The 115343-nt window shown below is 68.8% G+C and carries 96 protein-coding genes, 4 tRNA genes and 4 pseudogenes (2 of these 104 running past the window's edge); 46 read left to right on the top strand and 58 right to left on the bottom strand.

What is annotated here, in order from left to right; all coding sequences use genetic code 11:
* Positions 1-580: the 5' portion of a hypothetical protein gene (locus ABZX65_RS08145; RefSeq protein ID WP_355336167.1), read on the bottom strand. It extends 266 nt beyond the left edge of the window; the window shows 580 of its 846 coding nt (coding positions 1-580); the start codon lies at positions 578-580; its stop codon lies beyond the left edge, outside the window.
* Positions 581-814: 234 nt separating this feature from the next.
* Between ABZX65_RS08145 and ABZX65_RS08140 the strand changes: the two genes are divergently transcribed.
* Together ABZX65_RS08140 and ABZX65_RS08135 are read left to right on the top strand one after the other, a co-directional pair.
* Entirely contained in the window at positions 815-1984 is a 1170-nt protein-coding gene (locus tag ABZX65_RS08140) for a Glu/Leu/Phe/Val dehydrogenase dimerization domain-containing protein (RefSeq protein WP_355336165.1), read from the top strand.
* A gap of 244 nt (positions 1985-2228) precedes the next feature.
* Positions 2229-2480 carry a DUF3073 domain-containing protein gene (locus ABZX65_RS08135; protein WP_355336163.1) on the top strand — a complete coding sequence of 84 codons (252 nt, stop codon included), beginning with the start codon at positions 2229-2231 and terminating at the stop codon, positions 2478-2480.
* Between the two features lie 108 nt (positions 2481-2588).
* Here the strand turns inward: ABZX65_RS08135 and purM are convergent, their stop codons facing one another.
* The 5 genes from purM to ABZX65_RS08110 all read right to left on the bottom strand — a co-directional run bounded on the left by purM (position 2589) and on the right by ABZX65_RS08110 (position 9372).
* Positions 2589-3686 (bottom strand): phosphoribosylformylglycinamidine cyclo-ligase, encoded by a 1098-nt coding sequence (purM, locus tag ABZX65_RS08130; RefSeq protein ID WP_355336161.1) that lies wholly within the window; start codon positions 3684-3686, stop codon positions 2589-2591.
* 54 nt (positions 3687-3740) lie between these two features.
* Positions 3741-5258, bottom strand: a complete 1518-nt coding sequence (gene purF, locus ABZX65_RS08125; RefSeq protein ID WP_355336160.1) for an amidophosphoribosyltransferase — start codon at positions 5256-5258, stop codon at positions 3741-3743.
* Between the two features lie 225 nt (positions 5259-5483).
* Positions 5484-6290 (bottom strand): sterol carrier family protein, encoded by an 807-nt coding sequence (locus tag ABZX65_RS08120; RefSeq protein ID WP_355336158.1) that lies wholly within the window; start codon positions 6288-6290, stop codon positions 5484-5486.
* Between the two features lie 36 nt (positions 6291-6326).
* The gene (locus ABZX65_RS08115; protein ID WP_355336156.1) at positions 6327-8999 is read right to left on the bottom strand and encodes a caspase family protein; all 2673 of its coding nucleotides are present in this window, start codon (positions 8997-8999) and stop codon (positions 6327-6329) included.
* A gap of 4 nt (positions 9000-9003) precedes the next feature.
* The gene (locus tag ABZX65_RS08110) at positions 9004-9372 is read right to left on the bottom strand and encodes a hypothetical protein (protein ID WP_355336154.1); all 369 of its coding nucleotides are present in this window, start codon (positions 9370-9372) and stop codon (positions 9004-9006) included.
* 253 nt (positions 9373-9625) lie between these two features.
* On the opposite strand from ABZX65_RS08110, the gene ABZX65_RS08105 reads away from it, so the two are divergent.
* Complete coding sequence (locus tag ABZX65_RS08105; protein WP_355336430.1) at positions 9626-10582, top strand: TIGR03564 family F420-dependent LLM class oxidoreductase; 957 nt, start codon at positions 9626-9628, stop codon at positions 10580-10582.
* 130 nt (positions 10583-10712) lie between these two features.
* Here ABZX65_RS08105 and ABZX65_RS08100 read toward each other — a convergent pair whose 3' ends face one another.
* The 10 genes from ABZX65_RS08100 to purS form a co-directional block, all read right to left on the bottom strand.
* Positions 10713-11507 (bottom strand): hypothetical protein, encoded by a 795-nt coding sequence (locus ABZX65_RS08100; protein WP_355336152.1) that lies wholly within the window; start codon positions 11505-11507, stop codon positions 10713-10715.
* Positions 11508-11543: 36 nt separating this feature from the next.
* Positions 11544-12983: a serine/threonine-protein kinase gene (locus ABZX65_RS08095; protein WP_355336151.1), complete on the bottom strand. Its 1440-nt coding sequence runs from the start codon at positions 12981-12983 to the stop codon at positions 11544-11546.
* The gene (locus ABZX65_RS08090; protein ID WP_355336149.1) at positions 12970-15402 is read right to left on the bottom strand and encodes a PQQ-binding-like beta-propeller repeat protein; all 2433 of its coding nucleotides are present in this window, start codon (positions 15400-15402) and stop codon (positions 12970-12972) included. Before ABZX65_RS08090 ends, ABZX65_RS08095 begins: the two co-directional genes overlap by 14 nt.
* Positions 15403-15533: 131 nt before the next feature.
* Positions 15534-17468: a tetratricopeptide repeat protein gene (locus ABZX65_RS08085; protein ID WP_355336147.1), complete on the bottom strand. Its 1935-nt coding sequence runs from the start codon at positions 17466-17468 to the stop codon at positions 15534-15536.
* Positions 17469-17713: 245 nt separating this feature from the next.
* Entirely contained in the window at positions 17714-18175 is a 462-nt protein-coding gene (locus tag ABZX65_RS08080; RefSeq protein ID WP_355336145.1) for a hypothetical protein, read from the bottom strand.
* Positions 18176-18655: 480 nt separating this feature from the next.
* Positions 18656-19183 carry a DinB family protein gene (locus ABZX65_RS08075; protein ID WP_355336143.1) on the bottom strand — a complete coding sequence of 176 codons (528 nt, stop codon included), beginning with the start codon at positions 19181-19183 and terminating at the stop codon, positions 18656-18658.
* Between the two features lie 86 nt (positions 19184-19269).
* Positions 19270-19665: a hypothetical protein gene (locus tag ABZX65_RS08070; protein WP_355336141.1), complete on the bottom strand. Its 396-nt coding sequence runs from the start codon at positions 19663-19665 to the stop codon at positions 19270-19272.
* Between the two features lie 276 nt (positions 19666-19941).
* A complete protein-coding gene (gene purL / locus ABZX65_RS08065) occupies positions 19942-22191 on the bottom strand; it encodes a phosphoribosylformylglycinamidine synthase subunit PurL (RefSeq protein ID WP_355336139.1) in 2250 nt (749 codons plus the stop codon).
* Positions 22188-22868 carry a phosphoribosylformylglycinamidine synthase subunit PurQ gene (gene purQ / locus ABZX65_RS08060; RefSeq protein ID WP_355336137.1) on the bottom strand — a complete coding sequence of 227 codons (681 nt, stop codon included), beginning with the start codon at positions 22866-22868 and terminating at the stop codon, positions 22188-22190. The genes purL and purQ overlap by 4 nt, the downstream gene beginning before the upstream one ends.
* On the bottom strand, positions 22865-23110 hold the full coding sequence (purS, locus tag ABZX65_RS08055; protein WP_093716007.1) for a phosphoribosylformylglycinamidine synthase subunit PurS: 246 nt from the start codon (positions 23108-23110) through the stop codon (positions 22865-22867). The genes purQ and purS overlap by 4 nt, the downstream gene beginning before the upstream one ends.
* A gap of 403 nt (positions 23111-23513) precedes the next feature.
* Here purS and ABZX65_RS08050 point away from each other — a divergent pair, with 403 nt between their 5' ends.
* The 4 genes from ABZX65_RS08050 to ABZX65_RS08035 all read left to right on the top strand — a co-directional run bounded on the left by ABZX65_RS08050 (position 23514) and on the right by ABZX65_RS08035 (position 24401).
* Positions 23514-23831, top strand: a complete 318-nt coding sequence (locus ABZX65_RS08050) for an Lsr2 family protein (RefSeq protein ID WP_188284161.1) — start codon at positions 23514-23516, stop codon at positions 23829-23831.
* Positions 23832-23972: 141 nt separating this feature from the next.
* Positions 23973-24044, top strand: a tRNA-Gly gene (locus tag ABZX65_RS08045).
* A gap of 49 nt (positions 24045-24093) precedes the next feature.
* Positions 24094-24169: transfer RNA gene (locus tag ABZX65_RS08040), tRNA-Gly, on the top strand.
* A 156-nt stretch (positions 24170-24325) separates the two neighbouring features.
* Positions 24326-24401, top strand: a tRNA-Gly gene (locus ABZX65_RS08035).
* Positions 24402-24467: 66 nt separating this feature from the next.
* On the opposite strand, the gene ABZX65_RS08030 is transcribed toward ABZX65_RS08035, so the two are convergent.
* The 4 genes from ABZX65_RS08030 to purD all read right to left on the bottom strand — a co-directional run bounded on the left by ABZX65_RS08030 (position 24468) and on the right by purD (position 30784).
* Positions 24468-25370, bottom strand: a complete 903-nt coding sequence (locus ABZX65_RS08030; RefSeq protein ID WP_355336135.1) for a phosphoribosylaminoimidazolesuccinocarboxamide synthase — start codon at positions 25368-25370, stop codon at positions 24468-24470.
* Between the two features lie 154 nt (positions 25371-25524).
* Positions 25525-27009, bottom strand: coding sequence for a N,N-dimethylformamidase beta subunit family domain-containing protein (locus ABZX65_RS08025; RefSeq protein ID WP_355336134.1), 1485 nt, complete (start codon positions 27007-27009; stop codon positions 25525-25527).
* A gap of 520 nt (positions 27010-27529) precedes the next feature.
* On the bottom strand, positions 27530-29341 hold the full coding sequence (locus ABZX65_RS08020; protein WP_355336132.1) for a hypothetical protein: 1812 nt from the start codon (positions 29339-29341) through the stop codon (positions 27530-27532).
* Between the two features lie 195 nt (positions 29342-29536).
* A complete protein-coding gene (gene purD / locus ABZX65_RS08015) occupies positions 29537-30784 on the bottom strand; it encodes a phosphoribosylamine--glycine ligase (protein ID WP_355336130.1) in 1248 nt (415 codons plus the stop codon).
* A 236-nt stretch (positions 30785-31020) separates the two neighbouring features.
* Between purD and ABZX65_RS08010 the strand changes: the two genes are divergently transcribed.
* Positions 31021-31767, top strand: coding sequence for an SLATT domain-containing protein (locus ABZX65_RS08010; RefSeq protein ID WP_355336128.1), 747 nt, complete (start codon positions 31021-31023; stop codon positions 31765-31767).
* 107 nt (positions 31768-31874) lie between these two features.
* Here the strand turns inward: ABZX65_RS08010 and ABZX65_RS08005 are convergent, their stop codons facing one another.
* On the bottom strand, positions 31875-32525 hold the full coding sequence (locus ABZX65_RS08005) for a hypothetical protein (protein ID WP_188284155.1): 651 nt from the start codon (positions 32523-32525) through the stop codon (positions 31875-31877).
* Positions 32526-32578: 53 nt separating this feature from the next.
* Complete coding sequence (locus ABZX65_RS08000) at positions 32579-33265, bottom strand: GntR family transcriptional regulator (RefSeq protein WP_355336126.1); 687 nt, start codon at positions 33263-33265, stop codon at positions 32579-32581.
* A 244-nt stretch (positions 33266-33509) separates the two neighbouring features.
* Here ABZX65_RS08000 and ABZX65_RS07995 point away from each other — a divergent pair, with 244 nt between their 5' ends.
* Positions 33510-35252, top strand: coding sequence for a protein kinase (locus ABZX65_RS07995; RefSeq protein WP_355336124.1), 1743 nt, complete (start codon positions 33510-33512; stop codon positions 35250-35252).
* Positions 35253-35348: 96 nt separating this feature from the next.
* Here the strand turns inward: ABZX65_RS07995 and ABZX65_RS07990 are convergent, their stop codons facing one another.
* Complete coding sequence (locus tag ABZX65_RS07990) at positions 35349-36632, bottom strand: adenylosuccinate synthase (protein ID WP_355336123.1); 1284 nt, start codon at positions 36630-36632, stop codon at positions 35349-35351.
* A gap of 134 nt (positions 36633-36766) precedes the next feature.
* Here ABZX65_RS07990 and ABZX65_RS07985 point away from each other — a divergent pair, with 134 nt between their 5' ends.
* Complete coding sequence (locus ABZX65_RS07985) at positions 36767-37612, top strand: diacylglycerol kinase family protein (RefSeq protein ID WP_355336121.1); 846 nt, start codon at positions 36767-36769, stop codon at positions 37610-37612.
* A gap of 31 nt (positions 37613-37643) precedes the next feature.
* Here the strand turns inward: ABZX65_RS07985 and ABZX65_RS07980 are convergent, their stop codons facing one another.
* Positions 37644-38126 (bottom strand): helix-turn-helix domain-containing protein, encoded by a 483-nt coding sequence (locus ABZX65_RS07980; RefSeq protein WP_355336119.1) that lies wholly within the window; start codon positions 38124-38126, stop codon positions 37644-37646.
* A 101-nt stretch (positions 38127-38227) separates the two neighbouring features.
* Here ABZX65_RS07980 and ABZX65_RS07975 point away from each other — a divergent pair, with 101 nt between their 5' ends.
* Both ABZX65_RS07975 and ABZX65_RS07970 read left to right on the top strand, forming a co-directional pair.
* Positions 38228-39340: an ABC transporter ATP-binding protein gene (locus tag ABZX65_RS07975; protein WP_355336117.1), complete on the top strand. Its 1113-nt coding sequence runs from the start codon at positions 38228-38230 to the stop codon at positions 39338-39340.
* A complete protein-coding gene (locus tag ABZX65_RS07970; protein WP_355336115.1) occupies positions 39337-40944 on the top strand; it encodes an ABC transporter permease in 1608 nt (535 codons plus the stop codon). The genes ABZX65_RS07975 and ABZX65_RS07970 overlap by 4 nt, the downstream gene beginning before the upstream one ends.
* A 146-nt stretch (positions 40945-41090) precedes the next feature.
* Here ABZX65_RS07970 and ABZX65_RS07965 read toward each other — a convergent pair whose 3' ends face one another.
* From ABZX65_RS07965 to ABZX65_RS07945, 5 genes and pseudogenes are all read right to left on the bottom strand, one after another.
* Positions 41091-42341 (bottom strand): cytochrome P450, encoded by a 1251-nt coding sequence (locus tag ABZX65_RS07965; protein WP_355336113.1) that lies wholly within the window; start codon positions 42339-42341, stop codon positions 41091-41093.
* On the bottom strand, positions 42338-43171 hold the full coding sequence (locus ABZX65_RS07960; RefSeq protein ID WP_355336111.1) for an MBL fold metallo-hydrolase: 834 nt from the start codon (positions 43169-43171) through the stop codon (positions 42338-42340). The genes ABZX65_RS07965 and ABZX65_RS07960 overlap by 4 nt, the downstream gene beginning before the upstream one ends.
* 215 nt (positions 43172-43386) lie before the next feature.
* Positions 43387-44241: pseudogene (locus tag ABZX65_RS07955) on the bottom strand (NUDIX hydrolase); the annotation flags it as partial.
* Positions 44242-44362: 121 nt separating this feature from the next.
* Entirely contained in the window at positions 44363-44830 is a 468-nt protein-coding gene (locus ABZX65_RS07950; RefSeq protein ID WP_355336109.1) for a RidA family protein, read from the bottom strand.
* Entirely contained in the window at positions 44827-44988 is a 162-nt protein-coding gene (locus tag ABZX65_RS07945) for a DUF4177 domain-containing protein (RefSeq protein WP_188284144.1), read from the bottom strand. The genes ABZX65_RS07950 and ABZX65_RS07945 overlap by 4 nt, the downstream gene beginning before the upstream one ends.
* A 208-nt stretch (positions 44989-45196) precedes the next feature.
* On the opposite strand from ABZX65_RS07945, the gene ABZX65_RS07940 reads away from it, so the two are divergent.
* Together ABZX65_RS07940 and ABZX65_RS07935 are read left to right on the top strand one after the other, a co-directional pair.
* Complete coding sequence (locus ABZX65_RS07940; RefSeq protein WP_355336106.1) at positions 45197-46315, top strand: ArsA-related P-loop ATPase; 1119 nt, start codon at positions 45197-45199, stop codon at positions 46313-46315.
* A 3-nt stretch (positions 46316-46318) separates the two neighbouring features.
* Positions 46319-47653 carry an ArsA family ATPase gene (locus tag ABZX65_RS07935; RefSeq protein ID WP_355336104.1) on the top strand — a complete coding sequence of 445 codons (1335 nt, stop codon included), beginning with the start codon at positions 46319-46321 and terminating at the stop codon, positions 47651-47653.
* A gap of 70 nt (positions 47654-47723) precedes the next feature.
* On the opposite strand, the gene ABZX65_RS07930 is transcribed toward ABZX65_RS07935, so the two are convergent.
* On the bottom strand, positions 47724-48056 hold the full coding sequence (locus ABZX65_RS07930; RefSeq protein WP_093716024.1) for a WhiB family transcriptional regulator: 333 nt from the start codon (positions 48054-48056) through the stop codon (positions 47724-47726).
* 397 nt (positions 48057-48453) lie between these two features.
* Here ABZX65_RS07930 and ABZX65_RS07925 point away from each other — a divergent pair, with 397 nt between their 5' ends.
* Entirely contained in the window at positions 48454-50811 is a 2358-nt protein-coding gene (locus ABZX65_RS07925) for a transglycosylase domain-containing protein (RefSeq protein WP_355336102.1), read from the top strand.
* Positions 50812-50938: 127 nt separating this feature from the next.
* Here the strand turns inward: ABZX65_RS07925 and ABZX65_RS07920 are convergent, their stop codons facing one another.
* Positions 50939-51397, bottom strand: a complete 459-nt coding sequence (locus ABZX65_RS07920) for a GatB/YqeY domain-containing protein (protein ID WP_355336100.1) — start codon at positions 51395-51397, stop codon at positions 50939-50941.
* A gap of 280 nt (positions 51398-51677) precedes the next feature.
* On the opposite strand from ABZX65_RS07920, the gene ABZX65_RS07915 reads away from it, so the two are divergent.
* From ABZX65_RS07915 to ABZX65_RS07900, 4 genes are all read left to right on the top strand, one after another.
* On the top strand, positions 51678-52607 hold the full coding sequence (locus ABZX65_RS07915) for a metallophosphoesterase (protein WP_355336098.1): 930 nt from the start codon (positions 51678-51680) through the stop codon (positions 52605-52607).
* A 35-nt stretch (positions 52608-52642) separates the two neighbouring features.
* Complete coding sequence (locus ABZX65_RS07910; RefSeq protein WP_355336096.1) at positions 52643-53311, top strand: Pr6Pr family membrane protein; 669 nt, start codon at positions 52643-52645, stop codon at positions 53309-53311.
* Between the two features lie 12 nt (positions 53312-53323).
* Positions 53324-53397 (top strand) — tRNA-Pro (locus ABZX65_RS07905).
* Positions 53398-53549: 152 nt separating this feature from the next.
* Positions 53550-54359: a hypothetical protein gene (locus tag ABZX65_RS07900; RefSeq protein WP_355336094.1), complete on the top strand. Its 810-nt coding sequence runs from the start codon at positions 53550-53552 to the stop codon at positions 54357-54359.
* A gap of 22 nt (positions 54360-54381) precedes the next feature.
* On the opposite strand, the gene ABZX65_RS07895 is transcribed toward ABZX65_RS07900, so the two are convergent.
* From ABZX65_RS07895 to ABZX65_RS07835, 13 genes are all read right to left on the bottom strand, one after another.
* Positions 54382-55542, bottom strand: a complete 1161-nt coding sequence (locus ABZX65_RS07895) for a site-specific integrase (protein ID WP_355336092.1) — start codon at positions 55540-55542, stop codon at positions 54382-54384.
* Entirely contained in the window at positions 55539-55760 is a 222-nt protein-coding gene (locus ABZX65_RS07890) for a helix-turn-helix domain-containing protein (protein WP_355336090.1), read from the bottom strand. Before ABZX65_RS07890 ends, ABZX65_RS07895 begins: the two co-directional genes overlap by 4 nt.
* Positions 55757-56911, bottom strand: coding sequence for an AAA family ATPase (locus ABZX65_RS07885; RefSeq protein WP_355336088.1), 1155 nt, complete (start codon positions 56909-56911; stop codon positions 55757-55759). The genes ABZX65_RS07890 and ABZX65_RS07885 overlap by 4 nt, the downstream gene beginning before the upstream one ends.
* A gap of 181 nt (positions 56912-57092) precedes the next feature.
* On the bottom strand, positions 57093-57995 hold the full coding sequence (locus ABZX65_RS07880; protein ID WP_355336086.1) for a bifunctional DNA primase/polymerase: 903 nt from the start codon (positions 57993-57995) through the stop codon (positions 57093-57095).
* An 88-nt stretch (positions 57996-58083) separates the two neighbouring features.
* Complete coding sequence (locus tag ABZX65_RS07875; protein WP_355336084.1) at positions 58084-58887, bottom strand: hypothetical protein; 804 nt, start codon at positions 58885-58887, stop codon at positions 58084-58086.
* Positions 58881-59498 carry a hypothetical protein gene (locus ABZX65_RS07870; RefSeq protein ID WP_355336082.1) on the bottom strand — a complete coding sequence of 206 codons (618 nt, stop codon included), beginning with the start codon at positions 59496-59498 and terminating at the stop codon, positions 58881-58883. Before ABZX65_RS07870 ends, ABZX65_RS07875 begins: the two co-directional genes overlap by 7 nt.
* A gap of 19 nt (positions 59499-59517) precedes the next feature.
* Positions 59518-59709: a hypothetical protein gene (locus ABZX65_RS07865; RefSeq protein ID WP_355336080.1), complete on the bottom strand. Its 192-nt coding sequence runs from the start codon at positions 59707-59709 to the stop codon at positions 59518-59520.
* Complete coding sequence (locus tag ABZX65_RS07860; protein ID WP_355336078.1) at positions 59706-60008, bottom strand: hypothetical protein; 303 nt, start codon at positions 60006-60008, stop codon at positions 59706-59708. The genes ABZX65_RS07865 and ABZX65_RS07860 overlap by 4 nt, the downstream gene beginning before the upstream one ends.
* 140 nt (positions 60009-60148) lie before the next feature.
* Positions 60149-62239 (bottom strand): cell division protein FtsK, encoded by a 2091-nt coding sequence (locus ABZX65_RS07855; protein WP_355336429.1) that lies wholly within the window; start codon positions 62237-62239, stop codon positions 60149-60151.
* 139 nt (positions 62240-62378) lie between these two features.
* Positions 62379-62765: an RRQRL motif-containing zinc-binding protein gene (locus tag ABZX65_RS07850; protein WP_355336076.1), complete on the bottom strand. Its 387-nt coding sequence runs from the start codon at positions 62763-62765 to the stop codon at positions 62379-62381.
* A complete protein-coding gene (locus tag ABZX65_RS07845) occupies positions 62765-63613 on the bottom strand; it encodes a DUF2637 domain-containing protein (RefSeq protein ID WP_355336074.1) in 849 nt (282 codons plus the stop codon). Before ABZX65_RS07845 ends, ABZX65_RS07850 begins: the two co-directional genes overlap by 1 nt.
* Positions 63610-64095: a Pycsar system effector family protein gene (locus ABZX65_RS07840; RefSeq protein WP_355336072.1), complete on the bottom strand. Its 486-nt coding sequence runs from the start codon at positions 64093-64095 to the stop codon at positions 63610-63612. Before ABZX65_RS07840 ends, ABZX65_RS07845 begins: the two co-directional genes overlap by 4 nt.
* On the bottom strand, positions 64092-64385 hold the full coding sequence (locus ABZX65_RS07835; protein ID WP_355336070.1) for a hypothetical protein: 294 nt from the start codon (positions 64383-64385) through the stop codon (positions 64092-64094). Before ABZX65_RS07835 ends, ABZX65_RS07840 begins: the two co-directional genes overlap by 4 nt.
* A gap of 424 nt (positions 64386-64809) precedes the next feature.
* On the opposite strand from ABZX65_RS07835, the gene ABZX65_RS07830 reads away from it, so the two are divergent.
* Both ABZX65_RS07830 and ABZX65_RS07825 read left to right on the top strand, forming a co-directional pair.
* Positions 64810-65601 carry a GntR family transcriptional regulator gene (locus ABZX65_RS07830; RefSeq protein ID WP_355336068.1) on the top strand — a complete coding sequence of 264 codons (792 nt, stop codon included), beginning with the start codon at positions 64810-64812 and terminating at the stop codon, positions 65599-65601.
* A 53-nt stretch (positions 65602-65654) separates the two neighbouring features.
* The gene (locus ABZX65_RS07825; RefSeq protein WP_355336428.1) at positions 65655-66245 is read left to right on the top strand and encodes a YdcF family protein; all 591 of its coding nucleotides are present in this window, start codon (positions 65655-65657) and stop codon (positions 66243-66245) included.
* Between the two features lie 642 nt (positions 66246-66887).
* Here the strand turns inward: ABZX65_RS07825 and ABZX65_RS07820 are convergent.
* Positions 66888-68372, bottom strand: a complete 1485-nt coding sequence (locus ABZX65_RS07820; RefSeq protein WP_355336066.1) for an RNA-directed DNA polymerase — start codon at positions 68370-68372, stop codon at positions 66888-66890.
* Positions 68373-69138: 766 nt separating this feature from the next.
* On the opposite strand from ABZX65_RS07820, the gene ABZX65_RS07815 reads away from it, so the two are divergent.
* The 4 genes from ABZX65_RS07815 (at position 69139) to ABZX65_RS07800 (ending at position 72507) form a co-directional block, all read left to right on the top strand.
* Entirely contained in the window at positions 69139-69855 is a 717-nt protein-coding gene (locus ABZX65_RS07815; RefSeq protein WP_355336064.1) for a hypothetical protein, read from the top strand.
* Between the two features lie 83 nt (positions 69856-69938).
* Positions 69939-70910, top strand: a complete 972-nt coding sequence (locus ABZX65_RS07810; protein WP_355336062.1) for an EcsC family protein — start codon at positions 69939-69941, stop codon at positions 70908-70910.
* Positions 70911-71071: 161 nt separating this feature from the next.
* The gene (locus ABZX65_RS07805; RefSeq protein ID WP_355336060.1) at positions 71072-71734 is read left to right on the top strand and encodes a hypothetical protein; all 663 of its coding nucleotides are present in this window, start codon (positions 71072-71074) and stop codon (positions 71732-71734) included.
* 68 nt (positions 71735-71802) lie between these two features.
* Positions 71803-72507 carry a nucleotidyltransferase domain-containing protein gene (locus ABZX65_RS07800; RefSeq protein ID WP_355336058.1) on the top strand — a complete coding sequence of 235 codons (705 nt, stop codon included), beginning with the start codon at positions 71803-71805 and terminating at the stop codon, positions 72505-72507.
* Positions 72508-73335: 828 nt separating this feature from the next.
* Here the strand turns inward: ABZX65_RS07800 and ABZX65_RS07795 are convergent.
* The 4 genes from ABZX65_RS07795 to ABZX65_RS07780 all read right to left on the bottom strand — a co-directional run bounded on the left by ABZX65_RS07795 (position 73336) and on the right by ABZX65_RS07780 (position 76337).
* Positions 73336-73530, bottom strand: a complete 195-nt coding sequence (locus tag ABZX65_RS07795; RefSeq protein WP_355336057.1) for a hypothetical protein — start codon at positions 73528-73530, stop codon at positions 73336-73338.
* 707 nt (positions 73531-74237) lie between these two features.
* Positions 74238-74450: a hypothetical protein gene (locus ABZX65_RS07790; RefSeq protein ID WP_355336055.1), complete on the bottom strand. Its 213-nt coding sequence runs from the start codon at positions 74448-74450 to the stop codon at positions 74238-74240.
* 92 nt (positions 74451-74542) lie between these two features.
* Positions 74543-74992: a hypothetical protein gene (locus tag ABZX65_RS07785; RefSeq protein ID WP_355336053.1), complete on the bottom strand. Its 450-nt coding sequence runs from the start codon at positions 74990-74992 to the stop codon at positions 74543-74545.
* 118 nt (positions 74993-75110) lie between these two features.
* Positions 75111-76337 carry a helix-turn-helix transcriptional regulator gene (locus ABZX65_RS07780; protein WP_355336051.1) on the bottom strand — a complete coding sequence of 409 codons (1227 nt, stop codon included), beginning with the start codon at positions 76335-76337 and terminating at the stop codon, positions 75111-75113.
* 556 nt (positions 76338-76893) lie between these two features.
* Here ABZX65_RS07780 and ABZX65_RS07775 point away from each other — a divergent pair.
* The 4 genes from ABZX65_RS07775 to ABZX65_RS07760 are packed head-to-tail and all read left to right on the top strand — an operon-like array spanning position 76894 to position 80229.
* Entirely contained in the window at positions 76894-77253 is a 360-nt protein-coding gene (locus ABZX65_RS07775; RefSeq protein ID WP_355336049.1) for a hypothetical protein, read from the top strand.
* A 4-nt stretch (positions 77254-77257) separates the two neighbouring features.
* The gene (locus ABZX65_RS07770) at positions 77258-78559 is read left to right on the top strand and encodes a radical SAM protein (protein WP_355336047.1); all 1302 of its coding nucleotides are present in this window, start codon (positions 77258-77260) and stop codon (positions 78557-78559) included.
* 20 nt (positions 78560-78579) lie between these two features.
* Positions 78580-79434 carry a radical SAM protein gene (locus ABZX65_RS07765; protein ID WP_355336045.1) on the top strand — a complete coding sequence of 285 codons (855 nt, stop codon included), beginning with the start codon at positions 78580-78582 and terminating at the stop codon, positions 79432-79434.
* 12 nt (positions 79435-79446) lie between these two features.
* Positions 79447-80229, top strand: a complete 783-nt coding sequence (locus ABZX65_RS07760) for a hypothetical protein (protein WP_355336043.1) — start codon at positions 79447-79449, stop codon at positions 80227-80229.
* A 56-nt stretch (positions 80230-80285) separates the two neighbouring features.
* On the opposite strand, the gene aspS is transcribed toward ABZX65_RS07760, so the two are convergent.
* The 5 genes from aspS to queC form a co-directional block, all read right to left on the bottom strand.
* Entirely contained in the window at positions 80286-81602 is a 1317-nt protein-coding gene (aspS, locus tag ABZX65_RS07755) for an aspartate--tRNA(Asn) ligase (protein ID WP_355336041.1), read from the bottom strand.
* A gap of 597 nt (positions 81603-82199) precedes the next feature.
* The gene (locus ABZX65_RS07750) at positions 82200-82973 is read right to left on the bottom strand and encodes a GTP cyclohydrolase I FolE2 (protein WP_355336040.1); all 774 of its coding nucleotides are present in this window, start codon (positions 82971-82973) and stop codon (positions 82200-82202) included.
* 4 nt (positions 82974-82977) lie between these two features.
* Positions 82978-83334 carry a 6-carboxytetrahydropterin synthase QueD gene (gene queD / locus ABZX65_RS07745; RefSeq protein WP_355336038.1) on the bottom strand — a complete coding sequence of 119 codons (357 nt, stop codon included), beginning with the start codon at positions 83332-83334 and terminating at the stop codon, positions 82978-82980.
* Positions 83334-83969: a 7-carboxy-7-deazaguanine synthase gene (gene queE, locus ABZX65_RS07740; protein ID WP_355336037.1), complete on the bottom strand. Its 636-nt coding sequence runs from the start codon at positions 83967-83969 to the stop codon at positions 83334-83336. Before queE ends, queD begins: the two co-directional genes overlap by 1 nt.
* Before the next feature lie 2 nt (positions 83970-83971).
* Positions 83972-84667 (bottom strand): 7-cyano-7-deazaguanine synthase QueC, encoded by a 696-nt coding sequence (gene queC / locus ABZX65_RS07735; RefSeq protein ID WP_355336035.1) that lies wholly within the window; start codon positions 84665-84667, stop codon positions 83972-83974.
* 453 nt (positions 84668-85120) lie between these two features.
* On the opposite strand from queC, the gene ABZX65_RS07730 reads away from it, so the two are divergent.
* The 17 genes and pseudogenes from ABZX65_RS07730 (at position 85121) to dpdD (ending at position 112360) form a co-directional block, all read left to right on the top strand.
* Complete coding sequence (locus ABZX65_RS07730) at positions 85121-85681, top strand: hypothetical protein (RefSeq protein WP_355336033.1); 561 nt, start codon at positions 85121-85123, stop codon at positions 85679-85681.
* The gene (gene dbpB / locus ABZX65_RS07725; protein WP_355336031.1) at positions 85681-86814 is read left to right on the top strand and encodes a DGQHR domain-containing protein DpdB; all 1134 of its coding nucleotides are present in this window, start codon (positions 85681-85683) and stop codon (positions 86812-86814) included. The genes ABZX65_RS07730 and dbpB (ABZX65_RS07725) overlap by 1 nt, the downstream gene beginning before the upstream one ends.
* The gene (dpdA, locus tag ABZX65_RS07720; RefSeq protein WP_355336029.1) at positions 86811-88031 is read left to right on the top strand and encodes a tRNA-guanine transglycosylase DpdA; all 1221 of its coding nucleotides are present in this window, start codon (positions 86811-86813) and stop codon (positions 88029-88031) included. The genes dbpB (ABZX65_RS07725) and dpdA overlap by 4 nt, the downstream gene beginning before the upstream one ends.
* A gap of 40 nt (positions 88032-88071) precedes the next feature.
* A complete protein-coding gene (gene dbpB, locus ABZX65_RS07715; protein WP_355336027.1) occupies positions 88072-89175 on the top strand; it encodes a DGQHR domain-containing protein DpdB in 1104 nt (367 codons plus the stop codon).
* A 236-nt stretch (positions 89176-89411) separates the two neighbouring features.
* Positions 89412-90814 (top strand): annotated as a pseudogene (locus tag ABZX65_RS07710) (IS1380 family transposase).
* 353 nt (positions 90815-91167) lie between these two features.
* Positions 91168-91377, top strand: a complete 210-nt coding sequence (locus ABZX65_RS07705; protein WP_355336025.1) for a hypothetical protein — start codon at positions 91168-91170, stop codon at positions 91375-91377.
* 171 nt (positions 91378-91548) lie between these two features.
* Positions 91549-92927 (top strand): annotated as a pseudogene (locus ABZX65_RS07700) (IS1380 family transposase).
* A gap of 429 nt (positions 92928-93356) precedes the next feature.
* Complete coding sequence (locus ABZX65_RS07695; RefSeq protein ID WP_355336023.1) at positions 93357-93701, top strand: winged helix-turn-helix domain-containing protein; 345 nt, start codon at positions 93357-93359, stop codon at positions 93699-93701.
* A 50-nt stretch (positions 93702-93751) separates the two neighbouring features.
* Positions 93752-94282 (top strand): annotated as a pseudogene (locus tag ABZX65_RS07690) (transposase).
* A gap of 465 nt (positions 94283-94747) precedes the next feature.
* Positions 94748-98059, top strand: coding sequence for a protein DpdE (gene dpdE / locus ABZX65_RS07685; protein WP_355336021.1), 3312 nt, complete (start codon positions 94748-94750; stop codon positions 98057-98059).
* The gene (gene dpdF / locus ABZX65_RS07680) at positions 98052-100646 is read left to right on the top strand and encodes a protein DpdF (protein ID WP_355336019.1); all 2595 of its coding nucleotides are present in this window, start codon (positions 98052-98054) and stop codon (positions 100644-100646) included. The genes dpdE and dpdF overlap by 8 nt, the downstream gene beginning before the upstream one ends.
* A 38-nt stretch (positions 100647-100684) precedes the next feature.
* Positions 100685-101536, top strand: a complete 852-nt coding sequence (gene dpdG / locus ABZX65_RS07675) for a protein DpdG (protein ID WP_355336017.1) — start codon at positions 100685-100687, stop codon at positions 101534-101536.
* A complete protein-coding gene (gene dpdH, locus ABZX65_RS07670) occupies positions 101529-104567 on the top strand; it encodes a protein DpdH (RefSeq protein ID WP_355336016.1) in 3039 nt (1012 codons plus the stop codon). The genes dpdG and dpdH overlap by 8 nt, the downstream gene beginning before the upstream one ends.
* Positions 104564-105250 carry a hypothetical protein gene (locus tag ABZX65_RS07665; RefSeq protein WP_355336014.1) on the top strand — a complete coding sequence of 229 codons (687 nt, stop codon included), beginning with the start codon at positions 104564-104566 and terminating at the stop codon, positions 105248-105250. The genes dpdH and ABZX65_RS07665 overlap by 4 nt, the downstream gene beginning before the upstream one ends.
* Complete coding sequence (gene dpdJ / locus ABZX65_RS07660; protein WP_355336012.1) at positions 105247-109758, top strand: protein DpdJ; 4512 nt, start codon at positions 105247-105249, stop codon at positions 109756-109758. Before ABZX65_RS07665 ends, dpdJ begins: the two co-directional genes overlap by 4 nt.
* A complete protein-coding gene (gene dpdK, locus ABZX65_RS07655; protein ID WP_355336010.1) occupies positions 109755-110276 on the top strand; it encodes a phospholipase D-like domain-containing protein DpdK in 522 nt (173 codons plus the stop codon). The genes dpdJ and dpdK overlap by 4 nt, the downstream gene beginning before the upstream one ends.
* Positions 110273-112360, top strand: coding sequence for a protein DpdD (gene dpdD, locus ABZX65_RS07650; RefSeq protein WP_355336008.1), 2088 nt, complete (start codon positions 110273-110275; stop codon positions 112358-112360). Before dpdK ends, dpdD begins: the two co-directional genes overlap by 4 nt.
* Positions 112361-112734: 374 nt before the next feature.
* Here the strand turns inward: dpdD and ABZX65_RS07645 are convergent, their stop codons facing one another.
* The 4 genes from ABZX65_RS07645 to ABZX65_RS07630 form a co-directional block, all read right to left on the bottom strand.
* On the bottom strand, positions 112735-113247 hold the full coding sequence (locus tag ABZX65_RS07645) for a protein phosphatase (RefSeq protein ID WP_355336006.1): 513 nt from the start codon (positions 113245-113247) through the stop codon (positions 112735-112737).
* Positions 113248-113524: 277 nt separating this feature from the next.
* Positions 113525-113830 carry a DUF6368 family protein gene (locus tag ABZX65_RS07640; RefSeq protein WP_355336004.1) on the bottom strand — a complete coding sequence of 102 codons (306 nt, stop codon included), beginning with the start codon at positions 113828-113830 and terminating at the stop codon, positions 113525-113527.
* 286 nt (positions 113831-114116) lie between these two features.
* Positions 114117-114626 carry a hypothetical protein gene (locus ABZX65_RS07635; protein WP_355336002.1) on the bottom strand — a complete coding sequence of 170 codons (510 nt, stop codon included), beginning with the start codon at positions 114624-114626 and terminating at the stop codon, positions 114117-114119.
* A gap of 2 nt (positions 114627-114628) precedes the next feature.
* Positions 114629-115343: the 3' portion of a hypothetical protein gene (locus ABZX65_RS07630; RefSeq protein ID WP_355336000.1), read on the bottom strand. It continues 554 nt past the right edge of the window; the window shows 715 of its 1269 coding nt (coding positions 555-1269); its start codon lies off the right edge, out of view — the gene reads right to left on this strand; it ends in the stop codon at positions 114629-114631.

The following is a 115343-nucleotide window of genomic DNA, read 5'->3' as shown; positions in this document are numbered from 1 at the left end:
CGTCCTTGAGCACCCGCAGCGCCCGCGCGACCCGCCGCCTGGCCTGGACCATGGGCGTGCGGTACCGCAGCAGCGGCTCCTTCGACTCCCCCGCGCCCGACGGCTCGTACTCCCGCTCGTCGTCCCCGACGAGGGCGAACCAGCGCACCGGCACGTGCCAGGTGGCCGAGCGGATCCACGGCCGGGCGTCCGGATTCCGCTCCCGCCAGCTCTCGTGGTCGGCGGCGGCCTGCCGGCGTACGACCGGCGGCAGCATCGCGTCCAGCACCGGCTCGGGCAGCAACTCCCCCACGTTCTCCAGGGCGAGCCAGCCGCGCAGCCGGGTGCGCCAGGGGCAGATGTGGGTGACGCCGGAGACCACGGCCACGAAGGCGTCGCCGCTCTCGTGCACCGGGACGGCCACCGGGGGCACCGGCAGGAGGTCGGCCAGGGACTGCCGTAGCTCGTCCTGAGCGGTACGCGTCAGCCCGGCCGACGCATACCGGTACCAGTGGGTGCGTTCGGGCTCTGGAAAGGCCGCCAGGGGCTCGTAGACCCGCAAATAGGCCGCGTACGGGACCAGTACCGGTGAACCGCCCACACCCGCTCCCTCGTCACGGCCTTGATGCTCCGATCGTCCCACGCGACCCCCCGCCCCGGAGGTGATCCCGGCCACTGTGAAAAACCGTCGCGGGATCACCGGAAACCCACACATGTACGCGGTCCCATGATCGCCCGCCCAGGGCCTACCCTTCTGCATATCCGGCCTCCCGCCACCCGCACGGGGAGCCGGAGGCCAGCAAGGCCAACCGGGTTCGCCCGGAAAAACTGGACTATGGGAGTCACCACCGTGACCGACGTACGACAGACCGACCGCTCTTCGTCAGTCGAGTCGACCGGCTCCACCGCGTCGACCGTCCTCGCCAAACTGTTCCGATCGGAACAGGGCGGGCACGAGCAGGTCGTCCTGTGCCAGGACCGCGCAACCGGCCTCAAGGCCGTCATCGCGCTCCACTCGACCGCCCTGGGCCCGGCCCTCGGCGGCACCCGCTTCCACGCCTACGCCTCCGACGAGGAGGCCGTCGAGGACGCGCTCAACCTCTCCCGCGGCATGTCGTACAAGAACGCGCTCGCCGGGCTCGACCACGGCGGCGGCAAGGCCGTCGTCATCGGCGACCCCGACACGCTCAAGACCGAGGAACTGCTGCTCGCCTACGGCCGGTTCGTGGCCTCGCTCGGCGGCCGGTACGTCACCGCGTGCGACGTCGGCACCTATGTCGCGGACATGGACGTCGTGGCCCGCGAGAACCGCTGGACGACCGGCCGCTCGCCGGAGAACGGCGGCGCCGGCGACTCCTCCGTGCTCACCGCCTTCGGCGTCTTCCAGGGCATGCGCGCCGCCGCGAAGACCCAGTGGGGCGAGCCGACCCTGCGCGGCCGCCGGGTCGGCGTGGCCGGCGTCGGCAAGGTCGGCCACCACCTGGTGGAGCACCTGCTGGAGGACGGCGCCGAGGTCGTGATCACCGATGTCCGCGCGGACGCCGTCGACCGGATCGTCGCCCGTCACCCGCGGGTCACCTCGGTGAGCGACGCGCAGGTGCTGGTGCGCACCCCGCTCGACGTGTACGCGCCCTGCGCGCTCGGCGGCGCCCTGGACGACGCGACGGTCGCCGCGCTGACCGCCACGGTGGTCTGCGGCGCGGCCAACAACCAGCTCGCCCACCCCGGCGTCGAGAAGGACCTCGCCGACCGCGGCATCCTCTACGCGCCGGACTACGTGGTGAACGCCGGTGGCGTGATCCAGGTCGCGGACGAGCTGCACGGTTTTGATTTTGACCGCGCGAAGACCAAGGCCACGAAGATCTACGACACGACTCTGGCCATTTTCGACCGGGCCAGGACCGACGGCGTCCCCCCGGCCGTGGCCGCGGACAGGCTCGCGGAACAGCGGATCGCGGACCGTACACCGGCTTCGGAATGGCTGCGTCCGGAGGGGTCCGCGTGACCGACAGCACGGCCCGATAGCAAGTTCGCGCTAGAAGAAGGTAAAATCGGCCCTGACCAGGCAGAACAGGGCCGTGAACGACCCCTGTTCCGACGCGTGTCGTGCGGGCGACGTACCGTGCGGCGTCGGAAGCAGGTACCGTTGTGGGCCTACGGACCGGTCTCTCTCCGGGGAGGCCGCTCCGAATCATGAACGCGTGTCAAGACTCGGGGCCGCTGAGCCCCGCCGTTAAGGGGGTCGAGCCATGGGGCGCGGCCGGGCCAAGGCCAAGCAGACGAAGGTCGCCCGCCAGCTGAAGTACAACAGCGGCGGCACGGATCTCTCACGTCTGGCCGACGAGCTGGGCGCATCGTCACCGCTTCCGGTCAATCCGGAGCCTGTCGAGGACGATGACGACGAGGATGACGACCCGTACGCACAGTACGCGGATCGCTACAACAACGACGGGGACGAGGACGACGAGTCCGAGTCATCCCCCCAGCGCCGTCACGCTTGACACCTGTCACGTAGACGCACATCACCGCATGTCACGTCGGCCCGGTCCGGGGTCCCGCCCCGGACCGGGTTTCGTCGTCGGCTCGTCGGCGCTGAGGACCGCACCGCTCTACCGCGCGTAGTCGCCGGTCAGTTCGACGGCCGCCGTGCCGCTTTCGCGTGCCGTGATCTCGCCGCTCACCCAGGCCCCGACACCCCGGTCGGCGAGGGTCGCGAGCGCGACGTCCACGGACTCCTGCGGCAGGACGGCGATCATGCCGACGCCCATGTTCAGCGTCTTCTCCAGCTCCAGGCGCTCGACCCCGCCCAGCTCCCCGACCAGTCCGAAGACCGGCGCGGGCTCCCAGGTGGAGCGGTCGACGGTGGCCCGCAGGTGGTCGGGGACGACCCGCGCCAGGTTGTTGGCGAGCCCGCCGCCGGTGATGTGCGAGAAGGCGTGCACCTCGGTGGTACGGGTCAGCGCCAGGCAGTCCAGCGAGTAGATCTTCGTCGGCTCCAGCAGCTCCTCGCCGAGCGTGCGGCCGAACTCCGGCACCTGCCGGTCCAGCGACCAGCCCGCCCGGTCGAACAGCACGTGCCGGACCAGGCTGTAGCCGTTGGAGTGCAGGCCCGACGACTCGATGGCGACGACCGCGTCACCGGGCCGGATCAGGTCCGCGCCCAGCACCTGGTCGGCCTCGACCACTCCGGTGCCCGCGCCCGCCACGTCGAAGTCGTCCGCGGCCAGCAGCCCCGGGTGCTCGGCGGTCTCGCCGCCGACCAGCGCGCAGCCCGCGAGCACACAGCCCTCGGCGATGCCCTTGACGATGGCCGCGACCCGCTCGGGGTAGACCTTGCCGACGCAGATGTAGTCGGTCATGAACAGCGGTTCCGCGCCGCACACCACGAGGTCGTCCACGACCATGCCGACCAGGTCGTGGCCGATCGTGTCGTAGACGCCCATACGGCGGGCGATGTCCACCTTGGTGCCGACGCCGTCGGTCGCGGAGGCGAGCAGCGGGCGCTCGTACCGCTTGAGCGCGGAGGCGTCGAAGAGTCCGGCGAAGCCGCCGAGCCCGCCGACCACCTCGGGGCGGGTGGCCTTGCGGACCCACTCCTTCATCAGGTGGACGGCACGGTCGCCGGCCTCGATGTCGACGCCCGCGGAGGCGTAGCTGGCACCGGAGAAGTCAGCGCCGGTGGAGGCGGCGCCGGTTGACTCAGACATAGCTGGGGAACCTTCGTGTCGTTCGTGCGGAGGGCTGCGTGGCTGCCGCGGAGCCTACGGGCGGCGGAGCGCGTCCGCGGCGTCCGCGCCACCGGCCAGTTCGGTCTCCAGCAACTGCTTGCCCAGCAGTTCCGGGTCGGGCAGGTCCATCGGGTACACGCCGTCGAAGCAGGCGCGGCAGAGGTTGTCCTTGGGGATGGTGGTCGCCTCGACCATGGCGTCGATGGAGATGTACGCGAGCGAGTCCGCGCCCAGCGAGGTGCCGATCTCGTCCACGGTCATGCCGTTGGCGATCAGTTCCGCGCGGGTGGCGAAGTCGATGCCGAAGAAGCAGGGCCACTTCACGGGCGGCGACGAGATCCGTACGTGCACCTCGGCGGCGCCCGCCTCGCGGAGCATCCGGACCAGGGCGCGCTGGGTGTTGCCGCGGACGATCGAGTCGTCCACGACCACCAGGCGCTTGCCGCGGATGACTTCCTTGAGCGGATTGAGCTTGAGCCGGATGCCGAGCTGCCTGATGGTCTGCGACGGCTGGATGAACGTACGGCCGACGTAGCTGTTCTTGACCAGCCCGGAGCCGTACGGGATACCGCTGGCCTCGGCGTACCCGACGGCGGCCGGGGTGCCGGACTCCGGAGTCGGTATCACCAGGTCGGCGTCGACCGGGGCCTCCTTGGCGAGACGGCGGCCCATCTCGACGCGGGAGAGGTAGACGTTGCGCCCGGCGATGTCGGTGTCGGGGCGGGCGAGGTAGACGTACTCGAAGACGCAGCCCTTGGGGGCGGCCTCGGCGAAGCGGGAGGTGCGCAGGCCGTTCTCGTCGATGGCGATCAGCTCGCCGGGCTCGATCTCCCGGACGAAGCTGGCGCCGCAGATGTCGAGGGCGGCGGTCTCGGAGGCGACGACCCAGCCGCGCTCCAGCCGGCCGAGGACCAGCGGGCGGATGCCCTGGAGGTCGCGGGCCGCGTACAGGGTGTGCTCGTCCATGAAGACGAGGCTGAAGGCGCCCTTGACCTGCGGCAGCACCTTCGTGGCGGCCTGCTCGACGGAGAGCGGGTTGCCCTCGTCGTCGACCTGGCCCGCGAGCAGCGCGGTGACCAGGTCGGTGTCGTTGGTGGCGGCGACCTTGGTGGCCCGCCCCGGGCCCTGCGGGAGGGAGGCGACCAGTTCGGCCAGCTCGGCCGTGTTGACCAGATTGCCGTTGTGCCCGAGGGCGATGGAGCCCTGGGCGGTGGCGCGGAAGGTGGGCTGCGCGTTCTCCCACACGGAGGCGCCGGTGGTCGAGTAGCGGGCGTGGCCGACGGCGATGTGGCCGGTCAGCGAGCCGAGAGAGGTCTCGTCGAAGACCTGGGAGACCAGGCCCATGTCCTTGAAGACCAGAATCTGGGAGCCGTTGCTCACTGCGATGCCCGCGGACTCCTGACCGCGGTGCTGCAGGGCATACAGCCCGAAATAGGTGAGTTTGGCGACCTCTTCACCGGGGGCCCAGACACCGAAAACGCCGCAGGCGTCCTGGGGGCCCTTCTCACCGGGGAGCAGGTCGTGGCTGAGTCGTCCATCACCACGAGGCACGTTCACGAGTCTAGGGCAGGATTGCCCATCGTCCGAACGGGCGACCCTTGCATCTCCAGGTTCTATGCGCGTAGTGCCTTGCGGGGCAAGGGCATGTGACGTGGGCCCCGCCGTTCGGGTGCCACCGGTCCGGGCGGGGCAGCTCCGGGCGCCGCCAGTTCCGGGGGCCGGGTCGGCTCCGGGTGCCGCCGGTCCCGGGGGCCGGGTCGTCGTCCGGTGGGGAGGTCAGCCCAGGACGGGGAGGTACGCGTCCAGGTCGGCGCGCTCGCCGCTGGCGCTCACGGTCGCGGCGTCCACTTCCCGCGCCCAGGTCGTACGGCCGGTCGCCAGCCGGATCCAGGTCAGCGGATCGGTCTCCACGACGTTCGGCGGCGTGCCCCGGGTGTGCCGCGGGCCCTCGACGCACTGCACCGCCGCGTACGGCGGGACGCGGACCTCCACCGAGTTGCCCGGCGCCTTGACGGCGAGCGCGTCCGCGAGCAGCCGGACGACGGCCGCGACGGCGTGCCGGTCCAGCGGCACGTCCACGCCGGTCGCCCGCGCCAGGTCGTCGCTGTGCACCACCAGCTCCACGAGCCGCGTCACGGTGAAGTCCAGCGCCCGCATCCCGCCGAACACGTCCGGCACCACCAGATCCGTCCGCAGCGCCCGCTCCCTGCACCCGGCCAGTTCCTCGGCCGCCGCCGCCATCGCCTCGGCCGGGTCCCCCATGGCCGCGGCGGCCTCCTTGGTCGTGGCGTCCAGCCGGTCGGCGATCCCGGCCGTCGAGACGGCCCAGGTGTCCAGGTCGGTCAGCTGCCCTTTCCCGGCGGGCACGGCTTCGGCCACGTAACGCGGCAGCACCACGGTCTGCCGTACGACATGCGCGACGAGCGTCCGTACGTCCCAGCCGGGCAGCCCGCTCTCCCGCTGGAGCCGCTCCCCCGTCAGGGCGCTCACGGCCGACCGGAGATGCCCCGCCTGCGCGGTGAGCGCCCCCCACGTCCGGTCGGGCTCATACGTCCGCGCGCGTCGGCGCCGTTCAACGGGCATGCGCCCGAGGTTATACGGGCCCACTGACAGCGACGGTCATCGGCGGGACGGGGCCGGGAGGGCGGGCATGAGGGCGAGACGGCGGGCGAGGGCGCTGACCTGTTGGGGGCCGAGAGCGAAGGCGTACCGCTTGAGGGCGAAGGTGGCGGCGTCCTTCATGTCCGCCTCGGCGAGACCGGCGACGAGGTCGGCCAGGATGGGCGGGCTGCTCTCGGTGAGGGAGCGGCTGGCGATGACCGCGTTGACGCACTCCGGCAGGGAGTGGTCGTGCAGGGCGACGAGCCACCTCACCAGGTAGGTGCCTGTCGCCACGTAGTGCTGGCGGGACAGGGCGGTGCGGACCTGCTCGCCGTATCCGGCGGCCCACAGCGCGGCGGTGGCGTAGACGCGCGCTTCGAGGGCGGCGGTCGGACCGACCAGACGGCTCACCTCGGCGACCGACAGCTCGCTGTCGCCGTCCCGCTCCTTGGCGGCGAGCGCGGCCAGCACCGCCCTCTCGACGCCGAACGCCTCCGCGTTGTCGATGAGGAAGAGCAGCCGCCTCGCGGCTCCCATCGGGTCGGCGCGGATCTGGAAACGGAACAGCGTGACCAGGGCGGTCGGGTCGTCGGCGGCGCGCAGCGCCTCCAGGACCTCCAGGAAGTCCTCGTCCGGCAGGAGCGCGACCGAGGCGAGGAAGTCCTCGTAGTCGCCCGGCGCTGCCAGCAGACCGCTGAGGAGCCGGAGCCGGTCGGCGACCGGGCGGCTGTTGACGGCCGTGACCAGTTGAGCGCGGTCCCGCTCCCGGCCCGGCCCGAACGACGCGAGCAGCGCCGCGATCTCCTCGGGCGAGCGGGTCAGGGCGGTGGCGAGCAGCCGGTTGGCGTCCACCGGCCAGCCCATGTCGCGCAGCGCCTCCACGAAGTAGGGGGTCGTCTCGACGGGATGCGTGAAAGCGGCGGCGCGCATCAGGTGGCGTACGCCGTCCGCGTGGCCGCTCTCACGGAGGGCGTCGGCCAGCTCCACGACGGCAGGGGCGTCGTACGACTCGGCGGCTGCCGCGAGCGCGATCAGCGCGCGGCCCTCCATGCCCGCGCTCCACAGCGCCTCGCACAACTCGGCCAGCCCGGCGGGTGTTTCGGCCTCCGCGACGGCGGTGTCGAGCAGGGTGGTCGCGAATCCCTGGAGCAGGACGATCCGCGCGTCCGCCGTCTCGGGCGGCCGGCCCCCGGTCCGCTCCTCCTCCCGCTCCTCGTCCCGCTCCTCGTCCAAGGCCTTGAGGACACGGATGAGGTCGCCCGGCGACCTTCGGACGACGACCGCCGCGGCCCGCACGTACAGCTCGAACGCCTTCTGCCGACGGCCCATCGTCAGCAGCGCGTCCGCGAACCGTACGGCCTCCTCGCCCGACTCGGTGGTGGCCTCGGCCAGGACGCGGTCGGCGTCGGCGTCCAACTCCGCGGACCACAGGGCGCCGAGCAGGCCGAGGACGTACTCGGTGTACGCGTTCTCCGCGACCGTCCTAGACAGCAGCCGGTCCGCCTCGGCCGGGTATCCGGCGGCACGCAGCGCCCGCACCGTGCCCACGACGATTTCGGGGATCTGGGTGGTCACCACCTCGATCAGCCCGTGCGGGGCCTCTTCCGCGCCGTCCACGGCGTACAGCGCCTCCAGGCACTCCACGACCGCCTGCGGGCCGCGCGCGGCGACTTCCTGGAAGGGGATGCCCCAACTGTCCCCGTTCAGAAGGGCGACGAGCGCCGCGACCTCCTGCGGGGGCCGCAACGCGCCCGCGAGGCGCAGCAGTTCCCGGGCGTGCGCGCGTCCGCCTTCGGTCTGCCCCAACCGCACGTACTCCCTCGCGAGGGCGCGGGGCTTTCCTCGCAGCGCCTCCTTCAGGTCGTCCGGGATCGTGAGGGCGGGCGGGGCGGGCTTCGGGCCCGGCAGCGTCTCGGACGGCGGCGGCGCCGCGTGCGCCGCCCCGTACCGGTTGCGGGCGATGGCCAGCGTGCGGCCGGTGTTGCTCAGCCGCTGCTGCGGCAACGGCCGTCCCTTGGCGAGGAGTTCGCCGCGCAGCCGCTCGTAGACGCTGGTGACCTCGATCAGGGAGTCGCCGCCGGGCAGGCCCTGGTCGAGGAGGCGGATCAGCTCGCCGGTGAAAGCGGTGTAGGTCTCGCCGGGCGGGGCGAGCGCCTTGCGGGTGGCGGCGCTCGCGGTGAGGAGGTACGACCCGGCGATACGGGTCTGCTCGGCCATCTCGACCGGCGCGTTCGCCGCGCCGCCGCCGCTCATGCCGCCGACGAGCGCGCCGCCGCTGTAGCAGCAGTCGAGGATCACGATGCGGTTCGCGTCCCGTCGGGCGGTGAGGACTTCGCGGCGCACGGAGTCGAAACCGACCGAGGTGTAGGGGCGTTGGGGGTCGGTGGACGGCAGCGTCAGCAGCAGGCCGTCGGCGTCGCTGAGGCCGTGGCCCGCGTAGTACACGAGCAGCGTGTCCTCGGTCCTGCGGGCAGCGTCGTGGACCGCGTCCAGCACCTCGCCCGGCGACGCGGGTTCCGGGACCCGTACGCAGCGGTCGGGCGGCAGGCCCCAGACGGTGGGGTCTTCGAGCAACTCCCCTAAGCGGGCGAGGTTGTTCGCGACGGCCGGCAGGTCGTCGAGGCCCGGGTCGGCGAAGGTCGAGGAGCCGATGAGGACGGCGTACGAGCGGAGCGGGTCGGCGAGTTCCACGGCCCTACTCCACCTCGGGCGGCCCCGCGGGCGGCTGCTGCGGCTCCGCGAGGACGGCCAGCAGGCGGCGTACGGCCTCTTCGGAACCGTCCTGCCCCGACACGGTCACGGTCAGCCCGTCGGATTCACGGGTGAAGGTGAAGCCCGATCCCGGCGGGCGCGGCGCCCGCGACTTCCACCAACCGGCGTACACCACGGCGAGGTTGGCGAGGGCCACGGCGTGCGTGAGCACGAGGTCGATGACCTCGACGGGGCCCATCTCCCCGGCCTTACCGCCGGTCCGCGTCGCCAGCCGGACCTCGTCGGGACCGTCCTCGTCGGTGCGCAGCCACTCGGACAGCTCCCGCAGCTCAGCGGCCCCGTCCTCGTCCACCGCCGCAATACTCAACCGCACTACCGCCACCCCCCGGCGTCCGTTCCCGCGCCCACCAGAACACGGTCTCACCGGATCGTGTCACAGCCGGGCGCGCGCCCGGCACCGGTTCGCCACAAGTGAGCCGGTCGGCCGGTGCGGACGCGCGCCGCGGGCGGGCAGGCGGGGCCGGACGCCGGCCGACCGCGACCCGGCCCGGTGTCCTTCCGCCCCTGGTTCACACACCTGACACGACGCCGTCACACTCGGCGGAATACCTGGTCAGGAGCGCGGGGTTCTCACCACCATGACTGTAGGAGTGACACTCCACGCGTCCGAGGCGGCGAACCAGGTCGACGCCACCGTAGAACTCGCCCGTGAGGCCGCGGCCCACGGCCTGCGCTCGGCCTGGTTCGGGCAGACCTTCGGCGCCGACTCGCCGCAGCTCGCCGCGATCGTCGGACGTGAGGTGCCCGGCCTCCACGTCGGCACCTCCGCGATCCCGGTCTTCGGGCGGCACCCGCTGCTGGTCTCCAGCCAGGCCCAGACCGCCCAGGCGGCCACGCACGGCCGCTACCACCTCGGGCTCGCGCTCGGCACCAAGCTGCTGACCGAGGCCGGATTCGGCATCCCCTTCGAGCGGCCCGTGGCCCGCCTGCGCGAATTCCTCACCGCCCTGCGGCAGTTGACGCAGACCGGCGCCGCCGACTTCCACGGCGAACTGCTCACCGCCGCCACCCCGGTCCCCGCGCGCGTGCCGGGCGCCGAGGGCGGTGTTCCGCTGCTGGTCGCCGCGATGGGGCCGCAGGCCCTGCGCGTCAGCGGGGAACTCGCCGACGGCATCCTGCCCTACCTGGCCGGGCCGCGCGCCCTGAGCGAGCACATCGTCCCGGCCGTCACCGCGGCGGCGCGGGCGGCGGGCCGCCCCGCGCCCCGGATCGTGGCCCTGGTGTCCGGCGTGGTGACGGACGACGTCGACGCGGTCCGGGCGAAGGCCACCGAGCAACTGGCCTTCTACGAGCAGATCCCCTCCTACGCGCGCGCCATCGAACTCTCCGGCGGCCGGCGCGCCTCCGACGTCGCGGTCATCGGCGACGAGGAGACGGTCGCGGCCGAGGTACGGCGCTACCGGGACGCCGGCGCGACCGAGGTGGTGTTCTCGGGCACCGACATCGCGGGCGAGGCGGACCGCCTGCGCACCTGGACGCTCCTCGGCGAACTGGCGGGCTGACCACGCCGCTTCACCGGGCGGGCGTCGTTATTCGCCGTCGTCAGTCGCCGTCCTCAATCGCCGTCATCCTCAATCGCCGTCATCCTCAATCGCCGTCATTCTCAATCGCCGTCATTCTCAATCGCCGTCGTCAGTCGCCCAGGAGGTCCAGGTCGGCCTTGGTGATCGTGGTGGTGAGCAGAAGGTCGGTGATGAGGTTGTGGTTGAGCGCGTTGCCGACCGGCGGGGGCACCTCGTGTTCGAGGAGGCCGCGGATGTCGGTCTCGCGGTGGAGACGGCGGCGGAGCTTGGCGACGACGTGGGCCGCGCGTTTGGCGCTCCAGGGGTCGGCGGGGTGGAGGTCGGTGAGTTCGTAGGCGACCTGGGACCAGGTGAGGGGCTGGGGCTGGGGGTCGTTGCGGAGGTAGCGCTGGGCGAGGCAGGTGAGGACCAGCTTCTCCTCGTCGGTGAGGTCGCGGGTCTCGCGGTCGCTGGTCTCGCGCTCGTGGGCGACGGAGGCCGAGCCCCGGACGGCGGCGCCGGGCTGCGGGCCGGCGGAGGCGATCCGGACCTCCAGCAGGTGCTCCTGGCGCGGGGCGACGATGAAGAGCGGGGTGTAGCCGGTGCTCAACTCGGCCTGGTCACCGCCGAGTACGAGACGTGAACCGGGAAAGCGGATCGGCAGCTTGCCCGTGTTGCCGAGGGTCCAGCGGGAGTGCGCGTAGGCGATGATCCCCTGGCGGCGGCTGACGCACGCGTCGCCCGTGCCGACGCAGACGTGGACGTCCAGCTCGTTGCGGCCGAACATCACGGCGAAGTCCGCGTCCGGGGCGACACTCATGCCGCCGCTCGGGCCGAGCACGAAAAGCGTGCCGGGCGCGGCGGCGGGAATTCCCCGGCTGAGGCTGCCGATGTCCTTGGGCAGGAAGCTGACTTTGCTCACCATGGTGAATGCCTTTCTCCTCGGCCGGGGGCGCACACGCTAACCGTCGAGCCCCGGGAGGGGTCCCGGCAGGGAACTGGACCCGCCCCCCGCGATGTCGGTGGGATACGTCGGACCGAACGGCGTTTTGGTGGGAGCGCGTTGGTCGAACACCGCGCTGCCGTCCAGCAGGATGCGGCAGTGCGCCGTGCCCGAGCCGAGGGTGAGCCTGATCTCCCAGCCGACGGAGCCCGCGACCCCCGGCACCTCGACCGTCCTGCGCCAGGGCAGCTTCTGCGGCTTCCTGCTCCTGGTCACCTTGCCGTTGACGGCGTACGAGACCGTCGTCAGGGTGCCGGTCCCCGTGACCTCGAAGACCAGGGAGACCGGCTTCGCCGAGGGCGTGGGGGTCGTGGGGGCCGCCGTGGCCGTGGGGGTGGCGCCCGCGCGCGAACGCGTGGGCGTCGTAAGCGACTTCCCGTCACCGCCCGGTCCCTCACCGGACGACGAGCCGTCCGAGCGCGTGGCCAGCACCGCCGCCGTGGCCCCGGCCACGGCCACGACGGCCGCCGCCACGCCGCCCAGCAGGACGCGGCGCCGCCCCGGCCCGGTTGACGGCGGCGAGAGGCCGGGCGGGTTGTCGGCGGCGCTCGCGTTCGCGTCGATGGCCGTGACGACCTGCGGCGGGAGCCAGTGGACGGCGGGGACCGCGCTCTCGTCCGGCGCCGGGGCGAGCCGTTGGACCAGCGCGGCGGCGGTCGGGCGCGCGGCGGCGTCGGGCCGTCGGCAGTCGGCGACGAGGGCACGCAGCGCGTCCGTACCGCCGCCGTCCTCGACCCCGCCGTCGGCGCTCCCGTACGCGTACGCCAGCGTCGCGCCCAACGAGTAGACGTCGCTCGGCGGACCGGCCGCGCCCGCGACCTGCTCCGGGGACATGAAGCCCCAAGAGCCCGCGTGGCCGGACGCGTTGACCGATACGTGGCCGGGTCCGGGCGGCGTCCCGGGCGGCGCGGGCGGGGCCGTCGTCGCGATGCCGAAGTCGATCAGCCGGGGGCCGTCGGCCGTCAGCAGGACGTTCGCCGGCTTGACGTCGAGGTGGGCGACCCCGTTGCGGTGGAGGTCGGCGAGGGCTTCGGCGAGACCGGCGGCGAGGCGGCGGACAGAGGCGGCCGGGAGCGGGCCGAAGCGCTCGACGGTGTCGCGCAGGGAGAGCGACGGCAGGAATTCGGTGGCCATCCAGGGCGTGGCGGCGTCGGGGTCCGCGCCGAGGACGGAGGGGCTGTGGACGCCGCCCACGGCGGAGTTGGCGGCGATCTCACGTCGGAACCGTTCGCGGTACGGGAGTTCGCGGGCGAGGTCGGCGTGCATGACCTTGACGGCGACGGACCGGCCGCCCCGGGAACGGGCCAGGTAGACGGTGGCCATGCCGCCCGTGCCGATGCGCGCCAGGGTCCGGTACGGGCCGACCGTACCGGGGTCGCCGGGTTCAAGCCGCAGCATTCGGGGCTCCGTTCGGTGATCCGCCCGGTGTGACGCTCGGCGCTCCGCCCGGTGTGACGGTCGGCGCTCCGCCCGGCGCGACGCTCGGTGCCACGCCGCCTGACGTCGCGCCCGGCGTTCCGTTCCGGCTTCCGCCCGGCGTTCCGTTCCGGCTTCCGTCCGGCGGGCTGACCGCGTCGAGGTAGCCGTCCCGTGTGCCCAGGACGACGAGCCCGCCGACTGCCAGCGCTCCCCACGCCGGATCGGCGGAGGCGCCGGGTTCGTTCATCGCGTCGGCGCCGTAGGTCCACAGGACGCTGCCGTCTGCGGCGTCGAGGGCGTAGACGACGGAGTCGGTCGTGCCGACCCACAGCGTGCCGCCCGACAGGCCGATCGCCGTCGACTCGCCGTACGGACTCGCCGTGTCCTGGCCCATGCGGCGCGACCAGACCTCCGCGCCCGTACTGGCCCGCAGCGCGCGGATGTGGCCGTCGACGTCGTCGGCGAAGAGCAGGCCGCCGCCGGTGCGGCGGTACGAACTCCGCGTGTCCACCGTCTTGTTCCACGCGGCCTTGCCGGTGGCGGAGTGGAGAGCGAACAGGTTGCCGTACGCGTCGTGGGTGAACACGAAGCCGTCGCCGCCGATGACGGTGTCCATCGGCTGGTCCGCCAGCTTGTGCGTCCAGCGGACGCGGCCGGTGGTCGCGGACAGGGCGGTGATCGCGTTGGTGCCCCGCGCGGTGCTCTCGACCAGGACGAGCCCGGCGCCCGCCGTGGCGTACTGCCCTTCCACGGTCGTACGCCAGATGACCTTGCCGCTCTTGGCGTCGAACGCCGTCACCGCGTCGCCGCCCGTGACGCAGACCATCGAGCCGGTGGCCGCCGCGCCCCACACGAAGTTCATGAGCGGCACCCGGTAGGTCCACAGGGTGGCTCCCGACGCCGGGTCGAGGGCGCGCAGCGTGGAGGTGTCGTTCTTGCGCTCATCGATCACGAACACGGCGCCGTCGCCGACGGTGATCTTGGATGCCTGGGTGGCGAAGTCAATGGGTCGCGACCAGAGTTGCCTCCCGGTGCGCGCGTCGAGGGCGCGGGCCACGGCGGTGCCCGTGTCGTTCGCCGTGAGGAGGACGTCGCCGGTGGCGTAGATGTCGGGGTAGCCCTGCCCGTTGGCGGGCACCGTGGTCTTCCACCGCGAGGTGGCCTCCGGGGGCGCGGCGGGGGACGGCGGCGAGGCCGGGCCGCTCGACGGCTTCGGCCCGACGGACGCCCGGCCCTTGCCGGACGGACCGGGGCCCGGGCCCGAGCCGGTGCCCCTCACGGCCAGTACGACCCCTGCCGTGACGGGTACGGCGGCGACGGCGGCCACCGTCAGCAGCAGTGTGCGGCGGCTCGGGTCGCGGAGGGTGCCGGGTGGCTTCGGGGGCCCGGGCGGCAGCGGCGGCGGACCGGCGGGCGGGTCGGCCGTCGGGTCGGCCGTCGTCTGGCCCGGCGCCACGGCCTGCGGTCCCGGCGCTCCTTCGGGCCGCACCTGCCCCGGCGTCGGGGCGTACGGCGGCGGCTCCGCTCCCGTCATCCGCCGGTCCACCGCCTCGGCCATCGGCGGCGGCAGCCACCGCGTGCCCTGCACGGACGCCTCCGGCTCGCCGAGCCGTTCCAACAGGGCGGCGGCGCAGGGGCGTTCGCCGGGCTCGCGGCGCAGGCAGGACGCGACGAGGGCCCGCAGCCCCCGATCCGTCACCCCGGTGAGATCCGTCCGCGCGCGCCGTACCCGTTCCAGCGTGGCCGCCCGGTCGCCGTCGCCGAAGGGCTCCCGCCCGGTCGCCGCGAACACCAGCACCGCGCCGAGCGCGAAGATGTCGCTGTCGGAGCCCGCGAGCCCGCCGGACGCCTGTTCGGGCGACATGAAGCCCGGCGTGCCGAGCAGCGCGCCGGGGGCGGTGATCGACGTGGCGCCGTCGGGGCGGGCGATCCCGAAGTCGATCACGCGGGGGCCGCCCGCCGTGAGCATGATGTTCTCCGGCTTGAGGTCCCGGTGCGCGAGGCCCGCGCGGTGGATGTCCACCAGCGCCTCGGCCAGGGCGGCGGCCAACAGGCGTACGGCGGCGGGCGGCAGACCGCCGTACGCGCCGACCGCCTCCCGCAGCGACAGGCCCGGCAGGTACTCGGTCACCAGCCACGGCACGGCGGCGTCCGCGTCGGCGTCCAGCAGCGGCGCGGTGAACGCCCCCGTCACCGTACGGGCCGCCGCCACCTCCCTGCGAAAGCGCGCCCGATAGCGCGCGTCCCGCGCGAACCCGGCCTTGACGACCTTGACCGCCACCGCGCGCCCGCCCGGCGAACGCCCCAGGTACACCACGCCCATTCCGCCCGCGCCCAGTCGCGCCAGCAGCCGATGGCCCCCGATCTGCTCCAGGTCCTCCGGTTGTAGCGGCTCCACGGCGCTCATTCCTTCTCGGCCGCCGGGGCGGGAGTCACAGGAGCACCAATTGTCGCCTTGTGCGGGGCGGGGATCGCGGGGTCCTCACAAGGACTTCACAGCACGTTCTAGAGGGGGCGGGAGCGGGTGCTTCAACGCGTCCGGTCAGTGGCGGACTTCGCTCGCCAGTGGGCCAGCCGCTCGCGTACGAGAAGGAGGTCGCGATGCTCGGGGTCGAGCACCTTGACCATGTCGTCCAGCACCGACGTGAGAGTGGTGACAGCGGCGGCGGCGCTGCTGTCCACGCCGAGCCAGTTGGCAAGCCTGGCACGGAGGAGGAAGGTGTGCGGATGCTCGGGGCCGAGGACCCGCGCGTAGTCCTCGTACAGCGCCTCGTACGCGGCCACGGCACCGGACGGAGCACCCGCTCTGCCCTGCCATTCGGCGAGGTGCCCACGGATGGCGAGCGTCTGATCGTGATCGGGGCCGAGCACCCGCGTGGCGTCCGCCAGGAGTGCGACGTACGTCGCGACGGCTGAGGACGGATCGCCTGTGCCGCCTTCCTGGTGAGCGAGGTCGCTGCGGACGGCGAACGTGAGCGGATCGTCGGGGCTCACCTTCAGATGCGGACTCTCCAGCCACTCCCCGAGCGCGGCGGCGGCCGTACCGTCTCCTGCCGCGCGTTGCCACAGCGCGAGAAGGGGACGGACAAGGTGCGTGTACGGATGGCCGGGTCCCAGCAGGTGCTCCATGTCGTTGAGCACGTCCGTCAATGCGGCGACGGTGCCCGCAGCGTCCCCCGCCCGCCCGTACCAGTTGGCGAGGACGGCACGGTTGAACAAGGTGTGCCGGTGGGCGGGGCCCAAAAGCGTGTGCGACACGCGTACGACGTTCGCGTAGTAGGCGATGGCATCGGAGACTTGGCCCGCCATTCCCAGCGACCTGCCGTAGCGGTGCAGCACGACGTGCGACGCGGGCTCGTACAGCGCCTTCTCCGCGACCCCGATCACGGCGGCCGTGTTCGCCCGCAGCGACTGCGCCAGTTCGGTGTCCCGCTCGACCTCGGGCCAGGCTTCCACCAACCCGTCGGCGGCCACCCGCGCCAGCGCGTCCTGTTCCGCCTCGGTCAAGGTGTCGCGCACCGCGCGCTGGACGAGGCGGTGGACGCGGACGGCGCGGTGCGGGGTACGGGGGCTGTGGTCGAGGAGGCTGAGGCGGTGGAGGACGCGGAGGGTGCGGACGGCGTCGTCGGAGGAGACCGTGTCCTGGGAAGGGGCTTCTCGGGCAAGCCAGTTGAGCGCCGGGGCGCCGGTGAGGACGGCCTCGGGGATGCCGTTGGGGTCGAGCATCGAGGCGAGTTGGAGCATGGGGCGGGCGAGGCCGACCGGGGCGTGGTGGTCGGCGCGGTCGAGCGACAGGGTCCAGGCGGCGGCGACGCCGGTGGTCTGGTCGTCGGGCAGGGCGGTGGGGCGCAGGTCGGCGAGGCGCTGGGCGCGGTCGGCGAGGCGGGCGCGGTAGGTCGCGCAGGTGATTCCGGCGTCCACGACGTACGCCGTGGCCTGGGACATGGCGAGCGGCAGCCAGCCCAATGCGCTTCCGAGCGCCATGAGTTCGCGCAGCGGCTCGCGGTCGTGGGCGGCGAGGGCGGTGGTCAGATAGCCCTCGCTCTCCTCTTCGGTGAAGACGCCGACGGTGACCTGTCTACGGCCCCGGCCGGTGAGGGCGGCGTCGCGGCTGCGGGTGGTGACGACCGTACGGCCGGTGGGGCTGTCGGGCGGCCACAGGCCGGTGAGGTCGGCGGGGTCGGTGACGTCGTCCAGGACGACGAGCCAACGCGGCGCGTCCGGGGCGGGTTTGGGCTCAAGCCACGCCAGGAAGGCGCGGGCGGCGCGCTCGGGGTCCTCGCGGTCCGCCCCGAGCAGCGTCTGCGCGGCCTCCGCGAGGCCGTCCACCACCGCCTGGCGGCTGGTCGCCGTGACCCACACCAGCAGGTCGAGGCGGCCGGACCGCCACGCGTCCCGGGCGTGCCGCGCGGCGAGTTGGGTCTTGCCCACGCCGCCCATGCCGGTGAGGACCTGGCCGACCACGGCCGTACCGGCGTCGGTGAGCGCCGCGTCCAGGGCGCCGACGGCCGCGCGGTCCTGGAAGCAGTCCGCCTCGCGCGGGACGACGCCGATCTGTACGGGCCAGGCGGCGGGCGGGCGCGGGGGCGGGTGGTGGTGCTGGTGGAGTCCGCCGTGGACGGTGTGGGCCGCGACGGAACCGTCAACGGCCGTTATCGTGACGGCCGTTGGCGTCCTCGTGGGCTCTTCGGGTGGAGCGCCGGGTGCGCTCAGCCCTGTGGCGGACCCGGCACCTGAGGGTCCGGCGCCGGGGGGTTTCCGATCGTCACGTCACCCATCCGTACGGCGGCGGCCGAGCCGCCGTCCGCGCGGATCTCGACGTTCCCCCCGATGGCGACGCCGTCGCCTTCCGCCGAGGCCGTGGCGGGCGTCAACGCCCGTACCTCGTCAACGACGCGGCGCAGCGCCTCCGCCAACTCCCCGTCCTGCTCGACCGCTTCGTCCAGCGCGTCGGTCAGACGACGGCGCGTCCTGGCGGACACCTCCCCGGCGTCCGCCTCCCGTGCCGCCCGTTCCAGCGCCGGGTCCTCCCCCAGCGCTCCGGAGACCAGCGTGTGCAGCCGGTCCATTCCGGCGTCCAGACCCCGGTCCACCTCCGCGTCCGCCCGCCCCGCCACCCGCCGCGCCTTGGCCACCAGCCACGCGCACACGTACCCGATCGCAATCTCCACACCGGTCACTCTTCGACGGTAGCCCCAACTCCCGTGCCGCCGCACCGAAAGCGGCGGCACCACCGGGGCGCGGCGGGCGGCCCCGTGAACTCCGCCGCCCTCACCCACGACGTGCCCCGCCATGGGCCGCGACCCACCCCCGCCGGGCTGCCAGCCCGAAAACAACCGCATCTGCCCCACTGGGGCCGGTTCTCAAAGGCGCACCAACCCCGTGGCTGGTCGCGCAGTTCCCCGCGCCCCTCAAAAGACCGGCTCACCGCCCGGACAAAAGACAGTCCGCCCCGTCACGGGGGCGGGTCCTCGCGGATGAGGACGAGGGTCGCTGGCCTTGCGCAAGGCGGGGCATTTCAGGGGCGCGAGGAACTGCGCGAGCAACCGACCACCGGCCGGTGGTCCGGGAACAACCGAACCGCGCCGCCCGGGGCGGGCGGTGACCTGCGGGAGCGTCGCGGGTGAGCGCGCCCACGCGGAACGGCGCCGTCAGGCGCCGACGGCGCCGTCGATGGCCTCGCGGAGCAGATCGGCGTGGCCGTTGTGACGGGCGTATTCGAGGATGACGTGCTGCATGACCAGGCGGAGCGAAACGTCCTCGTCGTGGCGGGAGTTGTGGACGACGAGGTCGAGGGTGGGGGCGGCGCCCTCGATGCGGCGGGAGTGGGCGACCTCGGCGTGCCAGGCGGAGAAGGCTTCGTCGCGGGTGGAGCCGGAGGCGTCGTACGCCTCCTGGAAGTCGCCGGTGGCGGACCAGACGAGAGGGATGTCCTCGCCGTCGATGATCCGGCGGAACCAGGCGCGTTCGACCTCGGCCATGTGCCGGACGAGCCCGAGCAGGCTGAGGGTGGACGGCGGCATGGAGCAGCGGCGCAGTTCGTCGTCGGTGAGGCCGTCGCACTTCATGGCGAGGGTCTCGCGGTGGTAGTCGAGGAAGCCGCGCAGCGTCTCGCGCTCACCGCCCGTGGTCGGCGGGCCGGTGCGCGGGTCGGGGGTCTCGGTCTGCTCTGAGGTCACGGTCCATTCTGACCGCCCCCCCCGGCACCCCGGCCCCCCGGTGCCCGCGGCACCGGGAGGCGGTCATCCCCGAGTGGCGAACGCTCTCAGCACTCCCGCAGGCCGGGCGCCGGGTCCTGGCCGGTGTAGAGGTCGACGGCCGGGACGTTGCCCCAGGCGCCGTTGTCGAGCTGCGTCCAGTACCAGATGTCGTTCTGGCCCGCGTGCGGGTCGCCGTGGCCCCAGCAGACGAACCAGTTGAAGCCGGTGGTCAGGGTGCCGCGGGTCGCCGAGCGGTAGGAGCGGTCCGCGAAGCCCCTGGCCCCGACCTTGTTGCCGCAGTACAGACGGCCGTCGGACCGGACACCGCACTCGGCGGCCGGCCTGACCTTCTCCTTCGCCGGAGCGGCGGCGGCCGTGGCCGAGGCCCCGCCGGTCATGGCGAGACCCGCCGTCATCACGGCGGCGGACAGCAGCACGGCGATGTTCTTACGTGTGATCACTGCACATTCCCCTCGTTTCGTGCGCCAACGTGCGAGCGCGCGAAACGATCATGGGTGACGGCGCACAGCCCCGAGCACCGCCATACGGGTGGATCCGGCACATGCCGTCTTATGACGCCTCCGGCAATTGCCACGACGCCCGATTCCCGTAAAACGTCAAGCCGTTCATCACACCGTTAAGACCATCGCCGGTCCACGCCACACCGCACAGATGCCCCGGCCGCGTCATCGCGGCCGGGGCACCCGGTGGACTTTCCCGTCACATCAGCGGGAGGCTCAGGCGAGCAGCGCCGGAATCGTCCCCTCGTGCGCGGCGCGCAGTTCGCCCAGCGGAATGCTGAACTCCCCCTGCACGTCGATCTCGTCGCCGTCGATGACGCCGATCCGCGCCGCCGGAAGCCCCCGCGCCCCGCACATGTCGGTGAAGCGCAGTTCCTCGGAGCGCGGCACCGCGACGACGGCGCGGCCCGCGGACTCGGAGAACAGGAACGTGAAGGCGTCCAGACCGTCCGGGACGACCAGCCGCGCGCCGTGCCCGCCGCGCAGGCAGGACTCGGTGACCGCCTGGACGAGACCGCCGTCGCTGAGGTCGTGGGCGGCGTCGATCATGCCGTCGCGCGACGCGGAGATCAGGATCTCGCCGAGCAGCCGCTCGCGGTCGAGGTCGACGGCGGGCGGCAGACCGCCGAGGTGGTCGTGGACGACCTGCGACCAGGCCGAGCCGCCGAACTCCTCGCGGGTGTCACCGAGCAGGTAGATCAGGTGGCCCTCGTCCTTGAAGGCCATCGGCGTACGCCGGTTGACGTCGTCGATCACGCCGAGCACCGCGACCACCGGGGTCGGGTGGATCGCCACGTCGCCGGTCTGGTTGTACAGCGACACGTTGCCGCCGGTCACCGGGGTGCCGAGCTGGAGGCAGCCGTCGGCGAGACCGCGGGTGGCCTCGGCGAACTGCCACATCACGGCCGGGTCCTCGGGCGAGCCGAAGTTCAGGCAGTCCGAGATGGCCAGCGGCTTGGCCCCGGAGGCGGCGACATTGCGGTACGCCTCCGCGAGCGCCAACTGCGCGCCCGTGTACGGGTCGAGCTTCGTGAAGCGGCCGTTGCCGTCGGTGGCGATGGCCACGCCGAGGTCGGTCTCCTCGTCGATCCGGATCATGCCGGAGTCCTCGGGCTGCGCCAGCACCGTGTTGCCCTGCACGAAGCGGTCGTACTGGTCGGTGACCCACGCCTTGGACGCCTGGTTCGGCGAGCCGACCAGCTTGAGCACCTGCTCGCGCAGTTCGGCGGAGGTGCCGGGCCGCGGCAGCTTCCCCGCGTCGTCGGCCTGGAGCGCGTCCTGCCAGTCCGGCCGGGCGTACGGGCGGTGGTACGTCGGCCCGTCGTGCGCGACCGAGCGCGGCGGCACGTCCACGATCTGCTCGCCGTGCCAGAAGATCTCCAGTTGCGAGCCCTCGGTCACCTCACCGATGACGGTGGCGATGACGTCCCACTTCTCGCAGATCGCCAGGAAGCGCTCGACCTTGTCGGGCTCGACGATCGCGCACATGCGCTCCTGCGACTCGCTCATGAGGATTTCCTCGGGCGAGAGCGTCGCGTCGCGCAGCGGCACGGTGTCCAGTTCGACGCGCATGCCGCCGGAGCCGGCCGAGGCCAGCTCGCTGGTGGCGCAGGACAGGCCCGCGCCGCCGAGGTCCTGGATGCCCGCGACCAGTTGCTCGCGGAAGATCTCCAGGGTGCACTCGATGAGCAGCTTCTCCTGGAAGGGGTCGCCGACCTGGACGGCGGGGCGGCGGGACGGGCCGGTCGAGTCGAAGGTCTCGCTGGCCAGCACCGAGACGCCGCCGATGCCGTCGCCGCCGGTCCTGGCGCCGTACAGGATCACCTTGTTGCCGGGGCCCGACGCCTGCGCGAGGTGGATGTCCTCGTGCTTCATGACGCCCACGCACAGCGCGTTGACCAGCGGATTGCCCTGGTAGCAGGGGTCGAAGACGACCTCGCCGCCGATGTTGGGCAGGCCGAGGCAGTTTCCGTAGCCGCCGACGCCCGAGACGATGCCGGGCAGGACGCGCCGGGTGTCGGGGTGGTCGGCCGCGCCGAACCGCAGCGGGTCCATCACGGCGACCGGCCGCGCGCCCATCGCGAGGATGTCGCGGACGATGCCGCCGACGCCGGTGGCCGCGCCCTGGTAGGGCTCGATGTACGACGGGTGGTTGTGCGACTCGATCTTGAAGGTGACGGCGTAGCCCTGGCCGACGTCCACGACGCCCGCGTTCTCACCGATGCCGACGAGCAGCGCGTCGGTCTGCGGGGCCTTCTCGCCGAACTGCTTCAGGTGCACCTTGCTCGACTTGTACGAGCAGTGCTCCGACCACATGACCGAGTACATCGCCAGTTCCGCGCCGGTCGGGCGGCGGCCCAGGATCTCGCGGATCCGGGCGTACTCGTCCTCCTTGAGGCCGAGTTCCTTCCACGGCTGCCCGGCCTCGGGCGTCTCGGCGGCGTGCTTGACGGTATCGAGGGTCATGCGGAGACCAACTTCTTCAGGACCGAGGTGAAGAATCCGAGGCCGTCGGTGCGGCCGGTGCCGATCAGCGGCTCGACGGCGTGCTCGGGGTGCGGCATGAGGCCGACGACATTGCCCGCGGCATTGCTGATGCCCGCGATGTCACGGAGCGACCCGTTCGGATTGCCGTCCAGATAGCGGAAGACCACCCGGCCCTCGGCTTCCAGTTCGTCCAGCACCCGCTCGGCGGCGGTGTAGCGGCCGTCGATGTTCTTCAGCGGGATGGAGATCTCCTGGCCGTCCGCGTACTGCGACGTCCAGGCGGTGGCGCTGGTCTCGACCCGCAGCTTCTGGTCGCGGCAGACGAAGTGGAGGTGGTTGTTGCGCAGCATCGCGCCTGGCAGCAGATGCGACTCGGTGAGCACCTGGAACCCATTGCAGATGCCGAGAACCGGCATTCCGGCCTTCGCCTGTTCGATGATCGTTTCCATCACCGGCGAGAAACGCGAGATCGCGCCGGCCCGCAGATAGTCGCCGTACGAGAAGCCGCCCGGCAGAACCACCGCGTCGACCTGCTGGAGATCCTTGTCACGGTGCCACAGCGGTACGGCTTCGGCGCCCGCGACCCGGACGGCGCGCTGTGTGTCACGGTCGTCGAGCGTGCCGGGGAATGTGACGACGCCAACGCGCGCAGTCACGACTCCACCTTTACGGCGAAGTCCTCGATCACGGTGTTCGCGAGAAAGGTTTCCGCCATCTCGCGAATGCGGGCGAGGGCGGCGTCGTCGACCGGCCCCTCGACCTCTAGTTCAAAGCGCTTTCCCTGGCGGACGTCGGAGATCCCGTCGAAGCCCAGGCGCGGCAGTGCTCGCTGCACCGCCTGGCCCTGGGGGTCGAGGATCTCCGGCTTGAGCATGACGTCGACTACGACGCGTGCCACTTGCACTCCCGGTGGTGTGGTGCGTGAGGTTCTCTCAGCGTACCCGGTGCGAAAATCTACGCGAGTAGATATGAACGCGACCCCTAGCGCACCCCTAGATCACTGATCACGTTTATGTATCGGCCGCCGAAATGCTTGGGGAAACCCGTAGGTGAAACATAGGGTCCCGATTACGAAGCGGCACCCGGGGGAATTAACAGGTGTCACGATGTATCACGCGGTGCCCATTTCGTGGCATCGTACAAATGAAAACTTGTCGACACTCGACTTGTCGGCCCACCCGTGACACCGGGGCCCGGCGTCCGGTCGCGACCGTTCCCGCTCGCGACCGCCACGACACACGGGCCGCGTGCGATCGCCGGGCCCCGGCAAGGCCGATGGCGTACGAAAGGACCACATCCCTATGGCGCAACGCGTACTGGTCACCCTCGCCGACGACCTGGACGGCGGAGAAGCGGCGGAAACCATCGCATTCGGCGTCGACGGTCAGTGGTACGAGATCGACCTCTCGTCCCAGAACGCGGACAAGCTGCGCAATGACCTGGCTCCTTACGTGGAGGCCGGCCGCCGCCGCACCCTTTCGGGCCGCGCCTACAAGCGCACGCCGATCGCCCCGACCCCGGCCACCGTCCGCGCCTGGGCGCAGTCGAACGGCTTCGAGGTCCCGGCCCGCGGGCGCATCCCCAAGAAGGTCTACGAAGCGTTCAACAAGGCCAGTTGACGGTTCCGCGACAACTCACTGACAACCGCCGGGCGAACGGGCGGGGGCGGTGGTGCCGACTGGACAGCCACCCCCACCCTTCCGCTAGTGTGTGGAGCACGCCGAGGGCAGGGCCGGAAAGGCCAGGTCAGCGGAGGTCACGCGGGTGTAGCTCAGTAGCAGAGCGCCCCCCTTCCAGGGGGGAGGGGCAGTGTGCAATTCCTGTCGCCCGCTCTGGTCGCTCCGGCCGGTCCTATGGATCGGATAGAGTGGCCGCAGCAATGCGGACGTGGCTCAGTTGGTAGAGCATCACCTTGCCAAGGTGAGGGTCGCGAGTTCGAATCTCGTCGTCCGCTCCAGCGTCACGAAGGCCCCGGTCACCACGACCGGGGCCTTCGTCGTACCCGGGCGTCCGCTCGGCGCGTCGCCGGGCGTCCGCTCGGCGCGTCACGGGGCGGCGGGATATATCGGTTTCTAATGGCCGCGTCCGATCGGGTACAGTGTCTGCACGGCCTGCGGACGTGGCTCAGTTGGTAGAGCATCACCTTGCCAAGGTGAGGGTCGCGAGTTCGAATCTCGTCGTCCGCTCCAGCATCGCGAAGGCCCCGGTCACCACGACCGGGGCCTTCGTCGTCTCTCCGCTTCCGCGCCGGGGTGCTACGACCAGGCGGTGCCGGTGAGGCGCTCGTACGCCTCCACGTAGCGGGCGCGGGACTGCTCGACGACCTCGGCGGGCAGGCCGGGCGGCGGCTCCTCGCCGTTGCGGTCCCAGCCCAGCGCCGGGTCGGTGAGGTGGTCGCGGACGAACTGCTTGTCGAAGGACGGCTGCGCGCGGCCCGGCTCCCACAGGTCAGCCGGCCAGAAGCGGGACGAGTCGGGGGTCAGCACCTCGTCGGCGATGACCAGCGTGCCCTGTTCGTCGTAACCGAACTCGAACTTCGTGTCGGCCAGGATGATGCCCCGCTCCCGCGCGATGTCGCGGGCCCTGCCGTAGACGGCCAGCGTGGTCTGCCGGAGCAGCGTCGCGGTCTCGGCGCCGACCTCGCGGGCGACCTCCTCGTACGACACGTTCTCGTCGTGCTCACCGACCTCGGCCTTGGTGGCGGGGGTGAAGATCGGCGCGGGCAGCTCGGAGCCGTCCACCAGGCCCTCGGGGAGCGCGAGACCGCACACCGTACGGTCCCGGTTGTACTCGACCAGGCCGGAGCCGGTCAGATAGCCGCGTGCGACGCACTCGACCGGCACCATGCGCAGCGAACGGCACACCATGGTGCGGCCCGCCCACTGCGCGGGGGCGCCCTCGGGCAGCTCGGTGGAGATCACGTGGTTGGGCACGATGTCGGCGAGCAGGTCGAACCACCACAGCGAGAGCTGCGTGAGAATCCGGCCCTTGTCGGGGATCTCGGTGGGCAGCACCCAGTCGTAGACGGAGGTGCGGTCGCTGGCGACCATCACCAGGTCGCCCTCCGCGTTCTGGTACAGATCGCGCACCTTGCCAGTGTGCAGATGTACCAGTCCCGGCACCTGGACAGGCTCGGGTTTCTCGACGAATCCGGACACGGGTCGTCCTCCCCACTCGGCGGTTCAGCTCCCGATTCTCGCTTATCGGGACAGCTGGAGCGCGCGGGGGCTCCTCCTTTCGCCGCCCGCTCGCCTCCGGCGGCTTGGACCCGGCGCGCCGCCTCCGGCTCGCAGGCTCCGGCGGACCCACCCCTCAGTCGTGCTTGCAGATGCGGTCGAGGAGGTTGGCGGTGGCGCGCTGGACGCGCGGGTCGACGTGGTTGGGGCGGTCGAGCGCCGGGGACCAGGCGAAGGTGCCGGAGGCGAAGACGTAGGCGCCGCTGGGGGCCTGGTAGAGCGAGGTCTCCTGGTGGCAGCGGCGGCCGTCGGTGGACTCGTACGGCGAGTGGGCCAGCAGGATGCGCTCGATACTCTCGGGCAGCGGGGCGCGCGGGTAGTAGCGGTCGGCCTCGCCCGCGACCAGGCCGTCGATCTCGTCGCCCTCGGTGGCGCCGGTGGCCTCCCACAGCCAGTGCTCGGCGTTGCGGACGATGAGCGGCGACGGCTGGGGGACGCGGCCCGCGTACTGCACGCCGAGCACGAGCTGTTCCGGCTCGCCGAGGTCGCGCCAGAGCGCGGTGCGGCCCTTGTTGTCGCCGCGGCGCTTGCGGCAGCTCAGCAGCCGGTCCGCGTCCCCGGCCGGGGACGCGGCCAGCTCGACCTGCCAGTACATGGTGTTGGCCGACAGGAAGACCAGCGAGGTGCCCGCGTCGCGCGCGGTCTCGGCGGCCCGGCGCATCGGCTTGGACCAGTACTCGTCGTGGCCGGGGAAGACCAGGCCGCGGTAGCGCGTGGGGTCGATACGGCCCGCGTGCAGGTCGCGGGCGTCGGCGTACGCGAGGTCGTAGCCGTAGCGCTCGGCGAAGCGTACGAAGTCGTAGGCGTGGCCGATGTGCAGCGGGAGCCCGGCGCCCGCGTAGGGGCGGTCGAAGGAGACGGTGGTGGCGGCCTGTTCCTCGCCGAGGAGCTGCCCCTTCTCGTCCCACGCGTGGTACAGGCTGGCGCCGGTCCTGCCGTCCTCGGGGTAGAGGTTGTACGCCTGCCACGTCACGTCGGGCATCAGCAGGAGCAGGTCCGCCTCGTGGGTGGCGCGGACGGTGAAGGGGACGTGGCTGCGGTAGCCGTCGGCGGTGGTGAGGACGGCCACGTACGCGCCGGTGTTCCAGTACGTGGGGATCTGCAACCGCCAGGACTGCCACCAGTGGTGGCAGGAAACCGTCCTTCCGGCGGCCAGCGGCGCGGGCTGGACGATGCCGGACAGCCGGGGGCTCGCGGACATCTTCGCGGCGCCGTCGCCGCCGTAGTGGCCGATCCGGTAGACGTCGACCGTGAACTCCTGCGGCGGGTCCACGGTGATCCGGAAGTCGATGGCCTCGCCGGGCACGACGGATCCCGCGGAGGCGAAGCCCTTGATCTGACGGCGTACGTCGTCGGCGGTACGCGGTCCGGGGAAGCGCGGGCGGTGCGCGGCGTCGCCGCTGCTCACGGCCAGGTCGACGTACCAGGGGACGACCTGGCCGTCGTCGTCCAGGTACTGGGAGGCGCCGCGCAGCCAGGGCAGCGGGCCCTGGCCGAAGGGGTCGGAGACCCCGTGGGCATGCGCTCCGGACTCCCACCGTCGGATCTGGTCCGTACTCATCGAAGCCCCTCCCTCACCCGATCCCCGGCCGCGCCGGCTCCCGCGGTTCCCCGCTCCACCCGTGGTTCACCCATGCGGTGCAATAGTGCGGCGCACATACCCAGCACATCACAGAAAGCACCGCACCGGTTACCGTTCGTGGTGAATTATCGGAACGGATCGGGCGACGAGTGAAGCAGATTCGGTCAACCGGCGTGTGGTGAACGTCACATGACCCAGGTCAAGCGGTCGCGCCGCGCGCTCCGAGCGGTCGGGAGCGGGCGGTACGGGCCAGAAGCCGGGCGGGTTCCGCGCCGCGAGGCGCGCCGCGGGGCGGTGCGCGAGGCGGTGCCGGGCGGTGTGCGGTCGTGGCCGAAACGCGTCGCCCCCGGACGGCGCTCGCGCGGGGGCGACGTGGCGCTTGTCACATTGGTTGATCATGACGGCGCGTCACGTCGGTTGGTCACGACGGCGCGTCACGTCGGTCGATCACGACGACGGGTCACGCCCGTCGATCACGACGGCGCATTACGTCGGTTGATCACACCAGCCGGATCGGCTTGTCGGGGCGGACGCCGACGGCCCTGAGCCAGGAGCGCAGCGGTGCCGCGTCGCCGTTCTCGACCAGGCGGAGCACCGGCCAGGTCAGATCGGCCCGACGGGCGCCGCCGACGAGCAGCGTGGGGCCGTCCAGCCAGTCCAGGCCCGCGTCGGCGCCCGCGGTGTCCACGGCGGCGCAGCAGACGACGGCGGTGACGTGGTCGGTCAGCAGCTCACGGCCGGTGCGGGGCGGCAGCAACGGGGAGACGGGCACGGGGGTTTCCTCAGTACCGCCGCCCGTTCCGCCACCGTTTCCGCCGCCGGTTCCGCCGCCGCCCTTGGCGTTCTCGGCCGTCGCGGCGTGCCGAGCCGCCTCGTCGCGGGCGGCGAGCGCGCCGATCCTGGCGGCCAGCTCCTCGCTGCCGCCGCGTGAGAGCCGGTCGATGACGCGGGTGAGGGTGGCGCGGCCCGGCTCGTCGGCGAGCGCGGCGGCGGCCCGTTCCGCCGCCGAGGTGCGGGCGGCGGCGGTCGGCCCGGTCATGGCCCGGTCGCCGAGGAGCAGGCCGCTGCGGCGCCCGCCGCCGATCGCGGCCGGTCCCTCGTCCTCTTCCTCGGCCGCGGCGGCGATGCCGGGCTCCGGCGGCGGCACCTCGTCCAGGACGCGTATCAGCCGGGCGGCCTCGGTGCGCCAGATGCGGTCGACGACCTCGTCCGGATAGCCGTTCCAGCTCACCGGCGCCCAGTCGGGGCCGGGCCGCTGCGGGCCCGCGTGGAAGAGCCGGGCGGCCAGCAGCGAGACGGCCTCGTCCATCGCGCCGGGCTCCTCCAGGAGATCGCAGGCCGGGCGTTCGCCCAGCCGGGTCTCGAAGCCGTCGGCGAGCCGGTCGCGCCGGGACAGCTCGGTGAGCGCGGCGACCACCCCGGCGTCCAGCCGGGACGGCCAGCGGCCCATCCGCCAGGCGGGCAGCGCGACGCGGGTGAGCAGCCGGTCCCAGCCCGCGTAGGCCAGGCCCACCTGTTCCTGGGCGACGATCCGCAGCCCGTAGTCGACGGCCTGCGCGCGCTCGGAGGCGGAGGCGGCGACGCCCCGCTCCATCTCGGCGACATGGACACGGCAGCCGTTCAGCAGCAGCCGGACCGTCCAGCCGAGGACGCCGAACACCGGTCGCAGCAGCACAGTGCCCTCGCGGCCGTGCGCGGCGACTCCGGCCGCCGCGTCGAGGCCGCGCACGAAGCGGCGGGCGGCCGCTATCTCCGGATCGGCGGCGGGTCCCGTGCCTGCCACCACGGGCGCGAGCAGCGCGCGCAGCTCCGCGATCCGCATCCACCACATGAAGGGCGAGCCGATCACCAGCACGGGCGCGGTCCGCCTGCCCTCTTCCCTGGCGGCCTTCCTGGCCTTGCGGCCCGCGGGCCGGTCGGCCCTGCGCTCCTCCAGCCAGCTGTCGCAGTCCGGCGTCAGCTCTATCGCCGACGGCGCGGGCACCTCCATCCGCTCCGCCAGGTCGCGGACCATCCGGTAGAGGTCGGGCGCGGCGGTCTCGGCCACCGGCACCGCGGGACTGACCGCGGGCCTGGCCCGTACGATCACCGCCGCGACGGCCGCCGCGACCAGCAGCACCACCAGCGCGCCACCGGTCATCCCCCAGCGCACACCGTCCCAGCGCGAGCCGATCCGGCCGGTCGCGCCGCCCGCGTGCAGGACGACGGCGACGGCGGCGGGCAGCAGGGCCGCGCCGAGCGCGGCGCCCCGGACCCGGAGCACCGCCAGGGCACGGGAGCGCGCGACCGCCTCACCTGCTTCTCCGGCCATCGGCGACTCACCCCCTGCGCTGTGGTGACCGCCCCGATGGCGGCCTCCCCCCACTGTCGCACCGCCCACGGACATCGCAATGGCCGTACGGCTGATTGCCGCAATGTCCCGCAGTGCGCTTTCGGGGCACCCTAGTTCGGCGCCGGGAAGGAGTCAGCCTTATGGCCGAGTCATCACTCCTTGGAGTGGCTTTGGTCAGAGACCGGCCGCTTTCGCGGCGATGTCCGTACGGTGGTGGCCACCGTCCAGACCGATCCGGTCGACCGCGCGGTAGGCCCGGTCACGGGCCTTGGCGAGGTCGGACCCGGTCGCGGTGACCGACAGCACCCGGCCGCCCGCGCTGACGATCCGCCCGTCGTCCTCCCGGGTGCCCGCGTGCAGGACGTACGCGTGCTCGTCCTTCTCCGCGACGTCCGCGAGCCCGGAGATCGGGTCGCCGGTGCGCGGGGTGTCCGGGTAGTTGTACGAGGCGATGACCACGGTCACCGCCGCGCCGTCGCTCCAGCGCAGCCGCGGGAAGGCGGCGAGCTGCCCGGTGGCCGCGGCCCGCAGCAGTCCGGCCAGCGGCGTCTTGAGCCGGGCGAGTACGACCTGCGTCTCGGGGTCGCCGAAGCGCGCGTTGAACTCGATGACCCGCACACCGCGCGAGGTGATGGCGAGACCGGCGTAGAGCAGGCCCGCGAAGGGCGTGCCGCGGCGGCGCAGTTCGTCCACGGTCGGCTGGAGCACGGTCCGCTCGACCTCGTCGACGAGCTTGGGGTCGGCCCACGGCAGCGGCGAATAGGCGCCCATCCCGCCGGTGTTGGGGCCCTCGTCGTCGTCCAGCGCCCGCTTGAAGTCCTGCGCGGGCTGGAGCGGTACGACCGTCTCGCCGTCAGTGACCGCGAACAGCGACACCTCGGGGCCGTCGAGGAACTCCTCGATGACCACCCGGTCGCAGCTCAGCGCGTGCGCGCGGGCGGTGGCCAGGTCGCCGGTGACGACCACGCCCTTGCCCGCCGCGAGCCCGTCGTCCTTGACGACATAGGGCGCGCCGAAGGCGTCGAGCGCCACGTCGACCTCGTCGGCCGTCGTACAGACGTAACTGCGCGCGGTCGGCACCCCGGCCGCCGCCATCACGTCCTTGGCGAACGCCTTGGAGCCCTCCAGCTCCGCGGCCCGCGCCGACGGGCCGAAGCAGTCGATGCCGCTGGCCCGTACCGCGTCGGCGACCCCGGCGACCAGCGGGGCCTCGGGCCCCACGATCACGAAGTCGGCGCCGAGGGAGACGGCGAGTTCTGCGACGGCCGCGCCGTCGAGGGCGTCGACCTGGTGCAGCTCGGCGACCTCGCCGATTCCGGCGTTGCCGGGCGCGCAGTGCAGCGAGGTGACGTCGGGGTCGAGCGAGAGGGAGCGGCACAGGGCGTGTTCGCGGGCGCCGCCGCCGATGACAAGGACCTTCACGCGCACCAGGGTAGTGGGCCGCGGGGCGGCGGGCCGCCCTCACTCTTTCGAGCGACCGCATTCATCGGCCTATACCTGATCACGCTGCCCGTATGGGCGGATATCCGGAGATCGCTACCCCGCGCTCAGCCGTTCGGCGGTAAGAAGAGTGCTTCACCACCGGGCCGGACATCCGGTGCCGAAAGCCGCATATGAGGTCCACGAGGGGCCCTTGGGGCCATACGAGGGAGCGTGCAGTGAGCCAGCCGGACATGTTTCCCGAGGAAGCACCTCGGGACGAGCCTCAGCGGCGGGCGCTGCACCATCAGCACGAGGACCTGCGGGCGCTGCCGTTCCCGCTCGGCGACTGGGGCGAGCCCGCGGAACGCCTGGCGGAGCTGTACCGCTGGGCCGAGACGGGCGCCCTGCGCACCGCCGACTGGTACCTCGACGACCGTATCCGCAAGCGCCGCGCCGCCCGCGCCCTGCGTCTGGGCGCCGTCCTCTTCGGCACCGCCGGCGCCGCCCTGCCGCTGGTGGAGCTGACCGGCACCGCGGACACCAGCGCGAGCTGGGGCTATCTCGCGCTGCTCCTGGCGGGTGTCTGCCTCGGCACCGACCGCCTCTTCGGCCTGACCTCGGGGTGGATGCGCGACGTCGCCACCGCCCAGGCCGTCCAGCGCCGCCTGGAGTCCCTGCGCTTCGACTGGGCCTCCGAGAGCGTCCGCGAGGTCCTCGGCCCCACCGAGGGCACCGCCGCCGAGGCCGCGGAACGCTGTCTGGCCATCCTGCGCCGCTTCTGCGACGACCTCGCCGACCTCGTCCGGATGGAGACGTCCGACTGGATCGTCGAATTCGGCGGCCATACCTCCGGCGCTCCGCTGCGCACCCAGTCCGCCGCCTGGTGGCCGAGCCGCCAGGAGCCGTCGCCGGGTCCGCGCCTGGCGCACCCGAGCACGCGCCCCAACATGCCGCGCCAACGGCCGCCGGAGAGCCCGAGGTAGCCGGGGGCGGCTCGCCAAGTGGCCGGGGTGGCCGGGTGCGGCTCGCCAGGCAGCGCGGTGCGGCTCGCCAAGGAGCCCGGTGCGGCTCACTAAGTAGCCCGGTGCGATTAGCTGAAGACGATCATCGAGCCCTGGCCCAGGCTCCGCGTCGCCGCCGCGTGCAGGCCGAGCCACACGTGGTGTTCCCGCGCGAACGGCCCGTTGCCCACGACCGGTGAGACGGCCGGCTCCTCAAGAGTGGTGTGGTGTTCGGGCGGCGCGGGCGGCAGCGGCGGGTTGGCGGGGTCGATGCCGATGACGGGGGCCACGAATTCGAGTTCGCGCAGCAGCCCGTGGCTGGAGCCGAGGGGGCCGCCGCCTTCGAGGAGTTCGTCGTTGACGACGGGCTGGGGGAAGTCGAGGGGGACGTACGCGCCCGCGTGGTCGTAGTGCCAGACCAGGTGCGACCGCTGGGCGGTGGCCTCGAACATCTCCAGGAGCTGTTCGTAGTCGCCGCCGAGGGCGTCGACCGGGGTGACCTCGAGCCCCTGGAGGCTGAGCAGATAGGCGCGGCGCAGGAAGTGCAGGGCGTCGTAGTCGAAGCACGCGATCGGGCCGACGTCGCCCGACAGCCCCGGCATGTAGTTGTAGACGGGGACGGGCGGCTGTCCGGCGTCGTTCAACGCCTTGTCGTATCGGGCGAGTTCCTCGGAGAAGGGGTTTTCCGGGCTGTGGCAGAGCACGTCCACGAGGGGCACCAGCCACAAGTCGCAGGCCACGAACACTCCATCCGGTCGGGGGCGTACAGCCTAAAACGCCCGCGCCGGTCGCGTCATGGCCGGGCGGGGACGAGCTTTTCGATGAGGGCGCTGGTGTGGTCGCTGTGCTCCAGGGTGAGCTGCCGGGCGGTCGCTGTGTCGCGGGCGGCGACGGCGTCCACGAGGGCGACGTGGTCGGACCAGCAGACCCCGGCGGTGTCGTGCAGGGCGCGCAGGTGGGGGACGGCGTAGATCCAGGTCTGGGTGCGCATGCGGTCGAGGAATTCGCAGATGTGCGGGTTGCCGCCGAGGGCGGTCAACTCGCGCCAGAAGCGCAGGTCGCAGCCGATGAGGATGTCGAGGACACCGGAGCGGGCGGCGCGGGCGGCGGCTTCGGCGCGGCGCCGCACGGACGCGACGGCGTCGGGCGGCACGTCGCCCATGCCGACCTCGGCCATCCGCCGGAAGGACGCCTCGACGACGAAGAGCCGCGCTTCGGTGAGGGTGCGGAAGTCCTGCGCGGTGAAACGGCGGACCTGGAAGCCGCGGTGCTGCTCGACTTCGAGCAGTCCCTGTGCCGCGAGGTCGACCAGGGCCTCGCGGACGGGGGTCGCGGAGACGCCGTACAGCTCGGCGATCTCCTTGACGGTGAAGTGGCGGCCGGCCTGGAGCCGTCCGGTCAGCACCTCGTCGCGCAGGGCGTCGGCGATCTGCTGGCGCAGACTGCTGCGCCGCACAGGCGATACGCCGCCGTCCGGCATGCCGTCTCCTTCGTCGTCCTTGTGCGTCGCGCGCGCCCACGTACTCCGGTGATTCGTACGTTCGTACGCGCGGGTGACTGCCGCACACGATATGCGAAGCCCGTACGCGTATGCGCGGCGAGCGGAACGGGGAACACCTCTGACCCCCTGCCGTTCATACGCTTATTCTTCGCCGTACGGGTGGGCGGCGGCGCGGTGCCGGGACGGAGCCGCACAGTGCGGAGCGGGACGGGGAAGAGCGACGATGGACGAGCTGAGGTCCGGCGATCCGCGGTCGATCGGCGCGTACCGCCTCCTGGGCAGGCTCGGGGTGGGCGGGATGGGCATCGTCTACCTGGCGCGTTCCGAGCGCGGGCGCACGGTGGCGGTGAAGCTGGTCCGCGACGAACTGGCGTCCCAGGAGGAATTCCGCACCCGTTTCCGCCGTGAGGTGCAGGCCGCGCGCCGGGTGGGCGGGAAGTGGACCGCGCCGGTGCTGGACGCCGACACCGAGGCCGAGGTCCCGTGGGTGGCGACCGGTTATGTGGCGGGGCCCTCGCTCAGCCAGGTGGTCAAGGAGTACGGTCCGCTGCCGGAGCGTTCGGTGCGGGTGCTCGCCTCCGGGCTCGCGCACGCGCTGCGCGACATCCACGCCGCCGGTCTGGTGCACCGCGATCTCAAACCCTCGAACGTGATGATCACCATCGACGGTCCCCGGGTGATCGACTTCGGGATCGCGCGCGCCCTGGAGACGGTCGTCGACGGCGGCTCCCTCACCTATACCGGCGCCATGGTGGGCTCCCCCGGTTTCATGTCGCCCGAGCAGGTGCGCGGCGACCGGGTGACGCCCGCCTGCGACATCTTCTGCCTCGGCTCGGTGCTGGCCTACGCGTCGACCGGTCTCCAGCCGTTCGGCGCGGCGGCCAGCGGTGTGCACGCCCAGATGTTCCGGATCGTGCAGGAGCCGCCCGACCTGGACGAAGTGCCCGACGGGCTGCGCGAGTTGGTGGCCGCCTGCCTGGTGAAGGAGCCCGAGGAGCGGCCCTCGCTGGCGCGGGTGCTGGAGCGGCTGGGCGAGGCGGACGGCGGGAGCGACGACAGCGCGGCGCAGGACTCGACCGCCGAGCCGTGGCTGTCCGGCGCGATCGTGGCGCAGCTCGGACGGCACGCGGTGCGGCTGCTGGAGGTGGAGGCGGCGGCGGAGTCCCCCACGCCCACGGAGCTGGACGTGGGGGTCGTGGCCGCGGGCGGACCGGGCGCCCCCACGCCGACACGGGCGGACCCCGGCCACCTCTCGGGCACCGGCGCGCGCACCGACGGCGCGACCCCGGTCAGGCAACCGCCGCCGACCGCGTACTCACCGACCTACGGCTCGTACGCGCCCCCGGCCGGTGCGGCACCGGCCGGTCCGACGCCGCCCCCGCCGACGTACACGCAACCGCAGGCGGCAGGGCCGGACGCGGGCGGGCCGCGCAAGACGCGGCGCGGGCCGCTGATCGCGGCGATCGTCGCCCTGGTGGTCGTCGCGGGCGGCGTGACGGCGTACATCGCGGGCCAGGGGGGCACGAAGAACACGGCCGATCCGGACCCCGGTGTGAGCACACCCACCGGTCCGACGTCCCCGCCGGTCTCGGGTCCCGCGCGGACGTCGCCGGGCCAGGCGGACCCCGCGAACGCGGCGGTGCCCAGCGGCATGGTCGGCACCTGGCGGACCTCCTTCACCAGTGACGACGCGGGCGACAACACCCGGACGCTGACGGTGAAGGCGGACGGCTCCGTGGAACTGTCGGGCGACAGCGCCTCCTACGCCTGCTTCTGGTCGATGCACGTCGTCTCGGTGGGCCCGCCGGTCGAGTTGAGCCCGTCGCAGGTGGTGACGGGGACGCCCGCGTCCTCGTGCAGCCCCGGCGACGGCACCACGCTCACCCTGGTGGACGACACCCATCTGCGCCGCGACAACCTCGACACGAGCAAGGCGCCGCTGACGTACACCAAGGTCGACCACTGACCGCGTACGGACACAGGTAAGCCCCGCTCACCTGGGTGAGCGGGGCTTACCTACGGAACCGGAACCGGGGCCTGGGGCCTGGGGCCTGGGGCCGTTCTAGAGGAACGAGTTGATCTCGATCGTCTCGGTACGGCCGGGGCCGACGCCGATCGCGGAGATCGGGGCGCCCGACATCTCCTCCAGCGCCTTCACGTACGCCTGCGCGTTCTTCGGCAGGTCGGAGAGCGACTTGGCCTTGCTGATGTCCTCCGTCCAGCCGGGCAGGTACTCGTAGACCGGCTTGGCGTGGTGGAAGTCGGACTGGCTGTAGGGCAGTTCCTCGACCCGGCGGCCGTCGATCTCGTACGCGACGCAGACCGGGATCTGCTCCCAGCCGGTGAGGATGTCCAGCTTGGTGAGGAAGAAGTCGGTGAGGCCGTTGACCCGGGTCGCGTAACGGGCGATGACCGCGTCGAACCAGCCGCAGCGCCGGTTGCGCCCGGTGGTGACGCCGAACTCGTGCCCCACGGTGCGCAGTCGCTCGCCGTCCGCGTCGAACAGCTCGGTGGGGAACGGCCCGGAGCCCACACGCGTGGTGTAGGCCTTGAGGATGCCGATCACCCGGCTGATCTTCGTGGGGCCGATACCGCTGCCGGTGCAGGCGCCGCCGGACGTCGGGTTGGACGACGTGACGAAGGGGTACGTGCCGTGGTCGACGTCGAGGAGCGTGCCCTGGCCGCCCTCCATCAGGACGACCTTGCCCTCGTCGAGCGCGTTGTTGAGGATCAGGGTCGTGTCGGCGACGTAGCTCCTGATCTGCTCCGCGTAGCCGAGGTACTCCTCGACGACCTGGGCGGTGCTGATCGCGCGCCGGTTGAAGAGCTTGACCAGCACCTGGTTCTTCTCGCTGAGCGCCGCGTCGACCTTCTGCTGGAGGATCGATTCGTCGAACAGGTCCTGGATGCGGATGCCCACCCGGTTGATCTTGTCGGCGTAGGCCGGGCCGATGCCGCGCCCGGTGGTGCCGATCTTGCGGTTGCCGAGGAACCGCTCCGTCACCTTGTCGATGGTCTGGTGATACGGCGTGATCAGGTGCGCGTTACCGCTGATCAGGAGCTTGGACGTGTCGACACCGCGCTCGTTCAGCCCGCTCAGCTCGGAGAGCAGGACCGCCGGGTCGACGACGACACCGTTCCCAATGACCGGGGTGCACCCCGGTGACAGGATTCCGGAGGGGAGGAGATGCAGTGCGTACTTCTGGTCGCCGACGACGACCGTGTGGCCGGCGTTGTTGCCGCCCTGGTATCGCACCACATAGTCCACGGAGCCACCGAGCAGGTCGGTGGCCTTCCCCTTGCCCTCGTCACCCCACTGAGCACCGAGCAGCACAAGTGCGGGCACAGGCGTACACCCCTTCCGGGCGGGGCATGTCCAACGTGCAGAGAGCCGTCGAACCTGCCCCGGAATAGACGAAGCCCCTGACGCAAAGGCGCAAGGGGCTCTTGCACCGAGATTTTACCTGAGGAAGGACCAAGGTGTCGGCCGTGTCTCCTGGGCATCCTCCCCCGGACTCCGACCGGGGGCACCCCCTGCTCCTGGTCATCGACCCCGCGGCACGCGCGGTCGACGGCGAATCCGTGCGGATCGCCAAAGATGTCCTGTGCGCGGGCGCGTACTCCGTAAAAGTTTGCGTCCCGGATTCCGCGGAGGAGGCGGAGCGCGCGCTGGCGCACCGCGGTCGCCGTCACCCTGTGGTGCTCGGCGACGACGCGGCGCTGCTGCGGATGGTGCGCGCGCTGCACCGCGACCGCACGCTCGGGGAGGCGCCGGTCGCGCTGGTGCCGATCGGGCCGCGGTCCGCGCTGGCCCGCGGCCTCGGGGTGCCGGGCCAGGTGCTGGCGGCGGCGCGGGCAGTGCTCGACGGCGTCGAGCGGGAGCTCGACCTGCTGGTCGACGAGAGCGGCGGGATCGTGCTCGGCACGCTGAGCATCCCGTGCGGCACCCCGGTCTCGCAGACCGCAGCGCACTGGTGGACGCCGGTCGAGAAGACCGCCCGCTCCCTGGTCCGCACCCTCACCGCGCCGATCCCGGTCAACGGCCAGCAGCCGCGGCAACGGCTGCGCGTGGAGGCCGACGGTGTGCTGCTGGCCGATCTGGACCAGCCGGTGCAGGAGATCTCGGTCCGCACCTCGCCGTCGGGCGTGGCGGAGGTCTTCGTCCGCCGTACGGAGGGCGCGGAGCACGTACGCGCGCAGGCGCGGACCATCACCGTCTCGGGCCGGGACTTCCGCTACCGCGCGGACTCCGCCGTCACCGGGCCGGTGCGCAGCCGTACGTGGACGGTGGAGCGGTCGGCGTGGCGGCTGACGGTGCCGCGCTGAGGGCGGCAGGAGCGTTTCAGCGGGCCGCGCGTCACATCGTGGCCTTGTGCTCCCGCCAGCGGTCCATCATCGCGCCGAGCTCCCTTTGCAGGAAGTCGAAGAAGGCGGCGGTCTCGGCGAGCCGCTGACCCGCGTCCGTCTCCTCGCCGACGGTGTCTATTCCGGTGCGCAAGGTGTTCTCCCAGCGGGCGAGGACGCCGCTGCGGCTGGTGAACGTCTCGTACCACTGGTCGTGGTGCACCCGGTACAGCTCGCGGCGCGAGCCGGGGTCGCGCTCGCGGTGCACCATGCCGACCTGGGCGAGGTAGCGCACGGCGCCGGAGACCGCGGCCGGGCTGACCTGGAGCCTTTCGCTCAGCTCGGCGGAGCTGAGCGCGCCGTTCTCGGACACGAGCAGCGCGGAGAAGACCCGGGCGGCCATCCGCTGCATTCCGGCCTCGACCATCTCGGCGGCGAAGCGCTCGATGAAGGTCAGCACCTCCGCAGGTCTCTCTTCGTCCCGCGGGTCCGCCATGGCCGCCGCCCCCCTCGTCCGATCCGATCACGTCACGCTGAGTGAAGTTTATCCGCTTCGTCATCTTCACAAATTTCTGAATGTACTGTAGCTTCACAAGCATGACGGACGCAATCATGGTGGCCGGGCTCCACAAGACCTTCGGCCGCACACACGCACTCGACGGACTCGACCTGTCCGTCCGCACCGGCGAGGTGCACGGCTTCCTGGGTCCCAACGGGGCGGGGAAGTCCACCACGATCCGCGTCCTGCTCGGCCTGATCAGAGCCGACGGCGGCGAGGCCCGGCTGCTCGGCGGCGACCCGTGGCGGGACGCGGTGGCCCTGCACCGGCGGATCGCCTACGTGCCGGGCGATGTCACGCTGTGGCCCAATCTCAGCGGCGGCGAGATCATCGACCTCTTCGGCAGACTGCGCGGCGGGGGCGGCGGAGGCGCTGTGCGCGGGCGGTGGCGCGGGCGCGGGCGGGGGGAGACCGGCGAGCGGGGCGACGGCGGTGCCGCGAGCCGGAAACAGGAACTGCTCGACCGGTTCGAGCTGGATCCGACGAAGAAGGGCGGCGCGTATTCGAAGGGCAACCGGCAGAAGGTCGCCCTGGTCGCCGCCTTCGCCTCGGACGCCGACCTGCTGATCCTGGACGAGCCGACCTCGGGACTCGACCCGCTGATGGAAGAGGTCTTCCAGGGCTGCGTGGAGCAGGCCAGGGACCGCGGGGCGACCGTGCTGCTGTCCAGCCACATCCTCAGCGAGGTCGAGGCGCTCTGCGACCGGGTCAGCATCATCCGCCAGGGCCGCACCGTGGAGACCGGCGCCCTCGGCGAGCTGCGCCATCTGACCCGCACCAGCGTCACCGCGGAGCTGGCCGCCCCACCGCGCGGCCTCGACGAACTGCCCGGCGTGCACGACGTGGACGTCAGCGGGCACCACGTCACCCTCCAGGCCGACACCGACAAGCTCGACGCCCTGCTGCGCGCCCTCGCCGACACCGGCGTCCGCAGCCTCACCAGCCGCCCGCCCACCCTGGAGGAGCTGTTCCGCAGGCACTACGAGGACCCGGACGCCGACGGTCACGCGTCGGCTGCCGAGGGCCGGGCCGGTACGCCGTCCGGACCCGACAGGCCGTCCGCGACCGGTACGCCCGCATCCGGACCCGACGGGACGACCGCATCCGGTACGCCGTCCGCGACCGGTCCGCGTAAGGCGACGCCCCGATGAGCGGCTTCGCGGGCACCGGCGCCCTCACCCAACTGGCCCTGCGCCGCGACCGGCTGATGATCCCGGCCTGGCTGTACGTGCTGGCCGCGTCCGTCATCGGCACCGCCGCCTCCTTCCGCACGCTCTACGGCGACCAGGCCGAACGCGCGGACCTCGCGCGCAGCACCAACGCCAGCGCGCCGCTGCGCGCGCTCTTCGGACCCATCTACGACTGGGACACGATCGGCGCGCTCACCGGCTGGCGGATGGGCGTGCTCGGCGCGTCCCTCACCGGGCTGATGAGCATGCTGATCGTCGTCCGGCACACCCGTGAGGAAGAGGAGACCGGCCGCCAGGACATGCTCGGCGCGACCATGGTCGACCGCCGGGCCCCGCTCACCGCCGCCCTGTCGGCCGCCGCGACCGCCGACGTCGCCATCGCCCTGGTCGTGCTGTGCGGCATGACCGTGCTCGGCCAGAGCCTGACGGGCTCGGTCGCGCTCGCCCTCGCCCTCGCGGTCGGCGGCATGATGTTCGCCGGGGTCGCCGCGGTGACCGCCCAGGTCACCGAGACCGCGCGGCTCGCCAAGGGCGTCGCGGGAGCCGTGCTCGGCGGCGCCTTCCTGCTGCGCGCCGCCGGGGACGCCGCGACCACCGACTCCTCCTCGCCCCTGGTGTGGATCTCGCCGCTGGGCTGGCTCGAACACCTCCATCCGTACGCCGACGAGGCGTGGTGGGTGCTGCTGCCCGCCGCCGCCTTCGCCGTACTGACCTGCGGCGCCGCGTACGCGCTGGTCGCCCGCCGGGACACCGGGGCCGGTCTGCTGCCCGCCCGTCCGGGACCCGCGCGGGCGGCCCGTTCGCTGAACGGACCCCTCGCCCTGGCCTGGCGATTGCAGCGCGGCACCCTGTACGCGTGGGCCGCGGGCCTGGCGGTCGCGGGCGGGGTCTACGGCTCGGTCACCGACTCCGTCGGGGACCTGATCGGCGGCAACGGCCAGGTGGACGACATCTTCCAGCGGATGGGCGGCCACCAGGGCCTGACCGACGCGTTCCTGTCGACCGCGATGGGCCTGCTCGGCATCATGGCCGCCGTCTTCGCCGTGCAGAGCGTGCTGCGGCTGCGCACCGAGGAGACCGGGCAGGGCGCGGAGGCCGTGCTCGCCCAGTCGGTCGGCAGGGTGCGCTGGGCCGCGAGCCACCTCGTCCACGCGCTGCTCGGGACGGTCGTCCTGCTGGCCACCGGCGGCCTGCTGATGGGCCTGGCCTACGGCGGCGCCATCGACGACATCGGCGGGCAGGTCCCCCGGCTGATCGGGGCGGCCGTCGCGCAGGCGCCCGCCGTGTGGGTGCTGATCGGGCTCGGCACCCTGCTGTTCGGCCTGCTCCCGAGGGCGTCCACGGCCGCCTGGGGCCTGCTCGGGCTCTTCGTGATGATGGGCCAGCTCGGCCCGGTGCTGCGGCTGCCGCAGCCGCTGCTCGACCTGTCGCCGTTCACCCACGTGCCGAAGCTGCCCGGCGGCGAGATCACCGCGACGCCGTACGCCTGGCTGATACTCGTGGCCGCCGGGACCCTCGCGGCCGGCCTGGCCGGGCTGCGCCGCCGCGACCTCGTCACCGGCTGACCCGCGGCGATCCGCGCAGGGTCGTGCGCGTGGGCAGGCCGTACGGTCCCGCGCGCGGCTGCCCGTACGGTCCTGCGCCCGTCCGCCCGTCCACCCCACGGCCCTGCGCGCGTCCGCCCCACGGCCCTGCGCGCGGTTCCGCGCCGTCACCAGGTGACCAGCAGCTCCTCCGGTCCGCGGATCACGTAGCCGGGGCTCCAGGCGGGCTCGGCGACCAGCCGCAGGCCGGGCGCCTGGCGCAGGAAGGTGCCGAAGGACGCGCCGAGTTCGAGGCGGGCCAGCGGGGCGCCGAGGCAGTAGTGGATGCCCGCGCCGAAGCTGACATGGCGGTTGTCGGCGGCGGGGCGGGTGACGTCGAAGCGGTCGGGGTCGGTGAAGCGGGCCGGGTCGCGGTTGGCGGAGCCGAAGAGCAGGGCGACCTCGGAGCCGCGCGGGATGACCGTGCCGCCGACCTCGATGTCGTCCAGCACCCAGCGTTCGAACATCTGCAAGGGGGTGTCGTAACGCAGCATCTCGTCCACGCCGTCCCGCAGCCGGTCGGGGGCGTCGTAGAGGAGTTGGAGCTGGTCGGGGTGGCGGAAGAGGGTGAGCCAGCCGATGGTGGTGGTGTTGACCGTGGCCTCGTGGCCCGCGTTCAGCAGCAACACGATGGTGGAGATCATCTCCTGCTCGCTGAGCACGTCCCCGTCCTCGCGGGCCGCGATCAGCGCGCTGATCAGGTCCTCGCCGGGGTCGGCGCGCCGGGCGGCGATGAGTTCGTGCAGATACGCGGAGAACTCCTCGCTGGCTGCGACCGCGCGGCGGGCGCTCTCCTCGGTGGGGTTCAGCTCGAACATCCCGGTGATCGCCGCCGACCAGGGCCGCAGCAGACCGCGGTCGGCGGCCGGGATGCCCAGCATCTCGGCGATGACCGCGACCGGCAGCGGCTCGGCGACCCGGGAGAGCAGGTCGCCGCCGCCGTCGGCGTGCAGGGAGGTGATGAGTCCGGCGGCCAGGCGCTCGACGGTGGGGGCCAGATTCTCCACCGTGCGCGGGGTGAAGGCCTTGGCGACCAGGCGGCGGATGCGGGAGTGCGCGGGGGCTTCGAGGTCCAGCATCCCGTTGCCGTTGAGCGTGGTGAACGGCTCGTGCTCGGCGGGCGGCGCCTCGCGGCCGAACTCCTCGTGGGTGAAGCGGTGCAGGTAGGTGCGGCCCAGACGGCGGTCGCGCAGCAGGGCGTTGACGTCGTCGTAGTGCGGGATGAGCCACTGCCTGGTCGGCTCGAACCAGTGCGCGCGGCCGGCCGCGCGCAGGGCCTCGTAGGCCGGGTAGGGGTCGGCGACGAAGGAGGGCGACCAGGGCTCGAAGGCGGGTCCGGGCGAAGGGGCGGCGGGTGACGCGGGAGGGGTGGGTGTCATGGCAGATCGATGAGTCCGTGTTCGCGTAGGTAGGCCAGCTGGGCCCGGACGGAGAGCTCGGCGGCGGGCCACAGGGAGCGGTCGACGTCGGCGTAGACGTGGGAGACGACGTCGGCGGCGGTGAGCAGCCCCGACTCGACAGCGGTCTCGACCTGGGCGAGCCGGTGCGCGCGGTGGGCGAGGTAGTACTCGACGGCGCCGCGGGCGTCGGTGAGCACGGGGCCGTGCCCGGGCAGCACGGTGTCCACCCCGCCGTCGACCGTCAGGGCCTGGAGCCGCCGCAGCGAGTCCAGGTAGTCGCCGAGCCGCCCGTCGGGGTGCGCGACCACGGTGGTGCCGCGGCCCAGCACGGTGTCGCCGGTCAGGACGGCGCCGTCGGCCGGGAGGTGGAAGGAGAGCGAGTCGGCGGTGTGGCCGGGTGTGGAGACGACCTGGAGTTCCAGGCCGCCGGTGGTGACGGTGTCGCCCGCGGCCAGGCCCTCGTCGCCGAGCCGCAGCGCCGGGTCCAGGGCCCGTACGCGGGTGCCGGTCAGTTCGGCGAAGCGGGCCGCGCCCTCCGCGTGGTCGGGGTGGCCGTGGGTGAGCAGGGTGAGGGCGACGCGCTTGCCCGCCCGCTCGGCGACCTCCACCACGTGGGCGAGGTGGCCCTCGTCCAGCGGGCCGGGGTCGATGACGACGGCCAGCGGTGAGTCGGGTTCTGCCACGATCCAGGTGTTGGTGCCGTCCAGGGTCATCGCCGAGGGGTTGGGCGCCAGCACGCACAGGGCGCGGGCGGTGGCCCGGCCGCCGATGGTGGCCCGCGGCTCGCCGGGCGGCTTCGCGGCGGTCATCGGCCCGCTCCCTCGTCCTGGGCCCGGTCCGGGTCCTCGCGCCGCGCCGCGTCCTGAGCCCGGCCCTGGTCCTGAGGCCGGTCCTGGTCCTGAGCCGGGTCCGGGTCCCGGTCCTGGTCCTGAGTCTGGCCCTGGCCCTGGTCCTGAGCCGGGTCCGGGTCCCGGCCCTGACCCTGGACCTGGCCCCGGTCCGGCAGCGGGCCCGCGGTGCCCGGGATGAAGCGGGTGAACTCGTCGTGTCCCGGCCAGGTCAGGACGACGTCGCCGTGCTCGTCGAGGGCGGCGCGGGCCAGGACCGGGGTGAGGTCCCGGTCACCCGCGGCGGTGAGCGCGTCCGCGGCAGAGGCGTACGGCAGCAGGTCGCGCAGTGTGGTGACGGTCGGCGGCAGCATGCTCAGCTCGCCGCGGTCGTAGCCCGCGACGGCCTCGGCGGGCGGCAGCCACACGGTGTGGTCCGCCTCGCCCGACACGTCCCGCGTGCGCTGCCCGGCCGGGAGGGTGGCGAGGAAGAACCAGGTGTCGTAGCGGCGCTCCTCGAACTCCGGGGTGATCCAGCGCGCCCAGGGGCCGAGCAGGTCGGAGCGCAGGACGAGTTCGCGGCGGGCCAGGAAGTCGGCGAAGGACAGGTGGTGAGCGGCCAGCGCCGCCCGGTCCGCCTCCCAGTCCGCCCCGGTGATGTCGGCGACGACGGTCTCCGGGTCGGGCCCGGCGAGCAGCACCCCCGACTCCTCGAAGGTCTCCCGCACCGCCGCGCACACCACGGCCTGCGCGACCGCCTCGCTCGCCCCCAGCGCCGCCGCCCACGCCTCCAGCGACGGCCCGGCCCACCCCACCGGACGCTCGTCGCGCGGGTCCACGCCGCCGCCCGGATACGCGTACGCGCCCCCGGCGAAGGCCATGGAGGCGCGTCTGCGCAGCATGTGGACGGCCGGTCCGCCGGCGTCGGTGTCCCGCAGCAGCAGTACGGTCGCCGCCCGCCGCGGCGTGACGGGGACCAGTTCCCCGCTCGTCAGCGCCCGGATGCGGTCCGGCCACGAGGCGGGGAACATCTGTCCGTCGGTCCTGGTCATGGGCGGGATGCTACGTCCATCCGGCGCGATGTTCGAGAGCCGCCGCCCGCAGGGACCTCCCCGCGACGTTCGAGAGCCGCCGCCCGCGGGGGCCTCCCCCGCGGGCGGCGGACCGGCGGACTCAGTCCGTCAGCTCGACCTGGACCTCGACCTCGACCGGGGCGTCCAGCGGGAGGACGGCCACGCCGACGGCGCTGCGCGCGTGCACGCCCTTCTCACCGAGAACCTCGCCGAGCAGCTCGCTGGCGCCGTTGATCACACCGGGCTGGCCGGTGAAGTCGGGGGCGGAGGCGACGAAGCCGACGACCTTGACCACACGGGCGATCCGGTCGAGGTCACCGATGACCGAGCGGACGGCGGCCAGCGCGTTGAGCGCGCAGATGCGGGCCAGGTCCTTCGCCTCGTCGGCGGTGACCTCGGCGCCGACCTTGCCGGTCAGCGCGAGCTTGCCCTCGACCATGGGGAGCTGCCCCGAAGTGAAGACGTACCGCCCGGAGATCACCGCGGGCTGGTAGGCCGCCAGCGGCGGGACCACGTCCGGCAGCGTCAGCCCCAGCTCCGCGAGCCGCGCGTCGACGGCGCCGCTCACGCCGCCTTCTCCCGCTTGAAGTACGCCACGAGCTGCTCGGGGCTCATCCCCGGCACGACCTGCACCAGTTCCCAGCCGTCCTCGCCCCACGTGTCGAGGATCTGCTTCGTCGCGTGCACGAGCAGCGGCACGGTCGCGTATTCCCACTTCTTCGCCATACGGCGACTGTAGTGCCTCCCCGGCGGCCGTCCGGCACGGCGCTCCCCGACCGGCGGGGACCGTACGCGGACCACCCGCGGACCACTGCCGCGCCCCCCGTTCGGCCCCGCGCCGCCGCCCCGGATCGACACCCGGCGGTCATCGCGCCGTCACCCCAACCGCACGGCCGCCCGAGTACGTGGTGCCTTCAGTGGTTAGGCTCGCAAGGTGAGCCCTCAACAGTCTTCCGCCGTCAGGCTCCACATCGTGACGGGCAAGGGCGGCACGGGAAAGACCACGGTCGCCGCCGCGCTGTCCCTCGCGCTCGCGTCCGAGGGACGGCGTGTGCTGCTGGCCGAGGTGGAGGAGCGGCAGGGCATCGCCCAGCTCTTCGAGACCGAGGCGCTGCCGTACCAGGAGCGGAAAATCGCTTCCGCACCCGGCGGCGGCGAGGTGCACGCGCTGGCCATCGACGCCGAGCTGGCGATGCTGGACTACCTGGACATGTTCTACAAGCTCGGCCGCGCCGGGCGCGCGCTCAAGAAGCTCGGCGCGATCGACTTCGCCACCACCGTCGCCCCCGGGCTGCGGGACGTGCTGCTGACCGGCAAGGTCTGCGAGGCCGTCCGCCGCAAGGACAAGGCGGGCTGGCCGGTGTACGACGCGGTGGTGCTCGACGCCCCGCCCACCGGGCGGATCACCCGCTTCCTCAACGTCAACGACGAGGTCGCCGGGCTGGCCCGGATGGGCCCCATACACAACCAGGCGCAGACCGTGATGCGCGTGATGAAGTCCCCGCAGACCGCCGTCCACCTGGTGACGCTCCTGGAGGAGATGCCGGTCCAGGAGACGATGGACGGCGTCGCGGACCTGCGCTCCGCCGGGCTGCCGGTGGGCGCCGTCATCGTCAACATGGTGCGCCCCGTCCTCCTGGAGGACGCCGCCCTCGCCCAGGTCACCGACCTCCCGGCGGGCGGCAGCGGTGGCGGCGTCGGCAAGCGGCGCACGGCCGTCGCCAAGGCGCTGTCCCAGGCCGGGCTCGGCGGCGCCCGGCGCGGCGGGGTCGCCGAGCGGCTGGTCGACCCGCTGCTCGCCCAGGCGTATGAGCACGCCGAGCGGGTGGTCCTGGAGCGCGAGCAGCGCGCCGAGATCGGCGGACTCGGCCTTCCCGTAAGGGAGTTGGAGCTGATCGGCGAGGGCGTGGACCTCGGCGGGCTCTACCGGCTGGCCGACAGCCTGCGCAAGCAGGCCGTGCCGGGCTTCGGCGGCACCTTCGCCAAGGACGGCGCCCGCGGGAAATCCGCCGCTCACCCGGACGAAGACACCGACACCGGAGACGAGGCCTGACCCATGAGCCTGGAGAGCCCCGTGCTGGAGATCGACCCGCTGCTCGACGACCCCAAGACGCGGATCATCGTGTGCTGCGGTTCCGGCGGTGTCGGCAAGACGACGACCGCCGCGTCCCTGGGCGTACGCGCGGCCGAGCGCGGCCGTACGGCCGTCGTACTCACGATCGACCCGGCGCGGCGGCTGGCCCAGTCCATGGGCCTGACCGAACTGGACAACACCCCGCGCGAGGTGGCCGGAATCGATCGGTCCGCCGGCGGTTCGCTGCACGCGATGATGCTGGACATGAAGCGGACCTTCGACGAGGTCGTGGTCCAGCACTCCGATCAGGAGCGGGCCCGCGCGATCCTGGAGAACCCCTTCTACCAGTCCCTGTCGGCCGGTTTCGCAGGCACGCAGGAGTACATGGCGATGGAGAAGCTGGGCCAGCTCAGGGCCCAGGACGCCTGGGACCTGATCATCGTCGACACCCCGCCGAGCCGCAGCGCGCTGGACTTCCTGGACGCGCCCAAGCGGCTCGGCTCCTTCCTCGACGGCAAGTTCATCAAGCTGCTGATGGCCCCGGCCAAGGTCGGCGGCCGGGCCGGGGTGAAATTCCTCAACATCGGGATGTCGATGATGACCGGCACCCTCAGCAAGGTGATGGGCGCCGGGCTGCTGCGCGACGTGCAGACCTTCGTGGCCGCCATGGACACCATGTTCGGCGGCTTCAGGACCCGCGCCGACGCCACGTACCGGCTGCTCCAGGCGCCGGGCACGGCCTTCCTGGTGGTCGCCGCCCCGGAGCGGGACGCCCTTCGGGAGGCGGCCTACTTCGTGGAACGCCTGGCGGCCGAGGACATGCCGCTCGCCGGTCTCGTCCTCAACCGCGTCCACGGCAGCGGCGCCGCGCACCTCACCGCGGAGCGGGCGCTGGCCGCCGCCGAGGCCCTGGAGGAGGCGTTGGAAGAAAATCTTGCGGACGGCGGCATTGTGGATCATCCGACCGGGAAGGCTGACTCCCAGCGGGCCTCCGCGTCCAGTCAGGCAAGCACCGCCGGCAGCTCGAGCGCCAGCGGCTCAGGCACGTCCAGCACTGCGAGCACGGGCAGCACAGCGAGCACGTCCAGCACAGCGACCGCGGCCGGTACCGAACGGCTGGCCGCCGGATTGCTGCGCCTCCATGCCGAACGCATGCAGGTGGTCGCGCGTGAACGACGCACGCGCGACCGCTTTGTGTCCGTCCACCCGGAGGTGCCCATGGTGGACGTGACAGCGCTGCCCGGTGACGTACACGATCTGACCGGGTTGCGGGCGATCGGCGAGCAGTTGGCGGACGGTCGGCCCGCGGCCGCGTAGTGGTGCGAGGTCGGACCGCGCGGTGACGCGGGGCCGGACCCGTACGTGATGGTGCGGTTCTGACCGGTCGTCAGCCCGCGGCGGCGTAGTCGTCCTCGTCGTCGAGCGGGATGAGGCCGGTGCTGCGCTCGTACTCGGTGCGTGCCGTCTCCAGCAGTCTGCGCCACGAGGTCACCATGGGGCGCCGTCGCAGCAGCGCACGGCGTTCACGCTCGGTCATACCCCCCCACACGCCGAACTCCACCCGGTTGTCGAGCGCGTCCGCCAGGCACTCGGTCCGCACCGGGCAGCCGGTGCACACCGCCTTGGCCCTGTTCTGAGCCGCGCCCTGGACGAACAGCTCGTCCGGATCTGTGGTCCTGCACGCCGCCTGCGTGCTCCAGTCGGTTACCCAGCTACTCATGCTGGCGCCGTCCTCTCCCGAATCGAGGCTCCCCCACGGCGGCAAGCGGCATATTCACCGTTGCCAGTTGAGGACGTTACGGAAGGTAGGCGCGGCGCAACAGCCCTTTCCGGCCCAATCTTGCATGGCCCGAACGGACTATGCGTGCGCGGGAGATCACCCAACGGAGTGAGGCGGGCTTATGTGGCACCAATATCGGACTTAAGAGGCGAAGTAGCACACATCGTCTCGCCATAAGGGACAAGTCCCTCGGCATATGCCGAATTTCGGGCAGTTCTCATCACTCACAAGAGTGACGAAGGAAGGCAGGAACGCGCCCGACGATCGCGCCCTGTCCGTTACAGAGTAGGCGAACAGTTGGGCGCACGTCCGGGGAATCGCAACGTAGGCTGCCTCCATGGCACACAAGCGATCGGGCGGGGGGCTGAGCACAGCCCAGCAGGCCGCCAAGTTCCTCGGCGTCAGCGTGCTCTCCGGCGTGGTCCTCGCGGGCATCGCGCTGCCCGCCGTGGGCGCGCTCGGCCTGTCGGCCAAGGGCACCGCGGCCGGCTTCGACGACCTGCCGGGCGAGCTGAAGACCCCGCCGCTCAGCCAGGCGTCGAAGATCCTGGACGCGCACGGCGGCCTGATCGCCACGGTCTACTCGCGCGACCGCACCGTCGTCCCGATCGAGGACATGAGCCCCAATGTCCTCAGCGCCATCGTCGCCATCGAGGACTCGCGCTTCTACGAGCACGGCGCGCTCGACCCCAAGGGCATCCTGCGCGCGCTCAGCAACAACGCGTCGGAGGGCGGCACCCAGGGTGCCTCGACCCTGACGCAGCAGTACGTGAAGAACGTCTTCGTGGAGGAGGCGGGCGACGACCCCAACAAGGTCGCCCTCGCCACCCAGCAGACGATCGGCCGCAAGATCAAGGAAATGAAGTACGCGATCCAGGTCGAGAAGGAACTCGGCAAGAAGAAGATCCTGGAGAACTACCTCAACATCACCTTCTTCGGCGAGCAGGCGTACGGCGTCGAGGCGGCCTCGCAGCGGTATTTCAGCAAGCACGCCAAGAACCTGTCGCTCACCGAGGCCGCGCTGCTGGCGGGCCTGGTCCAGTCGCCGAGCCGCTACGACCCGATCAACGACGAGCAGGAAGCCCTCAAGCGCCGCAATACGGTGCTGGCGCGCATGGCGCAGCTCAAGGACATCACCCCTGAGCAGTCCGCCACCGCGCAGAAGGCGCCGCTCGGCCTGAAGGTCAGCTCGCCGAAGAACGGCTGCATCACCGCCGTCAACGGCGCGGGCTTCTTCTGCGACTACGTGCGCAACACCTTCCTCACCAACGCCGCCTTCGGCAAGACGAAGGAGGAGCGCGCCAAGACCTGGGACACCGGCGGTCTGACCATCAAGACCACGCTCGACCCCAAGGCGCAGGCGGGTGTGCTGGACGGCATCAGCAAGCACGTCTACAAGAGCGACGCCATCGCCGCCGCCGTCACCCTGGTGGAGCCCGGCACCGGCAAGATCGTCGCGATGGGCCAGAGCAAGCCGTACGGCTTCGGCAAGAACGAGACGCAGATCAACTTCTCGGTCAACGCCAACATGGGCGGCGGCCAGGGCTTCCAGAACGGTTCGACGTTCAAGCCGATCACGGCCGCCGCGGCGCTCGAAGCGGGCTACAAGCCGGACCAGTCGGAGCCGTCGCCGAACAAGATGACGTACCCCGACGTCACGACCTGCGACAACAACACGATCCACGGCACCGACGAGACGGGCAACGAGGACCCGTCCGAGGTGGGCCCGTACCAGATGCCCGAGGCGCTGAAGAAGTCGATCAACACCTACTTCCTCCAGCTCGAGAGCCAGACCGGGCTCTGCCCGATCGTCAACATGGCGACCAAGCTGGGCCTCAACCGCGCCGACGGCAAGCCGCTGAACCAGATCGCCTCGCTCACCCTCGGCACCAACGAGGTGTCGCCGCTCAATGTGGCCGCCGCGTACGCCGCCTTCGCCAACCGCGGCGTCTACTGCACGCCGATCGCCATCCAGTCCGTGACGGCGGCGGGCGGCAAGAAGCTGACGGTGCCCAAGTCGCTCTGCTCGCAGGCGATGTCGCAGAACACGGCCGACACCATCAACACGATGCTCAAGGGCGTCGTCGACGACGGTACGGGCGAGGCGGCCAACCTGGACGACGGCCGGGACACCGCCGGTAAGACCGGTACGACCGACGACCGGTGGGCGGCCTGGTTCGCCGGCTACACGCCGAACATGGCGGCGGCCGTGTGGATGGGTGACCCCAAGCACTCCAAGAAGATGAAGAACATCACCATCGGCGGCAAGTACTACCCGCTGGTGTACGGCGCCGACGGCCCCGCCCCCATCTGGAAGGACGCCGTCTCCGCGTCCCTGGAGGGCAAGCCGGTGCTCAGCTTCGTGACGGTGCCGCTCAACATCCAGGACAAGGGCAAGAACCCCCCGGCGTCGCCCGATCCGAACAACCCGGGCAACGCCACCAACACCGACGACAAGCACAAGGGCCGCGGCCACGGCCCCGGCGGCGTCACCACGATGGGCACGACCACCGGCGCCATCACGGCGGGCGCCGCCGGCGGCGGCACCAACGGCGGTACGACGACGGGTACGACCGTGGGCGCGACCGGTGCCAACGGCGCCACCAACGGCAGCCCCAACCCCTTCCCGACCTTCCCCGGCCTGACCACAGGCGGCGGGAACGGCCGGGCGGGGGGTACGACGGGGGCGACGTAGGGGTCGACGCGGGCCGACGCAGGTCGACGCAGGTGTGAGGCGTCGGCCCGCGCATAAGTGACGTCGTAAGGGGCGCCCTCCTGGGAGGGCGCCCCTTACGCGTGAGGTCTTTTGATGAGTGCGCGGATCAGCCCGCGAGCTGGCGCTTCACCTCGGCGGCCACCCGGCCGCCCTCCGCGAGCCCGGCCACCTTCGGGTTGACGATCTTCATGACGGCGCCCATGGCGCGCGGTCCCTCGGCCCCCGACTCGGCGATGGCGTCCCGGACGATCGCGGTCAGCTCCTCGTCCCCGAGCTGCTTGGGCAGGTACTCCGCCAGCACCTCGCCCTCGGCGCGCTCCCGCTCCGCCGACTCCGCCCGGCCGCCCTGCGCGAAGGCCTCGGCCGCCTCCCGCCGCTTCTTCGCCTCGCGCGTGATCACCTTCAGCACCTCGTCGTCGGAGAGGATGCGCGCGGTGGTGCCCGCGACCTCCTCCTTCGTGATGGCCGTGAGGGTGAGCCGGAGCGTGGCGGAGCGCAGTTCGTCGCGTCCCTTGATCGCCTTGGTGAGGTCGTCGTGCAGTCGCTGCTTGAGCGTGGTGGTCATACGCCGAGTTTCGCATCCCTGCGGGGCGGTCGCGCCGCATATACGAGGGAGGTGGGGGGCGACTGCCCGTCGGGGGGCTGTGCGGCTGGCCGTGGCAGGGTGCGCCGTGGCTGAAGGGCGCCCGGCTGAAGGGGGCTCCTGTCTGAAGGGTGCGCCCGGCTGAAGGGCGCCCGTTTGAAGGGTGCGCCCAGCTGAAGGGAGCGCCCGGCTGAAGGGTGCGCCCGGCGCCGGTCGAGGGGCCTTGGCGCGCGTACGGCCCGGACTCTGACACGATGGACGTATGCGCGCGCGATACGGAATTCCCCTCGGTGTGACGGCGGCCGGCGCGGCCGGCCTGGCGTACGCGGCCGGTTTCGAGGCGCGGTCCTTCCGCCTGCGCCGCGTCGACATCCCGGTGCTGCCCGAGGGCATGCGCCCGATCCGTATCCTCCAGGTCTCCGACATCCACATGGTGTCGGGCCAGAACAAGAAGCGCCGCTGGCTCCAGTCGCTGGCGGGCCTGCGCCCCGACCTGGTTGTCAACACCGGCGACAATCTGTCGGACCCCACCGCCGTACCCGAAGTCCTGGACGCGCTGGGCCCGTTGATGCAGTTCCCCGGCACGTACGTCTTCGGGTCGAACGACTACTACGGCCCCAAGTTCCGCAATCCCGCCCGGTACTTGGTGGAGAAGGCACGCGGCCAGCACGGGCTGAACGGCAAGGACCGCGCCGCGCACGGCGTCCTGCGCAACCCCTGGGGCGAGCTGCGCGACGCGTTCGACGCGGCGGGCTGGGTCGGCCTCAGCAACTCCCGCGGGCAGCTCAAGCTCGACCACGGCCCCGTGCTCGGCCTCACCGGCCTGGACGACCCGCACATCAAGCGCGACCGCTACGCCGCGGTCGCGGGCGGCCCCGACCCGGACACCGACTTCAACCTGGCGGTCGTCCACGCGCCCTACCTGCGCGTCCTGGACGCCTTCACCTCCGACCGCTACCCGCTGATCCTCGCCGGGCACACCCACGGCGGCCAGATCTGCGTCCCCTTCTACGGCGCGCTGGTCACCAACTGCGACCTCGACACCGACCGCGTCAAGGGCCTGTCCACCCATACGGCCACCGGCTCCACGTCCTACCTGCACGTCTCCGCGGGCTGCGGCGCCAACCGCTTCACCCCGGTCCGTATCGCCTGCCCGCCCGAGGCGACACTCCTGACGCTCACCAGCCGCTGACCCGTCCCGCCGTCCGCCGTCTCGTACGGTGAGGCATGCCTGCAATCCCCCGTTCGTACGTGGCGGCCTTCCGGCTGCTGATCGCGGCAGCGGCGGTGACGGGAATCACCATCGAGTGTGCGCACTTCCCGCCGCTGCGGGTCTTCACGTACTTCACGGTCCTCACCAACGCGGCGATCGCGCTGACCTTCGCCTGGTCCGCGTACCGCACCTGGACCCGGCGTCCCCCGATCCCCCCGCTGATCCACGGCGCTGTCCTGCTCTGCATCGTGATCACCGGCCTCGTCTACCACCTCGTCCTCGCCAATGACGCGAGCGACTTCTCCGAGTCCGAGGCCCTGGGCGCCCGCACCGGCGCCCTCGCCTTCTCCAACCAGCTCCTCCACACCGTGACCCCCCTCACGGTCGTCCTCGACTGGCTCCTGCTCACCGCCCCCGGCCGCTTCCCCTGGCGCTACGCCGGCCAATGGCTCCTGCTCCCCCTCGCCTACTTCGCCTTCGCCCTCATTCGCGGCCCCTTCTCCGGCTACCCCTATCCCTTCCTCGACGTCGACACCCGCGGCTACCCCGCCACCCTCCTCACCGCCCTCCTCCTCGCCCTCGCCTTCGCCGCCCTCTCCCTCCTCCTGATCCTCCTCGACCACCACCGCCCCGCCCCCCGAGGAAACCGGATTTCGCCCTCAGCCCCCCGTCCGCTAAAGTAAACCCCGTTGCACCGGGGTGTGGCGCAGCTTGGTAGCGCGCTTCGTTCGGGACGAAGAGGCCGTGGGTTCAAATCCCGCCACCCCGACGGTATAGCAGCAGGTCAGGGCCCCAGACTCGATGAGTCTGGGGCCCTGATTCGTGCTGAGTGTCAAAGTGAGTGCCTACGGGTTCGCAAGCTGCTGTCCGACTCGATCGTTGAGTCACTCGCCGGCGGGTCGTCGGTGGGACACTCCTCCTATGAGTCGTGTCTCAGATCACATCCTGCGGACGCTTTGGTACATCGAACTAGTAGCCAGCCAAGGCCAGCAACTCTCTCTTGCTGACATCGACAGCTATGCACAGGCGCCTCAACCGCGTGATGCGCAGCGAGAGCAGTTGTTCCTCGGCGGGACCTCGCTGTTCTCGGGGCTGTACGGGCAGGGGAAGGTCAAGCGCAGGCCAGAGGCGGTAGCGCATTACCTGGTCCAAGTGGGGTGGATCAAGAAAGGAGACGACGGAGTAACTCTGACCAAGATCGGCAGAGCCGTCCTCAGGGCCGAGAGCGACGAACGCTCGGCGGGCGAGGACCTGGATCCTGAAGTAGCAGACATTGCACTAGACCCGGAAGATCCCATGGTCTACGTCCAGCTCACGCGACGTCTTCAGAAGGCTGGCCAAGGACTGCTCGTAGACGCCTACTTTCACGCTTACTCGCTGGAATGGCTGGTCGAATCGACAACTCTTCGACGGATCCTCACTTCGTCGCGCCACCCGAGCTCAGGCAAGGACCGTCAACTCCTTGCCGTTGCTCTGGCGACAATTCCGAACGGCGCTGATGTCGAGCTTCGTCACACCGCGGACCCATCTCTGCATGACCGGTGTGTCGTGAGCGAAGATGGCTCGGTGCAGTTGTTGGGGTCCTCGGTCAACGGGGTGGGCAGGCACCTCACGGCTGTAATCGCTCCTTCCGCTGACATTGCCGAGGTGTATCGGAAGAAATACGAAGACCTCTGGGCCAGTGCCGAGAGGGTGCACCCGCAACCCATGGAGGCTCCGTCGGGGCGCTGAAACTTCCCATTGTTACGAACACTCAGCAAGAACTACCGAAGATGTGGTCCATGGCGATGGCGCCGGTCTGGATCACCGGCCGGATCTGCTTTCGGTAGACCTCCTCCGTGACGGTCGTGCTGGAGTGCCCGACCAGCCGGGAGATCTCCTCCAGAGGGACGCCGTTGTCAGAGAGCAGCGAGACGAAGCTGTGTCGGAGCTCCCGAGGGGTCCAGTCGGCAGCCTCCACACCCTCCGCCTTGCTCAGCACAGCCCGGAAGCCACGGCGGACGTGGGAGGGATCCTGTTCCTTGCCGACCGCGGACGCGAAGACGAGCCCGTGCTCCTCCCAGCTCTCGCCGGCGGCCAAGCGGTCCCAGCCCTGGTCTTCCCACTGCCGCCACAGCACTTCCACACAGCGTTGTGGAAGTGCAATCGTGCGGCGGGACTTCTTGGTCTTGGTGTCTCCCCCGGCCCGCACCGAGCGCCACACAGCCATGTAGGGCGGGATCGGCGGATTCGCTGTTGGGTCTCCCTTCAGAAAGACGTGATCCCAGGTGAGTGCCCGCAGCTCCTCGGTCCGTGCGCCGGTGAGCAGCGAGACGACGATGTACGCATGCATGTGGGTACGAGCCGCTGCGGTGAGTACGGCTTCGGCTTGGGCGAACGTTAGGGCCTTTGAGGGCCGTCCGGGCTGGCCCTTGGGGATCTGGCACAGCTCCACGACGTTGCGCTTCACCTTGTCCCGCGCCATAGCCCGCTTGACCGAGCGATTCAGGCACGATCGGATGCCCTGCAAGGTGCTTGTACTGAGCGTCTTGGACTTCTCAGCAAGCCACTTGTCCACGTCCTCCGCGCTCAGGTCCCGTAGCTTCCGGGCACCGAGCGACGGAATCACGTGGTTCCGGCTGAGACCGGTACAGGCGTCCAGAGTCGCCTTGTCCCGCCCGGCCAGTCCGAACATGAGCCAGTCCTCAACAGCGTTGGCGACCGTGTAGCCGGTGGGCGCGATGGCGAGGCCATCCTCGTAATCCCGCAGGACTTCCTTGAGCTTGTTCTTCGCCTCGGTCTTGGTGCGACCACTGCCTCGACGCATGATGCGCTTTCCCCGGGCGTCGTAGCCGAGCGAGGCGGCAGCAATCCAGCGCTGCCGCTTCTCGCTCCAGTACAGGCCACCGTCGCCATGAGCGCGACGCTTGGTCATTTCTCTCCCTGTGCTTCGCGCTCCAACAGCGCGACATATTCAGTGATGGCGGATTGCGGGACCAGCCGAGTGCGGCCTTCCTTCACGGTGCGAAGACGACCGGAACGGATCAACTCGTAGATCCGGCTGCGGCTCAGCCGGATGATGCGCGGCATGTCCTCCACTCGGTAGAGCACCGGTTCACCGAGTGAGCCGCGCTCCGGAATGGCAAGCGTCACGATGTCCTCCTCAGCGCGCCGGTACCGGACAGCCCGGACAGTTCCTCTTCGGCGTGTCCGGGGAGCTCCTGCTGCTCCGCGGGGTCAACCGGACAGTCGGACAGCGCGGACGTCTCCGGAGTGGCTGCCGTCCGGCTGCCGGTGTCCGGGAAGTACCGCCCGCCGGCGTCCCTAGTGAGCTGGCCCGCGTCGGCCATACGCGAGCAGGTGCGGCGCACGGTGTCCGCGTCGACGTCGGGCATTGCCGCGGCAATGTCTTTGGGCTTCGCACCGGGGTGAGCCCGTACGTGCTTCAGGATCGCGGCGCGAGTGTCACCGATGGTGTGGTCGGACACCGGTCCGTCCAACAGGTGCCAGGCACCCGAGGCTTGTTGGAAGGCCAGGGCGTATTCGGCTTCCTCAACATCGCGGCCGGTGACGTGCAGAATGCCGTCTGCCTGCCCGCGGGCCCGCTTGAGTACGAGCGTGGCGTCAGCGGCTCCCGCGATGCCGTTGGTCCCGGAGACCTCCGTCAGAAAGTCCTCGGACGCCATCTTGCGAACGTGGTGCACCAGCACTACCGCAATGCCGTAGTGGTCGGCGAGGCGCTTGGCGTGACCGACCGCGACGTAATCGGCGTCGTACGCGGAAGCGCCTTGCGGCGAAGCACCGCGCATCTTGGCGAACACGTCAATCACGACCATGCGGGCATCCGGATTGCGGTCCAGCCATCCCGCGATGGCCTCGACCCCGCCTTGCGGGAAGGGCGGGCATTCGGTGACGAGCGTGAGCCCGGCCGGTGCTTTCTGTCCGCCCAAGAGCTTGCCCATACGGGTCTGGAGTCGCCGCGGCGTGTCCTCAAGAGCGAGGTACAGCACCGGGCCACCATCGACGGGAACGGAGTCGAAAGCCTGCCCGCCGGCCGCGACCGCGAGAGCAAGTCCCAACGAGAGCCAGGACTTCCCCACCTTCGGCGGTCCGGCGAGCAGGCTCACACCTTCAGCGAGGATTCCGGGCACCGCCCACTTCGGCTCGGGGAAGTGCGCGTCCATAAGCTGATCGGCGGTCCACGCGGTCCGGGGCCGTTCCCTCTTCGGCGGCGGGACCGCAGCCGGTTGTGGGTCGCTGGGGACCGAGTACAGGTGCAGCGGGGGAATCGGCTGGCCGGTCACGTCGCCCTCCTCCTTTCGATCCGGTAATCGCGCGGCAGCAAGTCAGGGCACCGAGCAGAAGGGACGCCCTGGCGGGCGACGTTCTTCAGCGCACTACGTCCGGACCACGTACGGCTCGGAGCGGCGTGTGCGGGTCGGTGCAGGGTGGGGAGGCTCTTCAGCCGGGGAGGCAGCGGGGACCTCATGCTGTCCTCCGCTGCGGGTTGTGTCCGATCGACCAGTTCAAAGCGCTTCGCAGCGTCGAGCGGCACTGCGCCGGCGGCAGACCCGCAGACTCCCCCGCCTGCTGAAGAGCCTCCTCAACCACATGCCGCGGAAGGTCGCCCCACGCGACGAACCGCCCCAGGGCGCGGGCGGCCCGAAAAAGCGCCGCTTCGCGACCTCCGTCCAACGCTGTCGCCACTTCGGTGCGTTCACGCTCCAGCGCGGTATCCGCATAGTTGATTGCGCGGGTTGTGGTGGCCACAGAAATGCGTCCTGCGTGCCGCTGAGCGGGCGCCAGGGCGGTTTGCAGCCATTCAGGTAGGTCTGCAATAGGCGCGTCTTCCTCGACCGTGTACGCCCCTTGTGCCGTCAGGCTTCCGGGCGCGACGACATATCCGCCCCACGCCCGAGTATCGATCTTCTGCGCGAGCCTGCCTTTGCTGCTCGGCAGCCGAATTCCCCGCGGCGTGGCGAAGTACAAGTGCTCCCCGCCGCTGGGAGTCCGGATACGTCGAGTCGTCGGCACCGACTGACCGGCGCGCTCGCAGAGCGCCGCAAAGGCGGTCGCGCCATCAGGCGCGTCCGGACTGTCCTTCGGCTTGAGTGTGTCGAGATCCACCACCAGAAGCCCGGCCGGCCCGGTGGCAACCCCGACGTTGAACGGTCCTGCCACCCAGCACCTCTCGATACGAGCGGGATCCGTGGTGGCGCGCTGCTCGAACTTCCGGTGACCACCGACGCACTCTCCAGTGCCAGGGCAGCGGCGCTCACCGTGCAGGGCGGGCGGCTTGTCACCAGGGCGGAGCGGAAAGACAGGCCACCCGCGAGCGGCAGTCTCAAGTGCCGCGGCGATCAGCGCGGCGCGTTCGGGATAGGGCATTCTGGGGTTCTCCTGTCGGTCTTCGGACGGGCGGGGAGAACCGCGGCGGCGGGCGACCTTGCTGGGGAGTCCCGCCGCCGCGGCGTAGCTAAGTGCCGAGGCCGGGTTGATGCCAGGGCGGCAGGGCTGCCAGCGTCCGGTCACGCCAGTTCAGGGCGTAAGGCAGGCAGTTCGCGCAGTTCTTATGGGTGGTGTGGCCAGGCATGGGCGGCCGGCGGCGCGCGTGATACGACCACGCGGCAGAGTCGGCGGAGGCCATGAGGTGCCCGACCTTGGCCAGTCCGAGAGTCTTGAAGCCGAAGCCGTGCAGTTTGAGGCCCTGGGCGGCAAGTGTGGTGACGATGGCGGCGCCCTCAGCGGTGGACTGCCGACGACAGACTGAACCCAAGCCAACGACCGGTTCGCGAGTCAGGTCTACGCCCTCGCGTGCGTAGAGGCCGACGCAGCGTTCGTAATCTGGGAGCTCCCATCCCTGCACTACCGGGATGATCGGCAACTCCGGGGCGAGTTCCTTCAGCAGCAGATAGTTTCCGACAGTGCGGCGCTGGTGCTCAACGACGCTCAGACCGGTGCCGGCGAAGGTCTGCCCGCCAAAGGTCCCGCCGTGGATGATCGCGGGTTCACACATCCAGTCCTGCGGTGCGGCCCATCCAAATGGGCCGACCTGTTCGCGGATGAGACGGAGATCATCGACGTACCGCTGCGGCTCGATGGTCCAGCGACCGAACCGCTGAAGGATTGTGAACCCGCCGGAGTCGATGGCGTACGGGCCTATCGCCCGCGGCATGCTTCGGGCAGTGCCTACCCCGAAGTGCTCGTACTTCAGGAACAGCGGGACGCTGGTGGCCTCCACCCAACGCCGCTTGTGCGTCGTCAGGTAGAACCTCACCATCCCTCCTTGCCCATGCCATTGGGGAGCTCCGGCAGTCCTGCTTTGCTGAGCGCGGCCGGGTCAAAGCCCGGCAGCGTGGCGCGGGCGGTGAGGGCCGCGGCCAGCGCGGTGGCGTACTCACCGCCGGCGCGGGCCGTTTCGACCTGCGCGCGGGCGCGGATGACCTCGACGGTTTCGATGTGCTGGTGTGTCTCGCGCCGTGCCTCGGTGGCGCGTTCGTACGCGGTCGTCTCGCGGCGGTCGGTGCGCCAGTGCCGGTGGGCCAGGACGTAGCTGAGCACGGTGGCCACCGACCAGAGCAGCAACGGCAAAGGCAAGCCGTCCGCGTAGGCGGCCACTCCCGCGAGGGCGAGGGTGCCGGCCGCGGTGAAGCCGACCGCGGCGGACGTGGATTCGCCGTGTTCGCCGGTGGCCAGGGCGTTGCCCGCGAAGGCGGCGCCCGCGGCGAGCAGCCCCATCACGGACGCGTCTCCGACGCTGTGCTGCGCACCGTTGGCGTTCCAGATCCGAGCAAGGATCAGCACGGTGGACGTGGCGATGGCCGGTGCTGCCTTGGGCGCGGCGGCGATGAGCCAGTGCCGAGCCACGATGGGCGAGTTGGGCTCGTTCACGGTGGTGCCTCCCTTCGGTTCAGCGCATCTGGCCAACGGCCTGAGCGGCAGCGGTGACGAGTTGGGTGATGGGCTGAGCGGCGCCCGTGGCGGCGGCGTAGAAGCCGAAGAGGAACACCACGACCGCGGCGCCGAACGAGGTGGCCTTGTACCGGAGGGCCAGAGCGGTGCCGGTGCCGAAGAGCAGTACGGCGGAGACGGACAGGATCACGGGCGGTCTCCCTGGCTCGGAGCGAACGGACGGGCAGGGGCCGCGGGTTGGGTGGTGCCGCGCTGGTGTGCGCGGCGGTAGAGGTTGTAGAGGTGGCGTCCGCGGCGTATGCGAATGCCGTGGCCGTCGCAGCGGCGGCAGTGCCTGCCGCGCTTGGGTCGTCCCTTGCGGTCGGTGGTGGTGGCGAAGCCGAAGCCGCGGCACTTGCGGCAGCGTCCGAACGGCTGGCCCGCACACACGGCCGCGTAACCGAGGGTGATGAGCAGGAGGAAGGCGCTAGCGAGGACGGGGAGGGTCACAATGTGCCTCCAGGGCAGGTTTCCGGGGTTTGAGCAGGTGGCCCGCTAGTAACTAGCGGGCTGATCAGGTGCCGGATGGGGCGCTAGGCGCGGCGCTAGGTCTAGCGGGTGCCGGTGCTAGACCTAGCGCCGTTCCGGAGTCAGCCCGCGTCCCGCTTCTTGTCACGCTCCGCGATCGCGGTGGTGATGTGGGCGCGGGTGATGCCGCGGCGGTTGGCGCCCTTGCCGTCGTCGGTCTTGCCCCAGACCTGGCCGGTGGTGATGCCGTGCGGCTTGAGGACGTAGGCGAGTTGGTCGGGCTCCCAGCCGCCGTAGACGTCCGGCCGCAGCTCCCCGAGGCGGGCGACGACGGTCTCGGACCAGACCTTCGTCTCGTCCGGGGCGATGACCGCGAGCAGGTCGGCGAGCAGGTCGTACGACGGGCCGGTGACCGCCTCCGGGCTCTCCCCCAGTGCGTGACCGGACAGGGTGCCGGCCTTGTCCCGCGAGGCGCGGGCACGTGCGGCGATGCGCTCGGAGATCACGGCGTCCGCGTAGACGCTGCGGACGATCCGGGCGTCCGAGCCCTCTCCAACGAAATAGTGGATGCCCTTGTCCGCCCAGGCGAACATGGTGGCCCGCACGCCGCGCTTGTACGCGCCGGTGCCGAGCACCATGTCGTTCTCGATCTGGCCCATGACCTTCATGCAGAACCGCGTCGAGGCGTTCGCGCTGATGCCGGTCGGCAGGGACTTGGAGTCCGGCCGCTGGGTCGCGAGCAGCAGAACGATGCCGGTGGCAGGGCCACGCTTGACCAGATCGGTGCAGATCTCCTCGAACTCCGCCCCGTACGTGGGGTGTTCGAACCAGACCTGGCACTCGTCCACCCCGACCACGATCGGGTGCAGCCCGAGGCTGCGCTTAGAGGCGAGTTCGCTGGTCACCTTGGACTCCGGGCAGATGTCCCGCGGCAGGGAACGGATCATCTTGGCCCGCCGCCGCAGTTCCTCGCGGAGTCCGCGCATGTCGGCGATGGCGTGCTCGATGTCCTCGATCTCCTCGCCGGCGCGGTGCCGGTGAGCCACCGCGTCGCCCACGGTGTCGAGGTCGCCGGTGCCCTTGAGGTCGTACGTGTGCAGCTCCGCCCGCGGATCGAGTGCGGCGATGAGCAGAAGCAGCCTGAGCAGGAACGTCTTGCCCATGCGCGGGATGGCGCCGATGATTCCGGCGATGTACATCATGGTGAGTTCCACCCACCGTCCGCGCTGGTCGGTGCCGAACCCGACGGGCTTGAACAGATCCACGCTGCCGGACTTGGCCAGCGGCCACGCGGGCTGTTTGGCCTTGTTCATGTCCTGGTCCCCCACCCACAGGATCAGGTGCCCGGTGTGGGTGGCCGGGTCGCCCTCGGGCCACACGGTGCCCAGCGGCCGGCGCAGAGCTGACGCGAGGCGGTCGCGCTTGTCGATGACGTCGGCGACGGTCACACCGAGCGGCAGGTCGCCCTCGGCACGCCAGCCGGGACCGTCGCGGGTGATCGGGGCAGTAGACACCAGCGCCCGACCGCCCTTGGCAACGGCCTGATTGACCGGCGCGATGCCCAGCGACGCCAGTGCGGTCAGCACCATGTCGCCGGTGAGCTTGGGTGTGTCCGGTACGTCCACGGCGTGCGTGACGATCGGCCGGTCGGACGGGGTGCCGTACCAGCCGAGCGCCAGCGTGACCGCCGTACCTGCGACCGCGAGCAGCCACGTCGGAGCCAGAATCCACAGCGCGAGCGCCGTGGGCAACCCGATCAAGCAGGCCAGACCGAACAGGATGCTGCGCAGCTTGACGCGGTTGTCTCGCTGCCGCGACAGCTTGAGGTAGTCCCCCGCATCTTCGCGCAGCACGGCGTCCGCGCGGACCGGCATGCCTTCGGCGTCGCTGACCCATCGCATGGTCCCGTTGATGAACTTCGCGGCACCCGCCGGCGCCCGCAGCGCGAGCCGACCGGCGTACGGCAGGACGCGCAACGCGTGATACCCGGCGAGGTGAGCGCTGTAGCCACCGGCCCACTTCGCAGCAGTGGCGAACTCCGTACGGGAAGTGAGCCACGCCGGCAACAGGTCGTGCCGCTTTGCGCCCATGGCGCGGGCGAGGAAGCCCGGCCCGGTGGGCTGGGGACCGTCGACCATTACGACAGCTTCCGGGTCCCGCTCGACCGTGGCCGTACCGGCAGGGGCGGCGCGCTTGGTCAGGATGTCGACCACCTCGGCGCCCCCGTGGTCCGGGGGTTCAGGCTGGTCAGGGATGTTGATGTCAGACACGATTGCCGTACTCCTCTTCTCGGATGGGGAGTCGGGGCCCGGCCGGCGCTTTGGTCGGTGAACGGCCGGGCCCTTGTGCTGGTCAAGCGGCGCGCTGTTCCTCGGGGTACGCGCAGGACACGCAGCAGCCGAGCGAGGTCGGGATGACGTATCCGGCGTCGGTGCGGCACTGTGGACAGGTGCGGCGGGCGAGCATCGCCGCGGCGTGCGCGGCCCACTTGCCCGGAGTCATCGGACGGACCGGCTTTGCCAGGTCCACGCGGTACAGATACGCCACCGCGGAGCCGGACTTGCGGCGGCGGGAACGGCGCATGACCTGGGCTGCTATCGGTTGACCACCCGGCCGTAAGCCGCGGGCACGAAGCTGCCGGCGCGTCGCCATGCCGTCCGGGGCCAGGCGCCATGGGTAGGTGGGGATTCCCCACGTGGCGCCGGTCGGGTCGTAGCACTTGCCGAAGGTCAGCGACATCAGGCCGCCGCCTCAGCGTCGTCGGCGTCGTTGCCCTCGGACCGCTCAGCGCGCAACACGTCCCGCAGCGTGCGGCCGTTGGCTGCTGACGTACGGACCGCCTTACGGATCGCCTCACCGGTCAGCGCAGCGTCGTCCCATTCAGCGGTGACCGCCCGCGCCTCGCTCAGCAGTTGTTCCGGAGTGCGACTCGGTCGGGGCGTACGAGCCGACTGCGGCACCCGACCGGTTGCCCGACGCGGGCCACTCCCAGTCGAGACAGCGGCAGCGACCGGAGCCGACTCAATCGGCTCCGACTTGGGCGACTCCAGCCCAGCCGGAACGGGCGTAGCGGGTACTACCGGCGACGCCGACTTGCCCAGGTCAGACCCCAACCGATTTGCAGTAGAGACAAATGAATGATCCTGATCTGCGACCGGCGCCGGTCGGTGGTGCAGAACCTTCGCCACCAGATCCGACCCGAAGAAGATCGAGCCGACCGGCAGCGACGTGGCAAGCAGAACGAGCGTCCAGTTCGCGGGCGCCCAGTCGGCCAGGTGCATCCGACTCGCCGCAGCGGTGTGCAGTGCGGGAACGAGCCCGTGCACGTAGTTCAGGACGAGCGAGGCGACCGTGTATCCGGCAAGCACGCGAAGCGCGAACCGCCGGTCAGCACCGGTCAGTACGAGCGTGGCGACCAGGGCGAGGGCCATCAGGCCATCGACCACGAACGGGTAAAGCAGCGCCGCGGCGTGGTCGGCGCCCACGGCGCGGGCGACATCGCGTTGCGCGTTCCAGGAAACCCGGAACGCCATCCCGACCACGACCACGAGTGCCGCAATCAGCAGGGCTTTGGCAGTGCGGTTCATGCCGCACCCCCAAGCATGATCAGGGCGGCGATGACCAGCAGCGCGCCGGCGAAGCAGGTCAGATCGACCGCGCGCCGCAGGCAAACGAATTTGGCGACCGCGATCCGCGACAGCGCCGCCACATGCTCGGGCCGGTCATCCCGCGCGAGCGACATGCGGACTTCGTCCGGGGTGAGGGTCGCCCACAGCGGGAAACCGACTGGTCGGCCACTGCCCAGGTTCGGCCGGACCGCCCACAACAGCAGCCCGGCCACCGTCAGCAGCACAGCCACACCGGCGAGGCCGAACACGATCGCCCCCATGGGAAAGTGGCGACCGGTGGCGACCGTCCACACCCCTGCCAGCAAGGCTCCGACGAACGCCAGCAGCAGTGAGACCTTGTTGTCCGTCCGGGCAATCTCGGCTTTCACGTCGGCCCGTGCGGCGTCGAGGTTCGCGTTCACGCGATCCGCTTCCGCGCTGGGCCGGTCAGGGGCGTTCATGCCGCCGCTCCCTTCCGGCCCAACCGACGCCGCGAGGTGGGCCGCGGCAACGGGATGATGCCGAAGAGCTCCGGGGCGTACGCCTCGATTGCCTCGGCGGCGACCTGGCTCACGCGGTCCGGCAGGGTGGGATCGTCGGCGAGGATGTCGCGGGCCGCCGCCAGCCGGGCGGCGCGCTCTTCCTTGTCTTCGCCCTCGACCCCGAGCCACAGTTCGACCGGGGTGCCGAGGGCCAGTTCTACGAAGTCGTGCTCACTGACGGCCTGATGATGGCCGATGTACGAGCGCATACAGCTCTCCTGTTAATCGGTGGAGCGGGGAGAGCCGCGGCAGCGGGCGACCTTGCTGGGGAGTCCAGCCACCGCGGCGAATAGGTGTGCAAGCAGACCGCGCCGATCCGAACGGCAGGCGCGACAGCCATACGTCGATGACGAGTGGCCATGGCCACCGCCGCCGCTGAACTGCGGCGGCGGGACCAAAACCACTGGTGCGTGCACGGTCTGCTTGCCAGGCACCGTGCGATTCAGTTCTCAAGGAACGAGCGCTTCCTTCGGACCGCTTACACGGCCCTCCGGGCGCCTGAGCAGCACAAACAAGGCCACTTGATTCACAGTCCCAGGACTGCGAACCGCTTGAGAAGAGAATGCACCGCAGTCCCAGGACTGTCAACAGTCCTGGGACTATGTTTGACTGGACGTCTTGAGAGGAGGCGCGATGGCGTCGAAGTGGCGAGAACTCGCGGACCGTCTTGCCGAGGAGATCCGGAACGGCGACTACAAGCCTGGTCAGCCGCTGCCGCACATCCGCACGCTGGTGGAAGCAGGTGAGGGCTCCAAGTCGACCGTGCACATGGCGTACAAGGCGCTGGAAGCGGAAGGGCTCGTCACGTCATCACGCGGGCACGGCACGGTCGTACGTCAGCAGACGCCGTTGAAGCGACTCGGCATCGCGCGCTATGACAAGGCCAAGTGGCGTGACGGGGACGAGGTGGCGTTCATCGCGGACCGCGTGGCCTCCGGCCGGCCGTACCACCGCGGCGAGCAGACCCAGACCGTGAGTCGGATTGAGGGCAGTGCGCTCGTCACCAACGCCCTCGGGCTTCCGGAGGGTGCCCAGGTCTACGCCCGAGCGCGGCTCGTCAAGGAAGGTGACCAACCGACCCACACCCTGACGAGCTACTACCGCCCCGAGCACGTCGAGGGCACGCGCATCGTTGATCCAACTCCGGGGCCCGCCGGCCGCGGCGGCGGCTTCCGCGTGCTGTACGACGCGGGATACGAGATCGACCACATGCGAGAGCGGATCTTCGCCCGTATGCCCACCCCGGACGAGGTGGACCTGTTGAAGCTGCCGACCGGTGAGCCCGTCGTAGAGCTGCACCGCACCACGTACACGGCAGATGGCACTGTCGTGGAGTTCGCCCTTGGCGTCCATGCCGCATCCCGCTTCGCCTGGGAATACGACTTCAAGGTGCCCGACTCAGCCCAGGATGGAGACCCCGCGTGACCCTCTCACCGGAAGTCCGCGCAGACGCTCTGATCCTCTGGGACTACCTCCAGATGCACCACGAGCCGCGCCCCTGCTCGGTGTCCATCGCCCTGGGCAGTCACGATCTCGGCGTCGCGGACACCGCAGCCGACATGTACCACCGCGGCTTCGCCCCCCTGATCGTCATGACCGGCGCCACCAGCCGCACGACCGAAGCGAAGATGCCGCGCGGCGAGGCAGCCCACTACCGCGAACGCGCCCTGGAACTCGGCGTCCCAGACTCCGCGATCCTCGTAGAACCCCGAGCCCGCAACACGGGCGAGAACATCACCTTCTCGCGAGAGCTCCTGCAAGCCGCCGGCGTGGACGTCACCTCAGTCCTACTGATCAGCAAGCCGTACGAAGAGCGCCGCGCCTACGCCACTGCCCGGAAAATCTGGCCGTCCGTCGAGTGCGTCTGCGAATCCGCATCGGTGAGCTACGACGAGTACGTGACCACTATCCAAGACGAAAATTTGGTCATCGACATGATGGTAGGGGCCCTGCAACGCCTACTCATCTACCCCAAGCAAGGCTTCATTGTTGATCCACACGTTAGCGTTACCGCAAAACTCGCATTTGATCGCCTGCGCAATGAGCAATTTACGAGCCGCCTTACCTAAGCCAATCGCAAGAGCCGTGAGCACTAGGAATTACGTCGACCACCCGCAAGCAGAAATTACAATCTCGAATCTAGAGTGGTGACAAAGAATCGGCAGACTTCTTCGCATTTTACCACGCTTCGATCTCCGATAATAATTCGCCTGTCCCTAACTGCAACATCCACCCCTTTTAGCTTGCTGCGCAATCCGGGCTTGTCAAACAGCTTCGGCGTCACCCTTCCCAATCCATGTGCAATTATATTTCGCACGTCAACTGCACTGTGAAAATCAGAGAATCCGCTTCGAATATTTACACCGAAATAATTAGCAAAAGCATCTTCGCGATTTTGCCACGTGAGTGATGCTTGCATCTCAATTTCGGCGAGCGCAGTACGCGCGATATCAGAGTGGCCAGGCAGCCTCTCCCTCAAAACTTCAGCGAAAAGCGCGTCTACGTAAGACTCCGAAATTCCTACGATTCGCAAGTACGCAGACTGAGCGCCACTATCACTCGTAACGTCACTCACCATGTGGGTCGACATAAAGCGCCCGTAACTCAACGGCGAGGATGACTCACGCAAATAGTTGGCACACGTTGCTCGCATGGATATGACACTATCCTCCGTAAGCTGACGTGGAACTCGACGCAGATTCATATCGCCTCTACAAAATGAACTTGGCAAGATCTACGGAATCTCGCATTGCTTGAAACTGTCTAGCTTGCGCCGTACCAGCGTTGCCGGGCCCCAGATGTGCAACTGCTGCTAGATACCACGTCCCCAGCACGCCCGGAGCTCTACGGAACTGTGCATCGAGGGCAGAGATCTCCAAATGTGACTCCTGCGCTAGTGCAAGACCGATTTCTGCTCTGAGCACTGGGCTGCGATCAGAATAAAAAATTTCAGTGAAAAGTTGACGTCTTCCCTCGTGATTACCTGGAGACGAGCCACTAAGAAGCTTGCACTCTCGAACGGCATGAGCCATCCACAGTTTTTGCCAGTCAGATAGAAAAACATGTTCCAACACACTATCAATGCATGCTGAAACCCTAACCGGTTGTGCACTGAACCGTGAGATCAAGTAACGGGTGACTGTTGGAGTCAGCGAGGGCAAGTAGGTGACTAGACTTTGTGCGCGGTCGATTGCCGCGTCGCTCCCTCCTCGCGAGATGCCGTTGATTGCGCGACGTATTTTGCGTACATCTGCTGCCGAAGCAGACCGCAAATCTATCCATCCGGGAGGGTCCTCCGCAGCATTCGAGCTAACTCCAGAGTTCGAAAGTACAGATTCAGCCTCCTCCACGTCCTCTTCTAGCGCCTCTTCCATATAGTCCATGACTGTAAACTCTGGCTCTCCTTCACCGGGGCGCGGGATGAGGTCAGATACGCTCAACCCAAACACTTCAAAGGCGTACCCGAAAAAAGTCGGAGTCACCGTCTTATGCTCCCCGAGAGTCAAACCAACGGAGCGCGACGATCTATCCAAAGCTTCAATTGCATCAAGAGCGTGTTCATAACTTTCGCACGCAATTCTGAAATCATCATTGAATCTCCATGTCGGGAACCCTTGACGCAGTAGATCGCGTTCGATTATATCCGCATACGCTTCCGACAAGACATCCGAGGCATCCAGTAGTTGCGGTATCCCAAATTTCCTACCCTGACATTCTTGCAAAATCTCCATTAGCGATCGAATCGCCTCGTGTTTCCCAGTCCTGGCTAGCAATTCTCGCGCAAGAATATCGTGATCAATGTACTGGTAGAAAGCAGTTATGTCACTCTTGACGACATGCTTGACGGGGGAGTCTCCCACGGTAAGGAAACCCGAGCCACCAGCCGACCATGCGTAGTCGATTGGAGCTTGCACGAACGACAGGTATGCATTGGCGTCGCGCTGCAAGGGTTTCTCGTCGCGCATGATATATTCAACGATCGCCCGATAAACTACCCTCTCCGTCGGCCCCCAGAAGGCCAGTGGTCGAATCCCGTGCCCAACTTTTCGAGACGGCATGACCTCCTCTCGAAGCACAACTAGACCGGCTCTAAGCTGTCCAATTATCCACTTCGTGTATTTCCCGCAGTTTTTCTTAATAGCGTCCCACGATGGCTCTTCCGGCAGCAGCGATCTGAATGAGTCGGCCTCTGCCAAAATGGATTCTGAGATCTTAAGCTGCTTTATTAGGGACTCAGGGAAGGGGTGCACATTTCCATGATAGTGGCCAGCGCGAGACCTTGCAGCGTTACTACAGAAAACATTCGATCTCTACGGCGCCATGGCCCAGCCTCTCATCAGGATGTAGGGCGGCCAAGGAAGCAAGTTGGGTTCCACCGGGTGCCCCAGTCGGAGACAATCGCTGCGCGATGGACATCTGTGCAGCCTGTCCGACTGTCCGGTCAGGTGTCTGAACTGCAAGGTCCCACGGGACAGCGTCGAAGTAAGGCGTCCGAGGTGTCCGGTCAGAGCACTTGCACCGACCCGAGTGCTTGCGCCTGTCGGCAAGGGCGACTCGGGTGGGTTCCTAACGTCTCCGCTCTCAACCTTCACTGCCGACTGAGTGTCTAACTGCGCTACAACGACCGTAGACGTCAGTGGACGCTCCCGGACTCCCGTGGACGCTTAACACAGGTCAGCCGGATACAACCGCTCGTCGTGAGGTTGCCCAGACTGCTTCGGGACGAAGAGGCCGTGGGTTCAAATCCCGCCACCCCGACGGTATAGCAGCAGGTCAGGGCCCTGATCCTCACTGAGGACGGGGCCCTGAGTCGTTCCCGGGGGCGTCTTGGGAGCCATTTGGGAGCCAAACTCGTCAGCCGGCTCCCGGGCAGGAGCGGCCCGGCTGGGCGGAACGCCTGGAGCGGCCCCGGCAACGGCGCTACGGTCGCCCCACGGATTGTCGGCCGGGGGGAAGCACACCATGCAGGACAGATCAGCGGAAGAGCAGTTGGTGCCCATGGCGATCTCCGGGCCCCTCATCGCCGGTGAGGTATCGCTGCCCGAGGTCATGCCCCGGCTCCAGCAGGACCGTCCAGTGTTCCGCTCAGAGGCGGACCTCCAGCACAGCTTCGCGCGCGTGCTGTGGGAACTGGCCCCCAAGATCCAGTCCAGGCTGGAGGTCCGCCAGAACGCCCCGGACGCGCCCGGCGCCGAGTACCTCGACCTGCTGTGCATCGGCCCTGCGGCCTGCACGGCCACCGAGTTCAAGTACCGCACGGTGGAGTGGTCGGGTTCGGCTGCGCCTGACCAGGAGCAGTACGCGCTGAGGTCTCACTCAGCCACCGACCTGGCCCGCCTAGGCTTCGTCTCCGACATCGCCCGTCTGGAGCGCTTCGGCAACCGCCCTGACCAGAACGGCCTGGCCCTCCTCATCACCAACGAAGCCAGCCTGTGGACGCCGCCGAAGCAGGGCAACAGCCGGGACCGCGACTTCCGCCTCCACGAGGGCCGCACCCTTTCGAACCAACTCCTCTGGGGCGGCGGTGACTATCCGCGAAACACACGGAACCTGCGCGGCTCCTACTTCCTCAACTGGCAGCCGTACTCACTGCAAGACGGACCTCGGGGCGAGTTCCGCTACCTCGCCGTCGTCATCGGCCCAGAGCCGACGCCATGTCTCCCAACCCAGCAGCCATAACGGCTTGACGCCAGCAAGCACAGTCGAAAGGGAGAATCCCAATGAGCCCTCACGCCAGCCCACTCGTCGACGGTGCGCCTCCGATGAGTGCCTACGAGGGGCAGGTGTGGACCGCGCTCAATGAGCACTGGGAGCGCCGCGACAACCGTCGCGGTCTGCCGAACTGGGCGAACGCCGCGCTCGGTCGCACTGGTGAGGCCGCCGGAAGCGCGGTGAGCCGGGTCAGGGACGCTGTGCCCAAGGCAGTCAAGGAACCGATCCGTCGCGCCGGTGACGCCGTCGCCACCAAGGCGGCGCGACCGGCACTCGCGGCAGCGGCAGCGCTGCTCGATCTGGTCAACGACTGGGCGCTGGAGCTGAACGACCCGAAGAGCGTCGAGAAGCTCGCCCGCAAGCGAGGTGTGGAGCTCAACAATTTCACCGAGCTGCGGCAGAAGGACCTCAAGTCCTGCGACAGGCTGCTGACCTTCAACGCCCTCACGTGGCGGACCGCCGGCGCGCTCGAAGGTGGTGCTATGGGCCTGCTGGCCATGGTCCCCGTCGCCGGTATCCCTGTCGCGATGACCGCGGATATCCTCGTCATCCAGGTGCTGAGCACATCGATCGCGGCGCGCATCGCGTACTCCTACGGCTACGACGCCAAAGATCCCGACGAGCAGGTCTTCATCCAGCGCCTGGTACGCCGGTCCTTCGTGGCACAGGCAGCCAAGGTCGAGCCATTGCGTGACACCGCTCGGGCGGCGGAGGCAGTCAGAGGGCGCATACGGTGGTCGGACAAACTCCGCCAGGACCACCATCTCCTGGCCGCACTTGAGAAGCTGATGCAGCAGCTCGGCCCGGCCGGGTCCAAGGTGTCAGTGGAAAACGTCGCCAAGGTCGTACCGGTCGTGGGTGTCCTCGTCGGAGCCGGCATGAATGCCGCGATCCTCGGCAGGGTGTCCGCCGACGCCCAGCGGTATTGCCAGACCCGATTCCTGTGTGACAAATACGGGCTGCCGCTGCCAACCGCGCTCGCGAGGGACCGGGACGACGACCACGAGAGCGGCACCGCGTAAGTATGGCGACCCCCATCGGCTGTTCCGGTTCGCGAAGGCCTTCGCGAGCCGCGTCCCACAGCTCAGGTGCTGTCCGGCCGATCATGACGGCCCGACCGTCTGACGGCCTGACGGGCGAGGGATCATGATCGTGGATCAGCCGGCGAAGGAGCAGGGGATTCATGGTCGCGTTCCACGCGTCCGCGCTGGACGGAGTCGCCCGCAACCCGGCGGTCCCGACACCGTTGCTGCTGCGCTTGCTCGCCTTCGACGGCGGTGACGGTCCGCCCCGTCACGCACTCCAGCGGGCCGAACTCCCCGAGCCGGCCGTCGCGCTGATCCTGGCTCACCCGAACCCGGGCGCCCGTACCGACTTCGCGATGAGCGCCAGGGCCGAGCCTGCGCAGCGGGCCCGGCTCGCGGACGACCCTCTCCCCAAGGTGCGGGGCGCTCTCGCATACGGACCCGAGTGGTGCGACCCGCGTACGACGGTCGCGCCGCTGCCGGACATTGTGTGCGCCCGCCTGTTCGACGACCCCGACCCGTCCGTCCGGACGGCCCTGCTGGACTCACCTCATCTCGCGCCCTCATTCGTGGCCGCCTTGGCTACGCACCGGGATCCGGCAGCGCGTCGCAGCGCGGTGCGCGCATGGGAGGAGCTGCCGCCGGACGAGCGGTCAGCGCTGCTTGCCGACCCCGACCCTGAGGTGCGGCGGGCCGGCGCGCTGGGGGAGTGCCGACGGGACGCGCGCGTCACCGCCGGACTCCTCCGCGATCCGACGTCCGCCGCCGAAGCGCTGCGCCCTACGGCTCGTCCGGGAAGTCCCCAGATACGAAGGCCATGATCGACCGGAGAGGGTCTAGGGACGAAACCACGATGCGTGCGATCCACAGCTGATCGACAATCTCTCCCATGGAACCGACCGACGCCGCGCACGCCGTGGTCAAAGAACTCCACCCCGACGCACGGGCCGCCTTCCTCTGCGGCGGCGTCATCACCGACCGCCGCACGGCGACATCGGACCTGGACATCGTCATCGTCCTGGACGGTGAGCCGGCACCGTACCGGTTGAGCGTCCACCGGCACGGCTGGCCCGTCGAACTGTTCGTGCACACCGAGGAGACCTGGCACGCCTTCATCGAGCGGGAAGTCCCCACACGCCGGTGCCCGCTCATGTGGATGTGCGCCGGCGGCACCCTTCTCTTCGACACCGACAGGGTGGGCGCCCGCATCAAAGCCCACGCCGAATCGCTGGTCGCGGCCGGTCCCCCACCGACACCCGTCGAGGAGATCGAAAACCGCCGCTACGCACTCACCGACCTCCTCGACGACCTCACCAGTTGCACCGACCCCGGCGAACGCCTCTTCATCTCCACCGAAATCGCCCGCCGCACCGCCGAACTCACCCTCGCCGTCCACAACACCTGGAATGGCGGCGGCAAATGGCTCGCTCGCCGCCTCGACACCGCAGCCCCCGGCCTCACCGCACGCCTCCACACCGGCGTTCAGCAGGCCCTCGACGGCCGAACAGCACGACTCATCGCAATCGCCGACGAGGCCCTCAACCAGGCCGGAGGCCGTCTGTGGGCCGGCTACCACCGCAGTGGAAAGCCCTAGAACCGTCCGGCGCCGACCCAAGTAAATGGGCCGGCGCCGTCATGAGCTTTCTGACGTCGATCCGGGCGGCCCCGCGGCCCACCTACAAGTACAGCTCCGCGCCATCAAGTGAGCTCGCCTCGGGCACGACCACGCCGAGCGTCTGCTGCACGGACGCGTCCGCGAGCCGCGTGGTCTGCTGATCGCCGTCCGCTTCATGGATGAGGCGGAGGCCGTTCTGCCGGGCGACGCGGCGAACGGCTGAAGCGCTCGGGACGAACGCCAGCGTGCGGCTGATTAGGGGCCGCGAGCGTATCGTCGGCGTGGTCCTTCAGCGAGACGATGGGGAGGTTCTGGGCGTCACCGACCGAAGGAGCGCTTTCCTCCGCCCGCGAAGGCCACCATCGCCAGGCCGGAGGCGCGCCGCGTTCGATCGGGTCGTGACCGCAAGCTCTATTCATCGCGCGTGATCTGCGGCACATCTGTTGCGTAGGAGCAGGTAGCGCACTGGTTCGTGCTGCGAGTGCCGAGAACTTCGGCACTCGCAGCACGAACCGATTCCAAGCGGTGACGCTGATCACCTGCGGCCTCCCCTCCGAACCCTCCCAAACCCCAGTTGGTACCGGTCCGGGCCAGCAACTTCCAGACGGGCAACCACCGTCCGACACGCAACTCCTCCATCGCGAAACGTAATTCCTCGTCCCGACCCGCCGGATGATAGGCGGGGCGGAATATTTCATCCCGAGAAGACACCAGCCGGCCTCCGTTCACACGCGGTCTGAATTTTGGGGGCCCGATTACGGCCCCTTGGGCGCACAACCTCCGCATTGGCACGCCGGAGATGTGTGTCTAGAAGTGGATGCCGCCAATCACGTTGGCAACGTTCGCAATTCCCTGTGATATCGCCAGTGCCGCTCGCGACGTGGCCGCCTCAAAACCGAGCAGGGCGCAGACCAGCGCGGGCATCGGCTTGACCGCCTTCTGCCGAAGCAGCAGCACAACGACGATCAGCAGGACAAGAAGAAGAGAGATGCTAAGCGCCACAGCGCTGGGCCCTCTCGCTGGTCTCACCGCGCATTGGGGTACATGCGAGCGCTGAATTGAGTAGTTCGGCGACAACGGCGAGCATTCTGGCTCCGATTGAGGGCGACGAGAAACACATGAAAGGTCGCGCGCCCGCTTGTGGCGGGCGGGCTGAGTGCTGGGAACCCGCCCGCCACAAGGGACTTGTGCGTTACCGCCCCGTACCTGAGCGTGCTCGGCCGAGAGGCAAGGCCGTACGGGGGTTGGGCGTCGGAAGGACGCCCAGGGCCTTGCCCATCGCTCCCCCTCTCCAACAGGGAGGGAGGTGGGTCACCCCGCAGCAGGCAGACGGCCGGGAAGGTGTCCCACGACCGAAGTCATCTGCTGCGGGGCAGTTTCACGGTGTGCGGCGAGCCGTTGGAGGCCGTCACGACGAGCGACGGGTTCGCGTGCACTGACGTGGTTCAGCCGTCGCCTCGCCGCGCACCGTCGTGTCCCCGTAGCGCCCGGCACTGCGACAGACGGCACACGCGTGCACTTGGCACGAGAGCTGTCGCGCGGAGCCGTCGATGGCCACCCTCGCCCAACCGATGTAGACCAACCGGCCCTGGCGCGTGCCGCATACGACGCCCGCCTTCCCCGACAGCCGGTCGCCGGAGACGTCGGCCGCGAGAGCGAGAACGACCCGCGCGTCCGTCGTCGGCGGCGATGTCAACACGGCCATCGCCTCAGGCCGCTGCCAGATCCGCAGCTCGGTTCTCTGCGTCGCGCCGGTCGATCAGTCGCTCCAGGAGTGCCCAGTGGAGCTCCATCTCGTCCGGGCTCAGCACCAGCTCGATCTCCAGCTCGGTGCCGTCGTGCTGGTGCAGGGTGAGCGGAATCGTCGCGTGCTGCCGACTGTGGTCGTACTGCGGGTCCTTCTTGCGAGGGGTGGCGTACACCAGACCGGCCTTCCATCGAATGATCAGGGTGGGTGAACGACGCTCCGAATCCGGACCGTGCGCGCTTCCGGCGCAGGTGCGGGCCGACGCGTCTACGGCGCAGGGCTCGGCGGAAAACTCGGGCCCTGCTGTTCCTTGCGTGCCTTGGCAAGGGCACGTCGCAACGAGTCAGCCCGCGCGAAGACGCGTGGTTGGGTGGGGAGGCTGTGCCAGTGCAGGCCCGGCGGAGAAATCCGGTGGGCCGGAGGGACAACGACATGACACGAACGCCCGAGCGCGACGGTTGCCGGCTCGTCCCAACCCTCGCTGGCGCCTACGGACGCCAGGAAATACATACGCGGCTCAGGTCCCCCGTCGTCCAGAATCACCGGGCCGAGCTGCTGGCCGGCCTCGACCAGAAACGCGATGGCTCGACGGCCGATGGTTTCGGGCGCACGGATCGCGTCCCACCACCTCCCCGCGGCACACAGATCGGCTTCCTCACCGATGGGCATCCATCGAGGCGGCCGAGCGGCAGCGCCGGGGTTGGCTTCGGACATCATGCGAATGGCCTCCTCACAACTGGCTGTGAGAAGACCATTCCATTCTGCAAGCGCCGTGAGCACACAGACTGTCCGCAGGTAACGCCCCCTCGCTCTCTTGACGAGACGTCAATTTGTGCTAGATGCCAGCCCAACTCGCGAACGACGAGAGCTCGTTGGACGGATGCGCGTCGATGCGGAGCAGCGCGCCCGCGGTCTCCCGTACCGACGGGTGGAAGCGTGTGTGGTTCGGGGCGAGCTTCCGCGCACGCTGGAGATCCGCGAACGCACCCGCCCGGTCTCCCACCGTGAGCTTCGCCGCTGCCACGTCAATGTGATGGTGACTCGACCGTTCGCCGACCGTCGATGTCGGCGGCGCCCACTCACCGCCCTCCGGCGCCCACTCCACCAAGCGGGCCAGCGCTTGCTCGGCGTCTCCCATGTCGATCATCGCGTGGACGTCGTGGATGCGGATGTTCGTCGGTCCGAACGAGGTCTCGTACGCGATGGAGTCCCGGTTGCCCGCCATCATCGCGATCGCTTCGGCCTCCCGGAGATACTCCCTGGCGGCGTCCGGCCGGTTCTCCCGGGACTCGACCACTGCCAGCTTGAGCACCAGGGCGCCGTCAACCGCCAGGGCGTCCTCGGTGAACGCGCGCTCGGGCTGCGTCCTCTCCAGTTCGTCCCGCAGCGCCAGAAGCTTGCGGCGGGCAGGCCCGAAGGCGCCTTGTCGCAACATCGCGCCGGCGACGAGATACCCAGCGGTGAACTGCATCAACCGGTCGCCGGACCGGTCAGCCGCCCATCGCACGCGCTCCAACGCGGTGTTCGACAGATCGTGGTGACCCAGCTTGTGGGCCAGGGAGTTCACCGCACGGTACGCTCTGGCCAGGTGCCAGAACGCCTTTCGCTGATCAGCCCCGTTCGCGTCGAGCGCCACGTGCGACAGCTCACTGATGATCGGCGGCAGCAACGGCCCCATCGGCACGTACCGCGCATCACGACGCAGCGCCGACACCTGGTCGACCTCCGACGCGAGCACCGCCAGAGAACGCGGAGCGATCTCCAGCTCGTCGGGGGTGTCGTAGCAGAGCAGCAGGCGGCGCAGCTCGGGGACAACGGCGTGCACCCCGTCCTCCGCCTCGGGCTCACCGTAGTACGGCTGGCCGGTCAGCACTTCCGGGCCGAAGTGCAGGGCGTTCGCCAGCGCCAGCATCAAGGACGGGGTGGCCTTGCGAGCGCCCGACTCCAGCTTCTGGAGGTAGCTCGGCGAGATCGCCACCTTCTGCGCGAGCTGCGCAGCCGACAGTTGGCGCGTCCTGCGCGCTATGCGGAGCCGGTCTCCCAGCGTCAGGTTCTCAGTCATGGACGGTTCGGTCCCTTCGAGTCGCAGCACTCACGACCAGCGTACGGACGTTGTCCACCCCCGCCGGTCCGATCATCAACTGTTAACCTCCCGCTCCGCCCGGCCGACGGGCGCTTTCTAGGCAGACTCGCCTGATCAGTCGACGGGCGCGGAGGCCGTGCCCAACTGCCTTGCCAGCTCCGCTAGCAGATCGACCGTCCCCGTCAAGGGAGTGCGCGGCAGATTCCTGCGGACAATCTGTCCGCACACGACGGTCACGGATTGGAATAGTCATCTCACGCGCAGTTGTCGGCGGGGCTCTCCGTTTCCTACGGCGTAGACCCGTCTGGATCTGTAATCGAGTCGCCTGCTCAGCCGGTCTGACCGTCGCCTTCGTAGCTCTGGAATGACCCCGAAGCGCTCAGTGGCGCACGCCAGATCGAGCCGGGCGCGGAGACGCGGGAGACAGGGCCAACCGCAGGAATCCGCGGGGCTATGAGCACCCGGCCGACGACTGCCGGATCGGATCAGAACTGCCCACCCCCGGGCATCCATCGTCCCATCAAGGAGATAAGTCATGCCAAAAGCCAGGCGAGAAAAGCAGGACCACCTGATCTACGCGGATGTCGTGGACTCCAAGACCAAGGCAGGCGTGTGGATGGGTGAGCGCGCCTCCTTCCGCGACGAGCAGGGCCGCATCCTCGAAGCGTTGAAGGACAGCACCGACTGGGTCGGCCTGGACGGCGCGATCATGGTCATCAGCACCGAGCCCGCCGGGCTCACGGTCATCGCGCCGAATCCGACGCTGCCCGGCGTCATCGTCCTCTCCGACGGCGGCTCTCCGGCCGCCACGGCCCGGCTCCAGGCCGATGGCGAGAGGCAGGTCCGCGGGGTCATGGCGGAACTGGGCATCGCCGAAGAGGAAACGGTGGCCTGACCGAATGGCCACCCCCCAACTCCTGTGGGGGAAATACTTCCAGTACGACCGCGACGGAGAGGCTGTTCTCCTCGACCCGGTCACGCTGGAAAGTGTGCTTCTCGACGCCGGCGAGGTCACCGACCGCGCCGGCGTTCCCCCAACCGCGACGCACGCAGCCCTCGCCGGGCTTGGCTTCACCCACGACGCACCGGCAGTCGACCGCCGTGAAGCCCTCCACGACCGCCTCCACACACTCGGCGTCAGTCCCACGCCGCGCCGGGTCAGCGGACTCCGGGTGGTTCTCACCGATCGCTGCAACATGGCCTGCACGTATTGCTTCGTCGATACGAACAGCGGAAAACCGGACATGACGGAACAAGAACTGTCCGACGGCTTGGAGTTCCTGTTCGAGCAGAACGCAGGGCAGGAAGAGGTCTCGATCCAGTGGTTCGGCGGCGAGCCGACCATCCGCTTCGACCTCATGAAGTACGGCGACGCGCTCGCCGACACCCTCGCGGCCCGCTACGGCGTGGCCCGGGTGAGGCGTACGGTCGTCACCAACGGTGCCCGCCTCACCGACGAGGCGCTCGACCACTTCGTTGAACATCAGTACGGAGTGGGTATTTCCATCGATGGCCCGCCGGGAATCAACTCGGAGAACCGGCTTCTTCTGGGCGGGCAGCCCGCCGACGACCGTATCCGCCGAAACGTCCACCGCCTCGTCCAGGCGAACGGTCTGCACGTGGGCTGCAATCTCACGCCGACACGTTCCAACATCGGGCGCTTGGCCGAGAGCGTGCGGTGGATCATCGACGAGCTCGGCCTCAAGTTCATCTACGTCAACACGCCCATTCCCACAGGGGGCAGGTGGCGGGTGAACGGCGCGGACCTGGCCCGAGAGCTCTCCGAGGCCCGGCTGACCGCGCTCGGCAAGGGCGGGATGCTGTTCTCCGTCCTCGACCGGGCCTTCCAAGCACTCGACACCCGTCGGCCCATGCTCTTCGACCACCTGCAGGGGGACCGCAGCCTCAACGCCGCGCTACTGCCCGGCAACCGGATCAGCGTGTGCGACATCAACTTCACCGAGCCCACGTTCCTCCACACCCTCGACGAGTTACGGTCCAACCCCGGACTCCTCGCCGGGGCAGCGAAGAACGTCGCGCCGATCAGCGAGTGCGGCGACTGCCCGGCGCTGGCCATCTGCGGCGGCCCGTCTCGTAACGAACAGGCCCTCATCGGCGGCCGTACACCTGATCCCGAGATGTGCGCCTTCTACCAAGGCACCGTCGCCGTCGCGGTGTGGGACAGCACGGGGGTCCAATGAACCCCCGTGCTCGTACGGCCTTGATATCGACAGCCGGGCACTGCGCGGTCGCGTGCGGCTTCTGCTTTCGAGCCGACCGCGCTCATGGCTTCCTGAGCGTCGCGACCTACACGCGCTCCCTCTCCCGGTTGAGGGAAGCCGGCGTCGAAGCCGTGTGCATCACCGGAGGTGAGCCCACTCACCACCCCGACCTTCGGCAACTCGTCCGCCTGGCCGTCCAGTTCGGCATGAGCGTGTCCATGGTCACCTCGGCCCGTACGAAGGCTGAGGTCGCTGCCCTGGCGGAGGTCGGTCACCTCTTGACGAATGTGACCGTCTCAGCCGACTCCCGGGGCGCAATGGCGCTGGGCCGCACCGCCCGGACCGCGGTCTCGGCCGTCGCGACGCTGAACGCGGTCGACACCCCGTCGAAGGTGCTCCATCTGACCTACTGGGACGTGCACGCGGACGAGGCCGCGCAGCTCGCCGGTCTCGTCGCGGGCACAGAGATCGCTGTTCAACTGAGCCCCGTGCTCCTCTCCGAAGAAGCCTTGCGGTGGGCGGGACGCTCGGCCGAGGACTCCCTCGTACAACGCGAGAGCGATACGGCGGTGTTGAGCCGGCACTTCCGCCTGTCCGAGGGATACAAGCTCTACCTCGACGACCTACGGCGCACGCAGTCGTCCGACGAAGAGAGCCACCCGTGCCAGTCGGCCGCCCTCTACGTATCGGCCAAGGGCGAAATTCGCCAGTGTCCTTACGGCGCATCCGCGACGAGCGTCCACGCCACGCGTGCGGAGATCAAAGCCTTCCTTGACGCGCCGACGAACGACCGTGTCCAGCCCGACTGCGTGGCCATCTGCCGGCGCACCTCACACGACTGCGCGGCCGTCTGAAAGGAGGACCACGTGAAACCACCGGTCGCGGTCACCGACCCCGAAGACTTCACAACTCGCTGGAGGCAGCCGCCGAACTTCCCCGTACGAGTCCCCCTCGACTATCAGTTCCCGCCCGCCCTCGACGTTCTCGACCTCGTCCGCCAGGACGAGGAAGTACGGTTCACCATCCTCGGGCCGGACGACTGGCGGGTACGTATGGATCGCACGGCAGCGTTCCGGACGGCTCCGGTCAAGGAAGTCATTCATTGGTCTTTCCGCCTCGTCCACTTCAACCTCGCACGGTTCTACGGCGAGGTCCTGAAGGGCTTCCAGGAGGAAGTCATGGTGCCCTGGCGCACCTACCTGTCAGCGCAAGGTTTCACCTGGCAGCGGTGCGCTCCGATCCTGTTCCTGTCCACGCAGGGTGTGGCTTCTACGTACCACTGCGACAACTCGCACGGCCTGGTGTGGCAGGTGCACGGAGTCAAGACCTTCCACAGCTACCACGATCCGGACAAGCACCTGTCGGCGGAAGGCGCGATCCTCGGAGAGACCACCGCGGAAGACGCCCCAAGGCATGAGGAAAAGGATCGGCAGTCGGCGACCATGCGGCCGGGCGACCAGTTGTGGAGCCATGCGTTGACGCCGCACTGGGTCACCACCGAGTCTCCACTTGCGCTCAGTGTCACTCTCTCCCACGGCGGCCTGTGCCGTCGTGGGTCGTACTCCGACCGAGAGCTGGCGCTGCGCGACTACTGGGACAGGAACCCCGCCGAGGCGTGGACCCTTGACCTCGGCCACACCCGATTCTGAGCGAACCTGCTGCACCACCGTCAATGTGACGGTGGTGCAGCAACGTGAGCCTGCGGTCAGGGTGTGAGGCGGTTCGGTCCGCGGAACAGGAAGGTGGCCTCGCGGATCGAGTCCAGGCCGAGCATCACCATCAGGATGCGGCCCAGGCCGGCCCCCAGGCCGCCGTGCGGTGGGCACCCGAACCGGAAGATGTTGAGGTAGTCCCGCATGGACTCGACCTCCATGCCCTTCTCCTCGGCCTGCTTCAGCAGCACGTCGGAGCGGTGCTCACGCTGGGCCCCCGTGGTGATCTCCAGGCCCTTCCAGAGCAGGTCGAAGCTGAGCGTCAGGTCAGGCTCGTCCGTCGGCCGCATGTGGTAGAAGGGCCGAATGCTGGCCGGGTAGCGAGTGATGAACACGAATTCATGGCCCGTGGTCTCTGCGATGTGGGCAGCGAGAGCGCGCTCGCCTTCCGGGTCCAGGTCCTCCTTGATTCCCTCCGGGTCCCAGCCTCCGGCCCGCAGGACCCTCTGCGCCTCGGCCATCGTGATCCTGGCGAACGGCACCTCCGGCACGACGACCTCAACACCGAGGGCCGTTCGGATCGCCTCACCGTGAATCTCGGCGACCTTCGCGATCGCGTGCGCGAGCATCCGCTCCTCGAAGCGCATCACGTCCTCGACGTCGTCGATCCACGACAGTTCTACATCCACGCCGGTGAACTCGGTCGCATGCCGAGAGGTGAAGGACGGCTCCGCCCGGAAGACCGGCCCGACCTCGAAGACCCGGTCGATACCGGCCGCCACGGCCATCTGCTTGTAGAACTGTGGCGACTGCGCAAGGTACGCCGAGCGGTCGAAGTACCCCAGCTTGAACACCTCGGCCCCGGACTCCGAGGCGGTGCCCATGAGCTTGGGGGTGTGCATCTCGGTGCAGCCGTTCCGCATGGCGTACTCGCGCAGACCCTCCTCCAGCGTCGTCTGCACGGCGAACACCAGTTGTGCGGCGGCCCTCTTGCGTACGTCGAGGAAGCGCCAGTCGAGTCGGTGCTCCAGACCGGTGTGCTCGTCGATCGGGAGGGGCGTCTCCGCGCGGTTCAGCACTTCGACCGTCTCGGGCACGATCTCCAGACCACCCAGGTTGACCTGGGCCGCCTCTACGACACGTCCGGTGATACGGACCGCCGATTCGGGACTGAGCGATTCGAGGACGGCTTCGAGGTGCCCGCCGTCGCGCTTATGGGTCACCTGGGCCATGCCGCTGTGGTCGCGCAGGATGACGAACTGCATCTTGCGTTGCAGTCGCAGCGCGTTCACCCAGCCGGAGACCGACACCGATTGGCCGATACGGCCGCGTAGGTCGGCGATCAGCACGCGGCTAGTGGGGTGGATCATCGCAGCCCTCCAGGGGCGTCGTCATGATCCCTTGGGAGTGCGGGCGAGAAGGGGCAACTCGCGGTGCCACCGCACTTTCGCCGCCACCCGCAACGGGCAGCGGCCTCATTCAGCCCGATAACAGGGGCTAGCTGGCGGGGCATTGGGCCCGAAGGCCGTTCCTCCCCGCGCTCGGGAGGGTCTTCACCATGGGCGCGAGGCCGCTTTCCCAGCTATCAGCGACTCTCTCTGCCCGCGTGATCCATGGCTACTCGTCTCCGTCGACGCGTTGCCAGACACGATACGGAGGGTTAAGTGTGCCCGCAACGGAACCACCGTGTCGTGCCGCAGTTCACACTCTTCAGCCTTCGGCCGAGACGATGAGTTTGGGCCGTGCCCGGCAGCGCGAAGGCAAAGAGCGCCAACGTTGCTGGTGCGTAGAACTGAGGGTGGCGTGCCGGCCCGACTGCGCGGCCCTGGACGCATTGCAAGATCTCGATCCGGAGGGATTAGCGGAGAAAGGGGCGGATACTGGCCGTACCGCCTTCGGCTTCCTCATCCTCGGCCGACGCCGACACATTTCCGAGTTGCACTGCCGGCTAAGGGCTGCCCCCTGAATCAACAGGTGTAGGTCAGGGTGGCAATGGCGTCGTGGCTGTGAATGCTCTCCAGGTTCTTTGCCTTGACGGCGTGGGAGATACCCTTTTTGCGACAAGCGAGGCTTATTTCGCGGATGATGTCTTCGACGAACGCGGGGCGGTCGTAGGCCTGCATGGTGACGACGCGTTCGTCGGACCGTTTGATGAGGGGGATCACGGGGGCGGAACCGGTGGAGCGAAGTAGTTGGATGATCTCGTGGACGGGCAGCGGGTAGGGGGTGTCAGCGCTGCCGGTCACCTGGAGGGTGATCTCGCTGCGCTGGTTGTGCGCGCCGTAGTCGGAGATGGCCTTGGAGCACGGGCACAGGCTGGTGACATCGGTGGTGACCTCGGTTGTGACGGTGCAGCCGTCCGGGGTGATGCGGCCACTGATGGTGATGTCGTGTGTCTGCCAGGATTCCTGCCGGCTGGCGGGAGCGGTGACCGATGTGGCGAGCGGCAGCGCGAGGGTGAGAGTCAGAGCCGGGGCGTCCAGCAGGCTGAGGCCCCGCTTGAGGGCAAGGGGCAGTTCCTGCGGGGTGAGGGTGGCGATTTCCTCGTGCACGAGCGCGATCATGCGGCTCATGTGGGTGCCGCGCCGGTCGGCTTGGAGAGCGACGGTGACGCTGATGTCGGCGATGCCTTGCTGGCGGGTATGGCCGTCGTCGAAGGTGAGGGGGTAGCGCAGGCCGCTGATGCCGACCTCGTCGATAGCGATGCCGCGGTTGTCGGGTTCGTTTTGAATGTCGTGCATGCGTCTACTCCCCTCGGTAGGTGCAGCCGGAAGTGCAGGTCTCGCGCACGGTGATCGCGGACAGGACGGGGAGTTCGGTGATCATCCGGTCCCAGATCCAGCGGGCCAGGTTTTCGCTGGTGGGGTTCTCAAGACCCTCGATGTCATTGAGGTAGTAGTGGTCCAGTTGTGCGTCGATCGGTTTGAAAGCCTGCTTGATGTCGCCGAAGTCCATCACCCAGCCCAACTCCGCATCCACGGGGGCCTCGACGTGCACGGAAACCGCGTAGGAGTGGCCGTGCAGGCGGGCACACTTGTGCCCGTCAGGCACGCGCGGCAGGCGGTGGGCCGCTTCGAAGGTGAACTCGCGAAAGATTTCCATTACTGAATTCCCAGATACTTGTGCGTCTGGAGAGAAAGCGTCCAGCGCGGGTTCTTCATGCAGTACTCGACAGCGGCGCGGGTGTGGTCCTCGCGGTGGGCGTCATCCAGCGGTTGCAGTCTGAAGTGGCGGAAGCCGAGGTCTTCGAACTGCGCCGGTTCGCCACCGGCTTGGGGGTAGACCAGTTTCAGTTCGTCGCCGCGGGTGAGGACCAGCGTGGAGCCGATCTTCGGGCTGACGCACAGCCAGTCGATACCGCGCGGGGCCGGCCGGGTACCGTTGGTCTCCACCGCGATCTCGAAGCCGCGGCCGTGGAAGGCGTCGATGGCTGCCTCGTCCAACTGCAGCAGGGGCTCTCCACCGGTGCACACCACGAACCGGTGGGTCGGGTCGGTGGTGGGCCAGGCGGCCTCCACGGCATCGGCCAGATCGTCGGCGGTGGCAAAGCGGCCGCCGCCTTCGCCGTCGGTGCCGACGAAATCGGTGTCGCAGAACTGGCAGATGGCGCGGGAGCGGTCCTGCTCCCGGCCCGTCCACAGGTTGCAGCGGGAGAAGCGGCAAAAGACTGCCGGTCGTCCGGCATGGCTGCCTTCGCCCTGCAGCGTGTAGAAAATTTCCTTGATCAGGTAGGTCATGCTCAGACGCTCTGGTACCGGACGGGATCCTTCACGCCGACTTCGGCGAAGCCCTTCAGGCGCAGCAGGCAGGTGTCGCACTTGCCGCAGGCCCGTCCCTGCTCGTCGGGGTCATAGCAGGAGGAGGTGAGGGAGTAGTCCACGCCCAGGCGCAGGCCCTCGCGGACGATGTCTGCCTTGGACAGTGCGATCAGGGGGGAGTGCAGCGTGATCTTGGAGGTTCCTTCGACTCCCGCCCGGGTGGCCAGGTTGGCCATTGCGGCAAACGCCTCCATGTACTCGGGGCGGCAGTCGGGGTAGCCGCTGTAGTCCACGGCCGTCACACCGGTGAAGATGTCGCTGGCGCCGACGGTCTCGGCGAATGCCAGCGCGAACGACAAAAAGATCGTATTGCGGGCGGGCACGTAGGTGATCGGCACCCCCGCATCCTTTACCTCTTGCAGCGTCTCGTGCTTGGGCACCTCGATGTCAGCCGTCAGCGCGGAGCCGCCGAAGACCCGCAGATCGATGTCGGCGATGACGTGCCGGGCTACGCCCTGAACCGCGGCGACACGCTGCGCGGCCTCCAACTCGATGCTGTGCCGCTGGCCGTAGCGGAAGCTGAGTGCATAGGGAGTGAACCCCTGGTCCTTCGCGATGGCCAGCACCGTGGTCGAGTCCAGGCCGCCGCTCAGCAACACGATCGCGGGACGGTCCATGCTGTCACTCCCTTGTCTGAAGTCCAGTTGCCTCAGTCGAGACAGGTGCAGCCTACCTCGCTAACTAGCGGCTACAGTAACCTCAACAGCAAGCGAGTTACGGAAGCCAGGGGTCGAGTCGCAGTGAACGAGTTGCCCATCGTGGTCACGTGCACGGACCGGAAGGCCTCGCCCCCTGCGGCCGATCTGCACGCCCGCGCGCTACCGGCGGGGGAGGTGCCGCGGCGGGCCTCGGAGTGGGCACGCCGCCTGGGCGCCGGGCAGGGCCAGCGGCAACTGGACGGGTTGTACCAGGGAGATCAGTGGAGGCGCGCTCTTGCGCTAACCGCCACCGCATCCCAGGCAGGATTCGCCCCTCGCCTATACGCGGCCTCGGCCGGCCTGGGCCTGCGGCCAGTCTCCAGCCTCGCGCCCTCGTATGCCGCGACTTTCATGCCACGACACGCAGATTCCGTGGTTTCCTCCACCGCCGAGGCGGTCGACTGGTGGGATCACCTGCAACGCATGGACGGCAGTTGCGACCTTAGCCAGATCGTGACGGCCGCCGGACGGGCGCTGGTGGTGCTGTCAGAGACCTACGCCCAGGCCATGCACCGCGACCTGCTCGCGCTCGGTGCCACCGGCGCCGAGGTGGTGTTGATCGGGGGCGCCAGCGATCTGGACGGAGTGACGCGCGTGCCGGCCAACGCCGCCCTGCGGCGCGCCCTGGGAGGCACTTTGACCAGTCTGAATGTCCGGACGGCGGCATCCTGGCTGGAGCACTGCACACCGGGCCGCCTCATCACCCCCACCGCACAGGCGCGATGGGCCGGATGGGCTGCCCAGGCGGCCCACCGCGAACTCTACGCCCGCACACCGGTGCCGGACGAGACGGTGATCTCCTTCATCAAGGAGATGAAGCACCTCCACCCCGACTCCTCCCGTACCCGTCTGCTGCGCCTGCTGCGAGACAAGGGGATGGCCTGCGAACAAAAACGCTTCGCGGACCTGTACACGGCAACGATTGGCCGCTGATGAGTTCCACTGTGCTTAAGCGCCGGGCCCTGCGGATCGAGCAGCACCCCACGATCCCGCTGTATGTCTTCACGCTGGCGGCCGAGGAGGTGGCTCAGGTCGCCGACGTCGCACGGATCTCCCGGGACGAAGCGGGCAAGCTGATCGGCTATCAGCGCCCCGAGAAGAAGCAGCACGTGAGGCAGATCCTGCAGTACCTCGACAGCGACGAGGTCCTCTTCCCCAACGGTCTGATCCTGGCGCTGCCCTCCACCGTGCGGTTCAAGTCCAGCCCCGGCCCGGGCAGCAGCGATGGCCTGTGCACCTCGGGGACGCTGGAAATCCCCCTGCCCGATTCACACGATGCCCCCCGGCCGGCCTGGATCGTCGATGGCCAGCAGCGCAGTCTGGCCCTGGCCCGCACCCACAACACCCGCCTGGCCGTCACCATCGCCGGCTTTGTCGCCGAAGACCTGGAAACCCAACGGGACCAGTTCTTGCGCGTGAACACGGTTTCCCCTCTGCCCACCAACCTCGTCACGGAGCTCCTCCCGGAGGTCGGCACGGCCTTGCCGACCAAACTCTCCGCCCGCAAGCTCCCCTCCGTCCTGGTCGAAGCCCTCAACCACGACAAGGACTCACCGTTTCGCGGACTGGTGCGCCGCCCCTCCACCACTGCGGAGCAAAAAGCGGATGCCGTGGTCACGGACAACAGCCTCACCACGGCCATCCAGGAATCCCTCAACTCCCCCTCAGGCGCCTTCTTCCCCTACAAGAACCTGTCCAACGGCACCGTTGATACGGCCACCATCCGCCAGATCCTGGTCGTCTACTGGAGCGCCGTGCGTGACACCTTCCCCGAAGCATGGGGGCTGCCCCCCACTCAGAGTCGGCTGATGCACGGGGTGGGCATCCGCTCCATGGGGCGTCTGATGGACCGCGTGATGATGGCCATCGACCCCGGCTCTCCCCGCGCCCTTGAGCAGGCACGGGCCGAACTCGCCCTGATCGCCCCGCACTGCTACTGGACCAAGGGGCGCTGGCCCGACCTGAACACTCCCTGGAACGAACTCCAAAACAACCCCCGCCACATCAGTACTCTGTCGAACTACCTCCTCCGTATCTATGTGCAGGAAAAGGCAAAAGCCGCGTGAAATTCTATTTCCCTGACAGTCAGGACCTGGTAAGCCCCACCTACGACTTCATCAACGACGAGTACTCGCCCTACCGAGTACGGCAACGTGATGACGTCTACGCCCACCAGGCCGTGACACCGATCCCCTACGACGGGATCCTTGTCAGCAAGGCGGTAGTCGACGGATCCATAAACGGCGCGGGTAAATATTCCGCCCCGCAGCGCGAGCGTTTCTACCGCCTAGGTGTGAAGAACTTCTTCCGCCTGCCTGAGACATGCTCCACCATCGGTGACTGCGGCGCCTTCAATTACATCGACGAAGAGCGCCCGCCCTATGAGGTGGACGAAGTCCTCGACTTCTACGGCCGATGCGGATTTGACGCGGGCATCAGCATCGACCACATCATCTTCGGCTACATTCCGGAAGAATCCGACGCGGAACCCGAAGAGGCGTGGATAAACCGCCAGCAGATTTCCCTCGAACTCGCCGAAGATTTCATCGCCGCCGCCCCCGCGTCAGGCACACGCTTCGAACCGGTCGGCGCAGCCCAAGGGTGGGGCCCGCACAGTTATGCGCACAGCGTCCAGGAACTGCAGAAGATGGGCTACCGGCGGATCGCCCTGGGAGGCATGGTCCCCCTCAAATCATACGAGATCCTCGCCTGCCTGCGCGCTATCGACTCCACCCGCACCCCCGACACCCAGTTGCACCTGCTCGGCATCAACCGGGTCGACAGCATGGAGCAGTTCGCCCGCCACGGTGTGACCAGTTTCGACAGCACCTCCGTCTTCCGTCAGGCATTTATGGACGACCGCAACAACTACCACACAGCCACCGACTCCTACACGGCCATCAGAGTCCCGCAGGTCGACGGCAACCCCGCCCTCAAACGGCTCATTTTGTCCGGCAGCGTCTCCCAGGCCCAGGCCATCACCGCCGAACGAGCCTGCCTGCGCGCCCTACGGGAATTCGACCGCGAAGAAACGCCACTCGAAGACGTACTCGCCGCCCTCGAAACCTACGAATCCCTCGTCCTCGGACAGAAAAAGAAGAGCTACCTCACCTACTATGAACGCACGCTTAGCGACGCCCCCTGGCGCACCTGCCCCTGCGCCCTGTGCGGCACGCACGGTATTGAGATTGCGATATTTCGAGGAACCGAACGCAATAAACGCCGGGGATTCCATAATCTGACCGTACTCGAGGCAAAAATGCGCTCCCTCACTTTCGACTAAAACGAACCACCCCTGTTTTTTGAACATGTCAGGAGATGCGATGGCCGACCGATACGAACTCAGGCTCCCGGCACTCGAAGTACGCCAGGGCGACAGAAAAATCTACTGCTTTGCCGTCGACGGGAAGAAACTCCACGGCTTCGCAGCCGTCTCCCGCATCCGCCGGGATGACAGCAGCAACCTGAAGGGCTACCAGCGCCCCGAAGTCCTCAGCCACATTCGAGGCATCCGCCGCTACCTTGAGTCCGACAACGCCATGCTTCCCAACGCCCTGGTCCTCGCTTTCGACGAATCCGTCAGGTTCGAAAGCGCAGCGCGCCGTCCCACTGGCGTCGACTACTCCGTCCCCGGCGAACTAGTCATCCCTGTCGACGAGTCCCTGCCCGACGAGGACAAGCCCGCCCTGATCGTCGACGGCCAGCAGCGCAGCGCCGCCATCCGCGATGCGGACCTCGCCGAATTCCCCGTAGCCGTAGTCGGATTCATCGCCGACAACCACGAAGACCAGCGGTCCCAGTTCATCTTGGTCAACTCCACCAAGCCACTCCCCAAGGGCCTCATCCACGAACTGCTGCCCGACACCAGCGGTCATCTCCCGCCCGCCTACGCCCGCAAGCGTCTGCCGGCCCAACTGATGACCCGCCTCAACACCGACGGCCAGGGTCCCTTCTACGGCCGCATCGCCAGTCCCACCTCACCCCACGGCAACATCAAAGACACCAGCCTGCTCCGCATGCTGGAACATAGCCTCTTCGAAGGCGCCCTCTACCAGTACCGCAACCCCGAAGACGGCTCTGGCGACGTCGAGAGCATGCTGACGCACCTGCGCTCCTACTGGAGCATCGTAAAAGAGACCTTTAGCGACGCCTGGAAACTCCCGCCCCGCCAATCTCGCCTCACCCACGGCGTCGGCATCCAGGCCATGGGCTTCGTCATGGACAGCCTCACCGACGGCATGGCAGCCGACCAAGTCGACTGCAAACTCGTTCGCAACGCTGTTCTGGGCCTGATGCCCATCACCGCCTGGACCTCAGGCATGTGGCGCTTTGCCGACGGGGAACAGCGCCGTTGGAACGGCCTGCAGAACACCCCCAACGACATTCGCCTGCTCACCGACCTGCTGGTACGCGCCGTCCGCAACTGACCTGTTGATTCACCGTGCCGGGCCGGGCCCAGTGAACAGCCCAACCTGACCGGGGCTTACCGTGGCTGCCGCCGCCCACCGAGGGCACGCAGATGATGCCAGCCGACTCGCTAGCCTCGGGCTTTCGCGGGAGTGCCTGTCCGGTCCTCGATCAAATAAGTGGAGAGTGCTGCTGACCTGCAACGAGTAAGACCTGCTGAGGGCCTGTAGGTGGTAGAAAAAGACGCACTTCTCAGGTGAAGAAGCGTATCGGGTCGTATCCGCGTGTCCGCGTCGGGGACGGGGGCGCGGGGCGGCCTCGCAGGCCGGTGGGGTCCTACTGCTGATGGAAGCGGTCCGCAAGATGGGGCTGGACGCAGCGATATCGGCGTCGCTGTTGGCGGGGGCAAGCCCCGGGCCCTGCATGACCCGGGCAAAATGCTGCTGGACCTCGCGCTGCCGGTGGCTGGGCGGGGAGTGCCTGTCGGATATCGGCGTGCTAAGGGCCGAACCTGCCGTGTTCGGGCCCGTGGCCTCCGATCCCACGGTGTCGCGACTGGTGGAGACCCTGACCCGGTCGGATCCTCGTGCGCTGACCGCGATCCGCCGGGCAGGGCCGGAGTCCGCGAGCGGGTATGGGGGTTGGCGGCACCGATGCCCCCGACACGGACGGGCAGGCTACCGTGGACATCGACGGGGTGCTGGTCCTGGCGCATTCCGAGGAGCAGGACGCCACCGCGACGTGGAAGAAACCTTCGGGCATCATCCGCTGGTCGGATTCGTCAACCACGGCCGGGCCGGCTCCGGGGAGCCGGTGTCCGCCGTGCTGCGGGCCGGGCAACGCCGGCAGCAACAACGCAGCTGACCACACCACCACCACGAATCTGGCTCTGGCCCAGTTGCCGAAGCAGTACCGGCGACGCCGGCAAACACTGATCCGAACCGACTCCGCAGGTGGCACCCAGGGGTTCTTCAACTGGCTCACCGCACGGGGCCCGTGGTTGTCCTACTCGGTCGGGATGACGATCACCGACGCCATCCACCACGCTGTTCTGCAGATTCCGGGCCCGGCCTTGACTCCGGCAGTCGAACCGGACGGCCAACTCCGTGACGGTGCCTGGGTCGCCGAACTTGCCAGCGACGTCCTGAACACCTGGCCGACGGGGATTCAATTGATCGTGGGGAAAAAACGCCCGTACCCCGGGGCCCAGTTGAGGGTCACTGACGCCGACGGCATGCGCCTGACCTGCTTCGCCACCAACACCACCGGCACCGCGATCTCGGCGCTCGAACTGCGCCACCGCCAACGCGCCCGCGCTGAGGACCGCATCCGCGCCGCCCGCGACACCGGCCTGCGCAACCTCTCCCTGCACCACACCGTCAGCAACCAGATCTGGCTGGAGATCGTCCGGCTCGCCATGAACCTGCTGGCCTAAGATGCCGATGCTGCCCTAACTGGCCAAGCCCGCTGCTGGGAACCCAAAAAGCTCCGATCAGACTGTTCTCTGCCGCCCGCCTGGTCACCACGGGCCGCCGACACATCCTCCGCCTGGGCGGCCACTGGCCGTCGACCGAAACGATCACCAGTGCCTACAACCGCCTGCAAGTCCTACCGGATCCCGGCTGGCCAGCAATAACGACACGTCCCGCAACCGAATGACTCCGGACCCGTGGAACCCGGCGCCCACCCGACACGACAATCGGGCCATCGATCTGCCCATCCCCGGAACGAACCGAGATCCCGCACGCAAGAAGCCCCGGCCAACGTCCAACGAGGGCTCATGCAAGGTCGAGGCTAGCGCGGCGTCAACCTACACAGATACCACGGAGTTGACCTACTATCCGGTAACTCGCTACCGTTTCAGCATCGTTGAGGGGCCCGACCACGGACTGCCGTGGTCGGGCCCCCTTTTTGTCCTCTTCTGCACGAGGCAGGAGAGACGAGCGGAGCGTCGCCGTCATCTGGTTCCTAGGCCGCGAGAGCGGCGACGCCCCACCAAGAGGGGATTACCCATGACTCACCAGCATGACATGCCTCCCAACAAGGAGCACCGTTGCCCGGTCGCGGCCGACACCGATCCCGTGGGCGGACCCCGGTCCATGCGCGTCACCTTCGGCAAGCACTTCAACCTGTCCGTGTCCCTGTCTGTCTCGCCCGCCTTCCTCACCTTCCTGGGCGTTGCCGCTGGTGTCGCCGGCGGGAACTTTTGGTTCCTGCTCTAGCCACCTGGAACCTCCCCCGCGCCTGGTCTGGCGCAGCCAGGAGCGCTAGCGTCGCGCTTTCGCCATGCAGGTTGTCCGATGAGTGATCGCGTAAGCGAAAAGTGCCTCTGACCAGCACGAATGAGGATCTTCGAGGTCCTTGTTCCTGCTCCAGCCGGAGGCACTTCTCAGGTGAAGAAGAGCATCGGGTTCTATCCGGTACCCGCGTCGAGGGCGGTGGCCACGGGGTAGTCTCGGACGTCGGGGTAGTTCTACTGGTTGAGACGGTCCGCACGTCAGAGCCGGACGATACGATATCGGCGGCACTGACACCGTGGCGCAAGCCGCGGGCCATGCAGGATCCGGGAAAGGTCTTGCTGGACATCGCGCCCGCCACACTTCTCAGCGGGGGCTGCCTGGCAGATGTCGAGGTCCTGCGGGCCGAGCCAGAGGTGGGCGGGCCGGTGGCATCCGATCCGACGGTCTCCCGTCTCATCGACACCCTTACCGCAGCGGGACCCAAGGCGCTGACCGCGATCCGCTCGGCCTGGGCCGAAGCCCGTCGGCGGGTCTGGGAACTGGCCGGTGCGAACGGTCCGGCCGCCGCCGGACCGGTGATCGTGGACATCGACGGTGTGCTGGTCCTCGCGCTCTCCGAGAAGCAGGACGCCCCCGCGACCTGCAAGAAAACCTTCGGCCATCACCCGCTCGTCGCGTTCGTCGTCCACGGCCAGGCCGTTTCGGGAGAGCCGGTGGCCGCCGGGCTGCGGCCGGGCAACGCGGGCTCCAACACCGCGAGTGATCACATCACTACCACCCAGCTCCCCCTGGCCCAACTCCCCGGACACCTGCGGCGGGGACAACGGACCCTGATCCGAACCGACTCCGCCAACTGCACCCACGCCTTCCTCAACTTGGCTTCCCAGCCCGCCCGGTGACTGACGTATTCCGTCGGAATGACCATCACCGACGCCATCCACCAGGCCGTGCTGAAGATCCCGAAGAAGGCGTGGACACCGGCCTATGACGCCGAGGGGATCGAGTTGCCCAGCGCCTGAGTTGCGGAGATCACCGACATGCCCGATCGGAGCACCTGGCCGAAAGGCATGCGGCTGATCGTCCGCAAGGAACAGCCCCGCCCCCGGGCCCAGTTGTGCCTTACCGACCTTGAGGGCCATCGCCTCACCTGCTTCGCCATCAACACCACCGGCGGGCAGTTCACCAACCCGGAACTACGCCACCGTCGGCGTCCCCGCTGCGAGGACCGCATCCGAAACGCCCGCGACACCGGACTGCGCAACCTGCCCCTGCACGAGTCCGCCCAGAAATGGATCTGGCTCAAGATCATCTCCCTCGCACTCGATCTCCTCGCCTGGATGCCGATGCCTGCCCTGACAGCAGAAACCCGCCACTGGGGACCCAAACGGCTTCGCCTGCGGTTGTTCTCCGCCGCCGCCCAGATCCTCACCACCGGCCGCCGACGCTGGCTCCGCTTCACCGCCAAGTGGCCCTGGACCGACGTCATCACCCAGGCGCTCAACCGTCTGCAGAGCTTGCCGAACCCCGGCTAACCAGCCACGTCAACCACCCCAACCACAAGCACGACCGCTCCGGCAAAGAGGAACCCGGCGCCACCCGACGCGACAGCCGGACCCTCAGCCCCCCCGGCCCCGAAAAAACCGCACCAAACAAACACAGAGCCCCAGTCATCACACCGACGAGGACTCGTGGAAAATTCGAGGCCAGGAGCAGTCGTCCACCCGATGGAGAGTTTGCACGCGAACGTGCTGTTACTGAGGTTGAACTTGTGGAGTCGTAGGGGCTGACGTTTGGTGCCTGTCTGCGGTATCCCCGGAGGATGCAGTATCCACAGGGTGGCGGGCTGACCGCCGAACGGCAGTTGCAAGCGCGGGGAGTTACTGCTTCAGGCGGCTGAGCGGTTCGCGCGGGATGGGGGCAGTACGTCGATCGCCAGGGACCTGCGGGTCAGTGTCCGTTCGGTGCAGCGATGGCGTCACGCGTGGGCCGAGGGCGGTCCGCGATCCTTGCGGTCGCAGGGCCCGGCGTCGCTCCCGAGGCTGAGCGAGAAGCAGTTCGCCCAACTGGAGGCGGAGTTGGCGAAGGGGTCGGCCGCGCACGGCTGGGAGGACCAGCGCTGGACTCTGGGGCGGGTCAAGACCGTGATCGGCCGGCGCTTCCACCTGACCTACACGATCCAGGGGGTGCGCAAGCTGCTGGTCCGTAACGGCTGGTCCTGCCAGGTTCCGGCCCGTCGTGCCATGGAGCGCGACGATGACGCCATGGCCGGGTGGGTCAAGGAGGTGTGGCCCCGCGCGGAAGGTTAGCGGCGGCTCGTGGGGCCTGGCTGGTCTTCGAGGACGAAGCCGGCTTCTCCATGACGCCGCCGCACGCCAGAACCTGGTCACCGCGTGGCCGCACCCCGGTCGTGCGGCTCCGCGGACGTTCCCGCAGGCGGATATCCATCGCGGCGTTGACCTGCTACAGACCCGGCTACCGGTCCCGGCTGATCTACCGGCCCCGCCGGGACGACGGCCGACGCGACGGACGCAAGAGCTTCTCCTGGCGCGACTACCGCAACCTGCTGACCGCCGCCCACCAGCAACTCGGCGGCCCGATCGTGCTCGTCTGGGACAATCTCAACGTCCACAAAGCCGTCGGCCTGCGAGAATTCGCCGAAGCGCGGGACTGGCTGTCCATTTACTATCTGCCGCCCTAGGCGCCCGATCTCAACCCCGTGGAAGGGATCTGGTCCCTCCTGCGGTGCGGCTGGCTCTCCAACGTCGCCTTCAGCACTCCCGAACACCTCGTGCAGACCGTCCGGCGCGGCCTACGGCACATCCAGTACCGCAACCACCTCATCGACGGCTGCCTCGCCGAGACCGGCCTGACCATCAAACCCGCCTGAGCAACGGCACGACATCACGAGTTCAACCTCAGTAACTACCGATCAGTACCTCGACCCGCCTGTTTCACGTCTGTCGCCGCGGCAGATTGTGGACGCTGTCGCCCTGCCCATCGGGTCGCTCCGGCAGTCGCAGAGGCTTCCGGCGGGCTGCGTTGCCTGCGGTGTCAGATCTCGGCCGTGACTACTCCAGGGGTCCGGATCGACGGTTTGGGTTACGAAACGATGTGATCCTCTTTATCGTTATCTCACCGACACTATCCAGATGGAGTGGGGCGAAGCGGGCAGAGTTTCGAGCGGCCGGTTGCCGGACCATGTTGGAAGGGCAGCGCGTGAGCGGCGCCGATGCATGGAACGGGGGGCCGGGGTCGGGTGTGTACCCAAGATCGTCTGCCTGGCGGGGTCGTTGTCGGTCGTGAAGATTACCCTTCGATCGACCAGATGTGAGCGGCTTGTGAAGGAAGTGCAATGTCGGGGCTGAGGGTGGGGGATTTCGTCTGCTTCTCCGGTTCACCGGGGGTAGGGCGTGTGGGGGCACTCGAAGGAGACAGCGTTCAGGTCGACTTCTTCGAGTCGATAGCGGAACCCGTTGCGCTGCAGCAACGCATCGCTGCGCGATCATGCACGCCGGTGTCCTTGCCAGAAGAGACGCGGGTCTACCGGCGAGATCCCAGCACTGGCGTATGGAATGTGGGACGGGTACGGGGAAGCGCCCCGGGCGTGTACTACGTGCAGTTCCCCAATCGACCGGACGTGCATCTGCCGGTCAAAGCGGCAGAGTTGCATGTACGTTGGGATAAGCCGGTACGTAATCCAGTGGCGACTCTGGGGGCAGGTGGAAACGAATCCGGCTACTTCCACGACACCCGCCTGCCGATGCTGCACAGTCTCATCGCCCAGCGCAAAGCCTGCGGCAGCATCCCGGCGCTGCTGTCCGCTGCCGTGGAGATCTACCCCCACCAGGTGCAAACTGCTTTGACGGTCCTCTGCGACCCGGTGCAGCGCTACTTGCTGTCCGATGAGGTCGGGCTCGGGAAAACCGTCCAGGCCGGATATGTCATTCGTCAGACCCTGATCGACGACCCCCAGGCGAGGGTCGTCGTCGTCACGCCCCAACCCTTGGTGAGGCAGTGGCGCAGCGAGATGCTGGAGAAGTTCTTCATAGACGACTTCCCCGACGCGCGCATCACCTTCACCTCCCACGAGACCCCCGACAAGTGGGAGACCTACCGGGACGTCGATCTGCTCGTCGTGGACGAGGCTCATCTCCTCGTCCACGACATCATCGAGCCGACGCAATCCCCGTATCGGGAACTGTGCGGCATCGCCCACTCGGCCGCGCGACTGCTGCTCCTCTCGGCCACTCCGGTGACCTCTCACTACGTCACCCACCTCGGCCTGTTGCACCTGCTGGACAAGGACCTGTACCGGTGGGACGACCGTGCCGCATTCGAGGAGCGCTACAGGCGGCGCCAAGACCTGGCCGACGGCGTGTTCCAACTGGACTCCTACTTCCCCGCGCTGCTACCGATGACAATCAAGAGCCTGCGAGACCTCGTGCCGATCGACGCACGGTTCGAAGACTTGGCTGCCGGCGTGCTGGCGCTCCTCACCGACGACGATGAGTTGGTGGACGAGGACCAGGCCCCTGAACTCGGCCTGCGTGTTGAGCGCCTGAGGGCACACCTCAGCGAGACCTACCGTCTACACCGGCGGGTCATCCGTCACCGCCGCGCCTCCGTGCTGCAGGATGACGAAGGGTCGGGCCTGGTGCCCTACGAAGTGAGAGGACGCACCCGGCCGCGACTGCTCGCGGTGAACCTGGAAGAACACCATTTGAGCCAGGCACTGCTGCTCGAGTGGCGCGCGCTCGTCGCCGACGACTTGATGGACGCTGAAAGCGACGACATCCAGTATGCGGCCTTCGCCATGGCGCTGGCGGTGCTGACCTCCCGGGCAGGGGGTCCGGCGGCGGACCTGCTGTGCGCTCTGCGCTGGCGTATCCATCTCGACCGATCCGCCGCTGAAGCAGCCGGACTCACCGAGCAGGAACGGCAACTGCTCGCGGCAGCAAGAGTTCTTCCTGCCGAAAGCACCCTGTTGAAGACCTACGACAAGCAGTGCGCCGACTTGCCCGCCTTCTTCACGCGCTCGTCCCTTGCCCATGTACTGGCGCCGGTGATCCGTCACGGAACCAAGGTGGTGATCTTCTGCGGTCCGGGTTGCTTGGCGACTCAGGTGGCGACTGCCCTCGGTGACGCCCACGCTTCAACCACAGTGGTGGGTTTGCACACGACGACAACTGGTGCGGATGCGTGCGACCGCGTGGTGCAGGCATGGCGTGCCCCGCAAGAGGCGGGACTGTGTCAAATCCTCGTCACTGACACATCGGCCGAGGACGGGTTGAACCTTCAGGTCGCCGACACTGTGGTGCACATGCGGCTGCCGTGGTCCCCCAACCGCCTGGAGCAGCGGATCGGACGGGTGGATCGCTACCGGGGCGTGGAGTCGTTGCGACAGAATCGGCCGGCGCAGCAGTTCCGCGTCGGTGACCGCGAAGGAAACGAGATGTTTTGCGGGGCCTGGGCCGCCCTCCTCCACGAGGGCTATGACCTGTTCACCGCATCGGTTTCGACCCTGCAGGACATCATCGCAGAAGGACTGGCAACAGTGTGGCGGCAGGCGTTGATCGACGGCCCCGCCGGACTCACGACCCTGGCACCTGACCTCCGCGAGAGCCTCCGCCAGGCCAAGCGGAACATCGACACCATGGACATGCTGGAGTCGATCCATGAGACGTCGGAACAGGCGCGTCAGACCACTGACACACTCGATCGCCTCGAACAGGAATGGCGAGAGCTGCGGGAGAATCTGGTGCACTACGCCGACAACAGCAGTGGTGGGCTGCGCTTCCGCCATGACATACGTACTGTTGGCGGGCACCAGCGCGACAGGTTCGATGTTGCCTCCTCCCACCCCCTGATCGACCCTCGACGCCACCAAGCGGCCGCCAGCAGCATTCACCCCCACATGTCCCAGGGCGTGTTCAACCGGTCAGCCGCCCTGCGTGCGCCGGGTACCCGGCTCTTCCGCACAGGCAACCCCTTTGTCGACATGCTCGCCGAAATCGTCTTCGCCGACGAACGCGGACAGGCCACAGCCTTCCGGCGCTTTGACCCAGCCTGCCGCGGGGCCGATGAGGCGTACTTCGGATTTGAGTACCTCGTGGAGGCCGACATCGGTTCCGCCCTGCAGCGAGTCGATGACAGACCAGAGGCCGCGCGGGCGCTGCGGCGCCAGGCTGACCGCCTGCTCGCACCGTTCACTCGCAAGGTTTGGGTGCCGACAGGACATCGTGCGGCTCTAACCAATCCCGAGGCGTGTGGATGGCTGGACGCCCTCTATGGCAAGCAGGGCGACCAAAACTACAACTTCACCAACCAACAGCAACTGCTCGAATTGTTCGGAGGCGGGCGAGAGTATCGGCGAGCGGCCGAAGCAGCCGAGGAAGTAGCCCGCGCCCACCTCGTCCAGGCCAACGACCTGGTCAGCAAGTGCGTCCAGGCTCAGGAACAGGCACGACAGCAGCTTGCCGTGGCGGGTGCGCAGGCGCAGGCGCGACGCGCGGCAGGCCATCTCCTGGGCGACACAGAGAGCTACCTACTTGACGTGGCCGTGGGGCGGGATCTGGCAGAGGGACTGAGCCACCCCTCGGTCCGCGTGGTTGCCGCCACCTGCATCGTGCGCGGCGGATACCGAACGGTGAACCGCCATGGCTGATCTGTGGGCGTACGCACAGGAGTTGTTCTCCGCGTGGCCCGAGGTGCCCGCGACGACGGCGACGGGGACGCTGCGGCGACTGAGGGACGCCCTGGCCGACCTGGCGGCCCACCGCACGGACGCGGTCGGCTGGCGCGACATCGCTGCCCTGACTCGGCAAGTCCTACTGGAGGCCGCGGTCAGGGGCAACCAGGCTGGCCTGGAGGTGCCGTTGGACCCTGCCCTGCCCAACCGCGAGCAGTGGGACCAAATGGCGTGCAGAACGCTGCCCACCAGGGGCGGACTGCGCGTCTTTGCTCTGGAGTGGCACCCTCGCGCCTTGACATCTCAAGCGCTAGAAAGCGCACGGGAAGATCTGAAGCAGATCCGCCTCGGACAGGACTCACCGCACCGGCGCCATCTCGAGTCCCAGCCGGCCGATCCCTATTGGACCGAGGCCCTCGGCTATCAGGAATACGTCTCCGTCGGACAGCAGCAAGCCGCACGGGCCGTTGCGCTGGCTCCAGCGGGCAGCACGACGATCGTGTGCCTGCCCACCGGCCACGGGAAGACCGCAGTGGCCCTAGCCGCCGCGCTGCTGGCGGGCGCCCGCACGGGAGTGTCCGTCGTGGTCGTCCCCACCGTCATTCTCGCCCTGGACATGGAGGCCAGGACGCAGGCTGCCTTCGGTCGCCAGGGCAGGCAAAGCCCGACTGGCCGCTACGCCTACACCGGCGGCATGCCACAGGAGATCAAACGGCAGATCTGCGACGATGTCCGAACCGGTAGCCAACGTGTGCTGTTCACCTCCCCCGAAGCTGTTGTGACGGCGCTGAAAAAGCCGCTGGAGGACGCCGCCGAAGCTGGACTGCTTCAGTACTTCGTCATCGACGAGGCGCACCTGGTCGATCAGTGGGGCACAGGCTTTCGGCCCGAGTTCCAGACCATGGCCAGCCACCGGCGTACCTGGCTGCGCAAGGCCCCCCACGACCAGGCGCCGGTGACCGTGGCCATGAGTGCCACTCTCACCAAACAGCAGGTCAGCCTTCTGGAGCAGTTGTTCGCCGAGGAAGGGCAGGCTCAGGTGGTATGGGCCTCCCAACTCCGGCACGAACCCTCCTGCTACGTCGACGCCTGCCCCGATGATCAAACCCGGGACCAAGCCGTCATTGAAGCAGTGGCTATGCTGCCTCGGCCCCTGGCGCTCTACACCAACCGCGTCGAGGACGCCGTCGATTGGGCTGAACGGCTCCGCCAAGCCGGCTTCCGCCGCGTCACCCAGGTCACCGGGAAGTCCACCGACGACCAGCGACTGCGGGCGCTCGAAGGTTGGGCGGGATCGACCCCGGTCGGGCCTGGGGCCACGCGCTTCGATGTCGTCGTAGGCACGTCGGCCTTCGGTCTGGGAATCGACCTCGCCGACGTGCGCACGGTGGTCCATGCCTGTCTCCCGGAGACCACGGACCGCTACTACCAGGAGGTCGGACGCGCCGGACGTGACGGGAATCCCTGCATCGCTTATATGGCCACAGCTCCTGGGGACGAGAAACTAGCCGAACGTATCAACCGCAGCCCGCAGTTGACCGCTAAGCGCGCCTGGTCCCGGTGGCGGGCTATGTGGGTGGGACGCACTGCCACCGACAGCGGGGCGCACCGGCTCAGCCTCGAAGCCCTGCCAGCCGACATGCCCGAAGGTTTCGGCCAGCATCGCAGTTGGAACGAACGCATCCTCAACTTCATGGTCAGAGCCGGCCTCATCAAGGTGACCATCCCCGACCCCCCACAGCGCGGGGAGCAGGAAACCGACACGGCTTGGCAAGGACGTCTTGACGCTTTCTACACGTCCCTGGGCAAAGAGTTCGACATCTTCCTCGTGGACGGGCAAACCAACGACCGCGTCTACTTCCTGCAGCGTTTCGATGACGTTCGCCGACTGATCATCAACGACCAGCGTAGTGCCGCCGGCCGGCTGAAAAAGATCCTGCGTGGCGACCGCTGCTGGGGCGAGGCACTGGCCGACCACTACCGCGTGCCCTACCACGAAGGCGTCCTGACCACCGGAGTCACCTGCCGTGGATGCCCGCCTTGCCGAAAGCAGGGCCCGCCGCGTGCCGCCCCGGAGGGCTACTACCGCCTCGCGGTCGAGCCCTGGCCCGCCGTGCCGTCGTGGCCGAGCCAGCGCGAGGACCCATTGAAGCGCTTCCGCGGTGACCTTCCGTGCCTTTCCATCTACTGGGAGACCGAAAGGGAGTTCACAGACCTGATGCCCGAACTTCTCGAGCGCCTGGCGGTGCGGGGGATGTCGGTGGTCGGCGGTCCGGGGCTTGCCAGCCTCGTCACCCGACGACTGCAACGCGACGTGCGCCCTCACCCCCTCGTCGTCGACAGGGACGAGGACCTCCTAGGCCGCTACACCAACCCGATGGTCTGGCTGCTGGACTCGTCTGCGTCCCATATGGGAGAGGATCTGGCGATGCGTTTCGATTCCAAGGATGTAACGTATCTGTTGCATCCACGGTCTTTGGCGCACCCGGATCGTCCCGACACCCCACTTGTTGCAATCCATCGCGCCCACCTATGGGTACGCACTGCCTTGGAGTCGTTTTAGTGGCCCTGTTGCTCGCAGAATCTTCGATACCACCCTTTATGTGGGCCGTCGTTCGTCTTCTTGCCGCAGAGCGGAAGCCGCTGTCGGCGGATCGCGCGCGGGCATTTTTGGCTCCACCCTCCCTGACCGAGGGCAAGGAGAACAAGATCTTCGATCAAGCCCTGCGCAGCCTGCGTGAGTTGCAGTTGATCACCGACAACGAGGACCGACTGTCGCTCGCCGGACATGCCGAGGACCTCGACGGCGCGGACTTCACATCCTTCAGTAGTGCCCTGCGCCAAGCCGTCCTGGCCCGGGAACTCAATGTCGGACTGGCTGCCGACGCAGGACAGACCGGTTCGCGCGACCTCACCCGCATCCTCGTGTGGTTCCTCTCCCGCGACCCTCTCGATGAACCGGCCACCTGGGAGATCGTCCAACGCGAGCAGTCCATCGACCTCAATCCTGATGCGGGCACTGCGTCGCGAAACGACACGCGCTGGAATCGCTTCGTGCACTGGGCGCCGGCCCTGGGCCTGGCTGCGGCCCCGTTGTTGTCCAGCAGCGGAAAGGGCCCCCTGCTGCCAGACTGCACAGAAGCCGTAAAGCAGACAGTACAAAGGCTGTGGCCCGTCGGGGAACAAGCAAACGCCGTGGACGTAGTCCGAGCCATGCGTACCGCTCTGCCGGTCCTGCCCGGCGGGGACTACGCCAACGCCATGGGCATCCCCGACCCAGGCACCCAGTCAGCAGGCCCCACCTTGTCCTACGCCCTGCTGCGCGGCGAAGACGAGGGCTGGCTCATCCTGCAGCAGGGCGCAGACGCTCGGCGCGTCTTGACACTTCATGACCCTGACCGTCCCTCCCATTACGTATCCGATATCGTCATCTCGGAGGACCAGCATGGCTGACTTCCGTGGCTTCCTTTGTTGGACTCCCGAAACCGCAGCCACGACGATCAACACCGAGGCGATCAGCCCATCTCGTGCGGTCTTCCTGGCCACGCATGCGCCGCTACGCATTCGCAGGGCCAGCCTGGACGGACGTGCCATCGTCGACAACGGCCCGCTCATCGACGAGAACACCGTCCTGAAAGACTTTCTGTCGCTGCAGTCCGACACCGGCGCGCTCCTGTTGCCGATCGTCGGTGACTCCGGGACGGGAAAGTCGCACCTGGTGCGCTGGGTGCGCGAAAACCTGCCCCCTTCGGACAAGTACAAGATCATCTACCTGGAGAAAGCTAAGACCAGCCTGCGCGCTGTGATCGACGCCCTCCTCGCCGATGCGGACGGCGGTGCGCTGACTCAATTGCGCGCCGATATAGACCGATTCACCGATGGCGTGGATGCGGCCACGTTGAGCAGGCGCCTCCTGAACGCCCTTAGTGAGGCCCTGGCCGCGACGACAGCCCGGGACGTAGGCCAGCACGCCCGTCCGCTTGCCGGTCCCCGCGGTCTGACGGTCGTCCTGCAAGACCCACACGTGAGCGCCTTCATGCTCGGAGAGGGCAAGTTCATTCCGCAACTGGCAAAACAACTGCTGCAGGACCGTGCAGACGGCGAACCTGACCGCCCCATGGCGTTCACTATTGATGCCCTCCCCACCGACCTACTGGATCTCCATCGCGCCGCCCAGGTCACGATCAGGATGATCAATGTGATCTCGGGTAACACACAATTGCAGCAGGCCGCCGTCGACCTGCTGAACCAGCATCTAGAAGCGGCTGTCAAACGGGTGGCGAGCCTGGGAGCGGGCCGCCTGCAGGACGCCATGTTGCAGGTACGGCAGGAGTACGCCCGCAAGGGCAAAGAGATTATTCTGCTCATCGAGGATTTCGCGCTGATCCAGGGCGTACAGAAAGACCTCCTCGATGCGGTCATTGAGGCCGCCAACCGCTACGGCAGCACCACCCTGGCGCCGATCCGCACCCTTATGGCTGTCACTACGAGCTACTTCAGCGACCTTCCGGAGACCGCACTTACCCGCGTGCGGGCGACCGCAGGCTACGTTTACAACCTCAATGTTTCTTTCACCAGGGACGACCGAGGCGAATCCGAGATCACCTCTTTCGTTGGTCGGTATCTCAACGCCGCCCGAGTTGGACGGGACGCCCTGGAGAAGGAGGGTGAGCGGCAGATCCCCAATCCCTGCGAGACCTGCGACCTGGTCTCCCGGTGCCATGAGCAGTTTGGGGTCAGTTCCGAAGGTTTTGGCCTGTATCCGTTTAATTCATACGCTCTGGTCCGCACCATCCACGCGACTGCTCCACGCAACGACCCCTACGCGTTTGTGCCACGCACCGTGCTCGGCAGCGTGATCCGCCCCGTCCTGGTCGACCAAGCCAACGCGCTCACGGAAGGCACCTTCCCAGACGCCCGATTCCGCACGCAGTTCCCCACCGCGGACATCGACGAGCCGCTCTCCACCGACGTACAGGAAGTCGTAGAGGCGGAGGACCACCTCGACGCCGACCGCCGGAAGATCGTCCTGGAGTTCTGGGGCGGAGCCCCTGACCACGCCGGCGCGCTGCCGTCCGCAGTCACAGAAGCCTTTGCCTTGGAAACCCGCGCCTTCTCCGGGGGAAGCGCCACTTCGCGGAATCTGCGCAAGGTGCCAGAAGCGAACTCGCGCAAGGAGAAGCCTCAAAGGGATCCTCACGCCACGGACGAGCTCCCGCCCTCCCTGCAAGCCAAGGTCAATGCGGTGGAGGACTGGCTAACGCGAGAGCAGGTCCTACAGCAAGCCGTGGCCAGCGAACTGCGCACCGTCATTGTGACCGCCGTCGCGCAACGTTACCGGTGGGTCCATCCGCTGATGCGGGAGCAGACACAAGCGACGCTCCGCTCAGCCTGGCCCTCCAACGCCCGTGTGGTCTCAATCGAAGGCGCCACAGAGAACATTCAGGGCGCAGACGAAGCCCCGATCAAGTTCAAGCGGACGGCACGAAACAGCCGTTACCTGCGCAGTGTGCTGCTGCTGAAGAATGGCCAACCTGCCCAACGCGCCGAACACGTACGTCGGCTGAGCACAGACGCCGACCGCTTCACCGCGTCGCTGACCACCGCTCTGCAGAAGAACCTGCAGATCACCGATGATGACTTGGTCCTCGGGTTGCGGGCCGCCTTGATCGGCGCCGCTCTGGCAGGACAGGCGTGGCCGGGCATGGACGAGGCCGAACTACTGACGGCCGTCTTTGCCGACGGACGCTCATGGGCGCGCCAGGACGCAGCAGACCGAGAAGGCGCATGGAGTCGAGCCCTGGTAGGCCACCTCCAGCACCGCCCCCCTCTCGTCGAGCGGCTCCGCGATGCCCTCGGTGTGGCCCAGGGCGACGGCAAGCCCCGACTGATCGACGCGGCGAGGGCGCTGCCGCTGCTGCGCCGAGCGGCAGCGCAGTGGGACTGGCAGGTGACGGGATCGGACATACCGGAATGGGTAAAGCAGGCCGTCAAAACCTTCGCCAACTGGACGGACATGGTGAATACGCAGAATGCGACGCTGCGTCGAAAGTTGGACAACATACGCCTACACCACCCGCGGGGCAAGACCGGGGCGCAGGTCTTGGCCGCCGTGCGCAATGCGCTGCTTGCGGCCGAAGACGCCAGCATCCCGGTTCCGCTGGCCACGCGCACGGATCTCACTGAACGTCTTGCGCGGGCGCAGGATGTCGACTGGAAGATCCTGAACCAACTCGAAGACGATCTCATGCTGGCGGAGCAACCCGATGCCTCCGACGCGGCCCGCATCACAGCGGCCGTGCGTGACCGAGGCGTCACCACCCAGGTGGTCAGCGGCCTACTGCAGGCCAGCGATGCATGGCTGAACAGCGCTTTGGAGCACGCTGCAGTCCGCACCAACTCTCATGGCGATGAGGCGGCCCGTGGCGTCCGGGAGCTCTTGATCGAATGGCAGTCGCTGAGCGCACCGGAGGAGGATCGATGAGCGCGCCCTTGTCCGTGCTAGAAAAGGCTGAGCACCTGCAGGCGGAGGCACGCCGACTCAACGAGGGAGAGAAGGGAGAGGAGGAGGCAAGGCGCATCAGCGAACGCATCAGCGTCCTGTACAACCAGTTGATGGCCTTGAAGCGGCGCCTGCACATAGCCCGCTCCTTGATGGCTCAGCCAGCCGCGGGCGACATCGACCTCTCCGGGCTCGACACGGGTCTGGCAGCGTTCACCCGCCAGTGCGAAGGCGGACTGCCTCCCAACCCCGCCTTCACCAGAGCGTCAACAGCGGTGCAAAAGGTCGCCGATCGCATAGCCCACGACAGCCAGGAGGCATGGCGGCTGTGGACGCGATCCCAATTGGCGGCTTTGCAGATGGCACGGCAGGTCATGCTCTCCCTGCAGGACCAGGCGCGGGCCAAGGCGCTATATCAGGACCTCACCAAAACTACTCGCGCCGACGTCGACGCAGCCGTGACTATTCTGTTTGCCAATGCACATGCCGAACTAGCCGAACTGCTCGATAGCGCACCACCTCCGCCGGAAGGACTGCAGACGCTCTTGGACCGCCTGGCCTCTGGCACCGCCCTGCTGCTCAGCGACATCACAGACGAGGAGATCGCACTGCTCCGTCGTGTCGCTCTCGACTCAGACCTGGAAGTCCGCAGGAGGCGCACGTGATCACACCGTCCCGTGCCCGTTTCTACAACAACGTCCTCAATGCGCTCGAAGACCGCGAGTTGCCCCTTGTATCCTGGGGAATTACCAACGGCGCTCTGACCGAAAGCGAAGTCCTTGAGGTCTTCGATCTCTGCCTGCTCGACGCCCCGCAGGAGGCGGCAGGTATATCGAGCGAAGATCTGTTGTACGAATTCCGCGATCGCGCCTGGCTGTTCAAGGTACCGGACACCTCGCCCTCGCAATATCGCACGCGGCTGGCCGAGACCGTCCGTCTGGCAGCTCAACTGCGGCAACTCTTCCCCTGGCAGGTCCGCGACGAGGCGACGCCGTGGTGGCAGACCAGCAAACGACTTGTCGCCGACTACCGCCTGCACACCGCGCCGCGCCGCTATCCTCAGCGCAACATCCCCGCGACGACTGCGCTGAAGGAACTCGCCAACCTGCCAGGCTGGGCTCGTCTCCAGCACCTCGTGGCCAAAGCACAGATCGGTTCCCGTGACCTCGCCCGGTTCCAGATCGATGCCGCCACGGCGGTAACCAGCGCCCTTAACCGCCCGCACTCCAGCGGTGTGATTGTGGGGGCCGGCACCGGCAGCGGCAAGACGTTGTCCTTTTACCTGCCGGCCTTCGCCGCCATGGCCGAGCGTGCCCGCCCGAACAGTTTCCGGCTGCACACCCTGGCGCTGTATCCGCGGAAGGAACTTCTGCGTGACCAACTACGGGAGGCGCTGAGCACCGCCAGTGCTCTGGAGTCCACCCTGCAAAGCTGCGAGCGTCGGCCGCTTCGCCTGGGAGCGCTCTACGGAGACACGCCGTACGACCCCCAGGACACGAGACTTGAGCCCGGTGCCAACAGCCGCGCGGCCTGGAAGCGAACCCAGCAAGGCGCCATCTGCCCCTACCTGACGTGCCCGCAATGCGAGCGCGGTGAACTTCTCTGGCACGACGCGGACCGCCGCAGCAACAAAGAACGACTGGCCTGCCTCGCCTGCCAGAGCGTCATCCCGGAGGGCCGCCTGGCCCTCACCCGCCAATCCCAGCGCCAGCAGCCACCGGACCTGCTGTTCACCACTACCGAGATGCTCAACCTCTATAGCGCCGCCGGAGGCATCGGCCGACTGCTGGGCTGGCAGGCAGGTGCCGTCCCCTCACTGGTCCTTCTCGACGAGGTGCACACCTACGCTGGGCTCCACGGGGCGCAGACGGCCCTATTGCTGCGCCGATGGCAGCAGGCCGTCCGCAAACCGGTCACGTTCGTCGGGCTGAGCGCCACGCTGCGCGACGCCAGCGCATTCTTTGCCCGCCTGGTGGGTCTGCGCGACAACGACGTTGAGTACATCCAGCCAGGCGATGACAGCATGGACGAGGAGGGCCGCGAATACGCCCTCGCACTGCGCGGCGATCCGATCGCCGGTAGCAGCCTGCTGTCCACATCCATTCAAACGGCCATGCTCTTCGGGCGCATGCTCGACCCCGAGGAAGACGCCGCTCTGTACGGATCCACCGGATTCCTCTTCACCGACGACCTTGACGTCACCAACCGGTTCTACGACGACCTGCGGGATGCCGAGGGAAAACAAGACCGCTACGGCAGGTCAAATGGCCGCCATCCCGCCCTCGCTTCCCTCCGAGCTCCGGCCAGTCCCCAGCATCACGCCCGCTATCGCGACGGCCAGTCATGGGACCTCATGGAGAAGATCGGCCACGTGCTCGCCCCTGGCGCAGGCAGCCACGTCCTGCGCGTGGCGCGCACGTCATCGCAGGACGTCGGGGTCGATCTGCACGCAGACCTGACAGTGGCGACCGCATCTCTCGAAGTCGGATTCAACGACCCGCGCGTCGGACTGGTCCTCCAGCACAAGGCACCCCACGATGCGGCTGCCTTCATCCAGCGACGCGGCCGCGCCGGCCGTCAGCGCGCCATGCGCCCGATCACGGTCATCGCCCTCTCCGACTACGGCCGAGACAGGCTCGCCTACCAGGCTTACGAGACGCTGTTCCAGCCGGAAGTGGCCGCACGGCACCTGCCGGTCAACAACCGTTTCGTGATCAAAATCCAGGGAGCGCAGTCTCTGCTCGACTGGGCCGGACGAAAACTACGATCCCGCCAGATCTGGAACGATCCCAGGCAACTACTGACCGCACCACGAAAGGGCAGCAAGACTCAGGACAACGGTTCCCGCGAGCAGTTGGCGCACTTGCTGGAGAGTCTGCTGACCACGGCCACTCTCCAGGACGATCTCGCACGTCACCTCAGAACCGCACTGCAATTGAGCGCCGATGAGGTGCAGGCCCTACTGTGGGAGGAGCCGCGGTCACTCCTGCTCAGCGTGGTACCCACCGCGACTCGTCGACTGAAGAATAACTGGCAGACACTCCAGGAGAAGGATCCCGGCGCCGACCCTGGGAGCATGTTGCCAGAGTTCGTGACCCGCGCCCTGTTCGACGCACTCAACGTACCTGAGGTCGCACTAACGCTCCCCTTCGCTGCGCGTCAGGCTGCCGGAGGCTCAGAACAAGAGAGCACCGACGAACTTCTGCCGATCGCCAGGGCTCTTAGAGAAGCCGTACCCGGCCGGGTCAGCCGCCGTTACGGCCATCAACGGGACGACCACCGAACCTGGCTTCCCATCCCCCCGCTCGGCCAGGACACGCTAGAACTGGACGAAGCCCTCGTCCCCGATCCGACACGCGAAGGCCGATGGTTTCCCCCAGGCTACGAAACGGGCCTGGTCGTACTGCGCCCCCATCGCCTGCACCTCAGCCGGCCGCCCAGATCGGTCGCCGACCGGTCACAAGGCTTTCCGCTGTGGGGCTCTCAGATCGTTGTCCACTCCACTACCTCGCCCCTGGCAGGGGACGTTCCCCGCCCTTCCTCGTGGCAGGACCGCATCACTGCCGTCGGCTTCTCCCTGCACGCAGCAGGCAACCCCATCGAAGTGCGCCGGATGACTTCCGGAGCACGCTTCGATGTCAGCTACGACTCGGGCACCACAGATGCCCGAACGGTGCACTACACCTACAACGGGGAACCGGCCGCCCTCGGATTCCAACTCAGTGTTGATGCCGCCTCCTTCACTCTCGCCCCGCTGGACACCGCCCGCCCCGAGATTGCCAAGTACCTCGCCGAACCCCAATGGCGGACCCTGGCCTTCTTCCAGGCCGTAAGCGATGATCCCGCATTGGCAGAGGTGACGAACCAGTTCCAGCGCGGTTGGCTCGCCCTGGTCTACCTGACATCGTTCTCCCTGCGAGGCATAGGCGACGACAGTCCCGATCCGTCTTCGATCCGTGCCGCACTGGCAGGCGGCAGTTGGCGGGAGGACCTGGCGGAAATCCTCAGCGTGCTCTACCGCGACGAGCCTGCCGGCCAGCCCACCCACACCAACGAACGGCTCATCGCCACACTTACTGAACTGAGCGACGTTCGCACCGTCGTGGACGCCTTGGACCGGGCCGGATACCTCCTGGTGGCATCGGATGTCGCCGTCCGCACCACCGACCTGGCACAGCGGGCCTACACCGACACCGTCGCCGCTGCCGTCCTTGCTGCAGCACTGCGTGCCTGCCCGGACGCACAGGACTCCGACTTGATTGTCGACGTAGTTCCTGCAGCCCAGGACGATCATCCGGCCAACGTATGGCTGAGCGAGACCTCCATCGGCGGTCTGGGAGTGATCGAACAGCTCTCTCGCTACTACGCCGAGGACCCACGGCGCTTTTGGCGTCTGGTCGAGACAGCCCTGACTCCCAACGACTACGAATACGTCGACACCACCATTACCCGACTCTTGCGCCACGTCACCACAGCGCCGACCGGCACGGCGGCACAGGCGATGGCAGATCTGCGGGCCCGCACCTCCGCAGCCGATTCCCGCCAAGCACTCACTGACCTCCGCAAGGCGTGGAGCGCACTCGACGGCCCGCCACGCCACAGTGCCGTGGCAGCCCTGTCCACGCGACTCCTCCGACCGGGCAGCAACCCCACCACCGATGCCAGCGCACTAGCTGTGATCAATGCATGGCAGGCCCTCGAACTCCGACTCGGCGTGGAAGTCGACGCTCGCGTCATCGCCTATGCCGTCGGCTCCGGGCGCCTGCCCACCGGCCCCGGCCCACGCTTGTCGGCCGACCAGGCGTTCAGCCTCCTCTGGCCGCGGGGACGGGACGCCAGGACCCATCACCTTCGGTACTACCAGCCATACCTCGACCGCCCACCCGTTCTCGACCGTCTCCTGGCTGCCGCAGCCCACGACGAGCAACTGCCGCGCATCGACGTCACCGAAGAAGGCTGGGAACAGCGCTACCAAGCGGCCATAACCCAGCATGCTGCGGTGGAGTTGACCGCTGACACGAACGCCGCGGCAGCGCTGTCCGACGCCGTCGTCCGTGTGCCTGTACTGACCGTGGATTGGGACGTGCTACGCCTGTACGGAGAGATTCAAGGAATGCGACGTGACGGCGGGCAGTGGCGCGTCCGAGTGGACATCCGGGAGGCTACGCAGTGAGCGGCCTTGAGCGCCCCGTACGCACCAGCAGGCATACCGGCGTGCGCGCGGATGCCATTCTGGCCATGGCCCTCGTCGGAGAACTCACCTCTCCCGGACCGGTGATGTGGCTGGTCTCACCTTGGATCAGCGATGTGAAGATTCTCGACAACAGCCAGGGAACATACGACGACCTGTTCGACGACAATCCTCCCAGCAGCTGTTCATTGGCCGATCTGCTGGCACGGATCGCGATGGCCGGCACCTCTCTGACCGTGGTCACCCGCCCCGACACGCACAACGCCCGGTTCCTCACACGGCTGAATCGCCTGACCCCCCACCACACCGTGCGCACCGTCCAGAACCCAACCGTGCACGAGAAGACAATCTGCGGCCGAGACTGGATGCTCACCGGATCCATGAACTTCACGGTGCGCGGCCTTCTGGAGAACGATGAGGCGGTGAGCTACAAGGTGGGAGGCAAGGACGCGGCCCAGGCACGGCTGGAACTCGCCCAGCGATGGAAGGAACATCAGTGATCACCCAGCGCCCGGTCGCCCCCGCTCCAAGCGCCCAAGACTTGGAAGCCTTCCTCCAGCGCTTTTTCGGCGGGGGCAACGACGCCTGGCCGAATATGGATCCCGACCCGGGTACGGGCGAACGAGCCCGGCCCTTCGTCGATCTGCTTCGCAGCGGCAGCGACATCCCGATCGTGCTGCCTCGCTATCAGCAGGCCCAAGATCGCTACGCGATCTATGTCATCGCCCGCGATGAGGCGCACGCGACTCTCGTCGGCACCATAATCACTGCCTTCGCCGGCGCCACCTACCTCATTGGCGCCGGCGTGCACCCCTGCACCTTGGACACCCACGATCCCATTGAAGCAGCGGTGCAGGAGTTCGCCGGAACGGCGACGACCACCTTCAGGCTCGAGACACACCCCAACCGCCGCTTCCGCCAGAAATTGACCGACGTGGCCCTGCTCATGCAGCACACGATTGCTCATCGTCCCCCGCGGCTGTGGCGGGCGGTGAAGCCGACGGGACGACTGCTAGCCGAATTCGACGCCGCCCTTGCGGCTGGCGGTCAAGCCGCCTCCCAAACGGTTCTCGATCAACTGGTCGGCCAAGGAGGCATCACCGCCGCTAACCTCGCCCACCTGCACATCAAGCGACTCAACCGACTCGGCCTCGATCGAGAACTGCTTGACTATCCGGGCCTCGGCGACGTGCTGCGGCAAGACCCGCCCGCCCCGGTGAAGGCAGCGGTGCTGGAGGCCGTCTTCTCCTGCGACGTACAGGACCCCTTGGACCACGGTGATCTGTCTAAGGCGAAACAGGCCCTCCATGACCGGGGCTTCCTTGCACTGGCCCCTTTCGAAGACAACACGGAGTCCTATTCCGTCGAGGGGCTCGTCGTTCTGCTTCTGGCAGCAGTGGCGCGTGGCGCCCTTCAGAGCAGCCAGCACGTACTCACGGCCATCGAGCACATGATGTCCCACGACGTTCTGCCGCCTGCTCTCAAAGAAGCCGCAACGACACTCATCAGCGCGCAGAGCGTTCCCCGGGATACACCAGTCCCAGCGGCGGCGGATGCGCCTGTTGATTCGCCGAGGCCGACAGCCCCACCGTCCCTGCCGCAGGACACTGACCCAAACCCGTTCGAATCCATACCAACCACATGGGTGGAGTTGATCAAGGCGGTAGCCGACGGGTACTCCGGCCTGAACGCACTTCTTGAGCACGGCATCTGGACGGCGTGGCCCTCACCCGCCGCAGACGACCAGGAAGTCGCTGCGCTACTGGAAGACCTACACGACGAGAGCCAAAAGAAGATCTGGCGCTGCGTTGGGGCCTTCATCGAAAGCGTCGGATACGACCAGCCCGCACCGTTCAGCGCGCGCTCTCTCATTACCTGTGCGCTGGCCTACGACTGGCTAGGACCCGGTGATCTGCTGGCTGTGCAGGCACTGAGCGAGATAGTACTGCGTTCGAGCCCTTCCACTGTTGTCTACAGACAACTACTGGAGGAACTTGCCGATACATGCGAGCGTTGGGTTGCTCCCGAACGGGCCGTTATTGCCCTGGACTTCGCTGACCGACTGGTTATGGAAGCTTCTCCCGACCCTGACGCTCGCGAATCCTTCGCGTTGGCACTGCTCTTGCCGCTCAGTGTGCACCAAGGACGCCTGGACCCAGCGGATATTGCCATGGCACGACGCCTGTCCCTGGAACTCGGTATCGAACTGGACTGGCACGAGCAGTCGGACGACGACCTGGCGCGGAATACCGATGAAAGTCTACGGAAGGCCGCTGGCCGCAACGTACTACTGTACTCCCTGGACCAGGGAGTACTGGACCGCGTCAGTGAAGCCTTGCGGCAACTTGCGCCCGGAGTCAAAGTCATCTGTGCGCACGACAGTGTCGGCAGTCCACCGCTGCGCTCAAAGGCCCGGGCCGCCGATGTGGTCGTGCTGGCCACCCGATGCGCCAAACATGCCGCAACGGGCTTCATTACCCAGCACGCGAAAACATCCGTCATCGACTACGCGGATGGGAGCGGCTCAGCATCTCTTTTGCGCGCCGCGATAAATGGCTTGCTACGCACCGTGCACGGAGATTGACAGTTGCAAGCCAAAGCCCACCACTGTGCCGTCATCGGTACGGATCGTAGTCACCCCCCGGCCCACGTCACACCGCGCTTCTTCTCGCCCAGCACGAAGAGAAGCGACGAGGCTGCCGGTCAGCGAGGGCATCCACTGTCCGTTCTCCCAGACGGCGAAGGTAAGGGCATTCGAGATGCTGTGCATCGCGTGGAAGAGCCTCGGCCTCTGCCGCCCGCTTCCAACAGATACTGGGGCATAACCGACGGGCAGAGGCTCATCGGGCGCCGATCTCAGACGACATCCAAGCCCTGGCCCGACGCCGCGGCGGGCCTCGCGGCGACGGGCTGAAAACGCCGCCGATGACCTATGGAAGGCGATGGTGGCGCCGCCTGTCACGGGAGCGCCTCCAGCCCGGTCAGGAGATAGGCCGCGTCGAGCCCCGCCGTGAGGTACTGCTCGAACACCTCGTTGTTCAGCGCCCAGGGCGACCGCTTCCGGCGGATCAGATCCACGGCCGCGCCCGGGTCGCTCCCCAGCTCAATCAGCACCTGGCCGACGACCAGGCCCGAGCGGTTGTAACCGGAGTGGCAGCGTACGAGGACGGAACGCCCCGCCCGAGCGGCAGCGGAGACACGGATAGCCAGTTGCTGGACCGCAGCGATCTGGTCCGGCACCAGCGGGCCGTCGGGGAGCTCTAAGACCACATGCTCGACGGCGGCGGACGGGCCGTGCCCGGGGAGGGTGAAGAGGCTCACCACGAGGTCGAACTCACCGCCCACGACAGCCGTCTGCAACTCGCCCGCCATGTCGATCCAGTAGTGGCCGCCCATCCACAGGCCGGGGCGTATCTCACTCCACGGCTCATCGGGCCCAGGGACCTCTCGATCCTTCTGTCGTGTCTTCACCGGCGCTCCCCTCCGACGAGGAGAACGAGCGTCCGCTGTACGGACGTTCCCGCCGCCGTGGCTTGCTGGTGTCACCTCCTCCGCCGCGGGCCGAGAGACGACAAAGGGGCACGTCAAACCGGGAATTCCTGGGAGCCATATGGGAGCCGACCCGCTCCCCGAGTCCCCTCGACACCACCCCAGGCCCACTCAGCCCGACGCCCCTGACCTGCGGCAACGCAAAACGCCCAGCTAGTAACCGTGGTTCGACGGCATTCGGGACGAAGTGGTCGTGGGTTCAAATCCCGCCGCTGCGACTGGTGAAACTGCAGTTGAGGGGCGGTCTTCCGATGGGGAAGGCCGCCCCCACGGCGTTGTGGGAGCCTCCCGGGTGGTCGAGGGTGGAGGCGGGGGCGGCCCAGATGCGGTATGTGCTGACGGCAGGTTCAGAGAATGGGGCTGCGATCAGCGGGGGGACTGAGTCCGACTGCTTCAGGAGGCGGAAGCCCGGCTGTTGGGCCCATGCCCTGAGGAACTTCGCTGAGCCGTATGCGGCGGTCCACGGTTCGGTCATCACAGCGAGGCTGCCCGGAGGGACAGCCACAATCGAGTTCGGCGTTGGCGACGCCGCCGGCCATGTCCGTGACAGCGGCTGTCAGGGAGGCCGTGATGACGTGGTCGGCGGGGGGCGGGGTGGGGCCCATCAGGGGTTCCTGGTCCGCCTCGTCGGCGTGTTCGGTGCCGCGGAGCGGACCAGTGCGGGGACGGACTCCGCCGGCTCGGTCGCCGATACCGGTCCGGCCGTGGCTCGGAGGGCATCCAGCCGGGTTATCGTCCCCCATGGATCACGCGGATAGCGCGCGAGTTGCTACGCGGCAGGGAGCTGGCGGTCAGAGGGCGGTGTTGTACGGGTGGGCGGGGAGGACTCCGGTGAGCTCTCGTTTGGCGAAGGGGGCGGCGGCGTTTCCGGTGCCGAGGTAGCGCCATGTCGTGCCGGTGCTGTCCCGGGTGATGAGGTCGGGCTTGCCGTCGATGTTGCTGTCGCCGATGCCGAACATCTGCGTGTAGACGTTCCAGCCCGGACCGATCTTCGTCCGCGCGGCGAACGTGCCCTTGCCCGTACCGGTGTAGAGCCACAGGACGCCCGCGTTGTCCCGGGCGATCAGGTCACCGGCTGAGGAGCCGGCGACGTTGCCGACCGCGACGATCCGGCTGTAGCTGTTCCAGCCCGGCCCGACCTTGACCCGGTCGGAGCCGGTCAGTTGGTGGCTCTCGGGGTAGTACACGGTGTCCTCGCGCCACAGGACGCCGGAACTGTCGCGGGCCAGGATGTCCGGGGAGCCGTTGTCGGTGTAGTCGTGCGGAGCGGGCGGGCGCGCGACGGTGAAGCCGCCGCTCACGTTCAGCGTCGGCCCGAGGTTGTCGTACGGCTTCGCCGTGATCTGCCAGGTGTAGGCGCCATTGGGGGCGGAGCCGCTGTCGATCCCCCCGTCCAGTCCATGAAGATCCGCCCGGCCCAGTCCATCCGCACCCAATCGGTGGTGTTGTCGGTCCGGTCCAGATGCCACCGGCCCACGGCTCCCGTCGCGGTGTGGCGCAGGGTGACGGTCACTTCGGCGTTACTGCGGGACAGTTGCCACCGCGCCTTCCACGGCGCCGGGTCGAGAGTCGCCACCGCGGGGACGCTGGAGCCGAGGAGAGCGAGCTTGGTCGGAGCTCCCTTGCTGGCGACCATGTCGGCGACCGGCGCGCCGTCGGGGCCGACGGAAACCCGGTACACGCCCTCGCCCTTGGCGACGGTGCCGCCCGTCACGAGCACCGCGCCGTCCGGCGCCGGGACGACGGTGGTGGCGTGGTCCAGGACCTTGCGCACGGCGCCGCCGCCCACCGGGACGGCCCGCAAGGAGGAGTCCCAGTCGGCCGAGCCCGCCCCGAGCTGTGTGTTCGGACCGAACACCGCCCAGTTCCCTGCCAGGCCGGTCAGGGGGTAGCCGGGACCCAGCGCGGACAGCCGCGTCACCGTGCCCGTGGCCCGGTTCTCCACGCTCAGCACCGGAGCGTTCCCGGTGCTCACGCTGGACACGTACGCCGGGGAAATGGCGGTCGTGAATCCGGCC

Origin of the sequence: Streptomyces sp. NPDC003300, from assembly GCF_040610915.1 — a bacterium.
Lineage (GTDB): Bacteria > Actinomycetota > Actinomycetes > Streptomycetales > Streptomycetaceae > Actinacidiphila.
Note: the sequence above shows the minus strand (reverse complement) of the source record. Positions and strands in the feature narration are given on the sequence as shown.

What these genes read in the sequence shown, in the direction of transcription:
- ABZX65_RS08095 (WP_355336151.1), bottom strand. Translation starts at nt 12,983, where the DNA reads ATGCTGCGGCTTGAACCCGGCGACCCCGGTACGGTCGGCCCGTACCGG.
- dbpB (WP_355336031.1), top strand. Translation starts at nt 85,681, where the DNA reads ATGAGTTCCACTGTGCTTAAGCGCCGGGCCCTGCGGATCGAGCAGCAC.
- ABZX65_RS07895 (WP_355336092.1), bottom strand. Translation starts at nt 55,542, where the DNA reads ATGACCAAGCGTCGCGCTCATGGCGACGGTGGCCTGTACTGGAGCGAG.
- dbpB (WP_355336027.1), top strand. Translation starts at nt 88,072, where the DNA reads ATGGCCGACCGATACGAACTCAGGCTCCCGGCACTCGAAGTACGCCAG.
- ABZX65_RS08000 (WP_355336126.1), bottom strand. Translation starts at nt 33,265, where the DNA reads ATGCCGGACGGCGGCGTATCGCCTGTGCGGCGCAGCAGTCTGCGCCAG.
- ABZX65_RS08100 (WP_355336152.1), bottom strand. Translation starts at nt 11,507, where the DNA reads ATGGTGAGCAAAGTCAGCTTCCTGCCCAAGGACATCGGCAGCCTCAGC.
- ABZX65_RS07840 (WP_355336072.1), bottom strand. Translation starts at nt 64,095, where the DNA reads ATGAACGCCCCTGACCGGCCCAGCGCGGAAGCGGATCGCGTGAACGCG.
- ABZX65_RS07910 (WP_355336096.1), top strand. Translation starts at nt 52,643, where the DNA reads ATGCCTGCAATCCCCCGTTCGTACGTGGCGGCCTTCCGGCTGCTGATC.
- ABZX65_RS07830 (WP_355336068.1), top strand. Translation starts at nt 64,810, where the DNA reads ATGGCGTCGAAGTGGCGAGAACTCGCGGACCGTCTTGCCGAGGAGATC.
- ABZX65_RS07810 (WP_355336062.1), top strand. Translation starts at nt 69,939, where the DNA reads ATGAGTGCCTACGAGGGGCAGGTGTGGACCGCGCTCAATGAGCACTGG.
- ABZX65_RS08135 (WP_355336163.1), top strand. Translation starts at nt 2,229, where the DNA reads ATGGGGCGCGGCCGGGCCAAGGCCAAGCAGACGAAGGTCGCCCGCCAG.
- ABZX65_RS07705 (WP_355336025.1), top strand. Translation starts at nt 91,168, where the DNA reads ATGACTCACCAGCATGACATGCCTCCCAACAAGGAGCACCGTTGCCCG.
- ABZX65_RS08140 (WP_355336165.1), top strand. Translation starts at nt 815, where the DNA reads ATGGGAGTCACCACCGTGACCGACGTACGACAGACCGACCGCTCTTCG.
- purM (WP_355336161.1), bottom strand. Translation starts at nt 3,686, where the DNA reads ATGTCTGAGTCAACCGGCGCCGCCTCCACCGGCGCTGACTTCTCCGGT.
- ABZX65_RS07970 (WP_355336115.1), top strand. Translation starts at nt 39,337, where the DNA reads ATGAGCGGCTTCGCGGGCACCGGCGCCCTCACCCAACTGGCCCTGCGC.
- ABZX65_RS07915 (WP_355336098.1), top strand. Translation starts at nt 51,678, where the DNA reads ATGCGCGCGCGATACGGAATTCCCCTCGGTGTGACGGCGGCCGGCGCG.
- ABZX65_RS07930 (WP_093716024.1), bottom strand. Translation starts at nt 48,056, where the DNA reads ATGAGTAGCTGGGTAACCGACTGGAGCACGCAGGCGGCGTGCAGGACC.
- ABZX65_RS08120 (WP_355336158.1), bottom strand. Translation starts at nt 6,290, where the DNA reads ATGCCCGTTGAACGGCGCCGACGCGCGCGGACGTATGAGCCCGACCGG.
- ABZX65_RS07875 (WP_355336084.1), bottom strand. Translation starts at nt 58,887, where the DNA reads ATGGTGAGGTTCTACCTGACGACGCACAAGCGGCGTTGGGTGGAGGCC.
- queD (WP_355336038.1), bottom strand. Translation starts at nt 83,334, where the DNA reads ATGGAAATCTTTCGCGAGTTCACCTTCGAAGCGGCCCACCGCCTGCCG.
- ABZX65_RS07815 (WP_355336064.1), top strand. Translation starts at nt 69,139, where the DNA reads ATGCAGGACAGATCAGCGGAAGAGCAGTTGGTGCCCATGGCGATCTCC.
- ABZX65_RS07850 (WP_355336076.1), bottom strand. Translation starts at nt 62,765, where the DNA reads ATGTCGCTGACCTTCGGCAAGTGCTACGACCCGACCGGCGCCACGTGG.
- ABZX65_RS08025 (WP_355336134.1), bottom strand. Translation starts at nt 27,009, where the DNA reads ATGAGTACGGACCAGATCCGACGGTGGGAGTCCGGAGCGCATGCCCAC.
- ABZX65_RS07750 (WP_355336040.1), bottom strand. Translation starts at nt 82,973, where the DNA reads ATGCACGACATTCAAAACGAACCCGACAACCGCGGCATCGCTATCGAC.
- ABZX65_RS07785 (WP_355336053.1), bottom strand. Translation starts at nt 74,992, where the DNA reads ATGATGTCCGAAGCCAACCCCGGCGCTGCCGCTCGGCCGCCTCGATGG.
- aspS (WP_355336041.1), bottom strand. Translation starts at nt 81,602, where the DNA reads ATGATCCACCCCACTAGCCGCGTGCTGATCGCCGACCTACGCGGCCGT.
- ABZX65_RS07980 (WP_355336119.1), bottom strand. Translation starts at nt 38,126, where the DNA reads ATGGCGGACCCGCGGGACGAAGAGAGACCTGCGGAGGTGCTGACCTTC.
- purL (WP_355336139.1), bottom strand. Translation starts at nt 22,191, where the DNA reads ATGACCCTCGATACCGTCAAGCACGCCGCCGAGACGCCCGAGGCCGGG.
- ABZX65_RS07920 (WP_355336100.1), bottom strand. Translation starts at nt 51,397, where the DNA reads ATGACCACCACGCTCAAGCAGCGACTGCACGACGACCTCACCAAGGCG.
- dpdF (WP_355336019.1), top strand. Translation starts at nt 98,052, where the DNA reads ATGGCTGATCTGTGGGCGTACGCACAGGAGTTGTTCTCCGCGTGGCCC.
- ABZX65_RS07935 (WP_355336104.1), top strand. Translation starts at nt 46,319, where the DNA reads ATGAGCCTGGAGAGCCCCGTGCTGGAGATCGACCCGCTGCTCGACGAC.
- queE (WP_355336037.1), bottom strand. Translation starts at nt 83,969, where the DNA reads ATGACCTACCTGATCAAGGAAATTTTCTACACGCTGCAGGGCGAAGGC.
- ABZX65_RS07780 (WP_355336051.1), bottom strand. Translation starts at nt 76,337, where the DNA reads ATGACTGAGAACCTGACGCTGGGAGACCGGCTCCGCATAGCGCGCAGG.
- dpdE (WP_355336021.1), top strand. Translation starts at nt 94,748, where the DNA reads ATGTCGGGGCTGAGGGTGGGGGATTTCGTCTGCTTCTCCGGTTCACCG.
- ABZX65_RS07775 (WP_355336049.1), top strand. Translation starts at nt 76,894, where the DNA reads ATGCCAAAAGCCAGGCGAGAAAAGCAGGACCACCTGATCTACGCGGAT.
- dpdH (WP_355336016.1), top strand. Translation starts at nt 101,529, where the DNA reads ATGGCTGACTTCCGTGGCTTCCTTTGTTGGACTCCCGAAACCGCAGCC.
- ABZX65_RS08020 (WP_355336132.1), bottom strand. Translation starts at nt 29,341, where the DNA reads ATGGCCGGAGAAGCAGGTGAGGCGGTCGCGCGCTCCCGTGCCCTGGCG.
- ABZX65_RS07965 (WP_355336113.1), bottom strand. Translation starts at nt 42,341, where the DNA reads ATGACACCCACCCCTCCCGCGTCACCCGCCGCCCCTTCGCCCGGACCC.
- ABZX65_RS07770 (WP_355336047.1), top strand. Translation starts at nt 77,258, where the DNA reads ATGGCCACCCCCCAACTCCTGTGGGGGAAATACTTCCAGTACGACCGC.
- ABZX65_RS07925 (WP_355336102.1), top strand. Translation starts at nt 48,454, where the DNA reads ATGGCACACAAGCGATCGGGCGGGGGGCTGAGCACAGCCCAGCAGGCC.
- ABZX65_RS07880 (WP_355336086.1), bottom strand. Translation starts at nt 57,995, where the DNA reads ATGCCCTATCCCGAACGCGCCGCGCTGATCGCCGCGGCACTTGAGACT.
- ABZX65_RS07835 (WP_355336070.1), bottom strand. Translation starts at nt 64,385, where the DNA reads ATGCGCTCGTACATCGGCCATCATCAGGCCGTCAGTGAGCACGACTTC.
- ABZX65_RS07800 (WP_355336058.1), top strand. Translation starts at nt 71,803, where the DNA reads ATGGAACCGACCGACGCCGCGCACGCCGTGGTCAAAGAACTCCACCCC.
- ABZX65_RS07960 (WP_355336111.1), bottom strand. Translation starts at nt 43,171, where the DNA reads ATGACCGCCGCGAAGCCGCCCGGCGAGCCGCGGGCCACCATCGGCGGC.
- ABZX65_RS07995 (WP_355336124.1), top strand. Translation starts at nt 33,510, where the DNA reads ATGGACGAGCTGAGGTCCGGCGATCCGCGGTCGATCGGCGCGTACCGC.
- ABZX65_RS07665 (WP_355336014.1), top strand. Translation starts at nt 104,564, where the DNA reads ATGAGCGCGCCCTTGTCCGTGCTAGAAAAGGCTGAGCACCTGCAGGCG.
- ABZX65_RS07975 (WP_355336117.1), top strand. Translation starts at nt 38,228, where the DNA reads ATGACGGACGCAATCATGGTGGCCGGGCTCCACAAGACCTTCGGCCGC.
- queC (WP_355336035.1), bottom strand. Translation starts at nt 84,667, where the DNA reads ATGGACCGTCCCGCGATCGTGTTGCTGAGCGGCGGCCTGGACTCGACC.
- dpdG (WP_355336017.1), top strand. Translation starts at nt 100,685, where the DNA reads ATGTGGGCCGTCGTTCGTCTTCTTGCCGCAGAGCGGAAGCCGCTGTCG.
- ABZX65_RS07805 (WP_355336060.1), top strand. Translation starts at nt 71,072, where the DNA reads ATGGTCGCGTTCCACGCGTCCGCGCTGGACGGAGTCGCCCGCAACCCG.
- ABZX65_RS07945 (WP_188284144.1), bottom strand. Translation starts at nt 44,988, where the DNA reads ATGGCGAAGAAGTGGGAATACGCGACCGTGCCGCTGCTCGTGCACGCG.
- ABZX65_RS08050 (WP_188284161.1), top strand. Translation starts at nt 23,514, where the DNA reads ATGGCGCAACGCGTACTGGTCACCCTCGCCGACGACCTGGACGGCGGA.
- ABZX65_RS07900 (WP_355336094.1), top strand. Translation starts at nt 53,550, where the DNA reads ATGAGTCGTGTCTCAGATCACATCCTGCGGACGCTTTGGTACATCGAA.
- ABZX65_RS07845 (WP_355336074.1), bottom strand. Translation starts at nt 63,613, where the DNA reads ATGAACCGCACTGCCAAAGCCCTGCTGATTGCGGCACTCGTGGTCGTG.
- ABZX65_RS07825 (WP_355336428.1), top strand. Translation starts at nt 65,655, where the DNA reads ATGCACCACGAGCCGCGCCCCTGCTCGGTGTCCATCGCCCTGGGCAGT.